Genomic DNA, 97,297 nt, shown 5'->3' with positions numbered 1-97,297 from the left:
GGCGGCGGCGGTAAAACGCCCCCCGACCTCGAAGAGATCCTCCGTCGTGGCCAGGACCGTCTGCGTGGCATCATCCCCGGCGGTTCCATGGGCGGCGGCAAGGGTGTGGCCGTGGCCGGCGGCATCGTGCTGTTCATCTGGCTCGCCACCGGCATCTATACGGTCGCGCCGCAGCAGGTCGGTATCGAGACGATCTTCGGCCGCTACACGAACACCACCGGCCAGGGGCCGCATTACAACTTTCCCTATCCGATCGGCGCGGTCACCAAGCCGAATGTCGGTCAGGTCAACAGCGTTCAGATCGGCTACCGCGCAGGCGCCGGGTCTCAGTCTCGGGGCCGCGACATGCCTGAGGAAAGCCTGATGCTCACGGGCGACGAGAACATCGTCGACCTCGATTTCGAGGTGCAGTGGCGCATCAATCCGCTGAAGGCGTCGGACTTCGTCTTCAACCTCGAGAATCCCGAAGGGACGATCAAGGCAATTTCCGAGAGCGCCATGCGCGAAGTGATCGGTCGCCGGAATATCCAGGCGATCCTGACCAACGAGCAGTCCAGCGTGGCCCAGGAGGTCAAGGAGATCACCCAGAAGGCTCTCGACGAGTACGGCGCCGGTGTTCGCATCGAAGTCGTCCAGCTCGTGGCCGTCAACCCGCCGCCGGATGTTCGGCCCGCCTTCATCGACGTGAACGCGGCTCAGCAGGATGCGGAACGCGCTCAGAACGAAGCCCGCACCTATGCGAGCCGCGAGGTTCCGCAGGCTCGCGGTAAAGCCTCGCAGATCGTCCAGGCCGCGGAAGCCTACAAGACCCAGGCGACAGCGGATGCTACCGGTCAGGCGGCCCGATTCCAGCAGGTCTACGAATCCTACAAGCTCGCACCGGCTGTCAGCCGTGAGCGCATCTTCCTCGAAACGATGGAGCGGGTCCTGGGCTCGGTCAACAAGGTCATCATCGACCAGAACGGAACCGGCGTTGCCGGTGGAGCAACGGGCGCAGGCGTCGTTCCGGTGCTGCCGCTGACCGAATTCGGCAATCGCAACACCAATACGGGAGCTGGACGATGAACAATCCCGCTCTTCGCACCGGCGTTCTCTTCCTCCTCGCGGTGCTCGCCGTCGCGCTCTATGCTTCGGTCTTCACCGTCGGACAGATGCAGCAGGCCCTGGTGATCCAGTTCGGCCGCGTCCGCACGGTCCTCAATCAGACCGGCACCGAGAAGCCGGGCCTGTACTTCAAGGTTCCGCTGATCGAGAACGTCGTGCTCTTCGACAAGCGCGTCCTCGATCTCGATCTTCCGGTTCAGACGCTTCTGACCGCCGACCGGCAGAATCTGGAAGTCGATGCGTTCGCCCGCTACCGCATCGTCGATCCGCTGCGCTTCTATCAGTCGGCGAATAACGTTCTGCGCGCCAACACGCTTCTGGCGAGCTTCACCAACTCGGCCCTGCGTAACGTGCTCGCCCGTTCGACCCGCGACGCCATCGTGCGGACCGAGCGTTCGCATCTGATGAACGTCATCCAGGGTGATGTGAACAATCAGGCGAAAGAGTTGGGCGTGGAAATCGTCGACCTGCGCATGACCCGAGTCGATCTTCCGGCGCAGAACTCGACCGCCGTCTACAAGCGGATGATCACCGAGCGTAACCGTGAGGCCGCCGATATCCGCGCGAACGGCGATCAGATCTCTGCGACGATCAAGGCGAAAGCGGACCGCGACGTCACCGTCGTCCTGTCGGAGGCCAACCAGACTGCTGAAACCCTGCGAGGCCAGGGCGATGGCGACAGAAACCGGATTCTCGTGGAGGCTTTCGGCAAGGACCCTGATTTCTTCGCCTTCTATCGGTCGATGCAGGCTTACGAAACTGGTCTGAAGGGCCCCGAGACACGCCTCGTCATCAACCCGAACTCGGATTTCTTCCGTTATTTCAACGATCCGCAGGGGCGTCCTCCGGCAACTGCACCGCGCGCGTCGGGTTCGGCGGATGCGGCTCCGACGACCGGGACCGTCCGCTGAAACGGGCGTCCACTGACCGACCTACCCTTGATCGTCCGCTTCGGCGGACGATCTAAGCCTCGTCTCAACAAGAGGTCGACCATGATTTCCGCCGCGAGCGCCAGAACGGCGCGACGTCCCCGAGCGTTCCACCAGACGGCACGCTCGGCCTTCGCCGCCGTGTCGTTCGCCACCGCGGTGGCGTTCACAGGCCTCGCGACTCCGGCCCTGGCGAAGGGACCTGAATCCCTTGCCGATCTCGCCGAAAAGGTGACCGACGCCGTCGTCAACATCTCGGCCTCTACCACAGTGGAGTCGAAGACGCCCGGCCGGACGATGCCGCAGCTGCCTCAGGGCACACCATTCGAGGATCTCTTCGAAGAGTTCTTCAGCAAGCGTGGTCAGCGCGGTGACGGGGATTCACCGCGTCCGCAATCGCGCAAGTCGAACTCCCTCGGCTCGGGATTCATCATTGATGCGTCGGGCATCGTGGTAACGAACAACCACGTCATCGGAGACGCCAACGACATCCAGGTGATCCTGCACAACGGCACCAAGCTGAAGGCAGAGATCATCGGCAAGGATCCCAAGATCGATCTCGCCGTTCTGCGGGTGAAGCCAGAGGCCGACAAGCCGCTGAAAGCTGTGCCCTTCGGCGATTCGGAGAAGATGCGTCCCGGCGACTGGGTCATCGCCATCGGCAACCCGTTCGGCCTCGGCGGCTCGGTCTCGGCCGGTATCGTTTCCGCGCGGGGCCGCAACATCGAGTCCGGCCCCTACGACAACTACATTCAGACCGACGCGGCCATCAACAAGGGCAATTCCGGTGGCCCACTGTTCAACATGGACGGCGAGGTCATTGGCATCAATACGGCGATCCTGTCGCCGACGGGTGGCTCGGTCGGCATTGGATTCGCCGTTCCTTCCGCTACGGCGTCGCAGGTCATCGACCAGCTTCGTGAGTTCGGCGAGGTTCGTCGTGGCTGGCTCGGCGTGCGCATTCAGAACGTCGACGATGCCACCGCCGACGCCCTCGGCCTCAAGGGCGGTGCCAAGGGCGCGCTGATCGCAGGCGTCGATGAGAAGGGTCCCGCCAAGACGTCCGGCCTCGAAGTCGGTGACGTCATCACCAAGTTTAACGGAACGACGGTGAAATCCTCCAGCGACCTTCCCCGCATCGTCGCATCGACGCCGGTCGGCAAGGTGGTCGAGGTCATCGTGGTCCGGAAGGGTACCGAGACAACCAAATCGGTCACCCTTGGCCGCCTGGACGATCCTGAGAAGCCGCAACTCGCCAATGCCAAGCAGCCTGAGGCGGAGCCCGCGATTCGGCAGGCCCTCGGTCTCAACCTGTCCGGGATCACCGACGAGCTGCGCCGCCGCTTCAGCATCAAGGACAGCGTGAAGGGTGTGGTCGTCACACGCGTCGACCCGAACTCCACCGCCGCCGACAAGCAGATCAAGCCCGGCGAGGTCATCGTGGAGGTCGGTCAGGAATCCGTCTCGTCCCCCGCCGACGTGACGAAGCGGGTCGATCAGCTGAAGAAGGAGAACCGCAAATCGGTTCTCCTCCTCGTGGCGGCCGCATCGGGTGATGTGCGCTTCGTGGCGATCGGCCTGGAATAAGCGCCGTCTCCATCGACAATATCGGCCCGTCCCGTGCGCGGGTTGGGCCTCGCTATGCCGCCCGGCAGGGACATTCGGCTTGTGCGACTCGGCGGCCGGCGCGTAGGCTCATCTTCACGATGAGACGAGACAACCGATGACGGCGGTCGCCTTCGACACCCTCAAATTCGCCCGCTCCCTTCGCGAGAAGGCGAAGCTTTCGTCCGAACAGGCCGAAGGCCTCGCGGACGCATTCACCGAGCTGTTTCAGGGCGACATCGCAACGAAGTCCGATATCGGATCGGTGAAAGTCGACATCGAGGCACTTCGCTTGTCGACACGAGCCGATATCGAAGCGCTCAAGCTGTCCACGAGATCAGACCTTCGCGAAGCCGAGGCACGGTTGGAAGCCAAGATCGAAGCCACGAAAGCCGATATCATCAAGTGGATGTTCGGCACGATCGGCTTTCAGACCCTGATCATCCTCGGCGCCGTCATTGCCCTGGCACGGATCGTCCGCTGACGCCTCAGTCCTACGCGACGAACTCGTTCGCTCCGTAACCCTGCAGGTAGAGAAGCGCGGTCAGGTCGCCGTGGTCGATGCGGACATCCGCCGCCGCCGCGACCTTGGGCTTGGCCCGAAACGCCACGCCGAGGCCGGCCTCGCCGAGCATATCGAGATCGTTCGCTCCGTCTCCCACCGCCAGCGTATCCTCACGCTCAAGTCCGAAACGCGAGCGCAGGGCGATCAGCGTCGCGCGCTTGGTCTCCTTGCCGACGATCGGCTCCAGCACCTCGCCGGTGAGATGGCCGTCCTTCACCCCGAGGGTGGTGGCGTGGGCCTCGTCGAAGCCGATCGTCGCCGAGATCGGTCCCGTGAACAGGGTGAACCCGCCGGAGACCAGGCAGGTATGGGCGCCGTTGGCCTTCAGCGTCCGGACGAGGACGCGCCCCCCCGGTGTCAGGGTGATGCGGTCCCGGATGAGATCGTCCACCACGCCGACCGGCAGATCGCGCAACAGGGCGACACGCTCGCGCAGGGCCGGCTCGAAGGCGATTTCGCCACGCATGGCCCGCTCGGTGATGGCGGCGACGCGGTCCTTCAGGCCGATCGTGTCGGCGAGCTCGTCGATGCATTCCTGTTCGATCATGGTGGAATCCATGTCGGCCAGGAACAGCCGTTTGCGGCGGTGGGCGCCGGCCACCTGCACGGCGACGTCGAACGGTTCGGCGGCGAAGGCCGCCCGTAGCCGCCGCGCCGTTGCGGAAACCTCTTCACCGGAGCCGGGAAACAGGATCTCCGCCGCCACCTCGCCATGGAGTATACGCGGTTGATGATCGGTCCGCAGCACGGAACGGGCTTCCGCGAGAACCGCATCGGTGATGGCGGGGCGGCTCTCGTTTGCTATCAGGGTCGCGACGAGGGTCATCGGGGAGTGTCCACGCCTTGCCGCCGGTCACGGACGGATCACACAGTCAGGCGCCCCCGGCGGCGATCCTCATCGCAGGGCCTACCGCCTCGGGCAAGTCCGGCCTCGCGACGGAACTCGCGCGCCGTCACCACGGCGTGGTCATCAATACCGATTCCATGCAGGTCTATGCCGACCTGCGACGGTTGTCGGCGAGACCGAGCGTCGAGGAGGAGGCGCTGGCGCCTCACCGGCTCTTCGGCGAAGTGGATGGCGCGGTGAATTACTCGGCCGGGCACTTCGCCCGCGATGCCGCGAACCTCCTCGACAACCTGAACGGCCGGCTTCCGATCTTCGTCGGCGGCACCGGCCTATATTTTCGTGCCCTGGAAGAGGGGTTGTCGGACCTGCCGCCGGTCCCCGATGAGATCCGAACCGCACTTCGCTCACGGGCCGAGGACCGGGCCACCGACCTGCTCCATGCCGACCTCGCGGAGGTCGACCCCGCCGGAGCGGCGACCCTGCGCCCCACCGACCGCGCCCGGATCATGCGCGCGCTCGAAATCTTCGCCGCCACCGGGCGGCCGATCTCGGCGTTTCATGGCGAGCGCGTCGCCGGGCCGCTGGCGGGCAAACGCCTGGTCAAGCTGTTCCTCGCCCCCGAACGCGAGACCCTGCGCGCCCGGATCGACCGACGTTTCGTGGCGATGATCGAGGAGGGCGCCCTCGACGAGGTCGCGGCCCTGCGGGAACGCCGCCTCGATCCGCTCCTGCCGATCATGCGCGCCCACGGCGTGCCGGGCCTCATCGCCCATCTCGACGGGACGATCCCCCTCGCCGAGGCGATCCAGCGCGGCCAGGGCGATACAAGGCGCTACGCCAAGCGGCAATTCACCTGGTTCCGCCACCAGATGGGCGAGGACTGGGCCTGGACCGATCCCGACGCGGCCCTCGCCGTGGCGACCAGCCTCATTTTTCCAGGCGGGCGATGAGGCTCGACGTATCCCAGCGGTTGCCACCCATGGCCTGCACGTCGGCATAGAACTGGTCGACGAGGGCGGTGACCGGGAGCTTGGCGCCGTTGCGCCGGGCTTCGAGGAGGAGAATGCCGAGATCCTTGCGCATCCAGTCGACGGCGAAGCCGAAATCGAATTTTTCGGCATTCATCGTCCGACCGCGATTCTCCATCTGCCAGGAGCCGGCCGCGCCTTTCGAGATCACGTCGAGCACCGCATCCACGTCGAGCTCGGCACGCTTGGCGAAGTGGATCGCCTCCGACAGGCCCTGGACGATGCCGGCGATGCAGATCTGGTTGACCATCTTGGTGAGCTGGCCGGAGCCCGCCGGTCCCATCAGGCGTGAGGCCTTGGCGAAGCTGAGGATCGCGGGCTCGACCTTGGCGTAAGTAGCCTCGTCCCCGCCGCACATCACGGTGAGCGCCGCGTTCTCGGCGCCGGCCTGTCCGCCGGAAACGGGAGCGTCGATGAAGCCAAGGCCGAGTTCGGACGCGGCCTGGGACAGTTCGCGCGCGACCTCGGCCGAGGCCGTGGTGTGATCCACGAAGATCGCTCCCTTCTCCATTCCGGCGAAGGCGCCGTCCTCACCCAGCGTCACGCCGCGCAGGTCGTCGTCGTTGCCGACGCAGGCGAAGACGATCTCCTGTCCGGCAGCCGCCTCGCGCGGGGTCTTGGCGAAGGCGCCCCCATTGGCCTTCACCCAAGCTTCCGCTTTGGCGGTGGTCCGGTTGTAGACGGTGAGGTCGTAGCCATTCTTGGCGAGATGACCCGCCATCGGGCCGCCCATCACACCCAGGCCCAGGAACGCGACCTTCGCCATCATCCGTCTCCATCCGTCACTACGTTTGCGGCGGGTCTAGATTCGATGGCCGGAGGGGTCAAACGCGAGACGGTCTCAGCCGCCCGTGACGCTCATATGGCGTGGCACGGCGGCCGGACGGGCGCGCTCGATGACGAAGTCATGGCCCTTGGGCTTTCGCGCGATCGCATCGATCACGGCTTGAGTGACGAGGGCGTCGTCCGGTGAGGCGCGCAGGGCCTCGCGCAGGTCGGCCGCGTCTTCCTGGCCGAGACACATGTAGAGCTTCCCCGTGCAGGTCAGGCGGACACGGTTGCAGCTCTCGCAGAAATTATGGGTCAGAGGCGTGATGAAGCCGAGCCGCCCCCCGGTCTCGGCGATGCGGACATAGCGGGCAGGGCCACCGGTGCGGTCCGGCAGCGGAATCATGGTGTATCGCTGTTCGAGACGTGCCCGGGCAACAGACAGGGGCAGGAACTGGTCGGTGCGGTCACCATCCACTTCACCGAGGGGCATCACCTCGATGAGGGTCATGTCCATGCCATCGCCATGGGCCCAGGCGATCATGTCGGCGATCTCGTCTTCGTTCACGCCCTTCAGCGCCACGGCGTTGATCTTGACCTTGATGCCTGCCTTGCGGGCCTTCTCGATGCCGTCGAGCACGACCTTGAGGTCGCCGCGCCGCGTCACGGCGCGGAACTTGTCCGGGTCGAGCGTGTCGAGAGACACGTTCACACGCCTGATGCCGAGTTCGGCGAGTTCCGATGCGAAGCGACCGAGCTGCGTGCCGTTCGTCGTCATCGTCAACTCTTCCAGGGCGCCTGTGCCTAGATGGCGCGACAGACGACGGAAGAGATGCATGATGTCGCGGCGAACGAGCGGCTCGCCGCCGGTGATCCTGAGCTTGCGCACGCCCCGGTCGATGAACACGCCACAGAGCCGGTCGAGTTCCTCTAGCGTGAGCAGGTCACGCTTGGGCAGGAACGTCATGTCATCCGACATGCAATAGACGCATCGCAGGTCGCAGCGATCGGTCACGGAGATGCGAAGATAGGTGATCGCCCGCTGGAACGGGTCTATCAGAGGCGCTTGCGCTTTCGAAGCTACGGGTTCGGCATAGGCAACACCCATGGGAGACTCGTGGCTCTTGGCTGGGGAGATTTCTGAAGCGTGGTCGCGCGAGGAACCTAGCATCCCTGGCATATGAGGCGTTGGTGGCCAGGGAGCAAGCGCATGCCGACGCATGCCCCGTACGCTCTACACATATATTGCATCCGAGACGGTTACAGGCATGAGAGTTCCAGTATGAGCCAGCATCACGCCGATCCCATCCCCACCGGACAGCAGGTCGCGGCACCGGAGCGGTGGCCCACCGAGATCCGCCTGTCAGGCGACAAGCGGACGCTGAACGTCTCCTTCGAGGATGGCGGCAAGTTCGCGCTGCCAGCGGAATATCTGCGCGTCTCGAGCCCCTCGGCCGAGGTTCAGGGCCATTCCCCCGCCGAGCGCAAGGTCATCGGCGGAAAGCGCGACGTGGCGATCCTTTCGGTGGAGCCGGTGGGCAATTATGCGGTGAAGCTGACCTTCGACGACATGCACGATACCGGGCTGTTCGGCTGGGCCTATCTCTACGACCTCGGCCGTGAGTACCGGAACCGCTGGGCGAAGTACCTGTCCGAGCTCGAAGAGCGCGGCCTCGTGCGCGATGCCGCCCGGCGTCCGGCCACCAATCCGGCAAAGAGCGAGCCTCCGAAGAGCGAGGGAAGCTGCGGAAGCGGGTGCGGATGTCACTGACCGCCACCGCGGACCCGAACGGTATCGCGACCCCGACTCCCGCCACCAGCCGCCGCATCCTGGCGCTGGCTTTGCCGATGACGCTCGCCAACGTCACCACCCCGCTCCTCGGTTTCGTCGGGGCGGCGGTGATCGGGCGCCTCGGCGATGCCGCCCTCCTCGGCGCCATGGCGCTGGGCGCGGTGGTATTCGATGCGATCTTCTGGTCCTTCGGCTCGCTTCGCATGGCGACGGCGGGGCTCACGGCTCAGGCGGTAGGTGCCCGCGACTCGGCCGAGATCGACCGGATCCTAGCCCGCTCGCTTGCGGCCGGCATCCTGTTGGGGCTCGTCATTGTCGCCGCTCAGGTGCCGATCGCGACCGGGGCCTTCGCGCTCAGCGGCGCGAGCCCAGCAGTAATCGCGGGTCTCGCCACCTATTTCCACATCCGCATCTTCGCGGCCCCATTCACGCTGGCGAACTATGCCATCCTCGGCTCGGTGCTCGGTCGTGGGCGGACCGATCTCGGACTTCTGCTTCAGGTGGCGATCAACCTCGTCAACATCGTCCTGACCCTCTTCCTCGTGCTCTGGGCGGATCTCAGCGTCGCGGGAGCCGGCATGGCCACTCTCGTCGCCGAAGCCGCCGGAACCGGCATCGGGCTCGTCCTGCTGGCCCGGCTCGGCTCGCGTCCGTTCGCGGTACCGTTCGCCGTCATTCGCGATCCCCTGGCATTGGCGCGCATGCTCAGCGTCAATGCCGACGTCATGATCCGCACCCTGCTGCTGGTCGGTGCCATCGCCCTGTTTTCCGCGCTCGGTGCGCGCTCGGGCGACGTGATCCTGGCGGCGAATGCCGTCCTGTGGAATCTCTTCCTCATCGGAGGGTTTTTCCTCGACGGGTTCGCCACCGCGGCCGAGACGCTGTGCGGTCAGGCCGTCGGCGCGCGTGACGAAGCCGGTTTCCGCCGCGCGGCCCGCCTTAGCGTAATCTGGTGCGTTGCCTTCGGCCTAGCGGTGGCGACACTGTTCCTGGCCTTCGGCGCGGCCTTCATCGATACGGTCACGACGAGCCCGGAGGTGCGCGAAACGGCGCGTGCGTATCTGGCGCCCGCCGCACTCGCACCTCTCGTTGCCTCCGTGCCGTTCGCCTTCGATGGAATCTACATCGGCTCCACGTGGACACGGGCCATGCGCAATCTGATGATCGCGGCCACCGGCGTTTACGCCGTGGCGATCGGCATCGCTCACACCGCAGGCTTCGGGAATATGGGTCTGTGGCTCTCGTTCCTGATTCTGCTGGCGGCACGCGGCGCCAGTCAGGCTCTGGCCTATCCGGGGCTCGCCCGCCGGACCTTCGATAGTGCGCCTGCGGCAAGGGATGTGCGCGCGCCCTGATCGTCGGCGTCCGAGCCGGATTGCTGCCGTTCAGCTTTGATCGATACACTGATCACGTCTCACCTGCCGGGGATCGGCGCCAGTATCCATCCGCGCCGCCTCATCGGAGTCCTCCGTGCCCTATTCCACCCTCTCCGACGTCGCCCCCGCCATCGATACGTCGCCGCGCTTCGCCTCCTCGGTTCCCGACACCGTCATCGCGATCCCGGTCTATAACGAGGCCGAGCGGATTGAGGCCTGCCTCCGCGCCATCGACGCGCAGGAGGGCGTGCGTTCCGGCAGCCTCGGTCTTTATCTGTTCCTCAACAATTGCAGCGACGGCACGGATCGGATCGTTGCCGAACTCGTACAGGACATGTCGATCCCGGTCCGGGTCAGGATGGTGACCTTCGACGGTGCCCATGCCGGATGGGCGCGCCGCGCGGCCATGGAAGCCGCTGCCGAATGGATCGGCCCGGACGGCACCGCCGGAACGATCCTGACCTCGGATGCCGACAGCCGGGTGCCGTCGGATTGGGTTGCGCGCAACCTCGCCGCCTTGGATGCCGGGGCCGATGCCGTAGCGGGGCGCATCCTGATCGATGAGGACGAATGGGCGGCACTGCCCAAGTCGCTTCGCGCACGGGGCAAGCTCGAAGATGCCTACAGCGATCTCCTGACCGAGTTGGAAGCACGGATCGATCACGATCCGCACGATCCCTGGCCGTGCCACCGGACGACGATCGGCGCCACGCTCGCCGTCCGCCTCTCGGCCTACCGTAAGGTGGGGGGCATGCCGATGATCGCCCTCGGCGAGGACGGCGCTTTCGTGGCAGCCCTGCTGCAGCACGGGCTGCGAGTGCGGCACGCCAAGGACGTGGTCGTCACCGTTTCCGGCCGCCTGGTCGGCCGCGCGCCCGGTGGCGTCGCCGATACGATACGCGCGCGCTGCGAGGTGCCTGACAGCCTCTGCGATGCACGTATGGAGGCGGTTCCCCGCGCGCTCTACCGCTATCTGTGGCGACGCCGCCTTCGTCGGCTCCACGCCTCGAGCGCCTTGGCGACCACCACGGCCTGGGCACGCAAACTGTCGATCCCCGAGGCGGATGCCGTGCGGATCGCCAAGCAGCCTCTCGTCGGACTCGCGGTCGCCGAGATCGAGCGTGTCAGCCCCAAACTGGTCTACCGCCCGCTCGGCCCTCGGCAACTGCCCCGCCATATCCGCCTGGCGACGGTCGCCCTTACATTCCTACGCGCTGCTTCGGCCCTTAACCGCAAACTGCCGCCCCCCGAACTGCCTGAAGTCAAGACACTGCCTGAAGCCAAGACAATGGCGGTCGATCCCGCCTCTCGCTGAGCCTCGCGCTTCGACAAAGACGACGCCTTCAGATCGGCTTGCCTGCGATCCCCAGGCCGACTTTCTCGCCTCTCACCGAAAGAATGCCTCGCTTCAGGATCGCGTCTTCGAGTTCGTCGAAGGTTTTCGTGAGATGGGTCTTGGCCGTCAGGATGGTCGTGGCGCGCGGACGAGGCTGCTCCATCATCAGGCCGACAAGGTCGTCCGTACTTTCCAGGACGATGCGGTGAAGCGAGTGGATCGTAGGGTCGGGTTCGATGAACCGCATCGCACTATCGGTCCACCGCCTCAACTCGCCAGATAAATCCTCACCCACGGAAGCATAAGCTTCGATCTTCATGCGAACGTTCACGAAACTCGTCGCGATGTCTTTGTGCAGCTGCGTCATGACAATAAGGTCGGTCGGGGTTGGACTTCATAGGCCGTGAGGATAGTCTCTGTTCGTCAACAAAATATGGCATGCAAAATCGTGCGCAAAGTCGCACCGATCAGCCATGATTGGTGCTGGCCAGATATCGCGCGGCGTTCATCCGAACCACACGTTGTGCCGTCGTGACGGAGAGGGCCTGGAAGGCCGCCGTCATGCCATGCATCGCTTCGGGCGCCGTCGCGCGCTCCGAATGCGAGGTCGTGAACAGCTTGAGGATTTTCCAGCCGAACCGTACGGAGCGGACGAGATGATGTCTCCGGCCAAGCCCCCCAGCCAGCGCATCCCATTGTTCACGGATTGGTCGCGCGTCCGTTAACGCCCGGCCGTCGCCCGCCGCGAACCGACCATCCGGCGTGGGATGAGCCGCAACGGTATCGAAGGTGCCTTAGAAAATTCCCGATGATCGGTGATTCCCGCCATCGGGCTGAAAAACCGACGCCAGCCCTGTCCGTCAGGGTAAGGCCGGGCGAACGCCCTGGCTTCCTATAGGCGCAACACATTGGAAGTATTCTGATATATGGTTTTTCTCAAGAACCGGCTTTGCTTCCGACGATCGCTGGGCTACGCGCTAGCGACAATGCGCAAGATCACTCACTCCGCACTGATTTCCGCCTCCCTGCTGGCCTTCGCGGCCCTGGGCACCGGCTTCGCCTCGGCCAAGGAGACGCCGATCGGCCCTCCCATGCTCAAGGACGGACTGGAAGTGACGGCGGTCTATCTTCAGCCGATCGAGATGGACCCGCCGGACATGATGCGCGCCGCCGCGCAATCCGACATCCACCTCGAAGCCGATATCCGCGCGGCCAAGGACAACCGTAACGGGTTCGCCGAGGGCGACTGGCTGCCCTCCCTCGACGTGAGCTTCGAACTGACGAAGCTGGAGGGCGAGGCCGCCACGGGTCCGAAGGTAAGCGGCTCGCTGATGCCGATGGTCGCCAATGACGGCCCGCATTACGGCGACAACGTCAAGCTGAGCGGCCCTGGCCGCTACCGGCTCAAGCTCACGGTGGCGCCTCCCGGCAAGAACCAGCATTTCGGCCGCCACGTGGACAAGGAGACGGGTGTCGCCGAATGGTTCAAGCCCTTCGACCTGATCCAAGACTTCACCTTCGCCGGCACCGGCAAGAAGGGCGCGTATTGAGCACCGTGATGCAGCACGTCCGCAGCCTTGCACTCGCCTGCGCCTTCATGGCAGCCGGCATCGGCTTTGCATCGGCCAATGACATGCCGGTGATCAAGGTCGAGATGAAGGATGGCATGATCATCCCCGAGATCATCGAGGTGCCGGCTAATACCCGCTTCAAGCTGGAGATCACCAATACCGGCACCTCGCCGGTGGAGTTCGAGAGCATGGAACTGAAGCGCGAGAAGGCCCTGGCCGCCGGCTCGACCTCGGGAATCGTATTCCGCACCCTCGACCCCGGCACCTACGACGTGTTCGACGACTTCCACCCGGAAGCCAAAGCCAAGCTGGTGGCGAAGTAGCCCGATGGCGGCGAGCGTCTCGACGGACCTGCGTGAAGCCTGGATCGACCAGCGCCTCGCGGAACTCGGCCATTGGCTCCAGCGCCACGGCGGAATCATCCGCAGCGTGCAATGGGCTGTGGTCGCGGTCTACCTCGTCCTCGTGGCCGTGCCGGCCTTCCTGCCCCTGCCGGACCGGACCGCCCATCTCTGGAACAACCTGACCGTCCTCGCGCAGTTCGCGTTCTGGGGCATCTGGTGGCCCTTCGTCCTCGTGAGCATGGTCCTCGTCGGCCGGGCCTGGTGCGGGGTGCTGTGCCCAGAGGGCACGCTCACGGAATTCGCCAGCCGCTGGAGCCTCGGCCGCGCGGTGCCGCGCTGGATCACTTGGGGCGGATGGCCCTTCATCGCGTTCGCCGGAACCACGGTCTACGGCCAGATGGTCAGCGTCTACGGCTACCCGAAGCCCGTCCTGGCCGTCCTCGGCGGCTCGACGGTGGCGGCGATCGCGGTGGGCCTCGTCTATGGCCGCAACAAGCGCGTCTGGTGCCGATATCTCTGCCCCGTGAACGGAGTCTTCGCGGTGCTGGCCAAGCTCGCGCCGGTGAGCTTCCAGGTGGACCGCCCCGCCTGGGCCGCCTCCGACAAGCCGCAGGGCGCCGCCTTCAACTGCGCTCCCCTGGTGCCGGTGAAGACCATGCGCGGGGCCGGCTCCTGCCATATGTGCGGGCGCTGCAGCGGCTATCGCGGCGCGGTCCGCCTCGCCCGGCGCTCCCCCGCCTACGAGATCGTCCATGTGGCCGGCACCGAGCCGAGCCTCGAACAGACGGTCCTGATCCTGTTCGGCATGATGGGCCTCGCGGCCGGTGCCTTCCAATGGTCGTCGAGCCCCTGGTTCATCGACGCCAAGCAATGGCTCGCCACCTGGTTCATCGAACACGGGATGGTCTGGCCGCTCGAGACCACCCTGCCGTGGTTCGTGCTCACCAACTACCCCGAGCACAACGACGTCATGACCCTGCTCGATGGCGGCCTGCTGCTGGCCTATATCGGCGCCGCGACGATCATCCTCGGATTCGGCCTCTCCGCCCTCGTGGCCCTCGCCACGCGCTTTCTCGGCCCCTGGTCGTCGTCGCGTTTCCACCACCTGACGCAGACGCTGATCCCCATCGCGGGATGTGGCGTCTTCCTCGGCCTCTCGGCCCTCACCGTCACCTTCCTGCGCGGGGAGGGGCTCCCGCTTCCCTACGTCGCCGAGATGCGGGCCGGGCTGCTCATCGGCGCGAGCCTGTGGAGCGCGTGGCTCGCCTGGCAGGTGGCGGGGCTTACCACCGGCGGATGGCGCCGGGCGGGCGCGACGGCCTGCATCGCCGCCGCCGCCACCCTGTCGGTTTCCGGCTGGGTGCTTCTGTTCTGGATCTGGTAGGGCGCTCACACCGCCCGCCCGCGACATCGAAGGAAATCTCCGCATGATCGGAGCATTCGTCATCGCCTTCCGCGAGGTCATCGAAGCCGGCCTCATCATCGGCATCGTGCTGGCGGCCACGCGCGGCATCACCGGGCGCGGCCGCTGGATCGGCCTCGGCGTGGTCGGCGGGCTTGCCGGCGCCTGCCTCGTGGCGCTCTTCGCCGAAGCGATCTCCGACGCGTTCGAGGGCGCGGGTCAGGACATCCTCAACGCCGCCGTCCTCGCCACCGCCGTCGTCATGCTGATCTGGCACAACACCTGGATGAGCCGCCACGGGCGCGAGCTCGCGGGCGAATTGAAGGCCGCCGGAGAATCCGTGCGCAGGGGGGAGACCACATCCGCTGCCCTGGCCTTCGTCGTCGGCGCGGCGATCCTGCGCGAGGGCGCGGAGCTCGTCCTGTTCCTCTACGGCCTCGTCGCGTCGGGCACGTCCGGCCCCGATCTGCAGATCGGGGCGCTGGCCGGAGTCGGCGCGGGCATCCTGATCTCGGCGGTGAGCTATTTCGGCCTGGCCGCGATCCCGACCCGCTACGTCTTCTCGGTGACCAGCGCGCTCATCATCTTCCTCGCCGCCGGTCTCGCGGCGCAGGCGGCGCAGTTCCTCACCAATGCCGGGCTCGTCACCGTGCTCGACCGGCCGCTCTGGAACACCGCCAACATCCTGTCCGAGGGCAGCATGGTCGGCCGCGTGCTCCACGCCCTCGTCGGCTATACCGACCGCCCGACGGGGCTGCAGGTCATCGTCTATCTCGGTACGATCCTGGTCATGGTCGCCCTCATGCAATGGTCGTCGGCGGACAAGCGTCGGCGGACACTGCGGACGGCGTGAAGCGGAGACACAGGCCGTGCATGTGACTCACGATTCGGCGGCCCCGGCGGCCGCCCCGATCAGCTTCGACGAGTTCCTCGCCGTCGACATCCGGATCGGCACGGTGGTCTCCGCCGAGCCTTTCCCCGAAGCGAGGAAGCCGGCGATCAAGCTCATCATCGATTTTGGGCCGGCCATCGGCACCAAGCGCTCCAGCGCCCAGATCACCGAACATTACCGGCCGGAGGATCTGGTCGGCCGGCAGGTCGCCGCGGTGGTGAACTTCCCCCCGCGCCAGATCGGTAAGTTCCTCTCGGAGGTCCTGACGCTGGGCTTCGCCGATACGAACGGTGCCGTCGTACTGTTCCGCCCCGACCATGCCGTGCCGGACGGAAGCCGCCTGTTCTGAATGTAGACTTACCGCCGGCGGGGAGCGGTAGCTATCCAGGCCTGCACTCGCGCGGCCATCCCGGCCGGATCTCCGCTGAGCGCGAGGATTTTCTGCCTCGAGGTCTCGCCCGCCGCGATCCGGATCTCAGACCGTCGCAGTGACAGGGCCTCCGCCAAGGCAGCGATAAGAGCCGTATTGGCGGCGCTCTCCACCGGCGGCGCGGCGACCCGCATCTGTACCCAAACTCGTCCATCGGCGGTCTCGACCAGCCCGTCGAGGCCCGTTCGGCTCGCACGTGGCGTCAGACGCACGGCGAGCCGAATCCCCTCCAAAGTCAGCGTATAGGGACACGCCTCGGTCATGGCATGGCCGAGGCGTGGCAACGGCTCTCCGCCGACGGCAAGATGATTCCAATTAGCCGCAACACCAGACCCCTTCCTCAGTGCGATCCCGGCGCGAGGCAAAAGCGGAGCATCGGCGAAAGTCTTCTCTCCGGATTTCTCCCAAGAGACCTATGCGGCGGTCTTCGGCACGCACGGCCGCTTGTCAATCGCGCATCATCGGCGCGCATTTTATATCCGGAGGGCTGTCGCGGCAGCCGTGTTGCACTAAGCTGCACCGCATCGTCACTGGAATGCGTTCATGTCCGATCTTCGCCTGCGCCGCAGCGTCCTTTACATGCCCGGCTCGAACCAAAGAGCCCTCGACAAGGCGAAGACGCTGCAGGCGGACGCTCTGATCCTGGACCTCGAAGACGCGGTCGGGCCGGACGAGAAGGAATTGGCCCGGGATCAGGTCTGCGCGGCCGTGAAGTGTGGCGGGTATGGTAGCCGCGAGCTCGTGATCCGCGTCAATGCTCCCCAGACTCCCTGGGGCGAGGCGGATTTGAAGGCTGCGATTCAGGCCTGTCCCGACGCCATCCTGATGCCGAAAGTGTCCTCGCCTGCGGTTCTCGAGAGCATCGCCAACCATCTTGAAGCCCTCGACGCACCCGAGAGCATCGATGTCTGGGCGATGATCGAGACACCGGCGGCGATCCTCAACATCCAGGAGATCGCCAAGGCCCGGCGCGACCGGCGCACCCGGCTCACTTGCTTCGTGCTCGGGACGAACGATCTCGCCAAGGATACCTGGGCCCAGCTCGTGCCGGGCCGGGTGCCGATGCTGCCCTGGATGATGTTCACCCTCGCCGCCGCCCGCGCCGAAGGACTCACCATCCTCGACGGCGTGTGGAACGATATCGGCGATGTGGAGGGATGCCGCACCGAATGCCGGCAGGCACGCGACCTCGGCTTTGACGGCAAGACGCTGATCCATCCGAACCAGCTCGAACCGGCCAACACCTCCTTCGCCCCGACCGAGGAGGAAGTCCGCCGCGCTACCTTGGTGATCGAGGCCTTCGACAAGCCGGAGAATGCCAAGCGGGGTGCCATCAAGGTCGAGGGCCGCATGTACGAGCGCCAGCATATCAGCATGGCGCGCCGCGCGGTGAACTGGTCGGAATCTATTGCCGCCAAAGGGTATTGAGGCAGGTCATCTCCTCCATGAACGGCGGAGAGCCCCCCCTCTCCCCGCAGGCGGGGAGAGGATCGCGGACACCTTGTCGTGTCCGCGATGAGCGGAGGCGAAGCCGGAGCGACGGTGAGGGGGCGATTCCGAAGGTGTCTCATCCGAAATCGCCCCCTCACCGTCGGCTACCGCCTCGACGCGCCGACGACGCGGTCGTCGCGTCCCTCTCCCCGCAAGCGGGGAGAGGGACGCGCACCCGGCGCAATCGGGGGAGGGGTGCGGGAACAACGGATCGGGCGGCGGGATTGCCCGTCCATAGCGCTTCACCCCATCCAGCCCGGTCCCGCCTCCCTCATGAAAGCGGGACGGCTCGGTCGCGTGAACGGGTGAACGCGAGGCCTCCCGGTCGGGGGTCTGTCTCATTCCCGTTAAGGACAGCACGCCCCTCATGAGCCCGATCCTCGAACCCTTCACCCTCGGCGACCTCACGCTCAAGAACCGCGTCGTCATGGCTCCATTGACCCGGAGCCGGTCCTCCGACGAGGGCATCCCCCCGGATTTCGCGGTCGCTTACTACGCCCAGCGCGCCAATGCCGGTCTCATCATCTCGGAGGCGACCAACATCTCGCCCCAGGCGGTCGGCTACGCCCTGACGCCGGGCATCTGGACCGATGCGCAGGTGGAGGGATGGAAGCCCGTCACTGCGGCGGTTCACGCCAATGACGGGCGCATCTTCCTGCAGCTCTGGCATACGGGACGGATCTCGCATCCCGACGTGCAGCCGAACGGCCAGTCGCCGGTGGCGCCCTCGGCCCTGAAGCCCGAGGGTATGGCTTTCACCAAATCCGGCATGAAGCCGCATGAGACGCCCCGTGCGCTTGAGACGGACGAGATCCCGGGCATCGTCGAGGATTATCGCAAGGCCGCCGAGAATGCGAAGCGCGCAGGGTTCGACGGTGTCGAGATCCATTCGGCCAACAATTACCTGCTCGAACAATTCGTGCGCGATTCCACCAACAAGCGGACCGACCAGTATGGCGGCTCCATCGAGAACCGCCTGCGCTTCCCCCTCGCCGTGGTGAAGGCGGTGACGGAGGTCTGGGGCGGCAAGCGCGTCGGCATCCGTCTTTCGCCCGCCACCACGGAGCCGGGCAAGACGCCTCTCGACAGCGATCCGAAGGCAACGTTCGGCGCCTATATAGACGCGCTGAACGCGTTCGATCTGCTCTACGTCCACACGATCGAGGGCGTGACACAACAGACCCGCGACGTGCCGGACGAGGTCGATTTCAGTCAGATCCGCGAGCGTTTCCAGGGCGCCTATATCGGCAACAACCAATACACGCTCGAACTCGCCGAGAAGGACCTCGCCGGTGGGAGAGCGGACCTCTTCAGCTTCGGCCGGCCCTATATCGCCAACCCCGATCTCGTGGAGCGTCTCCGCATCGGCGCGCCGCTGGCAGAAGCACCGAAAGCCTATTGGTATGGCGGGGGAGCCAACGGCTATTCCGATTGGCCGGGCATGAACGGCCCCATCGCGTTCCGGCGCTGAGGCTTTGTCCTGAAAGGCGGGCCTCAGCCCTTCGGTGAGGGCGGGGGCTCGCTGGCCTTGGCCTCGACCTGCGCGCCATCGGCGTTGGCCGGTTGCGGCACGGACACTTCCGGGTAGCGCTTACGATACTCTTTGAGGAAGGCCTGCAGCGTATCCGCCTTGGTGGCTCTCTGCGCGATATCCCGGAAGGCCTGGCTCCGCACGGCGTTCGGCTGGGTGAGCAGGGCGAAGGTGCGCGCGTCCATGCTGTCGGCCATGGGGCCGGCGAATTTCGCCCGCAGGCGCTCGAGCCCGAGCACCTCGTTCGACAAGCCGTAGGCAATGGCGGCGCGGATGATGTCGGAGCGCATGGCATCGTCGAGGGGTTTGCGCATGCGCCAAGCCTCGCCGACCATGGCCTCGTGCGCCTCGCCGGCCTCGCGCCAGCGGCGGCCACCCCAAAGAATGTCGGCACGCAGCCGGTCCGCGTCGGGGCCTGACTCCGCTTCGATGGTCTCCAAAGCCAGATCCGTGCGTGACAGGTCGGACAGGGCGCGGGCGCGGATGAGGGCGCGGGCGCGGCGCAGATCCTCGGGAAGCTCGGGCTGGTAGGTAGCATCGATGACCTGAAGCGCCTGAAGGGGCTTCTCGTCCATCATTCTGATGGTCGCCAGCCGCGCAGCGACACTGGCGCGGGCCGGCCCGGACAGCCGGTGGTCGACCTGATGTTGGAGCAGTTCACCGGCTGAATCGAGGAGATCGAGTTCGACCAGCTTGTCCGCGAGGCGGCGCACGATCTCGTCGCCACGGCGGCCGATCGGGGCGAAATCCTTGAAGTCGAAATACAGCGCCAGCGCCTCCACGCCGGACATCTTCGCGCCCTTCTCCGTCAGGAAGAGGTCATCGAACAATTCCTGAGCGCTGTCGTGAAGTTCACGGCTGATCGGCGATCCTGGCGCCAGCGCATCCGCCTTGCGTGACGCGGCAAAGGCCTGCCGCCAGCGCCCGGCTTCCATGTTGAGCTTGGCGAGCGCTGCGATCGTCCTCTGCTCGATCTCGTCGCCATGCCAGGTGAGGAGGAGGGTTTCCAGCCGCTCGATCGCCTCAGCCACCGGGATCTTGTCGAGGGCATGGGCCAGGATCGCGGCGCGAAGGGTCGCCACCGCCGCGATGGGCCGGTCCGCCGTGTCCGAGAGCCGCGTGTAGGTGTCGAGGGCAGCACTGGTCTGGCCCGTCACCTCGTCGATGCGTGCGCGCAGGAAGGCGAGCCTGTCGGTAACGGAGCGATCCGCCGCGCGCGCCAGCGCCGTCGTGATCTGCCGGCCCGCAGCGGCCCAGTCGCCGTTCTCGATGGCAGCCTCCGCTGCCGCCGCGCGAAGCAGTCCCTGCAAGTCGTCGGGATAGCGCTCGATGATGCCGGCCGTATCGCGAAAGGCTGTATCGGCGGCCGGCCAGCGACCCGCCATCGCATCGAGATAGCCTTTCCAGAGCCGTGCTTCCGGGTCCGCCCGGAGGAACTCGTTCTCCAGCGCCTTTCGCGCATCGGCGTAGCGCGCCATCTGGATGTTTGCCACGGTGGTGAGGATGGCGAGTTCGCGTTGTCCGGCCAGAACCGGATCCTCGCTGGCTGCCACCTGAAGGACACCGAGGGCTTCCACGTCGAGCCCGTTGGCGAGCATACCCCTCGCGAGGATAAGTCGCAGCGGTCCACGCGCCGGCCGTGGGGCATCCACCACGTCGTTCAGTTGCTGGCGCAGGTTCTCACCGATATTGCCGCTCCTCGCCGCATCCCAGGGCGTGCGCTCTATGGCGAGATCGCTCACGGCGGTGAGTGCCGGCTCGGCAGGACGCGCGACGCCGGAAACCGACATGCCGCCCTCGCGGCCGATCACGACGCCGTCCATATCCGGCCGCACCAGCAGGTCATCGGCTTTCGCAAGGACGGCGACGCCCTGACGACTGGGCAGCAGCTCGAAATCCACGAACGCCTGGCGTTTGGGGATCCCGGCGGGCTTGGGCCCATAACCGGTCACGACACCGATCCGCTCGCCGTTCCGCTCGATCCATGTCGCTCCGCCCGGATGCGGCAGGCGTATACCGATGCCGATCCGGCCGCTGGCTTCCGGGTTGCGGATCGCCGAAAGCGGTTCGCTGGCCGATAGATTCTCACCGGCGACGAGTTCCCACCCGGTCGGTGCGTCGGCATCGCCAATCGGCACGAGATCGAGAAGGCGCTCGCGGGGAACCCTGAAACTGAGAACGATGAAGGCACCCTGCCGCCGGGGCTGGCTGACCGTCTCGAAGACCGGATCGCCAGCGGGCACGACGACGGTTTCGGCGGTCTCGAAGACGAGGGTAGCGATGCCTGCGCGTTCGAACAAAGCCGCCGCCGGCTGTCGGCTGAACGGGAAAGCGAGGCCGGGGCCGGCTGGCCGCAGGATGATGGTTTTCTGCGGGGCCGTCACCTGCGGGGCACCCACCTGCTTCTGCATCGTTGCGGTGAGCGGCGAGGCGGGTTTCGACGCAGGTTCGGCCTTCGCATCCGCGGCCTTGCCGTCGGCGGAGGACTTACTGTCAGGGGAGGGTTTGCCATCGACGGGCACGGCCTTGGCGTCCGATGGCACAGCTTTGCGGAGAATATCCAGCGTGACGCCGTCATCGTCCCGTCCGGTCCGGATCTCGTAGCCGGCGGCGGGACTCACCATGAGACGGGCGCCGTCCGCGTCGTTCTCGACCGTCAGGGTCTCGATGGCAGGCTTCGTCCGTCCGCGGGGAGCGCCGTCGTCGATGCGCCAGGCACCGGGAATCGTCAGCCGCGTTCCCGATCCGGTCTCGTCGAAGCGAGCGACCGTATCCGGCGGGAGCCGTAAGCTGAGGCGTGTCAGCGTTGGGAGACGCGAGAGTTCGAGGGCGAGTCGCCTCGGTTCCACGATGGGCGTGGCCGCCTTCATGGCAGCTTCTGCCAATTGCGCCCGACGAACAAGGTCGGCCACGATCTCCGGTGGCAGGGGAGGGGGAAGCCCGGACCAATCCTCCGGTAGTAGATCGATGAAGACGTGCTCGCCCGCCGCCTGGACGTTGAGGCGATACGGCTTCTGCAAGGCGATGCGCATGCCGGTCCCGTCAGGGTCCCGCCGCACCATCGAGACGAATTCGGGGATATCACTGACGATCTTTTCCGGCGCAGGAGTGGTGGGCTCGCCGAAATTCACCAGGAGGACGAGGCCGGACATCCTGGCCTTCACCGGAACCGCCGAATTGAAGGTCATGGCGATTCGGGCGTAGCGCCCGACCTGATTGGCCTTCACCGTCAGGAGCCGCGCGGCTTCCGCCTCGCTGGCCCAGACGAACGTCCCCGCCACGATCGAGGTCGCCATGAAGCCGGCCATGAGGTGGCGCCGACGTCTCGCGATTCCGGCCCCCATTCCCATTGCAGTTTACGCCACACCCGGTTGCGCGGAGAGCCGAAGACAAGCCGCCGCGAAACGATACACCGTCGGCGACTCTCCCCCTTCGAGGCTAACGCCCGCCTAACGGCCGCCTGGCGCGCTGTCTCAAAACTGCGCGTCGCTCGAGCGATACTGGCGCGTGCATTCTTTCGAAGCGCGATATCGTCGGATCCGCGCTATCTCGCCCTCCGAACAAACAAAAAGCCCCACTCGGCTTTCGCCAAGCAGGGCAGTTTTCAGAAGGACATTCCTTGGGAGGAATGACCCTTCATATCATGTGAGATCCCACATTTACCACATCGACCCCAAACATCTCCCCGGCTTTCGAGGCTGGGCTACCCTGACGCTCGAGCATATGTCAGCGTTGCCCAGGGCGGACGGGACAGATCCGGTCGATGATCGGCGTTACAGACCGCCGTTTCCGCCGCTGCCACCGCCAGCGCTTCCGCCCCCGGACCGACGTGAGGGCTGGCTGGAATTGCCGCCCGCCGCCGAGCTGTCGCGACCGCTGCGGCCACCAGTATTGTTCGACATGCTGGGGGTGCCGAGCCCGCGCTTCGAGTAGCGCGAGCGCGCATCGGCGGACGTCGTCATCTGGGCGAGCGCGAGAGAGGAAACGGCGAGCGCACAAAATGTGATGGCTAAGGTCTTCATAGGTGCTCCTGCGAATGCCCGGAGGTAACGCGGGAGCGACCGGAAATATCCATACTGGACAATGGAGATCGCGATAGTAAAAGCCCCGCCCGGCATAGGCCGGACGGGGCGAAGTCGTCATATCCCCCTCGGGGCCGAGGGTATGGGTTAGACGCTTCACGGCACCGGAATCATCCCGGAAAGACGGCGGCTGCGCAGATGTCGCACCTCCCCGGCGCGTTACCGCCCTAGATGACGCAGGCTATCGATGGGTTCGGCAACCGATGTGGTATCTGTACGGCCTCGTACTGCTCGCCGGCGTCGCGAACGCTGTGCAGGCGGGACAGAACGGTGCATTGGCGAAAAGCTTCGGCGGCTCGCTGAGTGCGGGCCTCGTCGTGGCAGCGGGAACGGCCACTTGCGTGCTTCTCGTAGGGCTTGCATCGGGCAAGCTCACGCTGCCGACCACGGCTCAGGTCCTCGAGGCCCCGTGGTGGGCATGGTTCGGCGGAGTGCTGGGCGGCGGCATCGTTGTCGCGCAGCTTATGGTGGCGCGTCAGATCGGGGCGGCTCCCTTCCTCGGCATGCTCGTGACGGCGGGCGTCGTCGCTTCGATCATGCTCGATCATTTCGGATGGGTCGGCTTCGAACGCCATCCGGCGACCCTGTGGCGCATCGTCGGCGGCCTACTGATGATCGGAGGCGTAGCCCTGGTGGCAAGCTCCTAGCCCATCGGGCCGAACCCTTACAGCGCCGCCCGTCTCCCGCCGGGCCAATTACTCTCACATTTCGTCCTCAGGAACACCGATGCACCGCTACTTTCCCGTTCTGATCGCCGTCTTCGCCCTACTTGCGGCAGGAATTCTATATGCGTTCGTCCGAAACGGAGACACGGCACATACCGCGCCCGTCCAGCAGACGGCGCCTCGCTGATGCGTCGCCTCATGCCCATGGTGCTGCTGGGTCTGGCTGCGATCCTGGCGGTGATCTGGGTCGGCGTATGGAATTTCGAATCGCTTCGCACGGAAAGGGTCGAGAACGGCGGAGCCCCCGCCGTTCCCGCCTGCGATCCGGACAACAAGGTCGGCAAGGCAATCCTGCCGAACTGCCCGGATGCGTCGATCAAAGCGACGTCCAAACCCTGACACGTATGCCGACGACCGAACTTCGACCCATCCGGGACCGACGACTGTCCCGGATAGACAGTCTGTACAAACGGATCGGGCGGATACCTGATCCGGTCACTGCTTCACGACGAGGCCCGGAAGGGTTTTGCCGTTCGCGCCGAAATTCTCCAGCGCCTTGGCGCAGTTGGCCGGAACGTCCCGCGAATAGACGTCGGCATAGGCCTTCACGCGCAGAATGAGTTCGCCGCCCGCCAAGGCATCGGGCTCGAGACCGAGGCTCCGCACCACCGTCTTGAAGGTCTCGTAATTCGGTTTCGCTTCGGGGCAGGACGCCGAGACGAACTGCAACAGCCCAGCGAGCTTGGCGGCGGTGTTCTTCTGGCGTTCCTCCTTGGTGTCTGGAGGCGCTGGCGCGTCCGGAGCAGGCTGTGCGGCGAGCGGGAGCGTCAGGCTTCCGAACAGGAGCGAGGCGAGCAAGATCTGCTTCATGGGTGGCGTTTTCCTACCTATCTGTCGCATCGCCTGACTGTTTGCCGTCAGTGCGAGAGCGCGCTGGCCCGGGCGAGGGCGGCACCGAAGCCGTTGAGCGGCACGGTGATCGTCGTGGGTTCGGTGGCGTCCTGCTTCGGTGCGAGAATGAGCAGGTTCTTCGCGGTCTTCATCGTATCGGTGGCGAGGGTGGGCAGGCTCACCGGGACGAGGCACCCTTCGGAACTGCAGGTGTAATAGGGGGCGCCCTTGCCGAGGACCGCCTCGTCGATCTTGAAGCTCAACCCTGCCTCGATCTGGAACCCGAACGGCATCAGGATCAGTCCATCGGTGCGGTCGTTCGCCGGCGGCTTGAGCTCGATGGCGAATTCGCGGCGATTGTCGCGCTTCGATCCCTGGGCCTGGACCACCGAGCAGATCGTCGCCTGATTCTCGCGGGAGCAATTGATGCTCCAATCGCCGTAGCTCTCGCTCAGCGCGCTGGCTCCTTCCGGCCACGTCGCCTTGGCGGGGGCGGTGGGCGCAGGCGCGGCTGTGGCGGCAGCGGCCGGTTTCAGTGCGGGCTTGGGTTTCGGTTTGGGTTTGGGCTTCGGCGACGACTCGGCGGCCGGTGTGTCCTGCTCCGGCGCGGCCTCCTGGGCGTAAGCGGCGTTCCAGGCATCCCCGATCGCGGCAAGCGAGATCACGCCGACCAGGGGTAAAACATGTCTCCAACGCATCAAGCGGGCATCCGGCGTTCGAACGAAGTCACGCCTGCCGCCTAGCCCTCCCTGCCTCCGAGCGCAATGCACCGGTTGGCATCGCGATTTATCGCCCACCGGCAATCCGACCCGTTCGCCTTGCCTGATCTACCCGCCGGGTTCAACGCCGCTTGTCCTGGCCGGTGCCCTGGTCGATGGCCGGCAATTCGTTGGGGCCAAGGCCCATGACGACGGGCTGCTGCGTCGGTGTCTGGCCACGCGCGCGGTTGGCCAGGGCCACGGTCAGCTTCTCGGCGGGCTCCGATTGCATCAGGGCCAGGACGTCGGCCATCTTACGCGGGTTCATCGCCAGGACGATGGGCACCAGCACGTCGAGGGCAAGACGGTCGAAGACGCGGGCGGCATCCTTCGGCTTCATCGTCTCGTACATCGTGACGATGTTCTTCAGGGCCGCCCTCTCGGCCTCGGCCTGTTGGGCGCCGGCCCCATCGGGCCTCTCTTCGTTGCGTTTGAGATCCTTCACGCCCTCTTCGAGCTTGCGTTCGGCGGTGCCGAGCATCTGCTCACGCAGGCTCAGGGTCTCGTCACGCTGCTTGAGCGCGTCGCGCCGAGCAGACAATTTTTCGAGGATGGCGCGCTCGCTGGCCGGCATCGGCTCCGCGGGCGGCGGTGGCCGTGGAGCAGGCGGCTCCGGCTCGGCCGCCGGCTTCTCCGGCTCTTTCGGTGTCACCGAACCCGTGGTCTGCGGGTCGGCCAGTTCGTAATTGGTCCGCGCCTTGGCGAGGACCCTGGCGAAGTCCGGCAATTGCCCGCCCGCCGAGGCCGCGCTCGGCCCCATGTCGTCGACCACGATGGCGCCGAGCTTGAGCACGAGCAGTCCGACGGCCGCCATCGTCACGGCATCGATGAGGCGCAGCTTGTAGGGCCGAACCTGGCCGGGACCTTTACGGCCCGGCCGCAGCTTTCCGAGGTGGTTCTGCCCCGCGCGGACGAGGAAGCCGGACTTCTTCATGCGGCGCGGCTCCGCAGGCGTCCAAGGGCGCGCTCGGACATGGCGAGCGCGGCGGCGGCGGCGGCTCCGAGACGCTCGCCGTTAGGGCTCGATGCCGCGACCGGCGCCTGCTCGGGCTGGGTCCGGCTGGCGCGGAGCTCCGTCGGGCGGATGTCGGTGGGGCGGATTTCGACGGGCGGCACCGCGGCTAACTGCGACGGCTGGGAATGCGCGACGATGGCCGAGATGCGGGCGATCACGGTCTGGCCGGCCTGGACATGGGCAGAGAGATCGGCGGCATAGCGCTCCGCCGTGCCGAGACGGTCGGCCAGGGTGCGGTCGCATTCGTCGAGGGTGGCGCGCAAGCCGATGATCGCCCGCTCGGCGGTGGAACTCGCCACGACGAGATCGCCGATCGTCTGGCGCAGGGCCGCTTCATCGGCCTTCATCCGGGTGATGCGCCGGCTCAGGCTCACCGAAGAAACGATGCTGGCGACGAGCAGCACGGCAACGAGGATATCGGCGGCGAGGGTGACGAGGAGGCTCATGGCGCGGTCACCCGTCGTTGCGGTTGTTGATAGAAGCCTCGAAGGCCTGGAACGTGGTGCGCGAGCGCCGCAGCGGCCGCGTGAGTTGCACCGAGATGTTGTCGTCGACCCGGCCGATGCGCCCCTGCGTCAGGGCCCAGTCGCCACAGCGCACGGAGATCAGGTCCGTGGGCTTGGTATCGAACATCAGCGTGTCGCCGACCTTGAGCGACAGCACCTTCTTCAGCGGCAGCATCATCTCGTGGAGGACCGCATCCATCGTCGCGTCGGCCTGCCAGATCTCGGTGGCGAGGTGGCTCTCCCAGACATGATCGCGGCCGAGCTTCTCGCCCATGAAGCTCTGCATGAGCAGTTCACGGATGGGCTCGATCGTGGCGTAGGGGAACAGGATCTGGAGCTGGCCGCCGCGGCCGTCCATGTCGAGCTTCAGGGTGATCAAGATGGCGGCGTTGGCCGGCCGGGTGATCGTGGCGAAGCGCGGGTTGGTCTCGATCCGGTCGATGCCGAAGCGCACCGGGGAGAGGGGCTGGAACGAGAGTTCGAGATCGCTGAGGATGATCTCCACGAGGCGCCGCACCAGCTGCATCTCGATGGTCGTGAACGGACGCCCGTCGAGCCGGGTCGCCGAGCCGCCGCGCTTGCCGCCCAGCAGCAGGTCGAGGGTCGAGTAGGCGAGGTTCGATTCCACCGTGACGAGGCCGGAATTCTCCCAGGCATCGGCCCGGAAGACCCCGAGCAGTGTCGGCAGCGGAATGGCGTTGAGATAATCGCCGAAGCGGACAGAGGTGATGTTGTCGAGGGTCACCTCGACGTTGTCCTGGAAGAAGTTGCGCAGGCTGGTCGACAACAACCGGATCATCCGGTCGAAGACGATTTCCAGCATCGGCAGGCGTTCGTACTGGACGACGCCAGAATCCACGATGGCGCGGACACCGCCGGCACCCGATGCCGACAATTCGCGCAAGGAGAAGCCGAGGACGCCGTCGATCTCATCCTGGTTGAGGATGCGGTCGTTGCCGGCGAGTTCGGGGAGATTGTCGGTCTCCCCGTCCTCGATCATCGTCGCCCATTCGGCGGCGACGTCGCTGGCATGCGTGCTCGTGCCCTGCTCGGCGAGAGCGGCGCCCCACTCGTCGGCGAGCGAGGTTTCACCGCCTTCGGCATTCTGCGCGATCAGGGCGGCTGCCCAATCGTCCTCTTCGAGCTCGTCTTCGGGACCTGCCATGACCGTCTCGATACCGGTTGAGGGGAATTACTGGACGATCACGTCCTTGAAGAGCACGGCCTCGGCCCGTGCCGGATGGATCGCGACATTGACGCGCCGCAGCAATTCCTCGCGGAGCCGGTAGAGGCCAGCCGAGCCGGCGAGATCGCTGGCGCGCAGCTCACGCATGTAGACTTGGAACGTGTCCTCGATGCGCGGCATCAGCGGCTTGACCTCATTCTCTACCTTGGCGTCCTTCAGTTCGAGGGACACCTTGACCTTGGCCACGCGCGGCTTTTCCTGGCCGGGGTCGTTGGCGAGGTTGATCGTCATCTCGCGCACGTCGAGGAAGACGAGGGGCTTCTTCACCTCGACGGCGGCGTGATCGTCGCCGCCCTTCTTCTTCATCATAAAATATCCACCACCACCGCCGGCCAGCAGCAGCACGGCCGCACCGATGATGATGATCTTCTTCTTTCCACCCTTCGGGGCTTCGCCTTCGGCGTCTTCCCCGTCGGCGGAAGGGGTCTTCGTCGGCTTCTTGGCCATGGCGCGCCCCCTTCGGATCTCGTCTCAGGGTGCGTTCGGCGATGTGTGCCCGCGACCCCTTGGAGGGATATATCTGTGGCTACGGTTAACACCTCGTTAAGGAGGCAAATTCTGCCGGGCGGTTCTTGCCGTGGGGAGAGGAAGATCAGCGAACGGGAGCAAGCCGGACTCGCACCAAGCGTCTGAAACTGTTCATCAAAGTCATTTTTCGGCGGATGGCACGGGCCGTGCGGACATGATTAACGTCGCCGCAGCCCAAGGCCTTTCGATCCATGCAGAACGCGCTGTTTGTCGGAGTCTCCAGTCAGGTCGCCCTGCAGCGTGAACTCGACGTGATCGCCAACAACATGGCGAACGTCTCCACCACGGGCTTCAAGGGCCGCAGCTCACGGTTCCAGGAATACCTGATGCCGGTCGCGAGCGCCGACTCGTTCCAGCGGCAGGATCGGCGCGTCTCCTACGTCATCGACCAGGGCACGGCCCTCGACCTCGCCCAGGGGCCGATCGAGCAGACCGGCAATCCTCTGCACGTGGCCGTGCGCGGCGAGGCGTTCCTCGTGGTCCGCACTCCGACCGGAGACCGCTACACCCGCAACGGTGCGTTCGAGACCGACCCTCAGGGCAACCTCGTCACCAGCGACGGCTATGCCGTCCAGGGCGAGGGTGGGCCGATCCAGATCAACCCCCAGGAAACCGGCATCGCCATCGGTCCGGACGGAACGGTCTCCACCAATCTCGGCATCCGTGGTCGCGTGCGGATGGTGACCTTCCCCAACCCGCAGGCCCTCACCAACGAAGGCGCCAACCTCTACTCGTCCCAGGCGGCCCCGGTGGCCGCCGGTGTGAACGGCCGCCTCGAATCGGGTGCCCTCGAACGCTCCAACGTCAAGCCCGTCATCGAGATGACCCGGCTGATGGACGTGAACCGCACCTACACCATGGTCTCGGGCGTGATCTCGCGCCTGGACGAATTGCGGGGCACGGCGATCCGCCGCCTCGCCGACGTCGCGTAAGGAACCCAGGCGATGCGCGCCCTCTACGCTGCCGCCACCGGCATGGCGGCCCAGGAACTCAACGTCCAGGTCATCTCGAACAACATCGCGAACCTGCGGACCACCGGCTACAAGCGCCAGACCGCCCATTTCCAGGATCTGCTCTACCAGAACCTACGCCGGGCCGGTTCGTCGACCTCGGACCAGAATACCCAGCTTCCCGCCGGCCTCGCTATCGGCTCGGGCGTGAAGACGACCTCCACCGCCCGGACGATGTCGCAGGGTCCGCTGGCATCCACGGAGAAGGAATACGACGTCGCCATCCGCGGCGAGGGTCTGTTCCGGGTCACGATGCCCGATGGCCGCATCGCCTTCACCCGCGACGGCTCGTTCGATCTCTCCGCACAGGGACAGCTGGTGACCCGCGACGGCTACCTCGTCGATCCGGGCATCACCGTCCCCAACAATGCGACCAGCGTGACGATCAGCGCGCAAGGTTCGATCCAGGCCACGGTGCCGGGTCAGACCGCGCCGCAGAATCTCGGCCAGTTCCAGCTCTCCCGCTTCGTCAACAAGGTCGGTCTCGAATCCATCGGCGACAACCTGTTCGTCGAGACCGCCGCCTCCGGCCCCCCCATCAACGGCCTGCCGGGCGCCGAGGGCTTCGGCAACCTGCAGCAGAGCTACCTCGAAGAGGCGAACGTGAACGCCGTCAACGAGATCTCGTCCCTGATCGCCGCGCAGCGCGCCTACGAGATGAACTCGAAGGTCGTCACGGCGGCCGACCAGATGCTCTCGACAACGTCGCAGATGTTCCGCGCCTGACGGTGCGGGCGCCTCACTCCCCTGACGTCCCGGCCTCGTCCTTCCATTTTACCCCGCCTCCGAAAGCGTCATGCCATGTACGCCCTGAGACAGATCCCCGCCGCCGAGTCACGGCGCGCCGCCACGCTCACCCCCGGCATCGTGGTGCGCGCCCTCTTCGCCCTGGCGGCCCTCTGCTTCATGACCGTGCAGGTTCTCGCGGAGAACAACGGCCAGCGGCTCCGCCTCCGCGGCGACGTCACGGCACGCGGCGACATCCTGACCCTCGGTGACCTCGTGGAAGGTGCGCCGGCGGATCTCGCTCAGCGCGCTCTGTTCCGCGCGCCGGCGCTCGGGGCGTCCGGCACGATCCAGGCTCGCCGCATCGCCGACGCGATCGCGCCCCTCGGGCTCGGCGAGATCGAGACGGGCGGGCGGGCTCAGGTCTCGGTCCAGCGCGCGGCTCGGCGCGTGGGCCCGACCGAGATCGAGGCCGCGATCAAGCGCGTGCTGGAGACGTCCTACGGGCTCGATCCGCGCAACCTCGCGATCCGCATCGATGGAGAGAACACCGTTCTCCTCGCCCCCCTCGATCTCGACGGACAGGCGACGGCCCTCGACGTCACCTACGATCCGCGCCTGAAGCGGGTCGCTGCCCTCATCACCCTGGGTGAGCGTCAGGCATCCCTGCGCGTCGCCGGACTCGTGCAGGAAATCCGCGAGGTCCAGATTCTCTCTCGCACGCTCAATCGCGGCGACACGGTGAGCGCCGCCGACGTCACCATCGAGCGCCGCCCCCGGGAGGCGACGCCCCCCGACGCCCAGGCCGGGTCGGTCGTCTCCATCGGCCAGGTCGCACAGCGCAGCCTGAGTGCCGGCTCCATTCTCCGATCCGGCGACGTCGCACCGGCGGATATGGTCCAGCGTGGCGAGGCCGTGACCATCGTGTTCGATGCCCCCGGCCTCAACCTCTCCCTGCGCGGCCAGGCCAACGAGAACGGCCGCCTCGGTGCCGCGATCACCGTCACCAATCCCGTCTCCAAGAAATCCCTCGCCGCCACCGTGATCGGCCCCGGCCGCGTCTCGGTCAGCTCGCCCGCCAGCCTCGGCCGCCAGGCCAGCGCGGCGTTCGACGCCGCCCGCTGATCCCACCCGATCGCCTCTAGGAAAAAAGCTGGCTCCCATGACCAACCGCACCACCCGCCTCACCTTCAAGCCGCTCTCGCTTGCCGCTGCCGTGCTGGTTTCGTCGGGCCTTGGCGCTTGCAATACGGCCGATCGGCTGTCGCAGGTCGGCGCCACGCCTACGCTCTCGGCCATCGAGGACCCGACTTCGCAGCCGGGCTACCGCCCGGTGCGCCTGCCGATGCCGGACGTCCAGCCGGTCTCCTACGCACCGAACTCCCTGTGGCGGACGGGATCGCGCGCCTTCTTCAAGGATCAGCGCGCCGCCCGGATCGGCGATCTCGTGACGATCAAGGTGAACGTCACCGACCGCGCCAACCTGAACAACGAGACGAAGCGCTCCCGCTCCAATGCGGAAGGAATGGGCCTTCCCAACGCTTTCGGCCTGGAGAGCAGCGCCGCCGTCGCCGCCGCCGGGATCAGCCCGGACAAGCTGATCGCCGGGACATCGACCTCATCGAGCGACGGTTCGGGGTCGGTCCAGCGCAACGAGACGGTGACGACCAACATCGCGGCGATCGTCAACCAGGTCCTGCCCAACGGCAACCTCGTCGTGGAGGGCAAGCAGGAAATCCGCATCAATTTCGAGGTGCGCGAACTCATCGTCGCCGGCGTGGTCCGGCCGGAGGACATCGAATCCGACAACACGATCGATTCCTCGAAGATCGCCCAGGCCCGCATCGCCTATGGCGGTCGCGGTCAGATCACCGATGTGCAGCAGCCCCGTTACGGCCAGCAACTCGTCGACATCCTGCTTCCGTTCTAAGCCGGAAGAGGCCGGTCAATGGTCGGTGCCGGGCCGGTTCGGGCGCGGCGCGGTGCCGTGATTGTCGACGAAGGCGGAGCGTTCGGGATCTTTCTTGAGCGCGGCGACACGGCGGCGCTGCCACATCGCGACCCCGATCACGAGAGCGAAGGTGGCGAGCGCAAGCACCAGGATCAGAACTTCATTGTCCATTTCGGGATCCTTGATCGACGCGAAGTCGTATCAGTAATCACGAGATGAGCGCGAAGGTTCCGGCGCAGAAAATCAATGCCCTGCCAAGCTTACGCCGGATATCGGGCCCCGATCATCGGATCGAAAGCTCGGGCTCCGGTATCCGCAATGCTTGAACTCCGATGCCATCCCCGACAGAGCCGGCAGATGACGTGAGGTTGGTGCTACTCGTCCCGATAGACGCGCTCGCGCCGCTCGTGGCGCTCCTGCGCTTCCAGGGACAGGGTGGCGATGGGCCGGGCATCGAGCCGCTTCAACGAGATCGGCTCGCCGGTTTCCTCGCAAAATCCGTAGCTTCCGTCCTCGAGACGGGCGAGCGCCGCGTCGATCTTGCCGGTGAGCTTGCGCTGCCGATCCCGCGCCCGCAACTCGATGGCCCTATCGGTTTCGGACGACGCGCGATCGGCGAGATCGGGATGGTTCTCGTTCTCGGTCTGAAGTGCGACGAGTGTATCCTGCGCCTCGCGCAGGATATCGGCCTTCCAACCCACCAGCTTGCGGCGGAAATACTCACGCTGCCGATCGTTCATGAACGGCTCGTTCTCAGACGGAACATACCCGTCTTCGATCTTGACTGTCGCCATCCTCGCCCCTTCGCAAGTCCGTCACAGCCGGTACGCGGCGATGTTTCGCGTGCCTATACTTGAGGGCGCCCCACACTACAACGCACCCGACGTCCCGAACCTCATCTGATTTCATGATGCGTATACCATGCGACAAACACGCAACGGGTGCATCCTCCCGGCGGGGGGCCGTCGGTGGCGGTTCCACCCGGTCGCCGAGGATTATTGGGGTCGGGTCACGGCGCGTCAGATTGGCCCATAGCTGTGGCAATCGAGACCGTACGCAGTCGGACAGGTTGCGCGAATGGCTGTCGCCGGAGCAGTCCCGCAGGTATGCGACTGGACCGTCGTGACCTATACCTGTCTCGTTCGCGCTGGTCCGGTGACCGACGGCTCGATCTCGCCGTAAGCGTGCAACCGAGGCCCTGAGAGTGCCGGAAAGCCGATCTTTGCCGAAGCCGATCAAAGAACATTCGGAGATCTTCGTAGGCGGCAGCGAGATGGCGGCCCTGATGCGGGCCAAGGACTGGTCACTGACCCCTCTCGGCTCGCCGGAAGGCTGGCCGGAGGCGCTGAAGGTCGCCTTGCGGATCCTGCTGACCTCGAGATTCGAGATGTGGCTCGGCTGGGGGCCGGACATCGCCTTCTTCTACAACGATGCCTACCGCCCGACCCTCGGCCTCAAGCACCCGGATTCCCTGGCCAAACCCACCCGGATCCTCTGGGCCGAGATCTGGGACGATATCGAGGAACGTATCCGCAGCGTCTACGATCACGGCGAAGCGACCTGGGACCGTGGGTTGCTGCTTCTTCTGGAGCGCAACGGCTATCCCGAGGAGACCTATCACACCTTCTCCTACAGCCCCGTCATCGACGACGACGGATCGGTGGGCGGCCTGTTCTGCGCGGTCAGCGAAGAGACCGACCGGGTCATCAGCGAGCGCCGGCTCGGTATCCTGCGCCTTCTGGGAGAGAGTCTCGCGCGTGCGGAATCCCGCCCCGACGTTCTCAGTGCGGTCGAGACCAGTTTAGGCGCGGCGCGCCGAGATCTTCCCTTCAGCGCCATCCATCTCTTCGAAGGGAGCAACCTCGCCCATCTCGCCTCCACCACCGGAATATCCCGGGACCATCCCGCATTGCCGGGTGTGATCGATCCTGCGGGCCCCCTCGCCGAATGGTTCGGCGGCACCCAAGGCGAGACGCTCATCGATCTCGATCAGGCGCAGAACTGGCCCACGGGCGATTGGTCGGGGCCGCCGGCGAGAGCAGTGACGCTGCCCCTCGTCGGACAGGGTGGAAGCGCACCGCTGGGCATCGTCACGGTCGGCCTCAATCCGCACCGGCCCTTCGACGCGGATTATCTCAGCTTCCTCAAGCTTCTCGCCGGCCAGATCTCGTCGAGCCTCGCCAGCGTTTCCGCCTACGAGGCCGAGCGGCGGCGCAACGCCGTCCTGGCCGAAGCCGTCCGCATGCGGCAGGAGGCGGCCGAAGCCCTGAGGCAGGCCAACGACGCCCTTCTTTCCGAAGTGCGGCAGCGGACGGCCGAGCGCGACCGCATGCGGTCTCTGTTCAAGGACGCGCCCGGCTTCATGTGTGTCCTGAGCGGCCCGACGCACGTTTTCGAGTATACAAACGAGGCCTATCTCCAGCTCATCGGCCATCGCGACATCATCGGGATCGCCGTCCGTGAGGCGTTGCCCGAGGTCGAGGGCCAGGGCTTCTTCGAGCTCCTCGACGAGGTCTATGCGACGGGTAGGCCCTTCATCGGGCGTAACATGACCGTGACGGTTCAGTTCGGACGGGAGGGCGGCCTCGAACAGCGCGTCGTCAACCTCGTCTACCAGCCGATCACGGAAGCCGACGGAACGGTCAGCGGCATCTTCGCCGAGGGTCACGACGTCACCGACCGGGCCCAGGCCGAGGATGCCCTGAGGCGCCTCAACGAGACGCTGGAGCAGCAGGTCCAGGCCCGCACGAAGGAGGTGCAGGAACGGACCGAGGAGCGCGACCGGGCTTGGCGCCTGTCACAGGACCTGTTGATGGTCACCGAAGCCGACTGCCGGATCGCGGCGGTGAACACGGCGTGGACGACGCTTCTCGGCTGGACTTCCGACGCCCTTACCGGACGGTCCTTCGCGGAACTCGCCCATCCCGATGACCGCGACGCCGTCTGCTCGACCTTCTCGGCCATCGTCACCGAACCGCTCACCGCTCCTTTCGACCTCCGCCTGCGCCATGCCGACGGCAGCTATCGCTGGTTCGCCTGGACGGGCGCGTTCGAGGACGGGCGGATCTATGCCAGCGGGCGCAACACCACGGCGGAGCGCGAACAGGCCGCCGCCCTGGAACTCGCCGAGGATGCCCTGCGCCAAGCCCAGAAGATGGAGGCCGTGGGCCAGCTCACCGGGGGCATCGCCCACGATTTCAACAACCTCCTGACCGGGATCGTCGGCTCCCTCGACCTGATGCAGACCCGCCTGTCGCAGGGGCGGATGGAGAATATCGAGCGCTACGCCAAGGCGGCGATGTCCTCGGCCAACCGGGCAGCCGCACTGACCCACCGGCTTCTCGCCTTCGCAAGGCGCCAGCCGCTCGATCCGAAACTGGTGGATGCCAACGCGCTCATCGCGTCGCTCGAAGATCTCCTGCGCCGGACGATGGGCGAGACGATCGCTCTCGACATCGCCATGGGGAAGGGGCTCTGGCCGACCTTGTGCGATCCGCACCAGCTCGAGAACGCCATCCTCAATCTGGCGATTAACGCCCGCGATGCGATGCCGGATGGCGGCCGGCTCCGCATCGAGACCAGCAACACCGAACTCGACCGAGCCTATGCCCGCCTGCATCCGGGGGTGGAGCCGGGCCCATATGTCTGCATCGTCGTGTCGGATACCGGCACCGGCATGCCGGCCGATGTCATCGCCCGTGCTTTCGATCCGTTCTTCACGACGAAGCCCCTGGGGCAGGGGACCGGCCTCGGCCTGTCGATGATCTACGGCTTCGCCCGACAATCCGACGGGCATGCCAAGATCGATTCCCAAGTGGGGAGCGGCACGGCAGTGAAGCTCTACCTGCCCCGCTCCATCGAAGCGGTCGTGGAGGTGGACGCGGTCGGCGCCGTCGCGGAACTTGCTCGCCTCGGCGCCGGGGAAACGGTTCTGGTGGTTGAGGACGAGACTGTGGTCCGGGACCTCATCGTCGATGTGCTGGAAGACCTCGGCTACCGTGCGATCTCCGCCGCCGACGGTTTGTCCGGCCTCAGGATTCTCACGACCCAGGAGCGCGTCGACCTGCTCGTGACCGATGTCGGCCTCCCCGGCCTCAACGGTCGCCAACTCGCCGATCAGGCGCGTGAAACCCGGCCCGGCCTCAAGGTGCTGTTCATCACGGGGTATGCCGAGAACGCCATCTTCGGCAACGGCCAGCTCGATCCGGGCATGCAGATGATCACCAAGCCGTTCCCCGTGGAGATCCTGGCTGGGCGCATCCGCGAGATGATGGAAAGCTGATCGGAGGGCGCGTCGTCGAGCGCTCGTAGCCCCTCAGCTGTCCTGCGCCGATTGCAGTTTGGCGAGTTCCACCGCCGCACGCAGCTCGATATCGGCGATGAGCCCATCCAGTCGCGGATCACCGCTCGTTCCCGCACGTTCCGAGAGACGGCTCGCGATGGACTGAAGTTCACGTGTCGACACCCGCCCCATCACCAGCGACGCCTTGAGCCGGTCGAGACCGTCCAGAAGGTCATGGCCGCGCCTGGCGAAACGACGGCGACGCTCGCCGGGCTGCTCGTCCTGGCCCTGAAGGGTCAGGATCACGTCGAGCCCCGCCAGAGACGTGGTCGATGCGGTGGAGGCGGCGGTGGAAGTCGCCGCGGTATCATGGCCCAGCATGAAGGATGGCGACGCATCCGCCTTGCGAATGGTCGGCGAGGCAGCGGCCGAAGCCTGCGAGACGAGGCGGTTATCGACGCGCATGGGCCGTCTCCGAAAATCAGGGCGTCGTTTCGCGCATCGGCACGACGATCGTTCCGCCCAGCAGATTCCGCCCTCGATGGTTAATCATCGGTAAACAAGCCGGCAGAACCTGCCGGGTCGGCAGGGAAGGCCGCCCCTTCCATGCCTCGACACCACCAGTGTGAATCAAGAAAATCAATTATTATCAGTCACTTATAAGACCAGATCTGTTGGCACGGTCCTGGCAGACATACCGGTATGTCCGACTTGACCGACATACTCCGTCGACCAGCAAAGCGACTCATGCCACTCGCGATCGCCCGGCCCAAACGTTCCGCTCTCCTTGCCTGCGCAGCCGCGCTGCTGACGCTGGTCTTCGCCATGAACGGGCAGGCTTCCGCCCTGTCACGCGTGAAGGATCTCGCGAGCATTGAGGGAGTCCGACAGAACCAGCTGGTCGGCTATGGCATTGTCGTCGGTCTCAACGGTACCGGCGACACGCTCAACAACATCCCGTTCACCCGGCAATCGCTTCAGGCGATGCTGGAACGCCTCGGCGTGAACACGCGGGGCGCCACCATGCGCACCCAGAACCTCGCGGCCGTGATGGTCACGGCGAGCCTGCCGCCCTTCGCCACGCAGGGAAACCGCATCGACATCACGGTGTCGTCGCTGGGCGACGCCAAGTCGCTCCAAGGCGGCACGCTCCTGGTCACGCCTCTGCTCGGTGCCGATGGCGAGGTCTATGCGCTGGCGCAGGGATCGGTGGCCATTGCGGGCTTCTCGGCCGAAGGCGATGCCGCGAAGATCACCCGCGGCGTTCCCACCAATGGGCGCGTCCCCAACGGGGCGATGATCGAGCGCGAGACGGCGTTCAAGATGAACGACATGCGCTCCCTGCGCCTGTCTCTGCGCAACCCGGACTTCACCACCTCGAAGCGGATCGCGGCCGCGATCAACGACTTCATGGGCGCCGACACCGCCGAGCCCACCGATCCGGCCACCGTGACCCTGCAGATTCCCGCCAAATACAACGGCAACATGATCCGCCTCGTCACCGAGATCGAGCAGCTGAAGATCGAGCCCGACCAGACGGCGCGGGTCGTCGTCGACGAGCGCTCGGGCATCATCGTGATGGGCCGCGACGTGCGCGTCTCCACCGTCGCCATCGCGCAGGGCAACCTCACCGTCACCATCACCGAGCAACCGCAGGTGAGCCAGCCCGCACCCCTCTCGAACGGCACCACCACCGTCGTGCCTCGCACGGGGGTCAAGGTCGATACCGGCGACGGCAACAAGCTCGCCATGGTCAAGGAAGGCGTCACCCTGCGCGAGCTGGTGGATGGCCTCAACGCGCTGGGGGTCGGCCCCCGCGACCTGATCTCGATCCTCCAGGCCATCAAGGCCGCCGGCGCCCTCCAGGCCGATATCGAGGTGATGTGATGAAACCCCTTTCCTTCCTCCCACCCAAGAGGCGCTGACCATGCTGTTCGCCCCCCTCGCCGCCAAGGCCGCCATTGGCGTCGGCCGCGCGCTCATCGGCGACATCGCCAAGACCGTCGGCAACGGCCTGAAGGAAGACGCGGTCAAGGAAAGCGCCAAATCCGCATCGACGTCAGCGACTGCCAGACTGTCGGCGACGGCCGCCAAAACCCCGGCGGAGGTCAAGGCCCGGAAAGCGTCCAACGAGTTCGAGACGATGTTCCTGGAACAGACCCTGGAGCGACTCACCACCTCGGAGGGAACCGACGGTCCGCTAGGCGATAATGGCACCGGCGGAGCGGTCTACCGCTCGATGCTGACCAAAGAATATGCGGGCCAGATGGTGAAGAGCGGCGGAATCGGCATTGCCGATCAGGTTTACCGTGAGATGATCAAGATGCAGGAGGCCGGCAATGCACCCCGGATCTGAGACCAGAACGCTACGGATCGTCGACAAGGCCGGCGCGGACGCGCTGATCGCCCATATCATGGAGACGATGCAGTCGCTGGAGGCCATCCTCGTCGAAGAGGGTAGCCACGTAAGGGCCGGTCGGCTGCGCCAGGGGCTGTCGGACACGGAGCGGAAGACCGCTCTCGGTGCGTCCTATATGCAGGGTCTCGAAGTCGCGAAGGCCAATGCCATCGCGCTGGCGCGCTTTGCCCCGGACTCGATCGAGGGACTTAAATCCGTGCACCAGCGCTTCGCTCAGGTGGTCGAGACCAGCCAGATCGTCCTGGCGACGGCGCGCACGGTGTCGGAGAGCCTGGTCAAGTCCCTGGCCGAGGATATGAGCCGGTCGAGGACGGCGACCGTCTACGGCCGTCCCTCGCAGCCGCCCTCGCCCTACGGCAGGGGCGCGGCTGCCCGGAGCCAGCCGCTGGTTCTGTCCCGCAGCCTCTGACGGCTCAACGCCCGCCCGCGTCGATCCTCACATAGGTGCGGACCGGACCGTAATCCGTGTCCACGCGCGTATCGACGGCCAGTCGGCCGCCGGTGATCGGCCGCGAGGCGGGACCGTCTTCGCGAGAGCGGAGAGCGAGGCCCGTCGTCGCCCGACCACCAATGCGAATGCACGTGTCCGAGCCGGGAATACGAATGAAGCCGGAGCCGTGGCGGGGGCATGGTTTCGCCGCTTGCTGGGGCTCGGGGCGGAGTGGCTCGAGCGCGAGAGCGGGCGCGGCCGACGCCAGGACCATACCGAAGAGCAGGCCATAGGTCCCGATCGTCCTCGCCATGCCTCTCCCTCTCCCCCATTCCCGAGCGATCATGCTGGATAGCTCAGCTTTAACGATGGGTCGATGCCACCTCGCCACAGCGAGACGGTAACCTTTCGGTAAACAAACGTCCTTAATGCTTTCTGACACAGTCAAACGGGAAGCATGGGTCATGGCGGATAAGGTCATCGGGGCGGCGGCGTCCGATCGGTCGCCGGAAGCGCTGTTGAAACAGGCCGTGAGCGGCGCCAAGACGCGGCCGGCGCCGGTACCGGAGGCACGCAAGCGCCTGCCGGCCATCGATCCGCTTCTCGCCGGTGTCGCCGCGGCGGCTCTCGTTCTCGGCCTCGCCATGGGTGCGGGCGCGATGAGCCTTGCCTCCCCGAACGGTGACCTTTCCTCGGAATCCCTGACGCAGATCCAATCCCGTCTCGATGCCCGCCACGCGGATCTCGGTCGTCTGCAGACCGACATCGAGAAACTCGGCAAGGTCCTCGCTCAGGTGCAGGATGCGACCGAATCGGTTCGCAGCGAAGCGAAGAATCGCTCCGCGACGCTCAACGACCGGATCGGAAAATCGGAACAGGCCATCGTGACGAAGATCACGAGCCTCGCCGATCGCCAGGACCAGACCGAGCGCGACCAGACGGCGAAGATCGCGGCCCTAACGGCTCAGATCGAAAAGCGTGCCGTGGCACCGGCTCCGGCCGCACTGGTGATGGCGCCGCAAGCCGCAAAACCGCATCAGGCTGAGCCGACTGAAACCGGCTCGATCCCGGATAAACCGAAGGTCGCCGCCCCGGCCGTGATCGAAACATGGGCCGTGCGGGAGGTCTATAACGGGGTTGCCGTCATCGAAGACCGCCGCCATCGTCTGGTGGAAGTCGGCCCGGGCGATACGATTCCCGGTATCGGCAAGGTCGATGCGGTGGAACGGCGCGGTCGTGGCTGGACCGTCGTGACGAAGCAAGGGCTAATCACGAACCAGACGTGGTGATGGGAACGAAATGAGCGCGCAGGTGCGACTTCAGGAAACCTGAACCTCGATTTCCGGATCACGCAAGGAATGCGGAAAGCGCGGCTCGATGGTCATGGGATGGACCATCGCGCTAGCGCGCGTGATGCGGGTCCGACCATGCGTCAGAGCACGGTCCTGGCTTTCCAGGGTCGGAAACAGGATTGCCGCCAAAAGGGCTTGGCCTTCGAGATCGGCGTCGAGATTCTTGGCTTCGAACACTGGCATTGCGGTCACCGGACCTTGAGCCGTGCGGATTCGCAGGGGTCGTTGGGCTCGTATAAGCGAATAATGGGGATTACGGCAACAAGTTCCCGATCACCCTGATTATTTACGCTTAATTTGCTTTTGCACTGCCACGAAGTTTTCGCAGTGCGAAAGCGCACCGGATCAGAGCTCTAACTGCGACGACCCAGAGTTTTCGCCATTCAAAAATCTTAACCGAGTAAAGCCATCGCTTCTTTGGCAAGTCTCCAATGCAGACCGCCCCCTGGCCGTGAACACGGAACCGTCATCCGGTCGAAATCTACGATTAAAGACAAGTATTCTTCTGCTCATTGCGTCAGGAACCGTACGTTCCGGCATCCTAGACATGACCGTGACTTGATAAGACGTCGAATAAAATAGAATCGACGCTGAGCATACCTATATTCGGACCTCGAATTCAAGCATCCGGCACGGTCACCGCAATGGTTCGAGCAAGCTCGGCAACTCGTCGGGGATCACGGCGACGATCCTGGGAAAGGTCGCCCTGTCGAGATCGGGACGTCGCCTCCTCTGGGTATTCGACACGAAAAAGGGCGCTTTCGCGCCCTTGATCGACGTCTCCATTCGGACTTCGCTGGTGTCAGGCGACTGCGGTCGCCTTCACCGGGATGCCCTTTTCCGTCAGGAACTGCTGCAATTCGCCGGACTGGAACATCTCACGGGTGATATCGCATCCGCCGACGAACTCGCCCTTCACGTAGATCTGCGGAATTGTCGGCCAGTTCGAGAACGCCTTGATGCCGTCGCGGATCGCCATGTCGTCGAGGACATTCACGCCCTTGAACGGCACTTCCAGGTAATTGAGGATCTGCACGACCTGGCCGGAGAAGCCGCACATGGGGAATTGCGGCGTGCCCTTCATGAACACGACCACGTCCTGGGAATCGATTTCGGTCTTGATGGCGGTGTTGGCGTCGGTCATTGCGATGTTCCTTGTTACTGGCCTGATCTAGTGATGGTCGGGCGCCGGTTTCAATACGGCTGCAAGACGCTCGAGACCGCGGTCCATATCGAAGTCGAGCAAGGTGAGTTCCTCGGGCGTGAAAGGCATGATGTCCGGGAGGCCGCCGGGCAGGGATTCTCCAAACACGTTGAGCGACGCGTCGGCGAGCTTTACCGATATGCTCCACAAGCGTTGCCAGTCGATCCGCTGACGCATCGAGGGCCTGTAATTGCGCGCGGCCGACGCATGCCAAACGCTGACCTCCTTGCGCCATGACCGGGTCGATTGAGCCGTAGGCGCAGAGACGTGCTTCAAAATGTGAATGAGCACCTGGGAAAGCGCGCTCTCGACACGATCGATCTCGGATCGCCCGACGCTCTCGATCTCCTCGATTACATTATGCCAATCGAGAACATTCGATAATTCCGGGCGCTGTCCAAGCGCGCGCAGAGCTACAGCCTGTTCCATCGCCCAGGCCACGGCACCGTCGTCGTAAAGGCTCGGCTGGTCCATGGGGACGCCTCGTTGATCGCCCTTAATCCTGCGGGACGCCCGTCGTGAGCGCAAGGGCGTGGAGCACGCCCCCCATCCGCCCCTGGAGCGCCCCGTAGACCAGCTGGTGCTGCGCCACGCGAGTCTTGCCCTTGAAGGCCGAGGAGATGACCGTCGCGGCGTAGTGGTCGCCGTCGCCGGCTAGGTCCTTGATCTCGATCGTGGCGTCGGGCAGCGCCTCACGGATCATGGCCTCGATATCGCGCGCATCCATCGGCATCGGACTTAATCCCTTTCGAGTGACGTTCAGACCGCGGCAGGCCGGGTCGCCATGTAGGTCGGCAGCCAGCCTTCATGCGCCTCACGGAGATCCGCGACGGATATGGTTTCACCCGCGGGCAAGGTCAAATCCTGCCCCCCGGTGAGGCCGATGACGGCGGCCGGGATGCCTTGCGCGTTCGCGCTGTAGAGAAGGTCCGGCACGTTTTCGGGATCCACGCTGAGGAGATAGCGGGCCTGGTCTTCTCCGAAGAGATAGGCATGCGCAGGTAGACCCGCCGGCGCTTCCGGCAGCGTCGCGCCGATGCCACCGGCGATGGCCATCTCGGCCAAGGCCACGGCAAGGCCGCCATCTGACAGGTCGTGCACCGTGTCGACGAGTCCGGAGACGATGAGGCTGCGGACGAAATCGCCATTGCGTCGCTCGACCGCGAGGTCGACCGGCGGCGGCGCACCGTCTTCGCGGCCGGAGACTACCGAGAGATAGACCGACTGGCCGAGCCAGCCCTCCGTCGCGCCGACCAGGACCAGCATGTCGCCATCGCGCTTCAGCGAGAGGGTGGCATGCTTCGTCACGTCGTCGAGGAGGCCGACGCCGCCGATCGTCGGGGTCGGCAGGATGCCGACGCCGTTGGTCTCGTTGTAGAGCGAGACGTTGCCGGAGACGACGGGGAAGTCGAGGGCGAGGCAGGCCTCGCCGATGCCCTTGAGGCAGCCGACCAGCTGACCCATCACTTCCGGCTTCTCCGGGTTGCCGAAATTCAGGTTGTCGGTGATGGCGAGAGGCTTGGCGCCCACCGCCGTGATGTTGCGCCAGGCTTCCGCCACGGCCTGCCGACCGCCCTGGACCGGATCGGCCTCGCAATAGCGCGGCGTGACGTCGGCGGTGAGGGCGAGTCCCTTGGGGCCGTCCTCGACGCGCACGATGGCGGCGTCGCCACCGGGCTTCTGCACGGTGTTGCCACCGATGAAGTGGTCGTATTGCTCGTAGACCCAGCGCTTCGACGACAGGTCGGGGGAGCCGACCAGCTTCTTCAGGGCCTCGGCATTGCCGATCGGCGCGGGCACGTCGGCAGCGGCGATGACCGGCTGGTGCGTGTTGGCGATATGAGGGCGGTCGTAGAGCGGGGCTTCGTCACCGAGTTCCTTGATCGGCAGGTCGGCCATGGTCACGCCGTCATGCTTCACCACGAAGCGCAGCGTGTCGGTGGTGTGCCCGATGATCGCGAAATCGAGGCCCCATTTCACGAAAATGGCCTCGGCTTCCGCTTCCATACCGGGCTTGAGCACCATGAGCATGCGCTCCTGGCTCTCCGAGAGCATCATCTCGTAGGCGCTCATATTCTCTTCGCGGGCCGGCACCTTCTCGATGTGGAGCTCCACGCCGAGATCGCCCTTGGCGCCCATCTCGACGGCCGAGCAGGTGAGGCCGGCCGCACCCATGTCCTGGATCGCGATGACGGCCCCCGTCGCCATCAGTTCGAGGCAGGCTTCGAGCAGCAGCTTCTCGGCGAAGGGGTCACCGACCTGCACCGTGGGCCGCTTCGATTCAGAGGCGTCGTCGAATTCGGCCGAGGCCATGCTGGCGCCGTGGATGCCGTCGCGGCCAGTCTTCGAGCCGAGATAGACGATCGGATTCCCGACGCCCGTCGCCGCCGCGTAGAAGATCGCATCGGTGCGGGCGAGGCCCACCGCCATGGCATTGACGAGGATGTTGCCGTCGTAGCGCGGGTGGAAGCCGACGGCGCCGCCCACGGTGGGAACGCCGAAGGAATTGCCGTAGCCGCCGATGCCCGCCACCACGCCGGAGACGAGGTGGCGCGTCCGGGGATGGTCCGGCGAGCCGAAGCGGAGCGCGTTCAGCGCCGCGATGGGCCGGGCGCCCATGGTGAACACGTCACGCAGAATGCCGCCGACCCCGGTCGCCGCGCCCTGGTAGGGCTCGATGAAGCTCGGGTGGTTGTGGCTTTCCATCTTGAAGACGCAGGCCAGACCGTCTCCGATATCGATGATACCCGCATTCTCGCCCGGCCCCTGAATCACCCACGGCGCCGAGGTCGGCAGCCCACGCAGATGCTTGCGGGAGGACTTGTAGGAGCAGTGCTCGTTCCACATGGCCGAGACGATACCGAGTTCGGTCAGCGTCGGGTCGCGGTCGATGAGGCCACGAAAACGCTCGTACTCGTCCGGCGTCAGTCCATGCTGGCGCACCAGTTCAGGGGTGATCGGAACATCGTTGCGGAACATGCGAGCCCTCTCGACCGCTCAGGCTCCACTCGGGCGGCCTCCCATGGACGGAAGTCGCGCGAGGTGAACCTAGTTGGGTCGGCTCTAGAGTGTAAGCGCCTGTGCTGGCAACACGTCATCGCGGCGTCCGGCCATGCGCTCTCGCGGAAAAGCGCCGTCAGGCCGCTTTGGACGGGGGCAGAACACCCGCTCCGCGACAGCGGTCGATGATGCTGTGGATAGGCTCCGGCCCGGCGACGAAGGCGACGTAATCGAACGCCTCCGGGTTCAGGCTCGACATCAGAAGCTGGAAATGCATGCGGAACAGGTTCCACTTGCGCCGGGCGATGATCTTGCGCTCGATCAGATCGGTGATGCGGACATGGATCTCCACCGGCTGGTGGCCGGCAAGCGACGGGACACCGGAGGCGGTGAGCACGTCCCGATCGTGGACCGAGAGCCAGTCCCATTTCGCGCGCACGTCGATCCAGCGAATCGCCGGTGCCGCCGCCACCCGGGAGAGCGCTGCGCGCATCTCTTTGGCCGGCGCATCGAGGGTGATCCAGGGGATCACGCTGCCGATGCTGACGAAGGAGACGGGCGTGCCGCGCAAGCCGAAATCCGGATCGCGGGTGAGGATCCGGTCGAGGGCCTCGATGCCGAGAAAGCTCGACGAGGAATGACCGATGACGACAATCTCGGAGGCATGACCTTCGGCGGCCTGGATCTCGGTCGCGAAGGCGTCGAGGCGCGCGCGCATCCGGGTCTCGGCGCCGCTGGCATGGTCGTAGGTGAAGGCGGTATCGTCCACCAGATGGGCGACGTAGAACGGCTTGCCCCGTGTCACCGCCATCAGGCCGAGATGAATCCCGTAGGCGAGAATGGGGATCGCCGCGAGGCTCCAGGGTCGCCATTGTTCCGGTACGAGCCAAGCCGGCAATGCCGCGAGGACGAGGGAGAGGACCACCAGGGCGGCATAGATCGCGTGGACGCCGATGATCACGCGGGCGAAGCGCTTCGCCTCGCGACGGAATCGCTTCGGGTAGCCGTCCCGTAAGAGCCGCCTCCAGAGTGCGGGCACCTCGACGAGCCGGCGCAGGGTCGAACGTGGAAACCGGGCGCGGACGATGTCGTCCCAGCGCAGCAGGGTGTAGCGCGTCGGCGCGCCATCCGCCTCCACGCGCCAGTCGAGACGCAATCCGTCGGCGGACCGCTCCGGATCGCTCACGGTGATGGTCATGCCGCGCCGGACGGCGGTCAGCCGGCTCTCCCGCCGGAAGAGGCCCCAATAGGTCTCGGGTTCACGCGGGTCGAAACCCGGCATGTAGAAGACCTGGCGAGGCAAGGTGTCGGGGGCCGGCGGTTCGGAGGCGATGGGGCTGGTATCCGTGACTGTGTGGAAGACAGGCGCGAGCGGGGCGCCGAATCCGCTGCCTACACGAACTGGCCGGCACGATACGAGTGCGAAACCGCATCAGGCTGTGCCGGTCGAGAGCGCTCCCCGCCGAAGTGGATGCCGGTTCAACGACAACGAGCACGGCACAACAAGGGGCTGGAGCTGTGTCCGGCCCGACATGCTCGGGCCCAGCGCTAGCCGTGCGCGAGGTATTCCGCGATGGCGGTGACGAAGCGGTCGCCATAGGCGTCGCGCTTGCGCTCACCGACGCCGTGCACCGTCCGCAAGGCGTAGAGGTCGACGGGCTTGGCCTTGGCCATCTCGATCAGCGTGCGATCAGGGAAAACCATGAAGGCGGCGATGCCTTCGCCGCGGGCGATGGTGGCACGCAGGCCCCTGAGATGCTGGAACAAAGCTTCCGTCGCCGGATCGAGATCGAGGGTCGCATCTTCGCGCGCCGCGCCGCTGCGCTTGCGGTCGCGCGGCTCGGCCACCTTCGGCTCCGGGTCCGGCCGCATCTGGATCGCTTCGCGGCCGAACAGGATGGCCTCGCCCTTTTCGGTCAGGGAGAGCCCGCCGAACCCGTCGTCGTTCTCCGCCACGGCCCCGGCTGCAAAGAGCTGGCGCAGCATTGCCCGCCATGCCGGGAGCGGCTTGTCGGCACCGACGCCGAAGGTCTTCAGCGCCGTGTGGCCGTTGCGCCGAATCGTGTCGGTTTCCTTGCCGTGGACGACGTCGCAGACATAAGCGGCGCCGAAACGCTGCCCCGTACGGACGATGGCCGAGAGCAGTTTCTGTGCCGGCACGGTGGCGTCGATGAGCGAGATGCCGCTGCGGCAGAGATCACAGCGGCCGCAGGGCTCGCTCGCCTCGCCGAAATAGCCGAGCAGCGATTGCCGCCGGCAGGTCGCACCCTCGCAAAGCGCGATCATTGCCTCCAGCTTGCGCCGCTCGACCCGGCGGCGCTCGTCCGGCACGTCCTTCTCGTCGATCTGCCGTCGGCGCAGGGACATGTCGTCGAGGCCGTAGATCGTGAGCGTATCGGCGGGCAGGCCATCGCGACCGGCGCGGCCGATCTCCTGATAGTAGCCCTCGACATTGGAGGGCATGTCGGCGTGGCAGACGAAGCGGACGTCCGGCTTGTTGATGCCCATGCCGAAGGCGACGGTGGCGGTCATCACCACCCCATCCTCCTGCAGGAACGTGTCCTGGTTCTTCATGCGCGTGCCCTGGTCGAGGCCGGCATGGTAGGGGAGGGCGTTGAACCCATCCTTGGCGAGCACCTCCGCGAGCTGCTCCGTGCGCTTCCTCGACGAGCAGTAAATGATCCCGCTCTCGGAGCGGCGGTGGCGCAGGAAGCGCTCGATCTGGCGGGTCGGGTTGTCCTTCGGCGTGAAAGTCAGCCGGATGTTCGGCCGGTCGAAGGAATGCACGAAGGCCTTCAGGTCGCGGCCGGCCGGAAACAGCCGCTCGGTGATGTCGGCCCGCGTCGCCTTGTCGGCGGTGGCGGTGAGCGCCACGGTCTGGACATTCCCCAACGCCTCACGCGCCTTGGAGAGGTCGCGGTATTCCGGGCGAAAATCATGGCCCCATTGCGAGACGCAATGAGCCTCGTCCACGGCCAGCCGCCGCACGCCGGCCCCGCGCAGGGCATCCATCAGCCCTTCCATCATCAGCCGCTCAGGCGAGACGAAGAGGAGCCGCAGATCGCCGCTGCGGATCTTGCGCCAAGTCTCCCGCGACGTCGCCTCCGCCACCGATGAGTTCAGGGTCGCTGCTTCGACGCCGAAACCGATCATCTGCTGGACCTGATCGTGCATCAGGGCGATCAGCGGCGACACGACCACCGTGAGCGAGGATTCGACCAGGGCCGGCAACTGATAGGTCATCGACTTGCCCGAGCCCGTCGGCATCACCGCGAACACGTCTGTCCCATCGAGGACGGCACCGATCACCTCGTCCTGTCCGGGCCGGAAATCGTCGTAGCCAAAGGTCTTCTTGAGGGCGCGTCGAGCTTCGTCGAGGCGGTCGGTCATGCAGGGCCCGTCATCGCGGTCAGGGAAGGGCGGCAGGCGGACGTCGCGCCGGCCATCCTCGGCACGGCAATGCCGCCGTCGCGGCCGTCATTTGCCAGGATGGTGGCTTTGACGGCCTCGGGCTCCAAGGTCAATCGTCGGGATCGCCGCCTCGCCTCGATCTCGAACGTGTTAGCGGGATGCGATCGCCACGGCGGCACCGGCCATGACCGTTCCGGCTCCACGGTTGAGCAGTCGCCGCGCCCTGGCAGAGGTCATCACGCGCCGGGCCCGTTCGGCCGCCAGGACGTAACCGGAGAGGATGATGCCGAGGACGAGAACGATGGTGACACCAAGCTCCGCCAGCCCCAGAGCATCGATCCGGTCGAGATCGACCACCGTCGGCAGCAGGGCCAGGAAGAACAGGATCACCTTCGGGTTGCCCAGGGTGATGGCGAGGCCGCCCGCGAACAGACGCAAGGCTCCCTCGTCACGAAGAGGCTCCGCGTCGATCACGCCGACCCGGGATGTCCAGGCTTTGAAGGCCAGGACAGCGAGATAGACCGCGCCGGCATATTTCAGGGCGACGAGGAGCGGCGCGAAGGTCTGCGCCACCAGGGCGAATCCACCGGCCGCTACCGCGAACCATATCAGGTCGCCGACAATGAAGCCCGCGACGAAGGCACCGATGCCGCGGGTGCCCTCGGCCAGGACACGCGCCACCAGGGCTGCGATGCCGGAGCCGGGGGAGGCTACGGCGGCATAGATGGCGGCAAAGACGACAAGATGCGCGATGGGAATGACGCCTGCTCCGGTCGACAGTTGCAATACAGGGCATACAAAGACTTCACATCTTAAGTCACCCGAAAGGAGATGTCTGCTCAGATTGGGCAAGGGTCAGCGGGTCGTCATCGCGGGCCGATGAAAGACCGGCGAGTTTATCCCATGATGGTCCTTCCCTTCCTCGGTTTCGCTGGCGCCACGGGGGCGGCGATCGCCGGGAGACGCGGCCTGGCCTTGCTGCTCTGGGGCCTGTCCCTGGGCGTGCTGCTGGCATTGTTCCGCGAGCACGCCACCGACGCCCTGCCGCTCGTCTTCTGAAGGCCACGGAATGTCCGCATCGTCCCTCGCCCGCGCGCTGAACGCAGCGGGACTCCTCGGCTGCAGCCTCATCCTTCTCGTGGCGTTCTGGTTTCAGATCGTCCTCGGAGAATTGCCGTGCCCGCTCTGCGTGCTCCAGCGCGCCGCTTTCACGGCAGTCGGGCTGGGGCTCGTCCTCAATATCTGCGACCGGCCGAGACCGTCACATTATGCCATCGTCATCCTGAGCGCCGTGGTGGGAGGCGCGGTCTCCGCCCGTCAGACGGCTTTGCACATCATCCCCGGAACCGGGACCTATGGCTCGGATCTGTTCGGCTTCCATTTCTATGTCTGGGCGCTCATCGCCTTCACCGGCATCATCGTCGCCGTCGCGATCCTGTGCCTGTGGGATCGGCAGTTCACTCCTGAGGCCGCCGTGTCGCGCTCGGAGACGGTCTCGGTCCTCGGGCAGCCCACCGGAACGGCGCCGACGGTTCTCCCCGGCACCCGGGCCGGAGCACTAGGCCTATCCGTGGTCCTGCTGTTCCTCGTCGTGGCGCTGGCCAATGCCGGTTCGACCTTCGCAGAATGCGGGTTCGGCCTGTGTCCCGACAATCCGGTAAATTACGAGATGTTCGAGCGGCTGATCGCGCGGTGAGTCAGGCGGGCACGATACGCCCGTCGGACACGGAAACCATGTCAGCCCGGCCGTCCAGCTCGGCAAACAGCGCCGGATCGGCGCCGGTCATCCAGACCTGCCCCTGCAGGGCGGCCAAGGCATCGAACAGGCCCGCCCGCCGCCGCGGATCGAGATGCGCCGCGACCTCGTCGAGCAGAATGACGGGGGCGATGCCGCACATGGCCTGAACCAGGCGCGCATGGGCCAGGACGAGGCCGATGAGCAGCGCCTTCTGTTCACCTGTCGAGGCGGTCGCGGCAGCCACGTCCTTCGGTCCGTGGCGGACCACGAGATCGGTGGCCTGCGGGCCGACCAGGGTGCGCCCGGCGGCACGGTCGCGGTGGCGGCCCTGGCGCAGGGCGGCGCGGAACCGGTCCTCCGCCTCCAGGGCCGGCCAGACGGCCACGAGATCGTCGAGGTCGCCTTCCAGCCTGAGCCCGGCCCATGGAAAGGGCTGCGCGTCGTCGCGGGTCTCGGCGATGAGACGATCCAGCCGCTCGGCGGTCTCGCGCCGCGCCAACGCCACAGCGACGCCGAGTTCGGCGACTTCGCGCTCGATCGCATCGAGCCATTGCCCGTCGCTGGGACGCTCTTCGAGCAGGCGGTTGCGGGATCGAAGTGCCCGCTCCAGCGCGTTCACCCTGGCGCCGTGCGTCGCGTCGACGGCAAGGACCAGGCGGTCGAGGAAGCGGCGGCGGTCGCCGGCGGGGCCGCGAAACAACCCGTCGAGATCCGGCGTCAGCCAGACCACCCTCAGGAACTCGGAGAAAGCTACGGGGGAGCCTACCGTCTCGCCGTCGATCCGGCAGAGACGCGTGGCCCGGCCGTCGCCCACGGCGGGCTCGAAGCCCGTGCCGATGCGATGTTCCTCCTCGCCCTGTTTGAGCGCGAGGGAGACCGCGAACCCGCCGGAGCCGGCATTGCGCGCCATGCTCGACAGGTCCGCGCGCCGCAGGCCACGGCCAGGGGAGAAGAGCGAAATCGATTCGAGGAGGTTGGTCTTCCCCGCCCCGTTCTCTCCGACGAGCGCGACGAAGCGGCTCCCGACGGCGAGGTCGAGATCGGCATGGTTGCGGAAGTCGCGGCAGATGACACGGGTGAGGCGCAGACCGACGACGGACGGTTCGTCGGTGGATGGATCCACGATGCCCGAACTTTCTGGGGTAATCGGCGAAACGACCTCGATCACACCCGCATCGGCATCAGCACATACAGCGCCGAGGCGCCCTCGCGGTCCTGGATCAGGGTCGGCGAGCCGGGATCGGCGAGCTTGAACAGAGCCGTGTCGCCCTCGAGCTGGCTCGTGATGTCGAGGAGGTAGCGAGCGTTGAAGCCGATATCGAGGGCGGAGGCCTCGTAATCGACGTCGAGCTCTTCCGTGGCGCTGCCGGAATCCGGGTTGTTGACGGAAAGGGCGAGGCGGCCCTCCTGCACGGCGAGCTTCACCGCGCGGCCGCGCTCGGACGAGATCGTCGAGACACGGTCGACCGCACGGGCGAACTCGTCACGCTGCACCGTGAGAAACTTGTCGTTCCCCGACGGGATCACCCGCTGGTAGTCGGGGAAGGTGCCGTCGATGAGCTTGGAGATCAGCGTCACGCCGCTGGCGAAGCGGAAGCGGATTTTGGCCGGCGACAGGTCGATCTCGACGGTCTCGCCGCCATCCTCCACCAGCTTCTGAATCTCCGCCACGGCCTTCCGCGGCACGATGATGCCCGGCATGCCACGGCTGCCCTCGGGCGCGTCGATCTCGACGCGGGCGAGGCGATGGCCATCGGTGGCGACCGCACGCATCTTGAGGGCGCCATCGACATCGATCGTGTGGAGGTAGATCCCGTTGAGGTAGTACCTCGTCTCCTCCGTGGAGATCGCGAACTGGGTCTTCTCGATCAGACGCTTGAGGTCGCTCGCGCCGATGGCGAAGCTGGTGCCGAGTTCGCCGGCGGCGAGATCGGGGAAGTCACCCTCGGGCAGGGCACCGAGGGAGAAGCGCGAGCGGCCGGAGCGGATCGTCATCTGCCCGGTCTCGCCGCTGGTCTCCAGCGAGACCTGCGCCCCGTCGGGGAGCTTGCGTACGATGTCGTAGATCACATGGGCGGGCACCGTGGTGGCGCCCGGATCGACGATGTCGGCCGGCACGGATTCCGTCACCTCGATGTCGAGATCGGTCGCCTTCAACTCCAATCCGTCGGTTCCGCTGCGCAGGAGCACATTGGAGAGGATCGGAATCGTATTGCGCCGCTCAACCACACGATGCACGTGGCCGAGCGATCGAAGGAGGGCCGCGCGCTCGACAGTGACTTTCATCGCAACAACTCGTGGTCAGTCGGAAAAACGTCGCCGACCCCGAAAACGATGACGGATGGAGCCGGCGGCTTGGCCGGTGAACTTGGCGAAGGCCCTGTCCGAACGCAAGAGCGCGAAACGCTCTATCCAGGGCAATGCGGAAGTGACGTCCTCCAGAGCAACCGCTCCGAGCGCTTGCCCCGGCTTTCTTCGACGCCCTCGGTCTCCGACGCCAGCCTCCGAGAACCGGAGCTTTCGCTCCAGCGCGAGGCGAAGCTTCTCATGCGGCTTCGCCTCGTCCAGGCTTTCAGTCCTGCAGCATTCGCTTGAGGAGCTCGACCTCGTCGTTCAGCACATTGTCCTCGCCGATCAGCTTATCGATCTTGCGGACCGCGTGGAGCACGGTGGTGTGGTCGCGCCCTCCAAAGCGGCGGCCGATCTCGGGCAGCGACCGCAGGGTCAGCACCTTGGAGAGGTACATCGCGATCTGGCGCGGCTTGACCACGGCGGCGGTCCGCCGCTCCGACAGGATGTCCGAACGCGACACGTTGTAGCGCGACGCAACCAGTTTCTGAATGTCCTCGATCTTGATGCGCTTCGGCTCGCGGTTCTTCACGAGGTCGCGGATCGCGGTCTCGGCCGTCTCCATGGTCACGGCGGTGCCGGTGAGCGTGGCATGGGCGAGGAGCCGGTTCACGGCGCCCTCGAGATCGCGGCCATTGGCCGTGATCGCACGGGCGACATAGGTGGCGACGGTGGGCGACACCTCGAAATTCGGATGCGCCACCCGTACAGCGGCCAGCCGTGCGGACAGGATCGACATGCGCAGCTGCTCGTCCAGCGTGCCGATCTCGACCACGAGGCCGCCAGCCAGGCGCGACCGCACCCGCTCTTCCAGGGCTTCGAGTTCGGTGGGCGGACGATCCGAGGCGACGACGACCTGACGGCCCGCATCGATGAGCGAGTTGATCGTGTGCCCGAACTCAGCCTGAATCGACTTGCCCTGAATGAACTGGACGTCATCGAGGATCAGCAGATCGATGGCGCGCAGTTTCTCCTTAAAGGCGAGCGCACTCTGGGTCTTCAGCGCGTTGACGAAGCCGTACATGAAGCGGTCGGCGGTGAGGTAGATCACCCGGCGGCCGGATTCGCGCGCGGCGTGGCCGATGCCGTGGAGAAGGTGGGTCTTACCCAGGCCGACGCCGGCATGGAAATAGAGCGGATTGTAGAGGGCACCCTGGCCGTCATGACGGGCTACGCGCTCGGCTGCGGCGTGTGCGAGGGCATTGGATCGACCCACGACGAAGCTCGCGAAGGTGAGGCGATTGTCGAGGGGCGCGCCGTTGAGGTCACCGGAGGCTTCGCCGCGCGCCTGAGAGGAGGATTCCGCCTCGGCCGGGAAGCTCATCTCGCCGGATGAGGGCTGCGCGCTGCTGGCGGCCTGGAGACGAGCGAGGGGACTCGCGGGAGCCGAGGACTTGACCGCACCCGAAACGACGCGTGGGGGAGCACCGGCACCGCGCACGCCCACCTCGATGAGCGAGACGCTCTCGACTTCGCTGCGGAACGTGGCCAGGACACGGTCGAGATAATGGGATTCGATCCAGCTCTTGAGGAACCGGGTCGGCACGCTGAGGCGGGCGGTCCCGGAGACCACCTCCACCAATTCGAGACGCGCGAACCAGCTGGCGAAGACGTCTTCGCCCAGTTCCGCCCGCAGGCGCCGCTTCACGCGCGCCCAGGCAGCAACCGTGTCCGATCCCCCTGCGCCACTCATGCCGGTCTCGGCGTTACCCGCCACGCTACCGTCGACATGCATCATCGCTCTCCTCGCGCCGAGGGCGGAAGCCGCCGCCCGGAACGTACGCACACTGGACTGACTTCACGCCCCGCAAGGAATTCGCGGAACCCATAGAGATCCGGCGGAGTCAACACCTCCACCGCAGGCTTTTGCCGATGAGAAGACCCTATCAACAATAAGCTACGGTTCTCCTAACAACGGGGGTTGCGGGGAAAGCAGTGTGAGGTGCCCTGAGAGTCTCGCTGATCCGCACCGAGTCCTGAGCCGCCCGAAACCTTGCGGACGATTCGGATAGGTTTGAATTAAGTGTGAATTTTCCCGCTTTTGGCGAGACATCATTAATCTACACAGCCCTCCTAGACTCCGCAACACGGCAGATTCGCAAGTAGGGTTAACGGTTCGACTCGGATTGGAGTGACCAACAGCCCATCGGACAGTCCGGGATGGCAATCACCCGCGACGAAACATCCGGCGGGCTCGCACGGCGGAAGCATTGGGACAGAGGCGGGAAAACACGGCCTGAAACGAAAGAAGCCCGGCACTGAGGCCGGGCTTCTTTCGCGTCATCCGAGGAAGGAAGGGATCAGGCTGCGAGAGCCTTGACCCGCGCCGCGAGGCGCGAAACCTTCCGGGAGGCGTTGTTCTTATGAACGATGCCGTGCTGAGCGGCCCGCATGATCTCGGGCTCGGCTGCCCGCAGGGCGGTCAGCGCAACGGACTGGTCGCCGCCGGAAATCGCCTCTTCGACCTTGCGGAGGAAGGTACGCATACGGCTGCGGCGCGAGCGGTTCACAGCGGTCCGCTTCGCGATCTTGCGGGTCATTTTCTTGGCCGACACGGTGTTGGCCATGGGGCATCCTCGTTCATGTAGGGCGATGCCGACGAGCCCGCGGGCTTGGTGTGTCGGTCTACGCGCGAAGGTTGTTCGGGCAATGGCGAAGCCGACGGGCTGCGTGAGTGCGGCCTGTCGGCGAAGCGCGCTCTATAGACACGCCCCGGCATTCCGTCAACGCGACAGGCGCGAATGTCCGTACCGCCGATGCTGCCGAACCCTCGCTCGGGCCATCGACATTCCGCACTGAATGACGCCGGTCGAACAAAACAATCGGCTGACAGCAAGTATTGTATCGGACTACGAACAGGTTATCCGCCGCCTCGACAGTCAAACGGGGCGCCCCGACACAGCCCTCTCGTTCACGACACGATCATCGGGCGATCGTCTTTTTTCGCTCGACGATAATACGACGTTTGACCGGGGCCGGGCTTCGGAGAAAGTGGCCTTCCACGATTCGCACGCGAAACGGAATAGATGACCTCCGACATCACGCTCTTTCATTCACCCAACACGCGCTCGTCTGGCGTCCGAATCCTGCTGGACGAGCTCGAGGTGCCCTATCGCCTACAAGTCCTCAATATGCGGGCGGGGGAGCATCGCCAGGCCGCCTATCTGGCGATCAATCCCCTGGGCAAGGTCCCCGCCATCCGGCACGGGGATGCGGTCATCACCGAGCAGGCCGCGATCTATCTCTATCTCGCCGACGAATTCGCCGAGAAAGGCCTCGCGCCGCCGGTCGGGGACCCGCTGCGCGGTCCCTATCTTCGCTGGATGATCCTCTACGGGTCGTGCTTCGAGCCGGCGGTGATCGACCGCGCGCTCGAAAGAGAACCGGGCCCGATGGCGATGTCGCCCTATGGCAGCTTCGACGCGGTTCTCGACAGCATCGTCGCGGGCCTGTCGAAGGGACCGTATCTTTTGGGCGAGCGATTCAGCGCCGCCGACATCCTTTGGGGTGCCGCACTCGGCTGGATGACCGCCTTCAAACTCGTCCCGGAAGAACCCGTGATTGTCGCCTACGTGGCCCGGATCAAGGATCGCCCCTCCTTCCGCAAGATCACGGCCGACGAATCCGCCCTGGCGGCCAAGCAGCAGGAAGCGGACTGATCCCTGTTCGCGACCCACCATGCCCATCGGAATCACGAGAAGGAGCCACAGACATGCGGATGATCTTCGTCAATCTGCCGGTGAAGGATCTCGAAGCCTCGAAGACCTTCTTCGGCGCCCTGGGCTTCACGTTCAATCCGGCGTTCACCGATGAGAATGCGGCCTGCATGGTGGTGTCGGACAGCATTTTTGTGATGCTGCTGACGGAAGCGCGCTTTCGTGACTTCATCACCGGCGACATCTGCGATGCATCGAAGGCCACCGAAGTGCTGACTTGTCTCTCCTGCGAATCACGTCAGGAGGTTGACGATACCCTGGCCAAGGCGCTGGCGGCCGGGGCCAAGCCTTGGAAGCCGAACATGGATTACGGCTTCATGTATGGCTGCTCGTTCCAAGATCCGGATGGCCACGTCTGGGAGCTGATGCATATGGATCCGGCAGCCATTCCGCCGCAATCCTGAGACGTGCATCCGGCCGCCGGGCTCAGCCCGGCGGTATCGCCGTGCCGGTCGAGCGCGTCATCATCGTCGAAGGAAGCGAGGAGGGGGCGAAGGCCGCAACGAGATGCATGCCGATGACGGGCGCGAAGACCAGGGTCATCATCACGAGAAGGATCAACGCAACGCTGTTGTCGCGGGAGGGCGAAGCGGCGCGCGAGCGGGCACGGCGGAAAGCAAGGGTCTGGAAGGTCATGGACTCACCTCGTTCGACCGGCCGTCAGGGCCGATCGCGGGTGAACCCGATCAAGCGATCAGGCGCTCAACACGCTGTCGGCCGAAGTCGGCGCGGTCCATCGACTACTGTCGCTGGGCATTGGGTTCGAAAGTTCCTGTGATCCACCGAGCCGAGCATATGCCGGGCAACGGCGGTTGCGCCCACATGATGCGGTGCGAAGGGTTCGTCAAGCCTTAACGTGGCATCCGCGGGATTGATCCGCATCACGATGCGAGCCGCGCGGCGAAGCGCTCCACCAGCCGTCGCCCAACCTCGTCCTTGTCGAGGGTCGGCCATGTCTCCAGACCACCATCCCGGTCGAGCAGATGGATGGTGTTGGCGGTGCCGCCCATGACACCGCCCTCGGCGGAGACATCGTTGGCGACGAGCAGATCGCAGCCCTTGCGGGCGATCTTCGCCCGGGCATGAGCGATCACCGAATCTGTTTCGGCGGCAAAGCCGACCACCAGCCTCGGGCGTCCTTCACTGCGCTGGGCGATGGTGGCGAGAATGTCCGGATTCTCCACAAGCGAGAGGGGAGGCACGGCCGCCCCGTCCTTCTTGATCTTGGACGCGTGATCCTGTGCCGGGCGCCAATCCCCCACCGCCGCGGCGAAGATGGCGAGGTCGGCGGGGAGGGCGGCCTCCACCGCCGCCAGCATCCCCCGCGCGGTCTCCACACGCACCATCGTGACGCCCTTCGGATCGGCGATGGAAACGGGACCGGAGATCAGCGTGACCTCCGCGCCCGCTTCTGCGGCAGCGGCGGCGATGGCGTGGCCCTGTCGCCCCGACGAGCGGTTGGCGAGGTAGCGCACCGGGTCGATCGGTTCATGCGTCGGGCCGGACGTCACGAGCACGCGCCGGCCCGCGAGAGGCTTCTGCGGCGAACGACCGGCCAGAAATCCAAATCCCCCGGTCGCCGCCGAGGATGCCCTCGAGATTTCACCGAGCATGGCCTCGACCGCGTCGGCGATCTCCAAGGGTTCCGCGAGGCGGCCCGGACCGAACTCAGCTTCCGCCATGGCGCCGTCATTGGGTCCGACCACCCGGACACCGTCGCTCTTCAGGGTCGCGAGATTCCGACGCGTCGCCGGATGCTGCCACATGCGGACATTCATCGCCGGAGCGATCAGGATCGGGAGGGTCGTGGCCAGGAGAACCGTGGAGGCGAGGTCCGAAGCGTCTCCGCTCGCCATCCGTGCCATCAGGTTGGCGGTGGCGGGCGCGACCACAATGGCATCCGCATCGCGTGCCAGCTTGATATGGCCGATATCGGCCTCCTCCGCCCGGTCGAACAGGTCGGTATGGGCGCGCTCTCCGGCCAGGGCGGCAGCGGCGAGGGGGGTGACGAATTCCTGTGCCCCCGCGGTGAGCAGCGGACGCACCCGCGCCCCGCGCTCGCGGAGGCGGCGGATCAGGTCCAGCGACTTGTAGGCGGCGATACCGCCGCCGATGACGAGCAGGATGCGTCGGTTCTGGAGGGGGAGGGTCATGATGAAGGGCTACTCCCGCTCTTCGTGATCGTCCACAGCGAACGGACTTGGCATGGCGGCCACGAACAGCGGTGTCCGCGCCATCCCGTTCACCCGGCCCTTACCGGAACGCCATCACCAGCGCGCCTACCGCGATGGCCCAGAGCGCCGCCGTGGACCAGAGCGCCCGGCGACGCTCCTTGCGGGCGATGCTCTCCAGAGCCTTGCGGTCGCCGGTTCCGCTCTCGTCGAGACGCACGAGAATCCGGCGCAGGCGCTGGGCGAGATCGGGCAGGTCGGTGACGACGTCGGACAATGTCAGGGCCGCACGTCCCGCACCCTCGATTCGCCCGAGGGGGCCGAGATTGCGCGCGATCCACGAGCGGACCACCGGCTCCGCCCCGGTCCACATGTCGAGCTGCGGGTCGAGGGAGCGGGAGACGCCCTCCACCACCACCATGGTCTTCTGCAGCATCACCAGTTCGGTGCGCGTGCTCATGTCGAACAGGGCGGTAATGTCGAAGAGCAGGGTCAGCACCTTGGCCATCGAGATCTCGTCGGCCCGTCGCTGGTGGATCGGCTCGCCGATGGCGCGGATGGCCTGGGCGAAATCCTCCACGGAATGGTGGGCCGGCACGTAGCCCGCCTCGAAATGCACCTGCGCCACGCGCTTGTAGTCGCGCAGGATGAAGCCGAGCAGGATCTCCGCGAGGAAGCGCCGCTCCATGATCCCGAGCCGGCCCATGATGCCGAAATCGACCGCCACCAGCGTGCCGCTCGCATCCACGAATAGGTTTCCGGGATGCATGTCGGCGTGGAAGAAGCCGTCGCGGATCGCCTGCCGTAGAAAGGACTGGATGACCGCGAGCCCGAGCGCCTTGGGGTCGTGGCCGGCGGCGACGATGGCGGCGCGATCATTGAGCCGGATGCCCTCGATCCACTCGCTCGACAGGACGTCCCGCGCGGTCAGCTCCCATTCGGGCTTCGGCACGCGGAAATCGGCATCGTCCTTGGTGTTTTGCGCCAGCTCGGACATGGCCGCGGCTTCAAGCCGGAAATCCATCTCCATCATCACGGAGCGGGCCAGGATCTCGACCACGTCGCGCGGACGCAGGCGCTCGGCCTTCGGCGACAGGGCATGGACCACGCGGGCCATGAACCGCATCACCTGAAGATCGCGCTGGAACCGCTCCCGCACGCCCGGCCGCATGATCTTCACAGCCAGCACCCGCTCGACGCCGTTCGCGTCGAGAATGTGGGCCTTGTGGACCTGGGCGATGGACGCGGCGGCCACGGGCTCGCTGAAGGACAGGAACAGTTCGCGGACCGGCTTGCCGAAGGCGGCCTCGACCACGCGGATCGCCTGCTCCTGTGGGAAAGGCGGAACCCGGTCCTGCAGCTTCTCGAGATCGAGGGCGGCGTTCATGCCGACGATGTCGGGCCGCGTCGCCAGGAACTGGCCGAACTTGACGTAGGAGGGGCCGAGCCGTGTCAGAGCGCGCTGCAGCGGCCCCGCCCCTGCGCCGAGGCCCGGCCGTTCCAGCATCCGCCCGAGCTTAAGGGCGAAGCGAAGATGCGGCGGCAGCTCGGTGGGGTCGATGAACGACAGCCCGCCTTCGCGCGCCAGCACGAAGCCGACCCCGGCACCACGGATGAGATAGACGATGGCGCCTAGCATGAGAGGCTTTCAAGGCGGATGGTCAGCTCGGAACGGCGCTTCATCCCACCCATGACCCTCATCCTGAGGTGGTGTATCGAGGTTGCGCCGATCTGAGACAATCGATCTGACGTCACGAGATCTTCCAGCCGGAATGGATCGCCACGATCCCGCCGGACAGGGGCCGGTGGGTGACGTGCTTGAACCCGGCTTCCTCGATCATGCCGGCAAATCGACCAGGGGTCGGGAATTTGCGGATGGATTCCACGAGATACCGGTAGGAATCCGCGTCGCCGGCCACGCTGGCGCCCAAGCGAGGAATTACGTGGAACGAATAGGCGTCGTAGATCCGGTCGAGGACCGGCAGGTCTACCTTGGAGAATTCGAGGCACAAGAAGCGCCCGCCGGGCTTCAGGACGCGGCGCGCCTCGGCCAGGGCAAGGTCGATCCGGGGCACGTTCCGAATGCCGAACGCGATGGTGTAGGCGTCGAACGCCTCGTTCGGCAGGGGAAGCGACTCGGCATTCGCGGTGACGAAATCGATCCGCCCGTCATAGCGGTGGCCGGCCCGCTCGGCGCCGACCCGCAGCATCGATTCGTTGATGTCGAGCACTGTGACATGGGTCTCGGGACCCCCCGCCTCCAGGCAGCGGAAAGCGATGTCGGCGGTGCCGCCGGCCACATCGAGATGGTGGAAAGGCCGGTTGCGTGGTGGCCGCAGCATCGAGATGAGATGCGACTTCCAGGCGCGGTGGAGCCCGCCCGACATCAAGTCGTTCATCAGGTCGTAGCGTTTCGCCACGGAGCGGAACACGTCGTCGACACGCCCCTGCTTCTCGTCGAGCGCAACCTGCTCGAACCCGAAATGCGTGCTGGTCTCGTCCTTCGAACGCTCGGCCGAACTCATGTCACCATCCTCTTGCGCGAGCGTCATAGCGAAAGCCGGCAAGGATCGCCATGTGCCGGGTTAGACAGGTGCATGACGATCGGTGGCGGATGCCGACCCTCGCCGTGTCGGCGCCGTCCCCCGATCCAGAGCCTCGCCCCCTCCATGCCAGAACTGCCCGAAGTCGAAACCGTCCGTCGCGGGCTTTCCCCCGCCATGGTGGGTGCACGATTCTCCCGCGTGACCCTGCGCCGGCCGAACCTGCGGTTTCCCTTCCCCGAGCGCTTCGCCCAGCGGCTCGAAGGCGCCACGGTGACCGATCTGGCGCGACGGGCGAAATACCTCACCGCCGGTCTCGACACGGGAGAGACGCTGATCCTGCATCTCGGCATGAGCGGGCGCTTCGACGTGGCCTTGCCGGACGGGAGAAACGTCTCGCCGGGAGATTTCTATCTCGAAGGGGCACTCGGCAACGCCAAGCACGACCATGTGGTGATGGCGATGTCGAACGGCGCCACCGTCACCTATAACGACGCGCGCCGCTTCGGCTTCATGGATCTCGTGCCGACCCTGGACCTCGCCGGCTGTAAGCATTTCGCCGCGATGGGGATCGAGCCGCTGAGCGAGGCCATGAGCCCGGAGAGCCTGGCGCTCCTCTTCCGCAACAAGATTACGCCGCTGAAGGCCGCTCTCCTCGATCAGCGGCTGATTGCCGGTCTCGGCAACATCTATGTCTGCGAAGCGCTTCACCGCGCCGGGCTGCATCCCGAATTGCCGGCGGGAATCCTGGCGAAAGACGATGGGCGCCCGACGACGAAAGCGCGGTTGCTCGCACGGATGATCCGCGACGTGCTCACCGAGGCCGTCGCCGCCGGCGGGTCCACCCTGCGCGACTATGCCCATACCGATGGCGGGTCGGGCTCGTTCCAGCATGCGTTCCGGGTCTACGACCGCACCGGCGAACCCTGCACGGCGAAAGGCTGCGGCGGCACCATAGCGCGGATCGTGCAATCGGGACGCTCGACGTTCTATTGTGCGACCTGCCAGCCTGCGAAGCCCGGCAAACCTGCTGTTCGCCGGGCCTGACTCGGTATTACCAGCCGCGACGCTCCTCGGGATCCGGCTTCCGTCCTTGCGGGGTCAGTCCGTCGATGACGCCCGGTAGCGCCTGGGCAAGCTGTGACAGCAGATCGTCGCGGGAGAGGCCGGTGCGGCTCTGCAGCGTGTTCACCGTGTCCGAACCGAGGGCGTCCGCGAGCCGGTTCGGCTCGACGGGCTGGTTCTGTCCATGCCCGATCCAGGAACCGATGGCGTCGCCGAGACCGCCCCGCTGGAGCCGGTCGATCAACCCGTCGAACCCACCGAGATCGTCGCCCTGCTCCTGGTCGAGGCGGCTGTAAGGCCCCGCGCCGGAGGAATGACCCTGATCGCGAGAGCCCTGGTAGCCCTGGCCGCCGCCGGGTCCGTCGAGCATCCCCGACAGGTCGCTGAAATCGCCTTCCGGCGACGATCCGCGTGATCCGCCGCCATAGCCGCCACGGTCTCGGCCCTCATTGTACGGGTCCTGGTTGAAGCCGCCCTGGTCGCCGTCGTCATAGTGCTCAGGCGGCCCGCGCCGTCCCTGCTCCATTTCCGGCTGGCCTCCCCGACTGCCGCCGAGGATGTCGCTCAACCCGCCGCCGCCCTTCTGCAGGAGCAGCATCAGCAAAGCCTGCACGATGGGTGACAGGGAGCCTCCGAGCGCGCCGCCACCTGAACCACCGCCTTGCTGGTGATCGCTGCCCCGGCCACCGCCGAGAACGTTGCCGAGCACACCGCCGATGACCTGATCGAGTAATCCCATGGTCGTTCCTCCTGAGCAGCGAGCCTTGACGGCGAATTCTATTCCCGGCGTCCGCCGGTCCCGGCGCGGTCGCGCGCGGGCAGATGATCGAGCGGGTTGGTCCGAGACGACTTGCCGTCATCCTCGGTCACAGCCGTCGTGGGGCGGATGGCGCTCGGCGGCTTCACGTCGCCGATGGGCTTCGAACCGGATGTCTCGCCGGAACGGGTTTCCGACGGCACGTCGGCGGCCGTCGGTTGGTCGCGGCGATCGGAGATTGCCTGGGCAGGCGCGGTCTGCACCAGGAAGATGCCGGCAGCGAGGAGCAGGCTCGCCCGGATGAGAGGTTCCTTGCGCATGGGATTGCTCCGTCGGTTCGAGGCACGGGGGCGCCCGGGTTCGGGCGCCGTCACATGCTTCTCCAAGCCCGAGCCTAGGCCGGGGGTTCCGACGCCGGTGCGGGTTTCAGTCGCGCTTGCGCCCGCCGCCGCCCTTGTATTTCGGCTTCTGGCCGCCGAGCCCCTGGGTCGAGCGCGCCTTCGGGCGCTCGGCCCAGAGCGGCGCTTCGCCACCCACGGGTAATTCGCGGTCGGTGCCCGGGCCCATATTGTCGAGGCTCGGCTTCGAGATACGGCTCCGCTTCGCGCCGTACTTTCCGGCATCGCGCTCCACGTCACCCTGGCGCGCCATAGGGTCGTCGGAAAGCAGAAGCTCCGTCGCCTGGAGGCGCTTCAGCTCATCGCGCAGGCGCGCCGCTTCCTCGAAATCGAGATCGGCGGCGGCCGTGCGCATGCGCTTCTCGAGATCGGCCATGACGGCCTTGAAGTTGTGGCCGATCGTGGCCGCGCTCTTGGCCAGACCCGTATCGACCTGGACGTGGTCGCCCTCGAACACGCTGCTGAGAATGTCGGAGATTCCGCGCTTCACGCTCTGCGGCGTGATGCCGTGCTCCTCGTTATAGGCGAGCTGCTTCTGGCGGCGGCGCTCGGTCTCCGCCATGGCCCGCTCCATCGAGCCGGTGATGTTGTCCGCGTAGAGAATGCAACGGGCGTCGGCATTGCGCGCGGCGCGGCCGATGGTCTGGATCAGCGAGGTCTCGGAACGCAGGAAGCCTTCCTTGTCGGCGTCGAGGATCGCCACGAGGGCGCATTCGGGGATGTCGAGGCCCTCGCGCAGCAGGTTGATGCCGATGAGCACGTCGAACGCGCCGAGTCGCAGGTCGCGGATGATCTCGATCCGTTCCAGCGTGTCGATGTCCGAGTGCATGTAGCGCACGCGGACGCTGTTCTCGTGCAAATACTCGGTCAGGTCCTCGGCCATGCGCTTGGTGAGCGTCGTCACCAGGGTTCGATAGCCGGCCTGGGCCACCTCGCGCACTTCGCCCAGCAGATCGTCGACCTGCGAGCGGGCAGGGCGGATCTCGATGACCGGATCGACGAGGCCGGTGGGGCGGATGACCTGCTCGGCGAAGACGCCGCCGGTCTGCTCCATCTCCCATTTCGCCGGGGTCGCCGAGACGTGGACCGATTGCGGTCGCATGGCGTCCCATTCCTCGAACCGGAGCGGGCGGTTGTCGAGGCAGGAGGGCAGGCGGAAACCGTATTCGGCCAGCGTCGCCTTGCGGCGAAAGTCACCCTTGTACATGCCGCCGATCTGCGGAACCGTGACGTGGCTCTCGTCGGTGAAGACGATGGCATTGTCGGGCAGGTATTCGAACAGCGTCGGCGGCGGCTCGCCGGGCTTGCGGCCGGTGAGGTAGCGCGAATAGTTCTCGATGCCGTTGCAGGCGCCCGTCGCCTCGATCATCTCGATATCGAAGGTGCAGCGCTGCTCGATCCGCTGCGCCTCGATGAGCCGGCCCATCTTGGTCAGCTCGTCGACACGCAGCTTCAGCTCGGTCTTGATGCCCTTGATCGCCTGCTGGAGCGTCGGACGCGGCGTGACGTAGTGCGAGTTGGCGTAGACCTTCACGAATTTGAGGTCATTGATCTTCTTGCCGGTGAGCGGATCGAATTCGGTGATCGACTCGATTTCGTCACCGAACAGGCCGATGCGCCAGCCGCGATCCTCCAAGTGGGCGGGCCAGAGTTCGATCACGTCGCCGCGCACCCGGAAGGTGCCGCGGGCGAAGTCGGACTGGATGCGCTTGTATTGGAGCGCCACGAGGTCGGCGACCAGTTGGCGCTGCTCGATCCGCTCGTTCAGCGACACCGTGAACGACATGGCGGTGTAGGTCTCCACCGAGCCGATACCGTAGATGCACGAGACCGAGGCGACGATGATGACGTCGTCGCGCTCGAGCAGAGCGCGGGTGGCCGAGTGGCGCATCCGGTCGATCTGCTCGTTGATCGAGGATTCCTTCTCGATGAACGTGTCGGAGCGCGGCACGTAGGCCTCGGGCTGGTAGTAATCGTAGTAGGAGACGAAATACTCCACCGCGTTGTCGGGGAAGAAGCTCTTGAACTCGCCGTAGAGCTGCGCCGCCAGGGTCTTGTTCGGCGCCAGGATCAGGGCGGGGCGCTGCGTCGCCTCGATGATCTTGGCCATGGTGAAGGTCTTGCCGGAGCCGGTGACGCCGAGCAGCACCTGATCGCGCTCGTTCTTGTTCACCCCCTCCACCAGTTCGGCGATGGCGCGCGGCTGGTCGCCCGCCGGCTCGAACTCGGATTTCAACGTGAAGGCGAGGCCGCCTTCGGATTTCTTCGGACGCTCCGGGCGATGCGGCGCCCAGGTCTTGCCGTCCCGGAACAGCGGGTTGCCCTCGGTGAGGAGGCGCGACAGCGCGTCCACCGTGGCGGATACGCCGTCGGTGGCCAGCGAACCTTCATCCTCGTTCGCCAGCGCCTCGGGTGCCGGACCGTCTTCCGGCGGCGTGATCCCCAGCGCCTGGGCGAGGCGTGGATCGACCTCGGCCGCGTCGCCGAGGGTGAACCCGGCCTGCGGCGCTTCACCGAAACCGCCGGGCGGCGATGCGGCTTTCTTGGGCCTGCCGGGCTTCTTCGGCGGAGCCGGCGGTACGGGATTCTCGACGGCGGGCAGCCGGTTACGGTTGAGCGCGGGGCTCAGCAGGGCCGCCAGGTGCTCGTCGAGCGGTTTCAACTCGGGCTTCGAAGCCTTCGCCGAGGAGACGCGGGGTTTGTTCGCAGGAGGCATGGGTGGAATATGGCCCCGCGGAACGAAAGGGGAAAGGGCGGCCCATCGCTTCGCGCCAATCAGGAGCGAGACCCATCATGACGACGACGTCGAACCCGATCCATCCGCAGGCGCGGATCGGCCATGTCCATCTCAAGGTCGCCGATCTCGACCGGGCCCTGGCCTTCTATTGCGGCGTGCTCGGCTTCTCCCTGAAGGCTCACTATGGCACCCAGGCCGCCTTCATCGCGGCGGGGGATTACCACCACCATATCGGGCTCAACACTTGGGAGAGCGAAGGCGGCAGCCCGCCGCCGCCCGGCACGACCGGCCTATTCCACCTCGCAATCCTCTATCCGACCCGCGCCTCCCTCGCCGATGCCCTGCAGCGTCTCGACGCGGCCGGCATCGCCCTCGACGGGGCCAGCGACCACGGCGTGAGCGAGGCACTGTACCTGCGCGACCCGGACATGAATGGGGTCGAACTCTACAGGGACAGGCCGGAAGCGGAATGGCCGCGCGATGCCGAGGGTGGCCTCACCATGTTCACCCGCCGCCTCGACCTCGCCGATCTCCGGGCCGCCCTGGATGAAACCTGAGGAGCACCAAAACGTTAGGTGGCAACCTTTCCGTGTGCTAACCAGTGACGAGACGATACCGCTCTCGAACGGGGGCGGCCGAGGCGGGCAAGGCGGCACCAGATCGTCGCCGCCTCGACGCCACCCGCTCGCTCGAGGCCCACGGTCTCGGGCGCAGGGCGGCGGCGGGTGGAGACGAGCCGCGCCCCCCTTTGCCCGATGCGAGCGACCCCATGAAAATCCGGACCGGCTACACGATCGGCTACGACACGTTCGGCCCGACGCCGATCACCCTGATGCTCAACGTCCACCCATCCAGGGCGGGTGATCTGCTGACACCGGAAACGATGACGATCGAGCCGCCGGTGGAGGCTCACAGCTACCTCGATCCGTTCGGCAACGTCTGCACCCGCATCCTCGCCCCCGGTGGCCGGATCACGGTGTCGGCCGATTTCACGATCGAGGATTCCGGCGAGTTGGACGAACTCGTGCCCGAGGCGAAACAGCATCCGGTGCAGGATCTCCCGGACGACGTCATGCCGTTCCTGCTCGGCAGCCGCTATTGTGAGACCGACAAGCTCTCGAACATCGCCTGGGGTCTCTTCGGCACCACACCCGAGGGTTGGGCACGGGTCCAGGCGATCCACGATTTCGTGCACCGGCACATCAAGTTCGATTACCAGCAGGCCGACGCCACCCGCACGGCTTTCGAAGCCTACACGCAAAAGATCGGCGTCTGCCGCGATTTCACGCATCTCGCCGTCGCCTTCTGCCGCTGCATGAACATCCCGGCCCGCTACTGCACCGGCTATCTCGGCGATATCGGCGTGCCCGTGGTGCCGCCGGGCGACTTCTCGGCCTGGCTCGAAGTCTATCTCGACGGGCGCTGGTTCACCTTCGACGCCCGCAACAACAAGCGCCGCATCGGCCGCATCCTCATTGCGCGAGGCCGCGACGCCACCGACGTGGCGATCTCCACGAGCTTCAGCACGGCCCTGCTCGCCAGCTTCGACGTGCATACCGACGAGATCACCGAGACCGGCGAGCTGACCCCCATTACCTGAAGCGGATCCGCGCCGGATCGACATCCGGCCTCCCGCGTTCCGATAGACACATTCCCTCCTCGGCCGGTCCCTCCTTCGGATGGGCCGAGGAGGAATGCACCTCTATTGGAGACAGCATGTCGGACAGGATCAAGGGCACGGCGCTCATTGCCGGTGCGAGCGGCATCGTCGGCAACAACCTCGCCCGTCACCTCGTCGCCGAGGGCTGGAACGTACTGGGCCTGGCGCGCCGGCCCGTGAATATCGAGGGCGTGACCCCGGTGGCGGCGGACCTGACCGATCCCGCCTCCCTGCAAGCGGCCTTGTCCGACCTCGCGCCGACGCATGTCTTCATCACCACATGGATGCGGCAGGCGACCGAGGCCGAGAATTGCCGCGTCAATGGCGCCATGGTGCGCAACCTTCTCGACGCGCTGCAAGCGGCTCCGTTGCGCCACGTGGCCCTGGTGACCGGCCTCAAGCATTATCTCGGGCCCTTCGAAGCTTACGGGAAGGGCACGCTGCCGCAGACGCCGTTCCGCGAGGATCAGGACCGCCTGCCGGTGGAGAATTTCTACTACGTACAGGAGGATGAGGTCTTCGCTGCCGCCCAGCGCCAGGGTTTTGGCTGGAGCGTGCACCGTCCGCACACCATCGTCGGCTATGCCCTCGGCAACGCCATGAACATGGGCGTGACGCTGGCCGTCTACGCCTCCCTCTGCCGAGAGACCGGACGCCCGTTCCTGTTCCCGGGCTCACCGCAGCAATGGAACGGGTTGACCGACGTCACCGACGCGCGGCTGCTGGCCCGTCATCTCGCCTGGGCCTCTACCGATCCCGCCGCGGCGAACACCGCGTTCAACGTGGTCAACGGCGACGTCTTCCGCTGGTCGTGGATGTGGGGCCGCATCGCGGAATGGTTCGGCCTGGAGCCGGCGCCCTATCCGGGTGCGGCGACACCCCTCGAAGAGCAGATGGCTAAGGACGGGCCGGTCTGGAGGGATCTGGCTGAACGCCACGGGTTGGTCGAGTCCGACCTCGACCGTCTCGCCTCCGCATGGCACACCGATGCGGATCTTGGCCGACCGATCGAGGTGGTCACCGACATGGCGCGCAGCCGCCGGCTCGGCTTCCTCGATTATCAGCCCAGCGACGACAGTTTCCTCGACCTGTTCGGCCGGTTGCGGACCGAAAAAGTCATTCCCTGACACAGCATTCACTGAGACAGAAAGTGACGATGCAATCCGAAACGCCGGCTTCGCCCAACCCTGCGCTTCCCGAACTCGACTCGGAGACCCTGGCCTTCGCGGGCCGGGTCTTCCAATATGCGCGGGCAGGGCATGTGGACGAGCTCGAAGAGCTATTCGCTCAGGGACTCCCGGCGAACCTCCTCAATGACAAGGGCGACAGCCTGCTGATGCTGGCCGCCTATAACGGGCAGGTCGAGACCACGCGCCTCATCCTCGAGAACGGTGGCGACCCCGAGCTCTCCAACGACCGGGGGCAGACGCCGCTCGCCGGCGCCGCCTTCAAGGGCGACATGGCCATCGTCGAGCTACTGCTGGAGAAGGGCGCCACTATCGACGGCACCGGAACCGGCACGCGCACCGCGCTGATGACGGCGGCGATGTTCAACCGCACCGAGATGGTGGAACTCCTGCTGGCGCGGGGTGCGGACCCGGCCAGGCGCGACGGCAACGGGCAGAGTGCCGCGGATCTCGCCCGTTCCATGAACGCCGCCGACACGCCGTTCCAGCTCGAGGCGGCCATCCGGCTCGCCCGACTGAGCGTCGACTGAAGCCGACCGCTAGATGGATGGGGCGTGACGGGATGATCAAATCATTGGCGATGGTCCGCCGCTCCGTCTTTCCGCTGATGGTGGGCGCCCTGACAATCTCCTCGGGAGCGGGGGCCGAGGAATGGCCGATGTTCGGCCGCGACCATACCAACCGGCATTTCTCGCCGCTGACAGTCATAGACCGGGGTAACGTCGCCAAGCTGCGCCCGGCCTGGATCTTCCAGACCGGGATCACCGGCTACTTCCAGGCCGAGCCGGTGGTGGTGGACGGCGTGATGTACGTCTCCACCACGCAGAACCACGTCGCTGCCCTGGAGGCGAAGACCGGGCGGGTGATCTGGACCTACACCCACAAGGCCCGGACGGAGAAGATCTTCGGCCCGCCCTCGAATCGCGGTGTCGCGGTCTCGGGCGCCAAGGTCTTCGAGGCGACCATGGACGGGCGGGTCATCGCCCTCGACGCCAAGACCGGCAAGGTCCTGTGGGACCACGAGGCCGTCCGCCCTGAGGAGGGCGAGTCGGAGACCGCCTCTGAACTTGCGGGAAAGCTGGGCGCGGGCGCGATCCAGGGTTCGAGCCGGCTCGGGTTCAAGATGCCGCCCCTCGTTGCCGACGGGCTCGTCATCGTCGGCGTGGCCGGGGCCGGCTACGGCCTCCACGTGGAGGACGAGAAAGGCGGGCTCGACGGCGGCGCCGTGGTCGGGATCGAGGGCGGCTACGGACGACGCGGCTGGCTCGCTGCCTACGATGCGGCCACCGGCGAGGAGCGCTGGCGCTGGTACGTCACCAAGGAGGACGGCTGGGAAGGCGGCTTCGTCGAAAAGACCGCCGATGGGGTGCCACTCAATCGCGACATCACCGCCGAGAAGGCGGCCGCGCCCCGGCACAGGGAGGCCTGGAAGGTCGGCGGCGGCTCGCTCTGGATGACCCCGGCCTACGATGCCGATCTCGGCCTGATCTATGTCGGCACCGGCAACCCCGCGCCGCAGAATTTCGGCCTCTCGCGGCCGGGCGACAACCTCTACACGATGAGCCTCGTGGCACTCGATGTGAAGACCGGAAAGCTGCGCTGGTATTACCAGCAGGTCCCCCATGACGAATGGGGCTACGACGTCGCGAGCCCGCCCTTCCTGCTCGATTACGCGACGCCGCAAGGTCCGGTGAAGGCGGTCGCCGAAGCGAGCAAGACCGGCTGGCTCTACGTCCACGACCGGGCGACCGGCGCGCTCCTCGGCAAGTCCGCGCCGCTCACTACGCAGAAGAACCTCTACGCACCGCCCACCGAGACCGGAACCGTCGTCAGCCCCGGCCCCCTCGGGGCGATCTCCTGGCATCCGGTCGCCTTCGATCCGACGACGAGCATGGCCTATGCCCAAGTCCGTCACGGCGCGACCACCTACACGGTGAGGACTGTTCCCGCCGCGGCCGGCAGGCCGCAGATCCGTTTCACCGAAACGAGCGAGGCGAAGGGAGAGCCGTCCTTCAGCACACTCACGGCCATCGACCTCGCCAAGGGCGGCGCGATCAAATGGTCGGTGAAGGCGGGAAGCCGCCTTTCGGGCGGCACGCTCGCCACAGCCGGCGGTCTGGTCTTCTCCGGCGAGGAAGACGGTCATCTCGACGCCCATGACGCAGCGACCGGCACGATGCTGTGGCGTTTCCAGTGCGGTGCCGGGATCGGCGGGCCGCCGATCACCTATTCGCTGGACGGCCGGCAATACGTGGCCGTGGCGGCCGGCGGAGCCTCGTTCACCAAGGGCTCGGGTTTCGGCACCGGCGACGCGCTCGTCGTGTTCGCCCTGCCGGACTGACGGTATCTCGTCACTTCGCATGTCCGCCTCGACGGGCCGAGGAGCGCCTCCGTCATCGACTCCCTGCCGGACATGCTCCCCCCACAAGCTTGGCCAGCACGATGGTTGACTGTCGTGATAGGGGGTCGAGGATCGCTATCATCGCGTAGACGGCGTGCCATTAGCGTGCTGTCGTCGATAGCGGGGCCAATCGTGTTTGCCCGGCGGCAGGAAGGGACGGCATGAACCCGAACACCCGGCGATGGGCCATCAGTAGCGTCTTCGGCCTGTTCGTGGGCTGGGCGATCGGCGGGGTGATCTTTCCCGCCCTCACGGCCCTCATCGGCATGATGGTCCGGCCCAACCCGGGCATGCGGGATGCCGCCATAACCTGGCCGGGACCGGCGGTAGACATGCTGCCCTTCCTCGCCATCGGTCTTCAGGCCAGCGTGGTGATTGCCGTGACGCTTCTCCTTGCCCGCGTGGGCGATGAGCGTCGACGCATAGGCTGGGGCTGCCTCGCCGTCGGGGGCGCCATCCTGCTGAACGGCATCGTCCTGCTGGCGGTCACGGGCGTCCTGGGCTGGCTTCTCGACCGGGATTCCGGTGGTGCCAGTGGTGGCGAGGCGAGTGCCGGGTTCTTCCTACTGCTGTTGGGCCTGCCCTACGCCCTGCTCTGCATCGCGCTGCTGGCGGGCGGGGCGGTGATGCTGCGCAGGCGCCCGCCTTCGCCGCCGCCGGGAGGAACGGGACGGTCCGGATTGTGAGGAAGGCGTGACGACCGCCGTTACCCTTCAAGCGGGTCACCTGTTCGCGGCCGGCCGGATGTGACAGGACGACACAGGCGGCGCGCCGCTTGCATTGGCAGAGCCGAGATCACAAGAGACCGCACCACCCCATGTCGACCGATGTTTCCGAGCCACGACAGCCCACCGACCGCGGCTCCCCCGTGGTGCGCACGATCGCGATGCCCGCGGACACCAATCCGGCCGGGGATATTTTCGGCGGATGGCTGATGGGACAGATGGATCTGGCAGCGGGTAACGTCGCCGCTCGCCGGGCGCGGGGCCGCTGCGCCACGATATCCGTGGATGCCATGACCTTCCATCGCCCGGTCATCGTCGGCGACGAGGTCAGCATATATGCCTGGATCGTGAAGGTCGGCCGCACCTCGCTCCGCATCCAGGTCGAGGTCTGGCGCCGCGAACGCGAGAGCGAGATTACGATGAAGGTGACGGAAGGCCTGTTCACCTTCGTCGCCATCGGCAGCGACCGCCGCCCGAGGCCGATCCCGCCTGAGGTGGAAGAGACCTGGGAGGTCTGAGTTTCGATCCCACCCTGTTCGAGTGGGAAAGTCTCACCACCACGACGTGCCGCGTCCCAATTCGCCGACGTCGAGATGACGCGCGATGGAGGCGCCGATATCCGCGAAGGTCTCCCTACGCCCGAGTGACCGGGCGGCGAGACCGGGACCGAAGGCCAGGACCGGCACCTGCTCGCGGGTATGCTCCGTCCCCGACCATGTCGGGTCGTTGCCGTGGTCGGCGGTGACGATGCAGACATCACCCGCCTCGAGCACCGCGTGGATCTCGGGCACACGCGCATCGAAACGCTCCAGCTCGGCGGCGTAACCGGGCACATCGCGGCGGTGGCCGTATTCCGTGTCGAAATCGACCAGGTTCAGGAAGACCAGCCCGCCCTCGGGGAGGGTGCGGAACGCGGCCAGCGCCGCATCGAGGCAGGCAACGTTGCCGGCGGCCTTGATCTCGCGGCCCGTGGCGCGGTGGGCGAAGATGTCGCCGATCTTGCCGACGCTGACCACAGGGCGTCCCCGCTCGCTCAGGCGATCGAGCAGAGTTTCGCCCGGCGGCTGCGTGGCGAAATCCTTGCGGTTCGGGGTACGCCGGAAACCAGTTTCCTCTGAGCCGAGGAAGGGGCGGGCGATGACCCGGCCGATCCGGTAGGGGTCGCAGATCTCGCGGGCGATCCGACAAAGCTCGTAGAGCCGGTCCAGCCCGAACGTCTCCTCGTGAGCGGCGATCTGGAAGACGCTGTCGGCCGAGGTGTAGCAGATCGGCTTGCCCGTTCGGACGTGCTCTGCCCCGAGACGCTCGACGATCGGGATACCGGCGGCGTGGCAATCGCCGAGGATACCGGGGAGTTCGCCCCGTTCGATCAGCATTTGGATGAGGGCAGTGGGGAAGGCCGGCACTCTGTCGGGAAAGTAGCCCCAATCCTCGGTGACGGGGGCGCCCGCGATCTCCCAATGGCCGGAGGGTGTGTCCTTTCCGGGCGCGGTCTCGACGGCATGGCCGTAGGCCCCATCGACCGGACCGGATGGCTCGAGACCGGGCGGGATGCGGCCGCTCGCCCCCTCGGCGGCGAGACCGAGGCCGAGACGCGTCAGGTTCGGCAGAGCGAGGGAGCCGGCTCGAAGGCCCGCGCGATTACCCGCCCCGGCGGCACAGGATTCCGCGATATGGCCGAGCGTGTCCGAGCCTTCGTCGCCGTAGCGGGCAGCGTCCGGCCCTCCGCCGATGCCGACCGAATCGAGGACGATGAGAAAGACGCGCGCCATGGGTCTCGTCGTGTTCAGGCCGGGACCACGTCTTCGGTGGTGGCGCTGTTGAGATCGAAGGCGGCAGCGAACAGGGCCTTCGTGTACTCGGTCTGCGGCCGGGCGAAGATGGCCTCCGCCGGGCCTTCCTCCACGACCTTGCCGTTCTGCATCACCAGCACGTAGTTCGCCAGCGCGCGAACGACCTTGAGATCATGGCTGATGAAGAGGTAGGCGAGCTTGCGCTCCTTCTGCAGGTCGCGGAGCAGGGTGACGATCTGAGCCTGAACCGACCGATCGAGGGCCGAGGTCGGTTCGTCGAGGACGACGAAGCGCGGTTTCAGCACCATGGCGCGGGCGATGGCGATGCGCTGGCGCTGGCCGCCGGAAAATTCGTGCGGGTAGCGATCCATCGTCGCCGGATCGAGACCGACATCGGTCAGTGCCTTGGCGACCACGGCGCGCCGCTCGGCGCGCGACTTCACCGCCCCCTGCACGACGAGGCCCTCGGCGACGATGTCGGCCACCGTCATGCGCGGCGAGAGCGAGCCGTAGGGGTCCTGGAAGACCACCTGCATGTCGCGCCGGAACGGTCGCATCGGTCCGGGGCCGAGCCCGGCAATGGATTGGCCGAGGAAGACGATAGGACCCTCGCTGCCGGTGAGGCGCAGCAGGGCGAGCCCCAGAGTGGTCTTGCCCGATCCGGATTCCCCGACGATCCCGATCGTCTCCCCCTCGCGGACGGCGAGGGACACGCCATCCACCGCCTTCACGTGGAAGGTCGTGCGCCGGAGAAGCCCCTCGCGGACCGGGAACCACACCTTGAGCGGGCCGGCTTCCAACAGGCGCGGAGCGTCGTCCGCCACCGGGTTGGCGCGCCCCTTCGGCTCGGAGGCGAGCAGGCGCTGGGTATATTCGTTTTTGGGCCCGGCGAAGATCTCGTCCACCGGCCCCGCTTCGACGATGCGGCCGGCGAGCATCACGCAGACCCGCGAGGCGATGCGCTGCACGATGCCGAGATCGTGGGTGATGAACAGCATCGACATGCCGAGGCGCTTCTGCAGGTCGGCCAGGAGAGTGAGGATCTGCGCCTGGACGGTGACGTCGAGGGCGGTGGTCGGCTCGTCCGCCACCAGAAGGTCCGGCTCGCAGGCGAGCGCCATGGCGATCATGACGCGCTGGCGCTGGCCGCCGGACAATTCGTGCGGATAGGCGCCCATGCGCCGCTCGGCGTCGCGGACGCCGACGAGTTCGAGCAATTCGAGGATGCGGGCGCGGGCCTTGCGACCGGACAGGCCGCGATGGATCTCCAGAACCTCGCCGATCTGCCGCTGGATCGTGTGCAGAGGATTGAGCGAGGTCATCGGCTCCTGGAACACCATGGTGATGTCGGCACCACGGATCTTGCGCAGCTCCGGCTCCGGCAAGGCCAGAATGTCCCGTCCCTTGAACAGGATGCGACCACCGGGATGGACGGCGCTGCCATCGAGGAGACGCAGGATCGACAGGGCCGTCACCGACTTGCCCGACCCGGACTCGCCCACCAGGGCCACCGTCTCGCCCCTGTGGATCGTGAAGCTCACGCGATCCACTGCCAGCGTCTCACGCTCACGCGAGCGGAAGGCGACCGACAGGTCTTGGACGTCGAGCAGCGTGTCAGTCATCGAGGGAAGGGCACCGGGTCCGCGGATTGGGAAAGCCGAGGTTCTTATAGCGCGGCGCGATGAGATCGGCGAACGGCGATTGATCCGGCGCCAGACCGCATTACAAACGCCCCGTGACATCCCTCCGCAGCCTGATCCTCGCCTGTTGTCTCCTCGCCGCCGCGCCGGCCTCGGCCGAGGTGGCGACGGAAACCGTAGAGCAGGCGCTCTGCCGCCTAATCGAGGATTCGGCCAGGGTGCGCGGCCTGCCCGTGCCGTTCCTGACGCGGCTGATCTGGCGGGAAAGCAGTTTTCGCGTCACGGCCGTGAGCCCGGTCGGTGCGCAGGGCGTCGCGCAGTTCATGCCGGGAACGGCACGTGAGCGCGGACTGACCGACCCGTTCGATCCCGAACAGGCGATCCCCCACGCCGCCCATCTCCTCGCCGATCTCAATCGCCAGTTCGGCAATCTCGGCCTCGCGGCGGCGGCCTATAATGGCGGCGCGGGCCGGGTCTCGGGCTGGCTCGCCGGAACGGGCGGCCTGCCCGCCGAGACACGCGCCTACGTGATGGCGATCACCGGCGCGCCGGCGGAGGATTGGCGGGGGGGCGCGGCCGTCAACGGAGCCGACGGAGAGTCTGATGCCCCCAAGAAGGAAGCATCGAAGGCGGAAGCGCCGAAGACCTGCCTGCAGGTCACCGCCGCGTTGCGGATTCCCTCGCGCGGCGATCGCTTCGCCCTTGGCGGCAACGAGGGGCCGGCCGCCCCCTGGGGTATTCAGCTCGCCGGGAATTTCTCGAAATCCCTCGCCCTCCAGAGCTTCTCCCGTACCCGGAAACTCTATGCCGGGGTGATCGGCGAGGTGCGGCCGATGATCATCGGGACGCGCCTGCGCAGTCGCGGCACGCGCGCCTTCTACCGGATCCGCATCCCGGCCGAGAGCCGGGCGGCGGGCGATATCCTGTGCGGCCGCATCCGGAAGGTTGGCGGCGCCTGCATCGTGCTGCGCACCTGAATCCGAAAAACCCTTTTTCCGGTCATGAATCCGCCGTGCGGCACGTGTCATTCGGGTCTTCGTTTCCCCGTTTGAGAGATGCATGACCCGCGCCTTCGCCGCCTTCGCCACTCTCGCCTGCCTCGCACTGGCCGCCTTCGGGGTCACGGCCTGTTCGCCCCTCGCCCTCTTCGATGCCATTGGCCCGCGCGACCAGGGCGGCCGGCTCGCCCAGAAGAGCGCCGCCTTCGGCACCCATCCGCGGCAACGCCTCAATGTCTTCACGCCCGTCGGCGGCGCGGCGGATGCGACGGTGCTGGTCTTCTTCTATGGCGGCTCGTGGAAATCGGGCGCGAAGGACGATTACGAATTCGTCGGTCAGGCCCTGGCGGCCCAGGGTTTCGTCACCGTCATTCCCGATTACCGGGTCTATCCGGAAGTTCGGTTCCCCGACTTCCTCGATGACGGCGCCGCCGCCATCGCCTGGGTTCGCGACAACATCGCCGAATATGGCGGCGACCCGCGCCGCATCGTTCTCGCGGGCCATTCGGCCGGGGCCTACAATGCCCTGATGCTCGGGCTCGATCCGCGCTACCTGCGCAAGGCGGGCGTCGACCCGAAGGTGATCCGGGCCGTGGCCGGTCTGTCCGGCCCCTACGACTTCCATCCTTTCGACCAGGACACCTCGCGGGACGTGTTCGGACAGGCCCCCGACCCGGCGGCGACGCAGCCGATCACCTTCGCCAGCCCTCATTCACCGCCCGCATTCCTGGCCACGGGCGGCAACGACACCATCGTCCGTCCGCAGAATACCCAGAGCCTCGCGGCGCGACTGCGCGCGATGCGCGTGCCGGTGCAGGAGCGGATCTATCCCGGCCTCGACCATGCCGACACGCTTCTGGCCCTCTCGGTCACCTTCCGCTCGAAAGCGCCGGAACTGTCGGAAATGACGACATTCCTCAAGCAATATGCCGGCACTCAACAGCACGTTCGCTCGGTCTCGCGGTGGGACCGTTAGGCGAGCGCCGGAAGACAGGGGGACAAGCCATGCGCGACGACGACACGGACCGGCCGAAGCGCACGGTCTCCCATACGATCGGCGAGAGCCTCGACACCCTCTCCCTCGACGAGATCGCCGAGCGGATCGCCCTGCTGCGCGCCGAGATCGAGCGCCTGGAATCGGCCCGAACGGGCAAGAAGTCCGCGCTGGACCGGGCATCCTCGATCTTCAAACTGTAGGCGCGGACTCCCCGGGCGGGGCCGCGCCCTCCCGCCTCATGGCATCCTCTTCCTCGCCCAGCCGGGCGATGTCGTCGGCCACGACCGCCTCGAGTCCACGCGCGATCTTCAGCGCCCGCGTCGGCTCGCCGACCCGCATCACCAGGACGATGGTCTCGCGATCGGCGCAGCCGGGCTCGCCACAGGCGATTTCGTTGACGGCGAGGACGTCATCCTCGCCGAGCCCGAGACCCAGGCGAAGCGCGCCCTTGAGCCTCGCCGCATCGGCCGACCGTGCGGCCGAGCGGGCGCGGGCATCCTTGAGGGAAAAGAACGCCATCAGGCGGCACGCTGCCAGGCGGGAAACGGATCGGGCAGGGCGCGGTAGGGCGCCGGATCGAACCGAGTCACCTCCTCGGAACCGACCAGACAGGCGTCGAGTGCGGCGGTGATCGCTGCCTGGTCGAGACCCGTCCCGATGAAGACGAGTTCCTGGCGGCGGTCGCCCCAGGGCTCGCTCCAGTTCCGGGACAGGTGATTGCGCCACTCCGCATCATCTGGCCAGCGGGCCTTCGGCACGCAGGCCCACCACGCCCCCATCGGCGAAACCCGCGCGACGGCACCGGCGAGGGAGAATTCACCGACCCAGTCCGGGCGCGTCGCCAGCCAGAAATGCCCCTTCGCGCGGATGAGGCCCGGCCATGTCGCCTTGGTGAAGGCATCGAAGGCCTCGGGCGCGAAGGGCCGGCGAGCCCGGTAGACGAAGGAGCCGATCCCGTATTCCTCGGTTTCGGGCATGTGATCGGCGCCGCCGTAGAGTTCCTTGAACCAGAGCGGGTGTTCCTGCGCCTTCTCCTCGCTGAACAGGCCGGTATCCAGAACCCGATCGAGGGGGACGCGGCCATAGGAGGCCTCGACGATGCGGGCATCGGCATTGAGCCCGCGTATCACCGAGCGGACCAGAGCGAGCTGATCCGCCCCGACATCACCGGCCTTGTTGACGACGACCACATCGGCGAACTCGATCTGCTCCACGAGAAGGTCGACAAGGGTCCGGGCATCCTCCTCGCCCGCAATCTCGCCCCGGTCGCGCAGGAACGCCGTCGAACCGTAATCGCGCAGGAGACTGACGGCGTCGACCACGGTGACCATGGTGTCGAGGCGGGCGACGTCGCTCAGCGCAGCCCCGTCTTCGTCGCGGAACGAGAAGGTGCTCGCCACCGGTAGCGGCTCGGCGATGCCGGTGCCTTCGATCAGGAGGTAATCGAACCGCCCTTCCTCCGCGAGCGTCCGGACTTCGGCCAGGAGGTCGTCTCGCAGCGTGCAGCAGATGCAGCCATTGGTCATCTCCACCAGGCGTTCGTCGGTGCGGGAGAGGTTGGCGCTGCCCTCACGGATCAGGGCCGCGTCGATGTTCACCTCACTCATGTCGTTGACGATCACGGCGACGCGTCGTCCCTCGCGGTTCTTGAGAATGTGGTTCAACAGCGTGGTCTTGCCGGCACCGAGGAAGCCGGAAAGGACGGTGACGGGGAGACGGTGATCGCGCTGGCTCATCGGAAATCCACTATGTAATGTAATACTATTACAATTCGTGGGATCGTCCCTGTCAATCCCGTTTGAAAATCTCTGTCCACGGGTAGACAGAGGAGGGTCGAAAAGCGCGCTCCGCGTGTTAGGGGAGGGCCATCCCGGCAGAGTCGCGGCAAAGGTGCAGCCGCTGGCCGGCGATCGCCCGAGGATGGAATCCAGTGCGACCCTGGCGAGAAGGACCGGGAGACCGGCGCAGCTACCATCACGGCAACCTCAAAGAGGCGCTGATCGAAGCGGCGCGCCGGTTCATCGCCGAGCGCGGCGTGGGCGGTTTCACCCTGGTCGATGCGGCACGCCTCGTCGGAGTGACCCCCGCCGCGCTCTATCGTCATTTCCGGGGTCGCGAAGCTCTGCTGGAGGAGGTGGCCGGCCGTGGCTTCACCGACCTCGCCGAGCGTCTGGCACGCTCCCTCACCTCACGCGGAACACCTCTCGAGCGCTTCACCCGAATGGGGGAGGCCTATCTCGCCTTCGCCGAGGAAGAGCCCGGCTATTATGCCGCGATCTTCGAGACGCGTGGCGCACCGATGGCAGCGGATTCTGCAGCCTCCGACGTCCCGCCCAGGCCCAGCCCCTTCGACCTTCTGCTCGAAGCGCTGAAATCGACGTTTCCGGATGGATTCGGCGGAGTCGAGCCTCGTTTCGTCGCCCTGGAAGTCTGGGCCCTCTCGCACGGGCTCGCCACGCTCTCGGCCTCCGGCCATCTGCCGAAGGGGCCGGGCATGCCAGACAAATACGAGTTGCTACGCGCCGGCGTGCTGGCCCTCGTCCATGGCGCGGGACGCCCTCGACCCTTGGCCTGACACTCTCCTGAAAACGACCCTTGAAACCGCCACGTCGCATTCGCAAGTAAATGTGGTTCACATTAACATCGGAGCTGTGAGCCGTGAGCTTTTCCTCGACCTCTCCCTGGGCCACCGGCAAAGCCTGCCGCAGCGGTCCGTTTCCCCGCCGCTCTTTCGAGATCGGCGCCGTCGTCGTCGCGTTCTTCTATTGGTGGCCGTTGGCGGCGGCCTACATCGCCTGGAAGGTGGCGGGTTACCCGGCATTGTCCGAACTGCGCGGCATGATCGGCCGCGGATCCGATTGGCAGGCGGGCATGCGCAGGTCGCGCTTCGCCCAGGCGTTCGAGGCCGCAGACCTGCGCGGCACCGGCAACCTTGCCTTCGACGATTACCGCCGCGCCGAACTCGACCGGCTCAATGCCCAGCGCAAGGCGCTGCAGGAGGAGAGCCGCGCTTTCGCCGAGTTCGTGGAAGAACTGAAGCGCGCAAAGGACCGCGAGCAGTTCGATGCCTTCATGGCCAAGCGCAACAATAGCGGCCCGACGCAGAGCGTCTGACCGATCCCCCATTCGGGGCAAAGAGGGCTTCCGGCAGCGATGCAGGGAGCCCTTTTTCGTTTGTCCGGCGGCGAGATCAATCCTGCAGTTTCTTCAGGTGATGCAGGGCGATGAAGTGCAGGCAGAAGCCGAGGATCAGCGCCGTCACGCTCACCGCACCCGGCTCGGTCTGGAAGAACCGCAGCGAGACGCTCCACGCCTCGGAGCGGGACAGGCGGTGGTCAAACCCTTCGTAGAGCCGCATCCCCGGCAGGAAGAAGCCGACCATCACCAGGGACGCCCCGAGCGTATTGAGGAACGTGGCGCGATAGCGGACCCTGTCGTTACGGGCGGACTTGCTCATGGGCGTACTGTTTCGGATAAGTTTCATCGACGAACCGGACCACCCTGTTTGCATCGCTCCGACGACCGGGACGCGCCCCCCACCGTGTCATGGCCGCGCTTATTTATCGGATTTTCATGCCCCGGGGGGCCATAAGGGCGGGAGTTCAAAAGAGCGTGGGGTCTGTCCGGTGCCGTCCGTGGCACGGTGGGCCGGTTCTCGGGGGAGTGAAGGCGATGGCGAATACGGACGGTCCCGGCGCGGAGATCCGCGCGACGGTCACGGTGGTCGACCATCCCCTGGTCCAGCACAAACTGACCCTGCTCCGCCAGAAGGAGCGCTCGACCAAAGGCTTCCGCCAGATCCTCAACGAGATCGGGATGCTCCTCGCCTATGAGGTCACCCGCGACCTTCCCCTGGAGCGGGTGACGATCGAGACGCCGATCCAGGCGATGGAGGCACCGCAGATCGCCGGAAAGAAGCTGGTTCTCGCCCCCATCCTGCGCGCGGGCGTCGGCTTCCTCGACGGCATGCTGTCGCTGGTGCCCTCCGCGCGCGTCGCCCATGTGGGGCTCTATCGCGACCCCGAGACGCTGGAGGCAGTGGAATATTACTTCAAGGCTCCGTCCGACCTCGCCGACCGCACCGTCCTCGTCCTCGACCCGATGCTCGCCACGGCCAATTCGGCCATCGCGGCCATCGACCTCCTGAAGCAGCGCGGCGCGCGCGACCTGCGCTTCGTCTGCCTCCTCGCCGCGCCCGAAGGCGTCGCCAAGCTTCAGGCGACGCATCCCGACGTGCCGGTCTGGACCGCCTCCATCGACTGCCACCTCAACGACCACGGCTATATCGTGCCAGGCCTCGGCGATGCCGGCGACCGGATGTACGGCACCCGCTGAGACATTCCGCACTTAACAACTGCGCCCTTGCCAACCCGCCCTCCGGCCGCACATGACGGGTCACGCCAACCGGAGATGTGATGCAATGACGTCAAGCCCAGACCTGCCCGAGACCATGCGCCAGATCCGGTTCGCGGGAGCAGGTGGGCCGGACGTCCTGACTCTCGAGACGGTGCCGCTGCCCCAGCCGGGTCCCGGCCAGGTGCTCATCGAAGTCGTGTCGGCCGGCGTGAACCGGCCCGACATCCAGCAGCGCGAAGGCAAGTATCCGCCGCCGAAAGGGGCCACCGAGATCCCGGGCCTCGAAGTCGCCGGCCGGATCGCGGCCCTCGGCGAGGGGGCGGAGGGTTTCGCCATCGGCGACGAGGTCTGCGCCCTCACCATCAGCGGCGGTTACGCCGAATTCGCCGTGGCCGAAACCGGACAATGCCTGCCGCGCCCGGCGCCGCTCTCACTGATCGAGGCCGCCGGGCTGCCGGAGACTTATTTCACCGTCTACAGCAACGTCATCGAGCGCGGGCGGCTGAAGCCGGGTGAGAGCTTCCTCGTCCATGGCGGATCGAGCGGCATCGGCTCCACGGCGATCCAGATGGCGAAGCTCCACGGCGCGCGGGTCTTCGCCACCGCCGGATCCGCCGAGAAATGCGCCTTCTGCAAGGAACTCGGCGCCGACGAGGCGATCAATTACCGGGAGGCGGATTTCGCCGAGGAGATTAAGCGCCTCACCGAGGGCAAGGGCGTCGATGTCATCCTCGACATGGTGGGCGCACCTTACCTCGCCCGCAACTTGGCCTCCCTGGCGATCGAGGGACGTCTCGTGCAGATCGCCTTCATGCAGGGCTACAAGGTCGAGAGCTTCAGCATGACGCCGATCATGATGAAGCGGCTCACCTTCACCGGTGCGACCCTGCGGGCGCGTCCCAAAGCGGAGAAGGCGGCCATCGCCGAGGGCCTGCGCCGGGACATCTGGCCCCTCCTCGCCGATGGCCGGATGAAGCCGATCATCCACGCCACCTTCCCTTTGGAGAAGGCGTCCGAGGCCCATGCGCTCATGGAATCTAGTGCGCATCTCGGCAAGATCATGCTGACGACCGCGCGGTGACGCAGGGGTTAACCTGGATGTAGCTGCGGCTTTTGCGTCATATGCCGCGACCAGGGCCAATCGACTCGGAACAGGGAGCTCGGCCGTCGCGTTCAATCCACCAAATGGGACATCCGCGTCTCAGGTTGAACATGACGGCCGTCCCCGGCCGAGCTTCGAAAGGTATCCCATGGCAGAACGACTCGACGGCCAGGACGCGCGTCAGGGCAAGAAGGGCAAGCCAGTCCTCTACGTCCTGATCGGCAGCCTCGTCCTCCTCGCCATCGCCATCACCGGTCTGATGACCTGGCAGGGTGCGAACTCTCCGAAAGACTACGCCTCGCAGAGCCAGGACTCCTCCCGTGGTCAGGTCACCGGCTCCGTGAACGGGTCCGGAAACGGAACCTCGTCGGCGAATACCGGCAACGTTCCCGCTGGCAACCCAGCCTACCCGGCGCCGGCCCAGCCTTCGGCCAATGGCGGCCAGAAATAATCCAGACGTCAAGTCGGTCCTAACGACCGGCGATGATGACAGCGCGCTACGGCATTGCGGCGGACTTATCCGCTTCGAAGCCGTAGCGTTTTTTATTGAGACGCACTGTTGGTCTGGTGAGATCTCTCGCTAGAGGTCTTTGCATGAAGAGCTACGATCACCACTCAGGATCTAAGCCTTCGCGTTCCGCCTACTCTCAGCGGGTCGGAACCGGAACTTCGCCACGATAATCGTAGAAGCCGCGCTTCGTCTTCCGGCCGAGCCAGCCGGCCTCGACATATTTCACCAGAAGCGGGCAGGGGCGGTACTTCGAATCCGCCAGCCCTTCGTAGAGCACCTGCATCACCGACAGGCAGGTATCGAGGCCGATGAAATCGGCCAGCTGCAGCGGTCCCATCGGATGGTTGGCACCGAGCTTCATCGCGGTGTCGATGGCCTCAACGGAGCCGACGCCCTCATAGAGCGTATAGATCGCCTCGTTGATCATCGGCAGCAGGATGCGGTTGACGATGAAGGCCGGGAAATCCTCCGACATGGTGGAGGTCTTGCCGAGCTTGGCGATGAAGGCCTTGGCCGAAACGTAGGTTGGGTCTGCCGTCGCGATGCCCCGGATCAGCTCAACGAGCTGCATGACGGGGACCGGATTCATGAAATGGATGCCGATGAACCGCTCCGGCCGGTCGGTCGCGGCGGCGAGGCGGGTGATCGAGATCGACGACGTGTTCGTCGCCACGATGGCGTCGGGGTTCAGCGAGGGGCACAGGGCGGTGAAGATCTGGCGCTTGGTCGCCTCGTCTTCTGTCGCCGCCTCGATGACGAGATCGCAGGGGGCGAGGTCGTCATAGCTCTCGGCGGCCTGAATACGGGCGACGCCGCTGCGCCTCTGCTCGTCGGTGATCGTACCCTTGGAGACCTGACGCGCCAGATTGCCGTCGATCGTCGCGAGCCCGCTATGGATCCGGGCGGTGTCGCGGTCGTTCAGCCGCACGTCCAGTCCGGCCATGGCGCAGACATGGGCGATGCCGCTTCCCATCTGGCCGGCGCCGATGATTCCGACGGTCTTGATCTCGATGGCCATCGCTTGAACTCGCACCCCTGAGGCGCGGCCGGTTCGGCCGCAGAACGCCCGCCTAGCGATCGAGGCGTTGGCGCCGCAATTGAAATGCGGCGCACAAAATTCCTAGATCATTTTCTCGCTGAGGTGCAGCCCGGGCAAGCGCTTAAATGGGAAAAGAACTCCGCCGCGGATGGCTGCGGCGAAGTCCTGTCGTGGTTCCGGGGCTGAGGGTCAGCCCTTGGCTTTGGCGATCTCGGCCTGAAGCTCCGGGACGATCTGGAACAGGTCGCCGACGAGGCCGTAATCCGCCACCTGGAAGATCGGCGCATCCTCGTCCTTGTTGATGGCGACGATGACCTTCGAATCCTTCATGCCGGCCAGATGCTGGATCGCGCCGGAGATGCCCACCGCCACGTAGAGGTCCGGCGCCACGACCTTGCCGGTCTGGCCGACCTGCCAGTCGTTCGGAGCGTAGCCCGCGTCGACGGCGGCACGCGAGGCACCCACGGCCGCGCCGAGAGCGTCGGCCAGCGGCTCGATGAGCTCCTTGAACTTGTCCGAGGAGCCGAGCGAGCGGCCACCCGAGACGATGATCTTGGCGGCGGCCAGTTCGGGCCGGTCGGACTGGGCGATCTCCTCGCCCTTGAAGGTGGATTTGGACGAAGCGGGCGCGCTCACCGTGACGGGCTCCACCGGAGCCGTCGATCCCCCGGCGGCAGCGGCCTTGAACGCCGCCATGCGGACCGTGATGACCTTCTTGCCCTCGGCGGCCTGGACGGTCTGGATCGCGTTGCCGGCATAGATCGGCCGGTCGAACGTGTCGGGCGAGATCACGCTCATGATGTCGGAGATCTGCGCCACGTCGAGAAGAGCGGCCACGCGCGGCAGCACGTTCTTTCCGGTGGTGGAGGCGGCGGCGATGATCATGTCGTAATCGCCAGCGAGAGAGACGATCAGCGCCGCCGTCGGTTCGGCCAGGGCGTGGTCGTAGGCGGCATCCTCGGCCAGCAGCACCTTCTCGACACCGTCGAGGGCGGCGGCGGCATCGGCTGCCGGGCGGCTCGCCGCACCGGCGACCAGGGCGTGGATCGGTCCGCCGATTTCCTTGGCGGCGGAGAGCGCCTTCAGGCTGGCGTCGCGCACGGCGCCGTTATCGTGCTCGATGAGGAGGAGAATGGCCATGCTATGCGTCGAACCTCATATGCGGTGCGGCCTGGCATCCGTCGCGGCGTCGCGCCGGACTGCGGCCGAGGATAAGGATTGTGGGCCGGCGCCGGCCATCCTGCGACGGCCGGAGCGCGGACGGAGCCTGAAGCTCAGATGACCGAGGCTTCGCCCTTCAGCTTCTGGACCAGTTCGGCCGCGGAGCCGACCTTGATGCCCGCCTTGCGTCCGGCCGGCTCGACGGTCTTCAGCACCTTGACCCGCGGCGTCACGTCGACGCCGAGCGCATCGGGGCTCAGCTCCTCGAGGGGCTTCTTCTTCGCCTTCATGATGTTGGGCAGCGACGCGTAGCGCGGCTCGTTCAGGCGCAGATCCGTGGTCACGATCGCCGGCAGGGCGAGGGTGACGGTCTGCAGGCCGCCATCGACCTCACGGGTGACGTCGATCGAACCCTCGCCGAACTCGAGCTTGAATGCGAATGTGCCCTGCGGCCAATCGAGCAGGGCGGCGAGCATCTGCCCGGTCTGGTTGGAATCGTCGTCGATGGCCTGCTTGCCAAGGATGACGAGGCCGGGGGCCTCCTTCTCCACGACGGCCTTCAGGATCTTGGCCACCGCCAGCGGCTCCACGAGCCCGTCGGTCTTCACCAGGATCGCCCGGTCGGCACCCATGGCCAGAGCCGTGCGCAAGGTCTCCTGCGCCTGCTGCGGACCGATGGACACGGCGACGATTTCGGTCGCCTTGCCCTTCTCCTTCAGACGGATCGCCTCTTCGACGGCGATCTCGTCGAACGGGTTCATCGACATCTTGACGTTGGCGAGTTCAACGCCCGAACCGTCGGCCTTGACGCGGATCTTGACGTTGTAGTCGACGACCCGCTTGACGGGCACCAGAACCTTCATGGCGGTCACAATCCTCCAATGATTTTCTTGGCAAGGGCCGGCGCAGCGCGCGAGGGGCCTTCGACGCGGTCGAAGGTCCGGGCACCCTCTTGGAATGAAGCGGCGGACCGTAACGGGGGGATTTCAGACTTGTCAACGCGTGCGACAGTCTAGCCCCGCGTCGAACACATGCGATCCGTAATTCACGCTCGCTTGTATGCGGTCTACCAGATTTCCCGCTTCAGCGGTTCTTGCCTGGAACCCAGAGCACGTCGTCGGCTCCATTGGCATTGGCCGTGCGGCTCGCCACGAAGAGGAAGTCCGACAGGCGGTTGAGGTATTGCAGCGCCTCGGGCGAAACGCGCTCGCCCTCCACGGCGGCGAGGGCCACCGTCAGGCGTTCGGCCCGGCGGCAGATCGTACGGGCGAGATGGAGCGCGGCTGAGGCCGCGGAACCGCCGGGCAATACGAAGGATTTCAGCGGCGACAGCTCGGCATTGAGCACGTCGATATCCGCCTCGATCCGCTTCACCTGGCTGGCGACGATACGCAGGGGCTCGTAGGCCGGCGGCTCGTCGCTTTCCGGGGTCGCGAGATCGGCCCCGAGGTCGAACAGGTCGTTCTGGATACGGCCGAGCATCGCGTCGAGGACGATATCGGCGTGGAGACGGACGAGGCCGATACACGCATTGGTCTCATCGACCGTCCCGTAGGCCTCGACCCGCAGATCCGCCTTGGAGCGACGTTCGCCATTGGCGAGCGCCGTGGAGCCCTTGTCGCCGGTGCGCGTGTAGATGCGGTTCAGGGTGACCAAGGGTTATCCGATCTCAGATCCGGGCGTCGGGCTCAGAACGTGTAGCCGATCTTGCCGCCGAAATTCGTCAGGCCGCGATTCTCGTGGCACAGGCCGGCATTCGACATGTGCTCGACGGTGGCCATGATGCTCCAATGCTCGGTCAGACGATAGCCGAGCGCCGCCGCTTCGCGGAAGAGCGGGTTGCAGCCCAGGGCGTTGAAGCCCGCCGGTGCGTTGGCCTTCAGGCCGGTATAACCGTTATGCGCGCCCGCGCCGAAGAAGCCTTCGAGGAAGACCCGGTTGTTCAGGGTCTGCGGGAAGAGGTCCACCGTCCAGGTCGCGCCGATATAGGCGAAGCTGGTGCGACCATCGAAATTGTAGCTGCCGCCCACGGTCGGGCGCGGCACGAAGGCCTGCCAGAACGGATCGAGGCTCACCACCGGCTTGGAGAACAGGATCTCGCCGTTGATGGCGTTGGTGTTCTTCTCGGCGCTGCCGGGATCCTGCACGGCCCCGCCGATGCGCACTTCGGACACGATGCTCAGCGGCTGGACAGGCGTGACGTAGGCCGCAGCGGGAGGCGGCGATCCGAGATCGGCGGCCTGGGCGGAACACACGACGGGCAGGGCGAGAATGCCGCCGACCAGGCGAGAGCAGATGGCTTGCATCGATGACGGATCCAAAGTGAACCCGACCTTCCTACCACGCAGGAATACGCTGGTGTCAGCCCGGACGATCAGTAATCCCGTCCCGATATCGTCTTAGACGAGAGGTGAGACCCAGCCGCCACACTCACCGAGATGTGATGATTGCTCAGGCGGAGCGCCACCAGACGACGCCCATGATGAAAATGATCGCCAAGAACTGGAGCAGTACGCGGAGGCGCATCAGCCGCTGAGACAGGTTGGCGCTGCCCCCACGCATCATGTTGATGAGACCGAGAAACAGCACGACGGCCACGGCAAGGCAGGCGACGAGGACCAGGGTGTTGGATGACATGGAGGCTCGCGCTCAGAACGGGGGGATGGAGCCCATATGGCTCTGCCGATCCCCTAGCCCATAGGGCAGGGGATCGCACCCGCGGAACGGGTGCGACCTTCAGTTTCGCCGGAGCAGGCGCTCGAAATAGTCGAGCTCTTCCCTGGGCCGACTCGGATCGCCGAGCTTGCGCCGCAGCTCCTCCATGATCCGGCGCGTACGCTGGACCGCGGATTCGTCGGCGGTCGGAACCTTGCCACGGCCGTCGGAGAGGTCGCGGCCCTTGGTCGGACGGCCGAGCGGATCGTCGTCACGATTGCCGGCCTGCCCCTGCTGGCTCGGGTTCTCGCCGCCCTCCTGCTCGCCCTCGCCTTCACCCTCGCCCTGGGCCATCTCCTCCATCTGCTTCTGCATGCCGTCCGCGCCGCGCTTGAGCCCATCGAGGGCGCGGCCCTGAGCGTCGACGGCATCGCCTTCCTTGCCCTCGCCGAGGGCGCTTTCGGCGTCGCGCATCGCCTCTTCGGCATCGGCGAGGCCTTCCTCGCCCTGCATCCCGAGCTCCTTCATCCGCTTCTGCAGATCTTCGAGACGCTGGCGCAAAGCCTGCTGGCGTTCGCCGGCGCCACCCTGGCCCTGATCGCCCTTCTGGCCTTTCTGACCCTGTTGCCCTTGCTGGCCCTGCTCTCCGCCCTGCTGGCCCTGGTCGCCATTCTGCTGCTGCCCCTGCTGGCCGCGCTGGGGCTTCTGGCCCTGCTTCTGCCCGGGCTGCTGGCCGCGCTTGTTCTGGCCGTCCTTGAAGGTCTCGTCGCGGAGCGCCTGCTGCTCGCGGGACATCTTGTCGAGTTCCTCGGCCTGCTTGCTCATCTCACGGCCATTCGGGTCGGATTTGGCTCCCGGCTCGGCGGTCTGGAGGTTCTCGAGGATGCTGCGCAGCTGTTCGAGCAGGCGTTGCGCCTCGGCGGTGTCGCCGCGCTTCATCGCCTCTTCCATGTCCTTCAGCATCTTGTTCAGATCGTCCGGGGTGACGGTCTTGGCGTTCTGCTGCGACTTGCCCTTCTCGCCCTGCTGCTGAGGCTGCTTCTGCTGGCGCTCGGCCATCTGCTTCATGAACTTGTCGAGGGCCTGTTTCAGGTCCTCCGTCAGCTTCTTGATTTCCTCGTCCGGCGCGTTGCGGTCGATGGCGTCCTTCAGCCTGTCCTGGGCAGCGCGCAGGCTCTTCTCCGCATCGGAGAGGTCGCCATCCTCGATCTTGAGCGCCATCTCCCACAGCAGGTCGGCCACCTCGATCAGGTTGTCGTCGGTCCGTGCCGCCTTGAGCCGGCGGGACGCGGTGCGCAGCCCGAGGAAGATCGAGGGCTGTGGCGTGAACTGATCCGGTGCGATCATCAGCGCGTCGAGGGCGGTCTGCACCCGGCGCCGGCTTTCGTCGGGAGCGGTGACGAGGCGCCGACGCTCCTCGGCCAGGGCGCGCGCCAGGGGCTCGCGGAACGGCCGGGCCGGCAGCGTGATCTCCGCCGTCTCGGTTCGCCCCTCCTGGCCGGCCTCGTCCTTCACCACGATGGTCAGCCGGACCCGCGCGCCCGACCAGGGATTGTCGGTGAGGTCCACGAGGGTCTTCGTATCGGTCTCGCCGCTCGCGTCCGAGGGCAAAGCGAGAGGCATCTTGGGCAGGGGCACCAGGGAGCGACCGCCTGTCAGGGGTTCGACGATCCCGTCGGCCGAAGCGATGCCGTAATCGTCCTTGGCGCGGTAGCTCAGATTGAAGGTGCCGCGCGCATTCACCTCCAGGGCGCCGACGCGCCGGACTTCCGGGGCGAGGTCCGGGATGGTCTCGACGATGAGATGCTGCTTGGGCGCCGAGCCCGCGGCGATGATGAGATCGGCGGTGCCGCCGACGAGCTGGAAACGGTCCTCACGAAGGTCGGGACGCGCTTCCTTGCCGGGGAGAGGCTTGAAACCCGCATTCGGCGTCAGCACGACATCGCCCTGGCCGGCGATGCGGACGATCAGCGTCGAGTTGACCGGTGCGCGCAGGCGCTGCTCTGTGCCGTTCATCGTGACGACGAGGGGCGGAAGCCTCGTATAGAGCGGCGGATCGATCCAGCCATCGACGCGAAAGTTCGGTCCCGGGCCGGCGGCCTCGTGCCAGTCGAACGCGCTTCCGATCCGTTGGCGCCATTCCGGGCCTGCGACGAACAGGCTGGCCAACGCCGCCACGACGAGGCCGGCGCGAAGGGCGAAGGGGTCGCGGCGCGGCATGCCCGGACGGGGCAGGCCGACGCTCAAGCGAGAGACGGCCTCGGCTGCGCGGCGCTGATGCAGCGCCCAAAGCGCCTGCGTCGCCGGGTCCGTCGTTCCGACGGCGAGGGTATCCTCGATGGCCGAGGCCGGATTGTGGGACGAAGCGCCGTGGGCGGCGTCACGGTCGAGGCGGGCCAGTGCCTCGCGGCGGCTCGGGCGCGATAGGCGGACCAGCGGCACCAGAGCGGCGAGGAAGGCGAGAGCGAAGGCGGCGAGTCCGGCGATACGCCAGAACGGCGACAGATCGAGCCAGAGCCCAAGCCACGAGGCCGCGAGGAAAGCCAGGACCACGGCAAGCGCTCGCCAGACGAGCGGCCAGGCACGTTCCCACAATCCGGCGGCCTGCGATTGCGACACGAGCCGATCGAGCCGGCTTCGGGCTGCTGGCGTCTTCGGCGCCGTCATCTCGGTCGCTTTGGAGGTCGTCGCGTCGGCCTCGTCCATTCTGTTTGGGCTCCCGAGGCGGGGAATGCTCCAGGCATCCCGCCATGTCAGCCTAGCATGGTGGCGGCGCGCGGCGATCGGGTCAAATCGGCCCACCCGCATCGCGGCTGCGCGGCCAAGCAGGTTCGCATTGGCGAGCCAACGCTTCACCTCGCTTAGGCCTTTGAAGTGTCGCAGGTTTCGGAACGCAAAACCGGTGACCACTTTTACTAAACCTGCTTAGTCCGACCGCAGCCAGTCGGGCACGCGGTCGAGGCCGATGAGGTCGTCGTAGGTCTGACGCGGCCGGACGATGGCGGCGCGGTCGCCACTCACCAGAACCTCTGGCACGAGGCGGCGCGTATTGTAGGTTCCGGCCTGGACAGCCCCGTAGGCGCCCGCCGTCATCACGGCGACGAGGTCGCCCGGTGCGACATCGGGGATATCCCGGGCCAGCGCGATATAGTCGCCGCTCTCACAGACCGGCCCGACCACGTCGGCGACGAGGCGGGGAGTGTCGGCACCGGGCTCGATGACCGGGCGAAGGGCGTGGTAGGCCTCGTAGAGCGTCGGGCGGATCAAATCGTTCATCGCCGCGTCGACGATGACGAAGGTCCGGCCCTCCGTGCGCTTCACGTAGAGGACGCGGGTCACGAGGATGCCGGCATTGCCGGCGATCATGCGGCCGATCTCGAAGACCGGGCGCAGGCCGAGGGGCCGGAAATGCGGGCGCAGGATATCCGCCAGGGCGGCGGGCTCCGGGGGAGGGGCGTTGTCCTCGCGATAGGGAATGCCGAGACCGCCGCCGAAATCGATGTGATGCAGGGGATGACCCTGCGCCATCAGGCTGCGCGCCAATTCGGCCAGGAGCCCGGCCGCATGGGCGAAGGGCGCGAGATCGGTGATCTGACTGCCGATATGCATATCGACGCCGGCCACGGCGATTCCCGGCAGGGACGCCGCGCGGGCATAGACGTCCGCCGCGCGCCCGATGGGGATGCCGAACTTGTTCTCGGATTTTCCGGTGGAGATCTTGGCATGGGTCCCGGCATCCACGTCCGGGTTGACCCGGACGGAGACCGGAGCAGTCGCCCCGAGAGAAGAGGCCACCTCGGACAGGGTTTCGAGCTCGGGCTCGCTCTCCACGTTGAAGCAGTAGATGCCGGAATGCAGGGCCGCTGCCATCTCCTCGCGGGTCTTGCCCACGCCGGAGAACACGATCCGCTGCGGATCGACGCCGGCGGCAAGCGCCCGCCGCAACTCTCCCTCGGAGACGATGTCCATCCCCGCCCCGAGACGGGCCAGGGTGGTGAGCACCGCCTGGTTGGAATTCGCCTTCATCGCATAGCAGACGAGGGCGTCGTCCCCGGCGAAGGCTTCGGCGAAGACGCGGTAATGCCGCTCAAGCGTCGCCGTGGAGTAGCAATAGAACGGCGTACCGATCTCGGCCGCGAGGCCCGTCAGGTCGACATCCTCAGCGGCCAGCCGGCCGTCACGATACTGGAAATGGTGCATGGCGGGCCTTGGGACGCGAATCCCGAAACGCGAACCTGACAGAAGACGGCACGCCCGACATAGCCCCGTCGGGACGGACGTCAGGCCCGCGTCATTCTAGAGGAGCGGATCGAGGATGAAGGGCTGTTTGGGGACGGTATAGCCGCGCTTGACGCCCCTCGAGGTCTGTACGGGAGCCTCGAAGATCGCCTGGGGCGTACCGGAAATCGCCGTGGGGTCGAGGTCGTCGCCATCGGCCACCGCGGTGGCATCCGCCACCGGCGACGCTCCGAGGCCGATCCCTGAGGATTGCACCGGTGCTCGCGTATCGGGGGCCTGCAGGGCACCGCGCCGGCCGCAGCCGGAACCGGCGAGGGCCACGCAGCCCACAGCGAGGAGCAACGTCAGTCGGGAACGAAACAACATCAACGCGGGTCCGGCACCTCAGGCGGCGGCATCATAGCCGCTGCCGCTCGCCGATGCGAGCGCAACGGCCACGCTTTGTGCAGCCTGAGGCCCGGAGGCCTCAGGGAAAGGGATCAAACCTTCGTGTCAGCCGGGCCGGTCAGCCGGGCTGGTCAGCCTTTCTTGCCGCCCGTCTTCTCGTAGGCGTCGATCGCACGGCGGCAATTCTCGGACAGCTTGGTCCAGTTGGTCTGGAAGCACTTGTCCACCGCCGGATCGTCGGGAGAGAGGTTCCCGCAATAGGTGAGGTAATCGCCGGTGCAATACTTCTTCAACGTCTCGTTGCCCCGCTTCGTCTGGGGAGCGGCTTGAGCGAAAGCCGCTGCCGACGAGAACACGGCCATGGTGGCGAGAGCGAGGGCAAGCGAAGTCGACTTGAATGCCATAGGGAACGAGATCCGTCTCAGACAGTGGAGATGTGACGAACCCGATGATGCCTATGCATGGTCGAAACAAGGCACGCCGGTGGTCATCCCATGAACAACGCGGCTTCTACGCCACAGCTTCCATGACCTGCAACAATCCTGTCAGGCTTCGGCGGCTGTTCACACCCGTTCGGCCTGTTTCAACGGAACAGGGCCGGCCTGCGCGCCGGGCATGGGGAAAACATCGACGGACGGAAGCCGGTTCTGCCTCAGCAGCGAATCCGCCACCTCGACGATACGCTGGCGAAGAACGGCGATCTCCTGGTCTTGCGGCACGTTAGCCTGCGCCGCCTTTGCCGCTCGCAGCGCCTCGCATTCCTCCAGAAGCGCTACGTAGCGGGCTTGGAGATCCGGCGCGGGTTCGTCGCTGGCGGCGTCTCCTTCCACGGTCTCCGACGATGCCACTGGGCTGCGTAGCGCATGGAGATCGTCGATGAGATCGCGATGGGCGTTCTCCAGGACTTCGAGCGTGGCGAGGCTGAGGGTTCCTTCCGCGCGAGCGGTGGCGAGGTCGCGTTCGACGCCGTCGAGGGTCGCTCTCGTGGATGCGAGGGTGGCATCCCGCTCCTCCACATTTCGAGCCAGTGCGGCGATCTCGAGGGTCCGCGCTCCGATGGCTGCCATATCCGAATGGCGGCTCGCGCGTGCGGCCTCCACCTTCCGCTCGAGACGGCGCTGGGTGACGGCGAAACGCGCGCGCAGGAAATCCTTTTCGGCGGCGATCTCGGAGGCGGAGAGGGGGACGAGCCCTTCGAGCCGACGCTTGGAGAGACGGATCGCCCGGGCGTTCACGGCCGGCAGGACCATGAGGGCGCAGAGGCTCGCCGCAAGGAAGCCGAGCGCGAAGATCATCACGGTTTCGATCACGCGGGCATGCTCTTCCTAAGCAGGTTTCGCAAAAGTGGTCACCGGTTCTGCGCCTTGAAACCTGCGAGATTTCAACGGTCTAAGCAGGCTCGCGTTGGCACGCCGCCGCGGGCTTGCATAGGCCAGATGCGCGAGCCGACAGACCTCAGCGTGAACGTCTTTAAACCATTTCCCCCGTGCGAGACCAATCCTTTGAACGGCTTGAGACAACCCACCGCCGACCGAGCCGGGCGGATCGGATCAGAACGGGTTCCAAGTCGGCTTCGACGTGAACTTGAGGTAGCCGACATTGATCCCGAGGCGCGCGCCGACACCGGTCCGGATCGGCACCACCACCATTCCGTCATTCGTGACGGCGGTCATCCCGAACCCGCCGATGAAATAGGCCGAGCCGTCGACCCCGGCAAAGCGCCGGTAGAGGCCGGAGACCGAGGGCATGTTGTAGAGGAGCATCATCGTGCGGTCGCCGTCGCCGCCGACATCGAACCCGATGGACGGTCCCTGCCAGTAGATCCGACGCTGCCCGGCATTGCGGGTATAGAGTGTGCCTTCGCCATAGCGGACGCCGCCCACGATGGCGCCGGAGGCTTCCTGCCCGAGGATGTAGCCGTTGGGCTCGCCCCAACGGCGGGTCGCCTCCTCGACGGTGAGGGCGAGGCCGCGCGACATGGAGCCGAAGAACTTATGCCCGTTATCCACGATCTCGGCCGGACGGAAACGGCCCGGGGGCGGCTCGTCGAAGGCCAGAGCCGGGGCGACGGACGCGGCGATCGACAGCGCGGCGGCTGCCACGCCGAGGCTCAGAACGCGCCGACGGGTGATGAGCGGCGAGGGCTCGGCGGATGCGGAGAGGGGATTCGAAGGATCTGTCATCCGGAGCTCCATGTTCGCCCATCAATGGTTCGACATCCGTCCCGATCACCCACATTCTGGCGAATGGGTTTATCCGGTCCGGGACGAGCGGAGAGACGAGCTTGCGTCGCGCCGAGTCGAGCATGAAGTACCGCATGATAGGGTTAACGCGGCGTAACTTCGGAGCGGTCGCGTTGGCGTCGTGCCTCGCCGCACCTCGAAGCGCCTCGGCGGGACAGGGGCTGATCGCCCTCAACGGTTTCGACGCGGTGAGCTACTTCCTCGACCCCGAAGGCCAGCCGGTCGCCGGCAAAGCGACCTACGAATGGGTCTGGAAGAACCGGACCTGGCGCTTTTCGAAGGCGAGCAATCTCGCGGCGTTCCGGGATGCGCCGTCGGTCTACGCACCGCGTCTCGGCGGCTACGATCCGATCGGGATCGTCGATGGCCGGATCGTCGATACGGACCCGCTGGTCTTCGCGATCCTGCCCGGTCCGACGGGGGATGCGCTCTACCTGTTCCGCAACCCGGAACATCGCGCGAAGGTAGTGGCGTCTCCCGCCATCATCGGGGTGGCGGAAGAGACGTGGCCGAGCCTGAAGTCGCTCACGGAGGACGGCGTGACCCGCTGACACGGACGCCCCGGTCAGGGCCGCGCGGTGTGCCCCTCCCGGATCGTATTCAGGTTGGGCCCCCGATCGGGCAGTCCGAGACGGCTGGTATAGCTCGGATCCCCAAGGGCTGCGAAAGGGCCGTTACGGTAGAAGATGCGGTAATGGCCATAGGTGATCTCGCGCCCCGAGGGCACGACGACCCTGCCGCCGGCCGTGGTCAGCACATGATCCCCGGCGGCCGTGTCCCACTCCATGGTCGGGCCGCAGCGGACATAGATATCGGCCTCGCCCGAGGCGATGAGGCAGAATTTCAGGGCCGAGGCCACACCCCGCCTCTGACCGATGGGAAGGCCGGCGAGACAGGCCTCCGTCTCGGTGTCGCCGTGGCGGCGGCTGACCAGGGCCACGAGCCCGTCCTCCGGTACTTTCCGGACCCGGATCGCATTCCGCCCCGTCGGTCGCCCGCGATGGATCACCGCCTCGAACGCGGTGACGCCGGCCCCCCAGACGCGGCCGATACCCGGACCGGCCACGGCCGAGGCCACAGGCCTGTTTCCTTCGATCAGGCAGATATTGACGCTGTAATCCGGGTTTCCCGCGAGAAAATCGCGCGTGCCGTCCAATGGATCGACCAGGAAGAACAGGTCGGCCGGCGGCAGGTCGTGGGTGGATTCCTCGGAAACGATCGGGATCGTTGGATAACGCTGCTTCAGTGCTTCGATGATCAGCTTTTCGGAGGCGATATCGGCGACGCTCGAAGGGGTCCCGTCCGGCTTGATCACGTGTGCGCAATCGCCACCATGATGTCGTCGGAGGATGTCGCCCGCTTCGCAGGCGATGTCGGTCAATGTCGTCGCGATGCTGTCGCGCATCCGCGGATCGAGGGGCATGGGAAAGTCTTGCCTTGCGAGCCGCGCCTTGTCGACTCTAGAGTCGGCTTCAAAGCGTCCCACGCACTCGTCGCGTCGCTTTTCAAAGCATGCTGTGCCGTCTATCGGTGCCGCACCCAGTCGGTTTCATCTCTCGGAGCCGACGGACCGGCCGCATCGGCGGCCCATTCATTGCCCTGTGCGGAGAGCACGATGACCCCCGTCGATCTCGATTCCCTCGATCTCTCCGCGCTGCTGTGCTCGCGCGTCTGCCACGATGTGATCAGCCCCGTCGGCGCCATCGTGAACGGGCTCGAAGTCCTGGAGGACGAGAGCGACACCTCGATGCGGGAATTCGCCCTCGAACTCATCAGCAAGAGCGCGAAACAGGCCTCGGCGCGGCTGCAATTCGCCCGCATCGCCTTCGGCGCCGCCGGATCGGCGGGCGCCTCGATCGACCTCGCGGATGCCGAGAAGGTCTCCCGCGGGATGTTCGGCGACGAGAAGACCCAGCTGACCTGGAGCGCGCCGCAGGCGCTCTATCCGAAGAACAAGGTCAAGCTCCTGCTCAACCTCGTGATGATCGCCACCACCACGATCCCGCGCGGCGGCCGCATCGACGTGGTGGTGAGCGGCGACGGCGAGGCTCCCTCCATCGTCATCAGGTCGAAGGGGTCGCATGCCCGCATCCCGGCGCATGTGGAGGATCTGATCGCGGGAACGCCGGAGAACGGCGCGGTGGACGCGCACAGCATCCTGCCGTTCTATGCGGGCCTCGTCGCGCGTGTCGCCGCGATGAACGTGCGCTTCGGGATCGAAGGCGACGAAGTGACGATCAGC

At 66.2% G+C, this 97,297-nt stretch carries 102 protein-coding genes; 48 read left to right on the top strand and 54 right to left on the bottom strand.

What is annotated here, in order from left to right:
* From hflK to IPV08_RS16655, 4 genes are all read left to right on the top strand, one after another.
* The coding region (gene hflK, locus IPV08_RS16670; protein WP_207412671.1) for an FtsH protease activity modulator HflK at nt 1–1,065 on the top strand (1,065 nt) is incomplete at its 5' end.
* Nucleotides 1,062–2,015 (top strand): protease modulator HflC, encoded by a 954-nt coding sequence (locus IPV08_RS16665; protein WP_207412670.1) that lies wholly within the window; start codon nt 1,062–1,064, stop codon nt 2,013–2,015. The genes hflK and IPV08_RS16665, both read left to right, overlap by 4 nt.
* 81 nt (nt 2,016–2,096) lie before the next feature.
* Nucleotides 2,097–3,620, top strand: coding sequence for a Do family serine endopeptidase (locus tag IPV08_RS16660; RefSeq protein WP_207412669.1), 1,524 nt, complete (start codon nt 2,097–2,099; stop codon nt 3,618–3,620).
* A gap of 136 nt (nt 3,621–3,756) precedes the next feature.
* A complete protein-coding gene (locus IPV08_RS16655) occupies nt 3,757–4,122 on the top strand; it encodes a DUF1640 domain-containing protein (RefSeq protein WP_207412668.1) in 366 nt (121 codons plus the stop codon).
* Nucleotides 4,123–4,132: 10 nt separating this feature from the next.
* On the opposite strand, the gene serB is transcribed toward IPV08_RS16655, so the two are convergent.
* On the bottom strand, nt 4,133–5,029 hold the full coding sequence (gene serB, locus IPV08_RS16650) for a phosphoserine phosphatase SerB (protein ID WP_207412667.1): 897 nt from the start codon (nt 5,027–5,029) through the stop codon (nt 4,133–4,135).
* Between the two features lie 17 nt (nt 5,030–5,046).
* Here serB and miaA point away from each other — a divergent pair, with 17 nt between their 5' ends.
* The gene (gene miaA / locus IPV08_RS16645; RefSeq protein ID WP_207412666.1) at nt 5,047–6,000 is read left to right on the top strand and encodes a tRNA (adenosine(37)-N6)-dimethylallyltransferase MiaA; all 954 of its coding nucleotides are present in this window, start codon (nt 5,047–5,049) and stop codon (nt 5,998–6,000) included.
* Here the strand turns inward: miaA and IPV08_RS16640 are convergent.
* Nucleotides 5,978–6,844, bottom strand: a complete 867-nt coding sequence (locus IPV08_RS16640) for an NAD(P)-dependent oxidoreductase (protein WP_207412682.1) — start codon at nt 6,842–6,844, stop codon at nt 5,978–5,980. The genes miaA and IPV08_RS16640 overlap by 23 nt on opposite strands.
* Before the next feature lie 75 nt (nt 6,845–6,919).
* Nucleotides 6,920–7,954, bottom strand: coding sequence for a GTP 3',8-cyclase MoaA (gene moaA, locus IPV08_RS16635; protein ID WP_207412665.1), 1,035 nt, complete (start codon nt 7,952–7,954; stop codon nt 6,920–6,922).
* A gap of 174 nt (nt 7,955–8,128) precedes the next feature.
* On the opposite strand from moaA, the gene IPV08_RS16630 reads away from it, so the two are divergent.
* From IPV08_RS16630 to IPV08_RS16620, 3 genes are all read left to right on the top strand, one after another.
* Nucleotides 8,129–8,617, top strand: a complete 489-nt coding sequence (locus tag IPV08_RS16630) for a DUF971 domain-containing protein (RefSeq protein ID WP_207412664.1) — start codon at nt 8,129–8,131, stop codon at nt 8,615–8,617.
* The gene (locus tag IPV08_RS16625; RefSeq protein ID WP_207412663.1) at nt 8,608–9,993 is read left to right on the top strand and encodes an MATE family efflux transporter; all 1,386 of its coding nucleotides are present in this window, start codon (nt 8,608–8,610) and stop codon (nt 9,991–9,993) included. The genes IPV08_RS16630 and IPV08_RS16625 overlap by 10 nt, the downstream gene beginning before the upstream one ends.
* Before the next feature lie 151 nt (nt 9,994–10,144).
* Nucleotides 10,145–11,329 (top strand): glycosyltransferase family 2 protein, encoded by a 1,185-nt coding sequence (locus IPV08_RS16620; RefSeq protein ID WP_348646142.1) that lies wholly within the window; start codon nt 10,145–10,147, stop codon nt 11,327–11,329.
* 28 nt (nt 11,330–11,357) lie between these two features.
* Here the strand turns inward: IPV08_RS16620 and IPV08_RS16615 are convergent, their stop codons facing one another.
* Nucleotides 11,358–11,717, bottom strand: coding sequence for a hypothetical protein (locus IPV08_RS16615; RefSeq protein WP_207412661.1), 360 nt, complete (start codon nt 11,715–11,717; stop codon nt 11,358–11,360).
* Nucleotides 11,718–12,336: 619 nt separating this feature from the next.
* Between IPV08_RS16615 and IPV08_RS16610 the strand changes: the two genes are divergently transcribed.
* Genes IPV08_RS16610 through IPV08_RS16590 form a run of 5 tightly spaced genes read left to right on the top strand, consistent with a single transcriptional unit; the run spans nt 12,337 to nt 15,908 of the window.
* Entirely contained in the window at nt 12,337–12,900 is a 564-nt protein-coding gene (locus IPV08_RS16610; protein ID WP_018042582.1) for an iron transporter, read from the top strand.
* Nucleotides 12,901–12,908: 8 nt separating this feature from the next.
* Nucleotides 12,909–13,244 (top strand): cupredoxin domain-containing protein, encoded by a 336-nt coding sequence (locus tag IPV08_RS16605; RefSeq protein ID WP_207412660.1) that lies wholly within the window; start codon nt 12,909–12,911, stop codon nt 13,242–13,244.
* Between the two features lie 4 nt (nt 13,245–13,248).
* On the top strand, nt 13,249–14,649 hold the full coding sequence (locus IPV08_RS16600; RefSeq protein WP_207412659.1) for a 4Fe-4S binding protein: 1,401 nt from the start codon (nt 13,249–13,251) through the stop codon (nt 14,647–14,649).
* 43 nt (nt 14,650–14,692) lie between these two features.
* Nucleotides 14,693–15,520, top strand: coding sequence for an FTR1 family protein (locus tag IPV08_RS16595; protein ID WP_207412658.1), 828 nt, complete (start codon nt 14,693–14,695; stop codon nt 15,518–15,520).
* A gap of 16 nt (nt 15,521–15,536) precedes the next feature.
* On the top strand, nt 15,537–15,908 hold the full coding sequence (locus tag IPV08_RS16590; protein ID WP_207412657.1) for a tRNA-binding protein: 372 nt from the start codon (nt 15,537–15,539) through the stop codon (nt 15,906–15,908).
* Nucleotides 15,909–15,916: 8 nt separating this feature from the next.
* Here IPV08_RS16590 and IPV08_RS16585 read toward each other — a convergent pair whose 3' ends face one another.
* Complete coding sequence (locus IPV08_RS16585; RefSeq protein WP_207412681.1) at nt 15,917–16,252, bottom strand: DUF167 family protein; 336 nt, start codon at nt 16,250–16,252, stop codon at nt 15,917–15,919.
* Nucleotides 16,253–16,532: 280 nt separating this feature from the next.
* Between IPV08_RS16585 and IPV08_RS16580 the strand changes: the two genes are divergently transcribed.
* Nucleotides 16,533–17,417 (top strand): CoA ester lyase, encoded by an 885-nt coding sequence (locus tag IPV08_RS16580; protein ID WP_207412656.1) that lies wholly within the window; start codon nt 16,533–16,535, stop codon nt 17,415–17,417.
* A gap of 430 nt (nt 17,418–17,847) precedes the next feature.
* Entirely contained in the window at nt 17,848–18,951 is a 1,104-nt protein-coding gene (locus tag IPV08_RS16575) for an alkene reductase (protein WP_207412655.1), read from the top strand.
* A gap of 23 nt (nt 18,952–18,974) precedes the next feature.
* Here IPV08_RS16575 and IPV08_RS16570 read toward each other — a convergent pair whose 3' ends face one another.
* Both IPV08_RS16570 and IPV08_RS16565 read right to left on the bottom strand, forming a co-directional pair.
* A complete protein-coding gene (locus IPV08_RS16570; protein WP_246747996.1) occupies nt 18,975–22,319 on the bottom strand; it encodes a hypothetical protein in 3,345 nt (1,114 codons plus the stop codon).
* Nucleotides 22,320–22,784: 465 nt separating this feature from the next.
* Nucleotides 22,785–23,033, bottom strand: a complete 249-nt coding sequence (locus IPV08_RS16565) for a hypothetical protein (protein ID WP_056424689.1) — start codon at nt 23,031–23,033, stop codon at nt 22,785–22,787.
* 263 nt (nt 23,034–23,296) lie between these two features.
* Between IPV08_RS16565 and IPV08_RS16560 the strand changes: the two genes are divergently transcribed.
* Together IPV08_RS16560 and IPV08_RS16555 are read left to right on the top strand one after the other, a co-directional pair.
* Entirely contained in the window at nt 23,297–23,740 is a 444-nt protein-coding gene (locus IPV08_RS16560; RefSeq protein ID WP_056424691.1) for a DMT family transporter, read from the top strand.
* A 204-nt stretch (nt 23,741–23,944) separates the two neighbouring features.
* The gene (locus IPV08_RS16555) at nt 23,945–24,157 is read left to right on the top strand and encodes a hypothetical protein (RefSeq protein WP_207412653.1); all 213 of its coding nucleotides are present in this window, start codon (nt 23,945–23,947) and stop codon (nt 24,155–24,157) included.
* Nucleotides 24,158–24,253: 96 nt separating this feature from the next.
* Here the strand turns inward: IPV08_RS16555 and IPV08_RS16550 are convergent, their stop codons facing one another.
* The 6 genes from IPV08_RS16550 to fliL form a co-directional block, all read right to left on the bottom strand.
* A complete protein-coding gene (locus IPV08_RS16550; protein ID WP_207412652.1) occupies nt 24,254–24,628 on the bottom strand; it encodes a hypothetical protein in 375 nt (124 codons plus the stop codon).
* A gap of 47 nt (nt 24,629–24,675) precedes the next feature.
* The gene (locus IPV08_RS16545; RefSeq protein ID WP_207412651.1) at nt 24,676–25,347 is read right to left on the bottom strand and encodes an invasion associated locus B family protein; all 672 of its coding nucleotides are present in this window, start codon (nt 25,345–25,347) and stop codon (nt 24,676–24,678) included.
* Nucleotides 25,348–25,489: 142 nt separating this feature from the next.
* The gene (locus tag IPV08_RS16540; protein ID WP_244478239.1) at nt 25,490–26,341 is read right to left on the bottom strand and encodes a hypothetical protein; all 852 of its coding nucleotides are present in this window, start codon (nt 26,339–26,341) and stop codon (nt 25,490–25,492) included.
* Entirely contained in the window at nt 26,338–26,868 is a 531-nt protein-coding gene (locus IPV08_RS16535; protein WP_207412650.1) for a DUF6468 domain-containing protein, read from the bottom strand. Before IPV08_RS16535 ends, IPV08_RS16540 begins: the two co-directional genes overlap by 4 nt.
* Before the next feature lie 7 nt (nt 26,869–26,875).
* On the bottom strand, nt 26,876–28,093 hold the full coding sequence (fliM, locus tag IPV08_RS16530; RefSeq protein ID WP_056424709.1) for a flagellar motor switch protein FliM: 1,218 nt from the start codon (nt 28,091–28,093) through the stop codon (nt 26,876–26,878).
* A gap of 27 nt (nt 28,094–28,120) precedes the next feature.
* Nucleotides 28,121–28,621: a flagellar basal body-associated protein FliL gene (gene fliL, locus IPV08_RS16525; RefSeq protein WP_056424713.1), complete on the bottom strand. Its 501-nt coding sequence runs from the start codon at nt 28,619–28,621 to the stop codon at nt 28,121–28,123.
* A 272-nt stretch (nt 28,622–28,893) separates the two neighbouring features.
* On the opposite strand from fliL, the gene flgF reads away from it, so the two are divergent.
* The 4 genes from flgF to flgH all read left to right on the top strand — a co-directional run bounded on the left by flgF (nt 28,894) and on the right by flgH (nt 32,368).
* Nucleotides 28,894–29,634, top strand: coding sequence for a flagellar basal-body rod protein FlgF (flgF, locus tag IPV08_RS16520; protein WP_056424716.1), 741 nt, complete (start codon nt 28,894–28,896; stop codon nt 29,632–29,634).
* 12 nt (nt 29,635–29,646) lie between these two features.
* Nucleotides 29,647–30,438: a flagellar basal-body rod protein FlgG gene (flgG, locus tag IPV08_RS16515; protein WP_056424719.1), complete on the top strand. Its 792-nt coding sequence runs from the start codon at nt 29,647–29,649 to the stop codon at nt 30,436–30,438.
* Nucleotides 30,439–30,513: 75 nt separating this feature from the next.
* Nucleotides 30,514–31,563, top strand: a complete 1,050-nt coding sequence (gene flgA, locus IPV08_RS16510; RefSeq protein WP_207412649.1) for a flagellar basal body P-ring formation chaperone FlgA — start codon at nt 30,514–30,516, stop codon at nt 31,561–31,563.
* Between the two features lie 37 nt (nt 31,564–31,600).
* The gene (gene flgH, locus IPV08_RS16505) at nt 31,601–32,368 is read left to right on the top strand and encodes a flagellar basal body L-ring protein FlgH (RefSeq protein WP_207412648.1); all 768 of its coding nucleotides are present in this window, start codon (nt 31,601–31,603) and stop codon (nt 32,366–32,368) included.
* Nucleotides 32,369–32,383: 15 nt separating this feature from the next.
* Here the strand turns inward: flgH and IPV08_RS16500 are convergent, their stop codons facing one another.
* Both IPV08_RS16500 and dksA read right to left on the bottom strand, forming a co-directional pair.
* Complete coding sequence (locus IPV08_RS16500) at nt 32,384–32,560, bottom strand: hypothetical protein (RefSeq protein ID WP_200919058.1); 177 nt, start codon at nt 32,558–32,560, stop codon at nt 32,384–32,386.
* 203 nt (nt 32,561–32,763) lie between these two features.
* Nucleotides 32,764–33,183, bottom strand: a complete 420-nt coding sequence (gene dksA, locus IPV08_RS16495; RefSeq protein ID WP_056424729.1) for an RNA polymerase-binding protein DksA — start codon at nt 33,181–33,183, stop codon at nt 32,764–32,766.
* 479 nt (nt 33,184–33,662) lie between these two features.
* Here dksA and IPV08_RS16490 point away from each other — a divergent pair, with 479 nt between their 5' ends.
* Nucleotides 33,663–36,671 carry a PAS domain-containing protein gene (locus IPV08_RS16490; RefSeq protein ID WP_207412680.1) on the top strand — a complete coding sequence of 1,003 codons (3,009 nt, stop codon included), beginning with the start codon at nt 33,663–33,665 and terminating at the stop codon, nt 36,669–36,671.
* Nucleotides 36,672–36,704: 33 nt separating this feature from the next.
* On the opposite strand, the gene IPV08_RS16485 is transcribed toward IPV08_RS16490, so the two are convergent.
* Nucleotides 36,705–37,136, bottom strand: coding sequence for a flagellar assembly protein FliX (locus IPV08_RS16485; RefSeq protein WP_207412647.1), 432 nt, complete (start codon nt 37,134–37,136; stop codon nt 36,705–36,707).
* A gap of 360 nt (nt 37,137–37,496) precedes the next feature.
* Here IPV08_RS16485 and IPV08_RS16480 point away from each other — a divergent pair, with 360 nt between their 5' ends.
* From IPV08_RS16480 to IPV08_RS16470, 3 genes are read left to right on the top strand one after another with little or no spacing between them, the layout of a single operon-like run.
* Entirely contained in the window at nt 37,497–38,558 is a 1,062-nt protein-coding gene (locus IPV08_RS16480) for a flagellar basal body P-ring protein FlgI (protein ID WP_244478245.1), read from the top strand.
* A gap of 40 nt (nt 38,559–38,598) precedes the next feature.
* The gene (locus IPV08_RS16475; RefSeq protein WP_207412646.1) at nt 38,599–39,027 is read left to right on the top strand and encodes a rod-binding protein; all 429 of its coding nucleotides are present in this window, start codon (nt 38,599–38,601) and stop codon (nt 39,025–39,027) included.
* Nucleotides 39,011–39,499: a hypothetical protein gene (locus IPV08_RS16470; protein WP_207412645.1), complete on the top strand. Its 489-nt coding sequence runs from the start codon at nt 39,011–39,013 to the stop codon at nt 39,497–39,499. The genes IPV08_RS16475 and IPV08_RS16470 overlap by 17 nt, the downstream gene beginning before the upstream one ends.
* A gap of 4 nt (nt 39,500–39,503) precedes the next feature.
* Here the strand turns inward: IPV08_RS16470 and IPV08_RS16465 are convergent, their stop codons facing one another.
* Entirely contained in the window at nt 39,504–39,833 is a 330-nt protein-coding gene (locus tag IPV08_RS16465; RefSeq protein WP_207412644.1) for a porin, read from the bottom strand.
* Between the two features lie 151 nt (nt 39,834–39,984).
* On the opposite strand from IPV08_RS16465, the gene IPV08_RS16460 reads away from it, so the two are divergent.
* Nucleotides 39,985–40,809 (top strand): hypothetical protein, encoded by an 825-nt coding sequence (locus tag IPV08_RS16460; RefSeq protein ID WP_207412643.1) that lies wholly within the window; start codon nt 39,985–39,987, stop codon nt 40,807–40,809.
* Nucleotides 40,810–40,839: 30 nt separating this feature from the next.
* Here IPV08_RS16460 and IPV08_RS16455 read toward each other — a convergent pair whose 3' ends face one another.
* The 8 genes from IPV08_RS16455 to IPV08_RS16420 form a co-directional block, all read right to left on the bottom strand.
* Nucleotides 40,840–41,055, bottom strand: a complete 216-nt coding sequence (locus IPV08_RS16455; protein ID WP_056454960.1) for a hypothetical protein — start codon at nt 41,053–41,055, stop codon at nt 40,840–40,842.
* A 619-nt stretch (nt 41,056–41,674) separates the two neighbouring features.
* Nucleotides 41,675–42,016 (bottom strand): Grx4 family monothiol glutaredoxin, encoded by a 342-nt coding sequence (gene grxD / locus IPV08_RS16450; RefSeq protein WP_056424753.1) that lies wholly within the window; start codon nt 42,014–42,016, stop codon nt 41,675–41,677.
* A gap of 27 nt (nt 42,017–42,043) precedes the next feature.
* Nucleotides 42,044–42,550: a DUF29 domain-containing protein gene (locus IPV08_RS16445; RefSeq protein ID WP_207412642.1), complete on the bottom strand. Its 507-nt coding sequence runs from the start codon at nt 42,548–42,550 to the stop codon at nt 42,044–42,046.
* Between the two features lie 22 nt (nt 42,551–42,572).
* On the bottom strand, nt 42,573–42,809 hold the full coding sequence (locus tag IPV08_RS16440) for a BolA family transcriptional regulator (RefSeq protein WP_018042619.1): 237 nt from the start codon (nt 42,807–42,809) through the stop codon (nt 42,573–42,575).
* Between the two features lie 26 nt (nt 42,810–42,835).
* Nucleotides 42,836–45,055 carry a phosphoribosylformylglycinamidine synthase subunit PurL gene (gene purL, locus IPV08_RS16435; RefSeq protein WP_207412641.1) on the bottom strand — a complete coding sequence of 740 codons (2,220 nt, stop codon included), beginning with the start codon at nt 45,053–45,055 and terminating at the stop codon, nt 42,836–42,838.
* 157 nt (nt 45,056–45,212) lie between these two features.
* On the bottom strand, nt 45,213–46,358 hold the full coding sequence (locus tag IPV08_RS16430) for a hydrolase (RefSeq protein WP_207412679.1): 1,146 nt from the start codon (nt 46,356–46,358) through the stop codon (nt 45,213–45,215).
* A 266-nt stretch (nt 46,359–46,624) separates the two neighbouring features.
* On the bottom strand, nt 46,625–48,466 hold the full coding sequence (gene recQ, locus IPV08_RS16425) for a DNA helicase RecQ (RefSeq protein ID WP_056424759.1): 1,842 nt from the start codon (nt 48,464–48,466) through the stop codon (nt 46,625–46,627).
* Nucleotides 48,467–48,637: 171 nt separating this feature from the next.
* On the bottom strand, nt 48,638–49,273 hold the full coding sequence (locus IPV08_RS16420; RefSeq protein ID WP_210348513.1) for a LysE family translocator: 636 nt from the start codon (nt 49,271–49,273) through the stop codon (nt 48,638–48,640).
* 117 nt (nt 49,274–49,390) lie between these two features.
* Here IPV08_RS16420 and IPV08_RS16415 point away from each other — a divergent pair, with 117 nt between their 5' ends.
* Nucleotides 49,391–49,546, top strand: a complete 156-nt coding sequence (locus IPV08_RS16415) for a DUF5993 family protein (protein ID WP_018042624.1) — start codon at nt 49,391–49,393, stop codon at nt 49,544–49,546.
* Nucleotides 49,547–49,556: 10 nt separating this feature from the next.
* On the top strand, nt 49,557–50,183 hold the full coding sequence (locus tag IPV08_RS16410) for a disulfide bond formation protein B (RefSeq protein ID WP_056424762.1): 627 nt from the start codon (nt 49,557–49,559) through the stop codon (nt 50,181–50,183).
* Between the two features lies 1 nt (nt 50,184).
* Here IPV08_RS16410 and recF read toward each other — a convergent pair whose 3' ends face one another.
* The 4 genes from recF to rpsT form a co-directional block, all read right to left on the bottom strand.
* Complete coding sequence (gene recF, locus IPV08_RS16405) at nt 50,185–51,348, bottom strand: DNA replication/repair protein RecF (protein ID WP_207412640.1); 1,164 nt, start codon at nt 51,346–51,348, stop codon at nt 50,185–50,187.
* Nucleotides 51,349–51,389: 41 nt separating this feature from the next.
* Nucleotides 51,390–52,511 (bottom strand): DNA polymerase III subunit beta, encoded by a 1,122-nt coding sequence (gene dnaN, locus IPV08_RS16400; RefSeq protein WP_056424765.1) that lies wholly within the window; start codon nt 52,509–52,511, stop codon nt 51,390–51,392.
* A gap of 286 nt (nt 52,512–52,797) precedes the next feature.
* Complete coding sequence (gene dnaA, locus IPV08_RS16395; protein ID WP_207412677.1) at nt 52,798–54,309, bottom strand: chromosomal replication initiator protein DnaA; 1,512 nt, start codon at nt 54,307–54,309, stop codon at nt 52,798–52,800.
* A gap of 565 nt (nt 54,310–54,874) precedes the next feature.
* Nucleotides 54,875–55,141, bottom strand: coding sequence for a 30S ribosomal protein S20 (gene rpsT / locus IPV08_RS16390; protein ID WP_018042629.1), 267 nt, complete (start codon nt 55,139–55,141; stop codon nt 54,875–54,877).
* A gap of 459 nt (nt 55,142–55,600) precedes the next feature.
* Here rpsT and IPV08_RS16385 point away from each other — a divergent pair, with 459 nt between their 5' ends.
* Entirely contained in the window at nt 55,601–56,233 is a 633-nt protein-coding gene (locus tag IPV08_RS16385; protein WP_207412639.1) for a glutathione S-transferase family protein, read from the top strand.
* Nucleotides 56,234–56,286: 53 nt separating this feature from the next.
* The gene (locus IPV08_RS16380) at nt 56,287–56,694 is read left to right on the top strand and encodes a VOC family protein (protein WP_207412638.1); all 408 of its coding nucleotides are present in this window, start codon (nt 56,287–56,289) and stop codon (nt 56,692–56,694) included.
* A 22-nt stretch (nt 56,695–56,716) separates the two neighbouring features.
* Here the strand turns inward: IPV08_RS16380 and IPV08_RS16375 are convergent, their stop codons facing one another.
* From IPV08_RS16375 to ubiE, 4 genes are all read right to left on the bottom strand, one after another.
* Entirely contained in the window at nt 56,717–56,926 is a 210-nt protein-coding gene (locus tag IPV08_RS16375) for a hypothetical protein (protein WP_056258007.1), read from the bottom strand.
* 245 nt (nt 56,927–57,171) lie between these two features.
* Nucleotides 57,172–58,443, bottom strand: coding sequence for a phosphopantothenoylcysteine decarboxylase (locus IPV08_RS16370; protein ID WP_207412637.1), 1,272 nt, complete (start codon nt 58,441–58,443; stop codon nt 57,172–57,174).
* A 100-nt stretch (nt 58,444–58,543) separates the two neighbouring features.
* On the bottom strand, nt 58,544–60,100 hold the full coding sequence (gene ubiB / locus IPV08_RS16365) for a 2-polyprenylphenol 6-hydroxylase (protein ID WP_207412636.1): 1,557 nt from the start codon (nt 60,098–60,100) through the stop codon (nt 58,544–58,546).
* 112 nt (nt 60,101–60,212) lie between these two features.
* Nucleotides 60,213–60,986 (bottom strand): bifunctional demethylmenaquinone methyltransferase/2-methoxy-6-polyprenyl-1,4-benzoquinol methylase UbiE, encoded by a 774-nt coding sequence (gene ubiE, locus IPV08_RS16360; protein WP_056258230.1) that lies wholly within the window; start codon nt 60,984–60,986, stop codon nt 60,213–60,215.
* A gap of 144 nt (nt 60,987–61,130) precedes the next feature.
* On the opposite strand from ubiE, the gene mutM reads away from it, so the two are divergent.
* Nucleotides 61,131–62,051, top strand: coding sequence for a bifunctional DNA-formamidopyrimidine glycosylase/DNA-(apurinic or apyrimidinic site) lyase (gene mutM / locus IPV08_RS16355; protein WP_207412635.1), 921 nt, complete (start codon nt 61,131–61,133; stop codon nt 62,049–62,051).
* Nucleotides 62,052–62,058: 7 nt separating this feature from the next.
* Here the strand turns inward: mutM and IPV08_RS16350 are convergent, their stop codons facing one another.
* From IPV08_RS16350 to uvrB, 3 genes are all read right to left on the bottom strand, one after another.
* Complete coding sequence (locus tag IPV08_RS16350; RefSeq protein ID WP_207412634.1) at nt 62,059–62,808, bottom strand: YidB family protein; 750 nt, start codon at nt 62,806–62,808, stop codon at nt 62,059–62,061.
* A 38-nt stretch (nt 62,809–62,846) separates the two neighbouring features.
* Nucleotides 62,847–63,146 carry a hypothetical protein gene (locus IPV08_RS16345; RefSeq protein WP_056424796.1) on the bottom strand — a complete coding sequence of 100 codons (300 nt, stop codon included), beginning with the start codon at nt 63,144–63,146 and terminating at the stop codon, nt 62,847–62,849.
* Nucleotides 63,147–63,252: 106 nt separating this feature from the next.
* Nucleotides 63,253–65,940, bottom strand: a complete 2,688-nt coding sequence (gene uvrB, locus IPV08_RS16340) for an excinuclease ABC subunit UvrB (RefSeq protein ID WP_207412633.1) — start codon at nt 65,938–65,940, stop codon at nt 63,253–63,255.
* 77 nt (nt 65,941–66,017) lie between these two features.
* On the opposite strand from uvrB, the gene IPV08_RS16335 reads away from it, so the two are divergent.
* The 7 genes from IPV08_RS16335 to IPV08_RS16305 all read left to right on the top strand — a co-directional run bounded on the left by IPV08_RS16335 (nt 66,018) and on the right by IPV08_RS16305 (nt 72,452).
* Complete coding sequence (locus IPV08_RS16335; protein ID WP_207412632.1) at nt 66,018–66,518, top strand: VOC family protein; 501 nt, start codon at nt 66,018–66,020, stop codon at nt 66,516–66,518.
* Between the two features lie 212 nt (nt 66,519–66,730).
* Entirely contained in the window at nt 66,731–67,561 is an 831-nt protein-coding gene (locus IPV08_RS16330; protein WP_207412631.1) for a transglutaminase family protein, read from the top strand.
* Between the two features lie 128 nt (nt 67,562–67,689).
* Nucleotides 67,690–68,748 (top strand): NAD-dependent epimerase/dehydratase family protein, encoded by a 1,059-nt coding sequence (locus IPV08_RS16325; protein ID WP_207412676.1) that lies wholly within the window; start codon nt 67,690–67,692, stop codon nt 68,746–68,748.
* 29 nt (nt 68,749–68,777) lie between these two features.
* The gene (locus IPV08_RS16320) at nt 68,778–69,338 is read left to right on the top strand and encodes an ankyrin repeat domain-containing protein (RefSeq protein WP_207412675.1); all 561 of its coding nucleotides are present in this window, start codon (nt 68,778–68,780) and stop codon (nt 69,336–69,338) included.
* A 77-nt stretch (nt 69,339–69,415) separates the two neighbouring features.
* Nucleotides 69,416–71,149: a PQQ-binding-like beta-propeller repeat protein gene (locus tag IPV08_RS16315; RefSeq protein ID WP_246747997.1), complete on the top strand. Its 1,734-nt coding sequence runs from the start codon at nt 69,416–69,418 to the stop codon at nt 71,147–71,149.
* Between the two features lie 221 nt (nt 71,150–71,370).
* The gene (locus IPV08_RS16310; RefSeq protein WP_207412630.1) at nt 71,371–71,895 is read left to right on the top strand and encodes a hypothetical protein; all 525 of its coding nucleotides are present in this window, start codon (nt 71,371–71,373) and stop codon (nt 71,893–71,895) included.
* Nucleotides 71,896–72,026: 131 nt separating this feature from the next.
* On the top strand, nt 72,027–72,452 hold the full coding sequence (locus IPV08_RS16305) for an acyl-CoA thioesterase (RefSeq protein ID WP_207412629.1): 426 nt from the start codon (nt 72,027–72,029) through the stop codon (nt 72,450–72,452).
* A 33-nt stretch (nt 72,453–72,485) separates the two neighbouring features.
* Here IPV08_RS16305 and IPV08_RS16300 read toward each other — a convergent pair whose 3' ends face one another.
* Together IPV08_RS16300 and IPV08_RS16295 are read right to left on the bottom strand one after the other, a co-directional pair.
* Nucleotides 72,486–73,706, bottom strand: coding sequence for a phosphopentomutase (locus IPV08_RS16300; RefSeq protein WP_207412628.1), 1,221 nt, complete (start codon nt 73,704–73,706; stop codon nt 72,486–72,488).
* A 14-nt stretch (nt 73,707–73,720) separates the two neighbouring features.
* Complete coding sequence (locus tag IPV08_RS16295) at nt 73,721–75,349, bottom strand: ABC transporter ATP-binding protein (RefSeq protein ID WP_207412627.1); 1,629 nt, start codon at nt 75,347–75,349, stop codon at nt 73,721–73,723.
* 131 nt (nt 75,350–75,480) lie between these two features.
* Between IPV08_RS16295 and IPV08_RS16290 the strand changes: the two genes are divergently transcribed.
* From IPV08_RS16290 to IPV08_RS16280, 3 genes are all read left to right on the top strand, one after another.
* Nucleotides 75,481–76,344 (top strand): lytic transglycosylase domain-containing protein, encoded by an 864-nt coding sequence (locus tag IPV08_RS16290; RefSeq protein WP_056258234.1) that lies wholly within the window; start codon nt 75,481–75,483, stop codon nt 76,342–76,344.
* An 82-nt stretch (nt 76,345–76,426) separates the two neighbouring features.
* Nucleotides 76,427–77,341, top strand: coding sequence for an alpha/beta hydrolase (locus IPV08_RS16285; protein ID WP_207412626.1), 915 nt, complete (start codon nt 76,427–76,429; stop codon nt 77,339–77,341).
* Between the two features lie 29 nt (nt 77,342–77,370).
* Entirely contained in the window at nt 77,371–77,562 is a 192-nt protein-coding gene (locus tag IPV08_RS16280; protein ID WP_207412625.1) for a DUF1192 domain-containing protein, read from the top strand.
* On the opposite strand, the gene IPV08_RS16275 is transcribed toward IPV08_RS16280, so the two are convergent.
* Together IPV08_RS16275 and zigA are read right to left on the bottom strand one after the other, a co-directional pair.
* Nucleotides 77,552–77,881: a hypothetical protein gene (locus IPV08_RS16275; protein ID WP_207412624.1), complete on the bottom strand. Its 330-nt coding sequence runs from the start codon at nt 77,879–77,881 to the stop codon at nt 77,552–77,554. The genes IPV08_RS16280 and IPV08_RS16275 overlap by 11 nt on opposite strands.
* Nucleotides 77,881–79,098 (bottom strand): zinc metallochaperone GTPase ZigA, encoded by a 1,218-nt coding sequence (gene zigA / locus IPV08_RS16270; RefSeq protein ID WP_207412623.1) that lies wholly within the window; start codon nt 79,096–79,098, stop codon nt 77,881–77,883. The genes IPV08_RS16275 and zigA overlap by 1 nt, the downstream gene beginning before the upstream one ends.
* 194 nt (nt 79,099–79,292) lie before the next feature.
* Between zigA and IPV08_RS16265 the strand changes: the two genes are divergently transcribed.
* Together IPV08_RS16265 and IPV08_RS16260 are read left to right on the top strand one after the other, a co-directional pair.
* Nucleotides 79,293–79,937, top strand: coding sequence for a WHG domain-containing protein (locus tag IPV08_RS16265; RefSeq protein WP_207412622.1), 645 nt, complete (start codon nt 79,293–79,295; stop codon nt 79,935–79,937).
* An 83-nt stretch (nt 79,938–80,020) separates the two neighbouring features.
* Nucleotides 80,021–80,476 (top strand): DUF2852 domain-containing protein, encoded by a 456-nt coding sequence (locus tag IPV08_RS16260; protein WP_207412621.1) that lies wholly within the window; start codon nt 80,021–80,023, stop codon nt 80,474–80,476.
* Nucleotides 80,477–80,552: 76 nt separating this feature from the next.
* Here IPV08_RS16260 and IPV08_RS16255 read toward each other — a convergent pair whose 3' ends face one another.
* Nucleotides 80,553–80,819 (bottom strand): hypothetical protein, encoded by a 267-nt coding sequence (locus tag IPV08_RS16255; RefSeq protein WP_056424843.1) that lies wholly within the window; start codon nt 80,817–80,819, stop codon nt 80,553–80,555.
* A 215-nt stretch (nt 80,820–81,034) separates the two neighbouring features.
* Between IPV08_RS16255 and upp the strand changes: the two genes are divergently transcribed.
* The 3 genes from upp to IPV08_RS16240 all read left to right on the top strand — a co-directional run bounded on the left by upp (nt 81,035) and on the right by IPV08_RS16240 (nt 83,271).
* Entirely contained in the window at nt 81,035–81,697 is a 663-nt protein-coding gene (gene upp / locus IPV08_RS16250; protein WP_207412620.1) for a uracil phosphoribosyltransferase, read from the top strand.
* Nucleotides 81,698–81,782: 85 nt separating this feature from the next.
* On the top strand, nt 81,783–82,799 hold the full coding sequence (locus tag IPV08_RS16245) for an NAD(P)H-quinone oxidoreductase (protein WP_207412619.1): 1,017 nt from the start codon (nt 81,783–81,785) through the stop codon (nt 82,797–82,799).
* Between the two features lie 169 nt (nt 82,800–82,968).
* Entirely contained in the window at nt 82,969–83,271 is a 303-nt protein-coding gene (locus IPV08_RS16240; protein WP_207412618.1) for a hypothetical protein, read from the top strand.
* A gap of 196 nt (nt 83,272–83,467) precedes the next feature.
* Here IPV08_RS16240 and IPV08_RS16235 read toward each other — a convergent pair whose 3' ends face one another.
* The 12 genes from IPV08_RS16235 to IPV08_RS16180 form a co-directional block, all read right to left on the bottom strand.
* Nucleotides 83,468–84,349, bottom strand: coding sequence for a 3-hydroxybutyryl-CoA dehydrogenase (locus tag IPV08_RS16235; protein WP_207412617.1), 882 nt, complete (start codon nt 84,347–84,349; stop codon nt 83,468–83,470).
* 210 nt (nt 84,350–84,559) lie between these two features.
* Nucleotides 84,560–85,510 carry an FAD-binding protein gene (locus IPV08_RS16230; RefSeq protein WP_207412616.1) on the bottom strand — a complete coding sequence of 317 codons (951 nt, stop codon included), beginning with the start codon at nt 85,508–85,510 and terminating at the stop codon, nt 84,560–84,562.
* A 134-nt stretch (nt 85,511–85,644) separates the two neighbouring features.
* Nucleotides 85,645–86,394: an electron transfer flavoprotein subunit beta/FixA family protein gene (locus IPV08_RS16225; RefSeq protein WP_056258098.1), complete on the bottom strand. Its 750-nt coding sequence runs from the start codon at nt 86,392–86,394 to the stop codon at nt 85,645–85,647.
* A gap of 220 nt (nt 86,395–86,614) precedes the next feature.
* The gene (locus tag IPV08_RS16220) at nt 86,615–87,187 is read right to left on the bottom strand and encodes a cob(I)yrinic acid a,c-diamide adenosyltransferase (protein ID WP_207412615.1); all 573 of its coding nucleotides are present in this window, start codon (nt 87,185–87,187) and stop codon (nt 86,615–86,617) included.
* 32 nt (nt 87,188–87,219) lie between these two features.
* Nucleotides 87,220–87,837 (bottom strand): acyloxyacyl hydrolase, encoded by a 618-nt coding sequence (locus IPV08_RS16215; protein WP_207412614.1) that lies wholly within the window; start codon nt 87,835–87,837, stop codon nt 87,220–87,222.
* A gap of 145 nt (nt 87,838–87,982) precedes the next feature.
* Entirely contained in the window at nt 87,983–88,168 is a 186-nt protein-coding gene (locus IPV08_RS16210; protein ID WP_056424872.1) for a twin transmembrane helix small protein, read from the bottom strand.
* 99 nt (nt 88,169–88,267) lie between these two features.
* Complete coding sequence (locus IPV08_RS16205) at nt 88,268–90,892, bottom strand: TIGR02302 family protein (protein WP_246747995.1); 2,625 nt, start codon at nt 90,890–90,892, stop codon at nt 88,268–88,270.
* Nucleotides 90,893–91,111: 219 nt separating this feature from the next.
* Nucleotides 91,112–92,386: a diaminopimelate decarboxylase gene (gene lysA, locus IPV08_RS16200; RefSeq protein ID WP_207412613.1), complete on the bottom strand. Its 1,275-nt coding sequence runs from the start codon at nt 92,384–92,386 to the stop codon at nt 91,112–91,114.
* 96 nt (nt 92,387–92,482) lie between these two features.
* Nucleotides 92,483–92,791: a hypothetical protein gene (locus tag IPV08_RS16195; protein ID WP_056424881.1), complete on the bottom strand. Its 309-nt coding sequence runs from the start codon at nt 92,789–92,791 to the stop codon at nt 92,483–92,485.
* A 152-nt stretch (nt 92,792–92,943) separates the two neighbouring features.
* On the bottom strand, nt 92,944–93,216 hold the full coding sequence (locus IPV08_RS16190; RefSeq protein WP_056424884.1) for a hypothetical protein: 273 nt from the start codon (nt 93,214–93,216) through the stop codon (nt 92,944–92,946).
* A gap of 159 nt (nt 93,217–93,375) precedes the next feature.
* Nucleotides 93,376–94,122 (bottom strand): hypothetical protein, encoded by a 747-nt coding sequence (locus IPV08_RS16185; RefSeq protein WP_207412612.1) that lies wholly within the window; start codon nt 94,120–94,122, stop codon nt 93,376–93,378.
* 240 nt (nt 94,123–94,362) lie between these two features.
* Nucleotides 94,363–95,007: a DUF1134 domain-containing protein gene (locus tag IPV08_RS16180; protein ID WP_207412611.1), complete on the bottom strand. Its 645-nt coding sequence runs from the start codon at nt 95,005–95,007 to the stop codon at nt 94,363–94,365.
* A gap of 161 nt (nt 95,008–95,168) precedes the next feature.
* Here IPV08_RS16180 and IPV08_RS16175 point away from each other — a divergent pair, with 161 nt between their 5' ends.
* A complete protein-coding gene (locus IPV08_RS16175; RefSeq protein ID WP_246747994.1) occupies nt 95,169–95,606 on the top strand; it encodes a YHS domain-containing (seleno)protein in 438 nt (145 codons plus the stop codon).
* 14 nt (nt 95,607–95,620) lie between these two features.
* Here the strand turns inward: IPV08_RS16175 and IPV08_RS16170 are convergent, their stop codons facing one another.
* A complete protein-coding gene (locus IPV08_RS16170) occupies nt 95,621–96,478 on the bottom strand; it encodes a 3'(2'),5'-bisphosphate nucleotidase CysQ (protein WP_056424893.1) in 858 nt (285 codons plus the stop codon).
* A gap of 192 nt (nt 96,479–96,670) precedes the next feature.
* On the opposite strand from IPV08_RS16170, the gene IPV08_RS16165 reads away from it, so the two are divergent.
* Nucleotides 96,671–97,297 (top strand): histidine phosphotransferase family protein (locus tag IPV08_RS16165; protein WP_207412610.1); only part of this gene is annotated, 627 nt, incomplete at its 3' end.

It is taken from the genome of Methylobacterium sp. SD274, assembly GCF_017355285.1.
GTDB lineage: Bacteria > Pseudomonadota > Alphaproteobacteria > Rhizobiales > Beijerinckiaceae > Methylobacterium.
The sequence above is the reverse complement of the archived record's forward strand: the minus strand, read 5'-3'. Positions and strand labels throughout refer to the sequence as shown.

Excerpts from the sequence above, each read along its gene's own strand:
- IPV08_RS16665 (WP_207412670.1), top strand. The coding sequence starts at position 1,062 with ATGAACAATCCCGCTCTTCGCACCGGCGTTCTCTTCCTCCTCGCGGTG.
- IPV08_RS16660 (WP_207412669.1), top strand. The coding sequence starts at position 2,097 with ATGATTTCCGCCGCGAGCGCCAGAACGGCGCGACGTCCCCGAGCGTTC.
- IPV08_RS16655 (WP_207412668.1), top strand. The coding sequence starts at position 3,757 with ATGACGGCGGTCGCCTTCGACACCCTCAAATTCGCCCGCTCCCTTCGC.
- serB (WP_207412667.1), bottom strand. The coding sequence starts at position 5,029 with ATGACCCTCGTCGCGACCCTGATAGCAAACGAGAGCCGCCCCGCCATC.
- IPV08_RS16640 (WP_207412682.1), bottom strand. The coding sequence starts at position 6,844 with ATGGCGAAGGTCGCGTTCCTGGGCCTGGGTGTGATGGGCGGCCCGATG.
- moaA (WP_207412665.1), bottom strand. The coding sequence starts at position 7,954 with ATGGGTGTTGCCTATGCCGAACCCGTAGCTTCGAAAGCGCAAGCGCCT.
- IPV08_RS16630 (WP_207412664.1), top strand. The coding sequence starts at position 8,129 with ATGAGCCAGCATCACGCCGATCCCATCCCCACCGGACAGCAGGTCGCG.
- IPV08_RS16625 (WP_207412663.1), top strand. The coding sequence starts at position 8,608 with ATGTCACTGACCGCCACCGCGGACCCGAACGGTATCGCGACCCCGACT.
- IPV08_RS16615 (WP_207412661.1), bottom strand. The coding sequence starts at position 11,717 with ATGACGCAGCTGCACAAAGACATCGCGACGAGTTTCGTGAACGTTCGC.
- IPV08_RS16610 (WP_018042582.1), top strand. The coding sequence starts at position 12,337 with ATGCGCAAGATCACTCACTCCGCACTGATTTCCGCCTCCCTGCTGGCC.
- IPV08_RS16605 (WP_207412660.1), top strand. The coding sequence starts at position 12,909 with ATGCAGCACGTCCGCAGCCTTGCACTCGCCTGCGCCTTCATGGCAGCC.
- IPV08_RS16600 (WP_207412659.1), top strand. The coding sequence starts at position 13,249 with ATGGCGGCGAGCGTCTCGACGGACCTGCGTGAAGCCTGGATCGACCAG.
- IPV08_RS16595 (WP_207412658.1), top strand. The coding sequence starts at position 14,693 with ATGATCGGAGCATTCGTCATCGCCTTCCGCGAGGTCATCGAAGCCGGC.
- IPV08_RS16585 (WP_207412681.1), bottom strand. The coding sequence starts at position 16,252 with ATGACCGAGGCGTGTCCCTATACGCTGACTTTGGAGGGGATTCGGCTC.
- IPV08_RS16580 (WP_207412656.1), top strand. The coding sequence starts at position 16,533 with ATGTCCGATCTTCGCCTGCGCCGCAGCGTCCTTTACATGCCCGGCTCG.
- IPV08_RS16575 (WP_207412655.1), top strand. The coding sequence starts at position 17,848 with ATGAGCCCGATCCTCGAACCCTTCACCCTCGGCGACCTCACGCTCAAG.
- IPV08_RS16570 (WP_246747996.1), bottom strand. The coding sequence starts at position 22,319 with ATGGCCGGCTTCATGGCGACCTCGATCGTGGCGGGGACGTTCGTCTGG.
- IPV08_RS16565 (WP_056424689.1), bottom strand. The coding sequence starts at position 23,033 with ATGAAGACCTTAGCCATCACATTTTGTGCGCTCGCCGTTTCCTCTCTC.
- IPV08_RS16560 (WP_056424691.1), top strand. The coding sequence starts at position 23,297 with ATGTGGTATCTGTACGGCCTCGTACTGCTCGCCGGCGTCGCGAACGCT.
- IPV08_RS16555 (WP_207412653.1), top strand. The coding sequence starts at position 23,945 with ATGCGTCGCCTCATGCCCATGGTGCTGCTGGGTCTGGCTGCGATCCTG.
- IPV08_RS16550 (WP_207412652.1), bottom strand. The coding sequence starts at position 24,628 with ATGAAGCAGATCTTGCTCGCCTCGCTCCTGTTCGGAAGCCTGACGCTC.
- IPV08_RS16545 (WP_207412651.1), bottom strand. The coding sequence starts at position 25,347 with ATGCGTTGGAGACATGTTTTACCCCTGGTCGGCGTGATCTCGCTTGCC.
- IPV08_RS16540 (WP_244478239.1), bottom strand. The coding sequence starts at position 26,341 with ATGAAGAAGTCCGGCTTCCTCGTCCGCGCGGGGCAGAACCACCTCGGA.
- IPV08_RS16535 (WP_207412650.1), bottom strand. The coding sequence starts at position 26,868 with ATGAGCCTCCTCGTCACCCTCGCCGCCGATATCCTCGTTGCCGTGCTG.
- fliM (WP_056424709.1), bottom strand. The coding sequence starts at position 28,093 with ATGGCAGGTCCCGAAGACGAGCTCGAAGAGGACGATTGGGCAGCCGCC.
- fliL (WP_056424713.1), bottom strand. The coding sequence starts at position 28,621 with ATGGCCAAGAAGCCGACGAAGACCCCTTCCGCCGACGGGGAAGACGCC.
- flgF (WP_056424716.1), top strand. The coding sequence starts at position 28,894 with ATGCAGAACGCGCTGTTTGTCGGAGTCTCCAGTCAGGTCGCCCTGCAG.
- flgG (WP_056424719.1), top strand. The coding sequence starts at position 29,647 with ATGCGCGCCCTCTACGCTGCCGCCACCGGCATGGCGGCCCAGGAACTC.
- flgA (WP_207412649.1), top strand. The coding sequence starts at position 30,514 with ATGTACGCCCTGAGACAGATCCCCGCCGCCGAGTCACGGCGCGCCGCC.
- flgH (WP_207412648.1), top strand. The coding sequence starts at position 31,601 with ATGACCAACCGCACCACCCGCCTCACCTTCAAGCCGCTCTCGCTTGCC.
- IPV08_RS16500 (WP_200919058.1), bottom strand. The coding sequence starts at position 32,560 with ATGGACAATGAAGTTCTGATCCTGGTGCTTGCGCTCGCCACCTTCGCT.
- dksA (WP_056424729.1), bottom strand. The coding sequence starts at position 33,183 with ATGGCGACAGTCAAGATCGAAGACGGGTATGTTCCGTCTGAGAACGAG.
- IPV08_RS16490 (WP_207412680.1), top strand. The coding sequence starts at position 33,663 with ATGGCGGCCCTGATGCGGGCCAAGGACTGGTCACTGACCCCTCTCGGC.
- IPV08_RS16485 (WP_207412647.1), bottom strand. The coding sequence starts at position 37,136 with ATGCGCGTCGATAACCGCCTCGTCTCGCAGGCTTCGGCCGCTGCCTCG.
- IPV08_RS16480 (WP_244478245.1), top strand. The coding sequence starts at position 37,497 with ATGAACGGGCAGGCTTCCGCCCTGTCACGCGTGAAGGATCTCGCGAGC.
- IPV08_RS16475 (WP_207412646.1), top strand. The coding sequence starts at position 38,599 with ATGCTGTTCGCCCCCCTCGCCGCCAAGGCCGCCATTGGCGTCGGCCGC.
- IPV08_RS16470 (WP_207412645.1), top strand. The coding sequence starts at position 39,011 with ATGCACCCCGGATCTGAGACCAGAACGCTACGGATCGTCGACAAGGCC.
- IPV08_RS16465 (WP_207412644.1), bottom strand. The coding sequence starts at position 39,833 with ATGGCGAGGACGATCGGGACCTATGGCCTGCTCTTCGGTATGGTCCTG.
- IPV08_RS16460 (WP_207412643.1), top strand. The coding sequence starts at position 39,985 with ATGGCGGATAAGGTCATCGGGGCGGCGGCGTCCGATCGGTCGCCGGAA.
- IPV08_RS16455 (WP_056454960.1), bottom strand. The coding sequence starts at position 41,055 with ATGCCAGTGTTCGAAGCCAAGAATCTCGACGCCGATCTCGAAGGCCAA.
- grxD (WP_056424753.1), bottom strand. The coding sequence starts at position 42,016 with ATGACCGACGCCAACACCGCCATCAAGACCGAAATCGATTCCCAGGAC.
- IPV08_RS16445 (WP_207412642.1), bottom strand. The coding sequence starts at position 42,550 with ATGGACCAGCCGAGCCTTTACGACGACGGTGCCGTGGCCTGGGCGATG.
- IPV08_RS16440 (WP_018042619.1), bottom strand. The coding sequence starts at position 42,809 with ATGCCGATGGATGCGCGCGATATCGAGGCCATGATCCGTGAGGCGCTG.
- purL (WP_207412641.1), bottom strand. The coding sequence starts at position 45,055 with ATGTTCCGCAACGATGTTCCGATCACCCCTGAACTGGTGCGCCAGCAT.
- IPV08_RS16430 (WP_207412679.1), bottom strand. The coding sequence starts at position 46,358 with ATGCCGGGTTTCGACCCGCGTGAACCCGAGACCTATTGGGGCCTCTTC.
- recQ (WP_056424759.1), bottom strand. The coding sequence starts at position 48,466 with ATGACCGACCGCCTCGACGAAGCTCGACGCGCCCTCAAGAAGACCTTT.
- IPV08_RS16415 (WP_018042624.1), top strand. The coding sequence starts at position 49,391 with ATGATGGTCCTTCCCTTCCTCGGTTTCGCTGGCGCCACGGGGGCGGCG.
- IPV08_RS16410 (WP_056424762.1), top strand. The coding sequence starts at position 49,557 with ATGTCCGCATCGTCCCTCGCCCGCGCGCTGAACGCAGCGGGACTCCTC.
- dnaN (WP_056424765.1), bottom strand. The coding sequence starts at position 52,511 with ATGAAAGTCACTGTCGAGCGCGCGGCCCTCCTTCGATCGCTCGGCCAC.
- dnaA (WP_207412677.1), bottom strand. The coding sequence starts at position 54,309 with ATGCATGTCGACGGTAGCGTGGCGGGTAACGCCGAGACCGGCATGAGT.
- rpsT (WP_018042629.1), bottom strand. The coding sequence starts at position 55,141 with ATGGCCAACACCGTGTCGGCCAAGAAAATGACCCGCAAGATCGCGAAG.
- IPV08_RS16385 (WP_207412639.1), top strand. The coding sequence starts at position 55,601 with ATGACCTCCGACATCACGCTCTTTCATTCACCCAACACGCGCTCGTCT.
- IPV08_RS16380 (WP_207412638.1), top strand. The coding sequence starts at position 56,287 with ATGCGGATGATCTTCGTCAATCTGCCGGTGAAGGATCTCGAAGCCTCG.
- IPV08_RS16375 (WP_056258007.1), bottom strand. The coding sequence starts at position 56,926 with ATGACCTTCCAGACCCTTGCTTTCCGCCGTGCCCGCTCGCGCGCCGCT.
- IPV08_RS16370 (WP_207412637.1), bottom strand. The coding sequence starts at position 58,443 with ATGACCCTCCCCCTCCAGAACCGACGCATCCTGCTCGTCATCGGCGGC.
- ubiB (WP_207412636.1), bottom strand. The coding sequence starts at position 60,100 with ATGCTAGGCGCCATCGTCTATCTCATCCGTGGTGCCGGGGTCGGCTTC.
- ubiE (WP_056258230.1), bottom strand. The coding sequence starts at position 60,986 with ATGAGTTCGGCCGAGCGTTCGAAGGACGAGACCAGCACGCATTTCGGG.
- mutM (WP_207412635.1), top strand. The coding sequence starts at position 61,131 with ATGCCAGAACTGCCCGAAGTCGAAACCGTCCGTCGCGGGCTTTCCCCC.
- IPV08_RS16350 (WP_207412634.1), bottom strand. The coding sequence starts at position 62,808 with ATGGGATTACTCGATCAGGTCATCGGCGGTGTGCTCGGCAACGTTCTC.
- IPV08_RS16345 (WP_056424796.1), bottom strand. The coding sequence starts at position 63,146 with ATGCGCAAGGAACCTCTCATCCGGGCGAGCCTGCTCCTCGCTGCCGGC.
- uvrB (WP_207412633.1), bottom strand. The coding sequence starts at position 65,940 with ATGCCTCCTGCGAACAAACCCCGCGTCTCCTCGGCGAAGGCTTCGAAG.
- IPV08_RS16335 (WP_207412632.1), top strand. The coding sequence starts at position 66,018 with ATGACGACGACGTCGAACCCGATCCATCCGCAGGCGCGGATCGGCCAT.
- IPV08_RS16330 (WP_207412631.1), top strand. The coding sequence starts at position 66,731 with ATGAAAATCCGGACCGGCTACACGATCGGCTACGACACGTTCGGCCCG.
- IPV08_RS16320 (WP_207412675.1), top strand. The coding sequence starts at position 68,778 with ATGCAATCCGAAACGCCGGCTTCGCCCAACCCTGCGCTTCCCGAACTC.
- IPV08_RS16315 (WP_246747997.1), top strand. The coding sequence starts at position 69,416 with ATGGTGGGCGCCCTGACAATCTCCTCGGGAGCGGGGGCCGAGGAATGG.
- IPV08_RS16310 (WP_207412630.1), top strand. The coding sequence starts at position 71,371 with ATGAACCCGAACACCCGGCGATGGGCCATCAGTAGCGTCTTCGGCCTG.
- IPV08_RS16305 (WP_207412629.1), top strand. The coding sequence starts at position 72,027 with ATGTCGACCGATGTTTCCGAGCCACGACAGCCCACCGACCGCGGCTCC.
- IPV08_RS16300 (WP_207412628.1), bottom strand. The coding sequence starts at position 73,706 with ATGGCGCGCGTCTTTCTCATCGTCCTCGATTCGGTCGGCATCGGCGGA.
- IPV08_RS16295 (WP_207412627.1), bottom strand. The coding sequence starts at position 75,349 with ATGACTGACACGCTGCTCGACGTCCAAGACCTGTCGGTCGCCTTCCGC.
- IPV08_RS16285 (WP_207412626.1), top strand. The coding sequence starts at position 76,427 with ATGACCCGCGCCTTCGCCGCCTTCGCCACTCTCGCCTGCCTCGCACTG.
- IPV08_RS16280 (WP_207412625.1), top strand. The coding sequence starts at position 77,371 with ATGCGCGACGACGACACGGACCGGCCGAAGCGCACGGTCTCCCATACG.
- IPV08_RS16275 (WP_207412624.1), bottom strand. The coding sequence starts at position 77,881 with ATGGCGTTCTTTTCCCTCAAGGATGCCCGCGCCCGCTCGGCCGCACGG.
- zigA (WP_207412623.1), bottom strand. The coding sequence starts at position 79,098 with ATGAGCCAGCGCGATCACCGTCTCCCCGTCACCGTCCTTTCCGGCTTC.
- IPV08_RS16255 (WP_056424843.1), bottom strand. The coding sequence starts at position 80,819 with ATGAGCAAGTCCGCCCGTAACGACAGGGTCCGCTATCGCGCCACGTTC.
- upp (WP_207412620.1), top strand. The coding sequence starts at position 81,035 with ATGGCGAATACGGACGGTCCCGGCGCGGAGATCCGCGCGACGGTCACG.
- IPV08_RS16245 (WP_207412619.1), top strand. The coding sequence starts at position 81,783 with ATGACGTCAAGCCCAGACCTGCCCGAGACCATGCGCCAGATCCGGTTC.
- IPV08_RS16240 (WP_207412618.1), top strand. The coding sequence starts at position 82,969 with ATGGCAGAACGACTCGACGGCCAGGACGCGCGTCAGGGCAAGAAGGGC.
- IPV08_RS16235 (WP_207412617.1), bottom strand. The coding sequence starts at position 84,349 with ATGGCCATCGAGATCAAGACCGTCGGAATCATCGGCGCCGGCCAGATG.
- IPV08_RS16230 (WP_207412616.1), bottom strand. The coding sequence starts at position 85,510 with ATGGCCATTCTCCTCCTCATCGAGCACGATAACGGCGCCGTGCGCGAC.
- IPV08_RS16225 (WP_056258098.1), bottom strand. The coding sequence starts at position 86,394 with ATGAAGGTTCTGGTGCCCGTCAAGCGGGTCGTCGACTACAACGTCAAG.
- IPV08_RS16215 (WP_207412614.1), bottom strand. The coding sequence starts at position 87,837 with ATGCAAGCCATCTGCTCTCGCCTGGTCGGCGGCATTCTCGCCCTGCCC.
- IPV08_RS16210 (WP_056424872.1), bottom strand. The coding sequence starts at position 88,168 with ATGTCATCCAACACCCTGGTCCTCGTCGCCTGCCTTGCCGTGGCCGTC.
- IPV08_RS16205 (WP_246747995.1), bottom strand. The coding sequence starts at position 90,892 with ATGGACGAGGCCGACGCGACGACCTCCAAAGCGACCGAGATGACGGCG.
- lysA (WP_207412613.1), bottom strand. The coding sequence starts at position 92,386 with ATGCACCATTTCCAGTATCGTGACGGCCGGCTGGCCGCTGAGGATGTC.
- IPV08_RS16195 (WP_056424881.1), bottom strand. The coding sequence starts at position 92,791 with ATGTTGTTTCGTTCCCGACTGACGTTGCTCCTCGCTGTGGGCTGCGTG.
- IPV08_RS16190 (WP_056424884.1), bottom strand. The coding sequence starts at position 93,216 with ATGGCATTCAAGTCGACTTCGCTTGCCCTCGCTCTCGCCACCATGGCC.
- IPV08_RS16180 (WP_207412611.1), bottom strand. The coding sequence starts at position 95,007 with ATGGAGCTCCGGATGACAGATCCTTCGAATCCCCTCTCCGCATCCGCC.
- IPV08_RS16170 (WP_056424893.1), bottom strand. The coding sequence starts at position 96,478 with ATGCCCCTCGATCCGCGGATGCGCGACAGCATCGCGACGACATTGACC.